The 114,322-nt window shown below is 69.5% G+C and carries 107 protein-coding genes and 3 pseudogenes (1 of these 110 cut by a window edge); 50 read left to right on the forward strand and 60 right to left on the reverse strand.

The genetic code is table 11. From position 1 onward, the window contains the following. Positions 1-107 precede the first annotated feature (107 nt). The 3 genes from AB0367_RS27380 (at position 108) to AB0367_RS27390 (ending at position 3,154) form a co-directional block, all read left to right on the forward strand. Positions 108-1,742: a pyruvate dehydrogenase gene (locus AB0367_RS27380; protein WP_366229302.1), complete on the forward strand. Its 1,635-nt coding sequence runs from the start codon at positions 108-110 to the stop codon at positions 1,740-1,742. Positions 1,743-2,015: 273 nt separating this feature from the next. After that, positions 2,016-2,207 carry a hypothetical protein gene (locus AB0367_RS27385; RefSeq protein WP_366229303.1) on the forward strand — a complete coding sequence of 64 codons (192 nt, stop codon included), beginning with the start codon at positions 2,016-2,018 and terminating at the stop codon, positions 2,205-2,207. 5 nt (positions 2,208-2,212) lie between these two features. Then, the gene (locus AB0367_RS27390; protein ID WP_366229304.1) at positions 2,213-3,154 is read left to right on the forward strand and encodes an amidohydrolase family protein; all 942 of its coding nucleotides are present in this window, start codon (positions 2,213-2,215) and stop codon (positions 3,152-3,154) included. Positions 3,155-3,547: 393 nt separating this feature from the next. Here the strand turns inward: AB0367_RS27390 and lpdA are convergent, their stop codons facing one another. The 6 genes and pseudogenes from lpdA to AB0367_RS27420 all read right to left on the reverse strand — a co-directional run. Next, positions 3,548-5,005, reverse strand: a complete 1,458-nt coding sequence (gene lpdA, locus AB0367_RS27395; protein WP_366229305.1) for a dihydrolipoyl dehydrogenase — start codon at positions 5,003-5,005, stop codon at positions 3,548-3,550. Between the two features lies 1 nt (position 5,006). Next, positions 5,007-6,299, reverse strand: coding sequence for a dihydrolipoamide acetyltransferase family protein (locus AB0367_RS27400; protein ID WP_366229306.1), 1,293 nt, complete (start codon positions 6,297-6,299; stop codon positions 5,007-5,009). Beyond that, positions 6,299-7,282, reverse strand: a complete 984-nt coding sequence (locus AB0367_RS27405) for an alpha-ketoacid dehydrogenase subunit beta (protein ID WP_366229307.1) — start codon at positions 7,280-7,282, stop codon at positions 6,299-6,301. Before AB0367_RS27405 ends, AB0367_RS27400 begins: the two co-directional genes overlap by 1 nt. A gap of 2 nt (positions 7,283-7,284) precedes the next feature. Further along, entirely contained in the window at positions 7,285-8,370 is a 1,086-nt protein-coding gene (locus AB0367_RS27410; RefSeq protein WP_366229308.1) for a thiamine pyrophosphate-dependent enzyme, read from the reverse strand. A gap of 44 nt (positions 8,371-8,414) precedes the next feature. Continuing rightward, positions 8,415-9,197, reverse strand: coding sequence for an SDR family NAD(P)-dependent oxidoreductase (locus tag AB0367_RS27415; RefSeq protein ID WP_366229309.1), 783 nt, complete (start codon positions 9,195-9,197; stop codon positions 8,415-8,417). 458 nt (positions 9,198-9,655) lie between these two features. Then, positions 9,656-9,846, reverse strand: a pseudogene (locus AB0367_RS27420) (transposase); the annotation flags it as partial. A gap of 250 nt (positions 9,847-10,096) precedes the next feature. Between AB0367_RS27420 and AB0367_RS27425 the strand changes: the two are divergent. Further along, positions 10,097-10,741 (forward strand): GntR family transcriptional regulator, encoded by a 645-nt coding sequence (locus AB0367_RS27425; protein WP_366229310.1) that lies wholly within the window; start codon positions 10,097-10,099, stop codon positions 10,739-10,741. 421 nt (positions 10,742-11,162) lie between these two features. Here the strand turns inward: AB0367_RS27425 and AB0367_RS27430 are convergent, their stop codons facing one another. The 13 genes from AB0367_RS27430 to AB0367_RS27490 form a co-directional block, all read right to left on the reverse strand. Further along, the gene (locus AB0367_RS27430) at positions 11,163-12,641 is read right to left on the reverse strand and encodes an aldehyde dehydrogenase family protein (RefSeq protein WP_366229312.1); all 1,479 of its coding nucleotides are present in this window, start codon (positions 12,639-12,641) and stop codon (positions 11,163-11,165) included. An 87-nt stretch (positions 12,642-12,728) separates the two neighbouring features. Further along, positions 12,729-13,775 carry an alcohol dehydrogenase catalytic domain-containing protein gene (locus tag AB0367_RS27435; protein ID WP_366229314.1) on the reverse strand — a complete coding sequence of 349 codons (1,047 nt, stop codon included), beginning with the start codon at positions 13,773-13,775 and terminating at the stop codon, positions 12,729-12,731. Positions 13,776-13,894: 119 nt separating this feature from the next. Beyond that, positions 13,895-14,608: a dienelactone hydrolase family protein gene (locus AB0367_RS27440; protein ID WP_366229316.1), complete on the reverse strand. Its 714-nt coding sequence runs from the start codon at positions 14,606-14,608 to the stop codon at positions 13,895-13,897. A gap of 157 nt (positions 14,609-14,765) precedes the next feature. Next, entirely contained in the window at positions 14,766-16,520 is a 1,755-nt protein-coding gene (locus AB0367_RS27445; RefSeq protein WP_366229318.1) for an IlvD/Edd family dehydratase, read from the reverse strand. Positions 16,521-16,590: 70 nt separating this feature from the next. Beyond that, on the reverse strand, positions 16,591-17,439 hold the full coding sequence (locus AB0367_RS27450) for an aldolase/citrate lyase family protein (protein WP_366229319.1): 849 nt from the start codon (positions 17,437-17,439) through the stop codon (positions 16,591-16,593). 81 nt (positions 17,440-17,520) lie between these two features. Continuing rightward, a complete protein-coding gene (locus AB0367_RS27455) occupies positions 17,521-18,507 on the reverse strand; it encodes an oligopeptide/dipeptide ABC transporter ATP-binding protein (RefSeq protein ID WP_366229320.1) in 987 nt (328 codons plus the stop codon). Then, a complete protein-coding gene (locus AB0367_RS27460) occupies positions 18,504-20,483 on the reverse strand; it encodes a dipeptide/oligopeptide/nickel ABC transporter permease/ATP-binding protein (RefSeq protein WP_366229321.1) in 1,980 nt (659 codons plus the stop codon). Before AB0367_RS27460 ends, AB0367_RS27455 begins: the two co-directional genes overlap by 4 nt. Further along, a complete protein-coding gene (locus AB0367_RS27465) occupies positions 20,480-21,427 on the reverse strand; it encodes an ABC transporter permease (RefSeq protein WP_366229322.1) in 948 nt (315 codons plus the stop codon). Before AB0367_RS27465 ends, AB0367_RS27460 begins: the two co-directional genes overlap by 4 nt. A 59-nt stretch (positions 21,428-21,486) precedes the next feature. Then, the gene (locus AB0367_RS27470) at positions 21,487-22,896 is read right to left on the reverse strand and encodes an ABC transporter substrate-binding protein (RefSeq protein WP_366229323.1); all 1,410 of its coding nucleotides are present in this window, start codon (positions 22,894-22,896) and stop codon (positions 21,487-21,489) included. A 189-nt stretch (positions 22,897-23,085) separates the two neighbouring features. Then, on the reverse strand, positions 23,086-24,240 hold the full coding sequence (locus AB0367_RS27475) for a mandelate racemase/muconate lactonizing enzyme family protein (protein WP_366229325.1): 1,155 nt from the start codon (positions 24,238-24,240) through the stop codon (positions 23,086-23,088). A gap of 801 nt (positions 24,241-25,041) precedes the next feature. After that, the gene (locus AB0367_RS27480; RefSeq protein WP_366229434.1) at positions 25,042-25,965 is read right to left on the reverse strand and encodes a phosphotransferase family protein; all 924 of its coding nucleotides are present in this window, start codon (positions 25,963-25,965) and stop codon (positions 25,042-25,044) included. A gap of 104 nt (positions 25,966-26,069) precedes the next feature. Continuing rightward, on the reverse strand, positions 26,070-27,245 hold the full coding sequence (locus AB0367_RS27485) for an acyl-CoA dehydrogenase family protein (RefSeq protein WP_366229326.1): 1,176 nt from the start codon (positions 27,243-27,245) through the stop codon (positions 26,070-26,072). Positions 27,246-27,317: 72 nt separating this feature from the next. After that, positions 27,318-27,932, reverse strand: coding sequence for a TetR/AcrR family transcriptional regulator (locus AB0367_RS27490; RefSeq protein WP_366229327.1), 615 nt, complete (start codon positions 27,930-27,932; stop codon positions 27,318-27,320). A gap of 340 nt (positions 27,933-28,272) precedes the next feature. On the opposite strand from AB0367_RS27490, the gene AB0367_RS27495 reads away from it, so the two are divergent. Continuing rightward, positions 28,273-29,283: a putative sulfate exporter family transporter gene (locus AB0367_RS27495; RefSeq protein WP_366229328.1), complete on the forward strand. Its 1,011-nt coding sequence runs from the start codon at positions 28,273-28,275 to the stop codon at positions 29,281-29,283. A 13-nt stretch (positions 29,284-29,296) separates the two neighbouring features. Then, positions 29,297-30,304 carry a LysR substrate-binding domain-containing protein gene (locus AB0367_RS27500; RefSeq protein WP_366229330.1) on the forward strand — a complete coding sequence of 336 codons (1,008 nt, stop codon included), beginning with the start codon at positions 29,297-29,299 and terminating at the stop codon, positions 30,302-30,304. A 43-nt stretch (positions 30,305-30,347) separates the two neighbouring features. Here AB0367_RS27500 and AB0367_RS27505 read toward each other — a convergent pair whose 3' ends face one another. After that, complete coding sequence (locus tag AB0367_RS27505; RefSeq protein ID WP_366229331.1) at positions 30,348-30,689, reverse strand: carboxymuconolactone decarboxylase family protein; 342 nt, start codon at positions 30,687-30,689, stop codon at positions 30,348-30,350. A 221-nt stretch (positions 30,690-30,910) separates the two neighbouring features. Between AB0367_RS27505 and AB0367_RS27510 the strand changes: the two genes are divergently transcribed. Both AB0367_RS27510 and AB0367_RS27515 read left to right on the forward strand, forming a co-directional pair. Further along, a complete protein-coding gene (locus AB0367_RS27510; protein ID WP_366229332.1) occupies positions 30,911-32,119 on the forward strand; it encodes an acyl-CoA dehydrogenase family protein in 1,209 nt (402 codons plus the stop codon). Positions 32,120-32,555: 436 nt separating this feature from the next. After that, positions 32,556-33,488, forward strand: coding sequence for a LysR family transcriptional regulator (locus tag AB0367_RS27515; protein ID WP_366229435.1), 933 nt, complete (start codon positions 32,556-32,558; stop codon positions 33,486-33,488). Between the two features lie 41 nt (positions 33,489-33,529). On the opposite strand, the gene AB0367_RS27520 is transcribed toward AB0367_RS27515, so the two are convergent. The 9 genes from AB0367_RS27520 to AB0367_RS27560 all read right to left on the reverse strand — a co-directional run bounded on the left by AB0367_RS27520 (position 33,530) and on the right by AB0367_RS27560 (position 43,102). Then, on the reverse strand, positions 33,530-34,840 hold the full coding sequence (locus tag AB0367_RS27520) for an NtaA/DmoA family FMN-dependent monooxygenase (protein WP_366229333.1): 1,311 nt from the start codon (positions 34,838-34,840) through the stop codon (positions 33,530-33,532). A 48-nt stretch (positions 34,841-34,888) separates the two neighbouring features. Then, positions 34,889-35,983 carry an acyl-CoA dehydrogenase family protein gene (locus AB0367_RS27525; protein WP_366229334.1) on the reverse strand — a complete coding sequence of 365 codons (1,095 nt, stop codon included), beginning with the start codon at positions 35,981-35,983 and terminating at the stop codon, positions 34,889-34,891. Beyond that, complete coding sequence (locus tag AB0367_RS27530; protein ID WP_366229335.1) at positions 35,980-37,224, reverse strand: MFS transporter; 1,245 nt, start codon at positions 37,222-37,224, stop codon at positions 35,980-35,982. Before AB0367_RS27530 ends, AB0367_RS27525 begins: the two co-directional genes overlap by 4 nt. Further along, positions 37,221-38,108: a MetQ/NlpA family ABC transporter substrate-binding protein gene (locus AB0367_RS27535; RefSeq protein WP_366229336.1), complete on the reverse strand. Its 888-nt coding sequence runs from the start codon at positions 38,106-38,108 to the stop codon at positions 37,221-37,223. Before AB0367_RS27535 ends, AB0367_RS27530 begins: the two co-directional genes overlap by 4 nt. A gap of 11 nt (positions 38,109-38,119) precedes the next feature. After that, a complete protein-coding gene (locus AB0367_RS27540) occupies positions 38,120-39,619 on the reverse strand; it encodes a copper resistance protein CopC (protein ID WP_366229337.1) in 1,500 nt (499 codons plus the stop codon). A 24-nt stretch (positions 39,620-39,643) separates the two neighbouring features. Next, a complete protein-coding gene (locus tag AB0367_RS27545) occupies positions 39,644-40,294 on the reverse strand; it encodes a YcnI family protein (RefSeq protein ID WP_366229339.1) in 651 nt (216 codons plus the stop codon). Then, a complete protein-coding gene (locus AB0367_RS27550) occupies positions 40,291-41,139 on the reverse strand; it encodes an ABC transporter permease (RefSeq protein ID WP_366229341.1) in 849 nt (282 codons plus the stop codon). Before AB0367_RS27550 ends, AB0367_RS27545 begins: the two co-directional genes overlap by 4 nt. Continuing rightward, positions 41,120-41,974, reverse strand: coding sequence for an ABC transporter ATP-binding protein (locus AB0367_RS27555; protein ID WP_366229342.1), 855 nt, complete (start codon positions 41,972-41,974; stop codon positions 41,120-41,122). The genes AB0367_RS27550 and AB0367_RS27555 overlap by 20 nt, the downstream gene beginning before the upstream one ends. Positions 41,975-42,037: 63 nt before the next feature. Beyond that, the gene (locus tag AB0367_RS27560) at positions 42,038-43,102 is read right to left on the reverse strand and encodes an ABC transporter substrate-binding protein (protein ID WP_366229343.1); all 1,065 of its coding nucleotides are present in this window, start codon (positions 43,100-43,102) and stop codon (positions 42,038-42,040) included. A 753-nt stretch (positions 43,103-43,855) separates the two neighbouring features. Between AB0367_RS27560 and AB0367_RS27565 the strand changes: the two genes are divergently transcribed. The 5 genes from AB0367_RS27565 (at position 43,856) to AB0367_RS27585 (ending at position 47,618) form a co-directional block, all read left to right on the forward strand. Beyond that, positions 43,856-44,101, forward strand: coding sequence for a hypothetical protein (locus AB0367_RS27565; RefSeq protein WP_366229344.1), 246 nt, complete (start codon positions 43,856-43,858; stop codon positions 44,099-44,101). Between the two features lie 76 nt (positions 44,102-44,177). After that, positions 44,178-45,272: a class I SAM-dependent methyltransferase gene (locus AB0367_RS27570; RefSeq protein WP_366229345.1), complete on the forward strand. Its 1,095-nt coding sequence runs from the start codon at positions 44,178-44,180 to the stop codon at positions 45,270-45,272. A 165-nt stretch (positions 45,273-45,437) separates the two neighbouring features. Next, positions 45,438-45,605: a ribbon-helix-helix protein, CopG family gene (locus AB0367_RS27575; protein WP_366229346.1), complete on the forward strand. Its 168-nt coding sequence runs from the start codon at positions 45,438-45,440 to the stop codon at positions 45,603-45,605. Beyond that, positions 45,605-45,949 carry a VOC family protein gene (locus AB0367_RS27580; RefSeq protein ID WP_366229347.1) on the forward strand — a complete coding sequence of 115 codons (345 nt, stop codon included), beginning with the start codon at positions 45,605-45,607 and terminating at the stop codon, positions 45,947-45,949. The genes AB0367_RS27575 and AB0367_RS27580 overlap by 1 nt, the downstream gene beginning before the upstream one ends. Positions 45,950-46,070: 121 nt before the next feature. Beyond that, complete coding sequence (locus tag AB0367_RS27585) at positions 46,071-47,618, forward strand: MFS transporter (RefSeq protein WP_366229348.1); 1,548 nt, start codon at positions 46,071-46,073, stop codon at positions 47,616-47,618. 94 nt (positions 47,619-47,712) lie between these two features. Here AB0367_RS27585 and AB0367_RS27590 read toward each other — a convergent pair whose 3' ends face one another. The 5 genes from AB0367_RS27590 to AB0367_RS27610 all read right to left on the reverse strand — a co-directional run bounded on the left by AB0367_RS27590 (position 47,713) and on the right by AB0367_RS27610 (position 52,442). Then, positions 47,713-48,723: an aldo/keto reductase gene (locus AB0367_RS27590; protein ID WP_366229349.1), complete on the reverse strand. Its 1,011-nt coding sequence runs from the start codon at positions 48,721-48,723 to the stop codon at positions 47,713-47,715. 102 nt (positions 48,724-48,825) lie between these two features. Beyond that, on the reverse strand, positions 48,826-50,040 hold the full coding sequence (locus AB0367_RS27595; protein ID WP_366229350.1) for an acyl-CoA dehydrogenase family protein: 1,215 nt from the start codon (positions 50,038-50,040) through the stop codon (positions 48,826-48,828). Further along, a complete protein-coding gene (locus tag AB0367_RS27600; protein ID WP_366229351.1) occupies positions 50,037-50,972 on the reverse strand; it encodes an LLM class flavin-dependent oxidoreductase in 936 nt (311 codons plus the stop codon). Before AB0367_RS27600 ends, AB0367_RS27595 begins: the two co-directional genes overlap by 4 nt. Continuing rightward, on the reverse strand, positions 50,969-52,204 hold the full coding sequence (locus AB0367_RS27605) for an LLM class flavin-dependent oxidoreductase (RefSeq protein WP_366229352.1): 1,236 nt from the start codon (positions 52,202-52,204) through the stop codon (positions 50,969-50,971). The genes AB0367_RS27600 and AB0367_RS27605 overlap by 4 nt, the downstream gene beginning before the upstream one ends. A gap of 10 nt (positions 52,205-52,214) precedes the next feature. After that, a complete protein-coding gene (locus tag AB0367_RS27610; RefSeq protein WP_366229354.1) occupies positions 52,215-52,442 on the reverse strand; it encodes a hypothetical protein in 228 nt (75 codons plus the stop codon). Between the two features lie 139 nt (positions 52,443-52,581). Here AB0367_RS27610 and AB0367_RS27615 point away from each other — a divergent pair, with 139 nt between their 5' ends. Continuing rightward, positions 52,582-53,670, forward strand: coding sequence for an acyl-CoA dehydrogenase family protein (locus tag AB0367_RS27615; protein ID WP_366229355.1), 1,089 nt, complete (start codon positions 52,582-52,584; stop codon positions 53,668-53,670). Continuing rightward, positions 53,667-54,731, forward strand: coding sequence for an LLM class flavin-dependent oxidoreductase (locus AB0367_RS27620; protein WP_366229356.1), 1,065 nt, complete (start codon positions 53,667-53,669; stop codon positions 54,729-54,731). The genes AB0367_RS27615 and AB0367_RS27620 overlap by 4 nt, the downstream gene beginning before the upstream one ends. Before the next feature lie 32 nt (positions 54,732-54,763). Here AB0367_RS27620 and AB0367_RS27625 read toward each other — a convergent pair whose 3' ends face one another. Then, a complete protein-coding gene (locus AB0367_RS27625; RefSeq protein WP_366229357.1) occupies positions 54,764-55,681 on the reverse strand; it encodes an NAD(P)H-binding protein in 918 nt (305 codons plus the stop codon). Between the two features lie 312 nt (positions 55,682-55,993). Between AB0367_RS27625 and AB0367_RS27630 the strand changes: the two genes are divergently transcribed. The 7 genes from AB0367_RS27630 (at position 55,994) to AB0367_RS27660 (ending at position 62,659) form a co-directional block, all read left to right on the forward strand. Next, entirely contained in the window at positions 55,994-56,764 is a 771-nt protein-coding gene (locus AB0367_RS27630) for a hypothetical protein (protein ID WP_366229358.1), read from the forward strand. 55 nt (positions 56,765-56,819) lie between these two features. After that, a complete protein-coding gene (locus tag AB0367_RS27635) occupies positions 56,820-57,443 on the forward strand; it encodes a class I SAM-dependent methyltransferase (protein ID WP_366229359.1) in 624 nt (207 codons plus the stop codon). Between the two features lie 703 nt (positions 57,444-58,146). Further along, positions 58,147-59,004, forward strand: coding sequence for an ATP-binding cassette domain-containing protein (locus AB0367_RS27640; protein WP_366229360.1), 858 nt, complete (start codon positions 58,147-58,149; stop codon positions 59,002-59,004). 158 nt (positions 59,005-59,162) lie between these two features. Further along, complete coding sequence (locus tag AB0367_RS27645; RefSeq protein WP_366229361.1) at positions 59,163-60,491, forward strand: hypothetical protein; 1,329 nt, start codon at positions 59,163-59,165, stop codon at positions 60,489-60,491. Beyond that, entirely contained in the window at positions 60,491-61,117 is a 627-nt protein-coding gene (locus AB0367_RS27650; RefSeq protein ID WP_366229362.1) for a hypothetical protein, read from the forward strand. The genes AB0367_RS27645 and AB0367_RS27650 overlap by 1 nt, the downstream gene beginning before the upstream one ends. Further along, the gene (locus AB0367_RS27655) at positions 61,114-61,626 is read left to right on the forward strand and encodes a MauE/DoxX family redox-associated membrane protein (protein WP_366229363.1); all 513 of its coding nucleotides are present in this window, start codon (positions 61,114-61,116) and stop codon (positions 61,624-61,626) included. Before AB0367_RS27650 ends, AB0367_RS27655 begins: the two co-directional genes overlap by 4 nt. A gap of 526 nt (positions 61,627-62,152) precedes the next feature. Next, the gene (locus AB0367_RS27660) at positions 62,153-62,659 is read left to right on the forward strand and encodes a hypothetical protein (RefSeq protein ID WP_366229364.1); all 507 of its coding nucleotides are present in this window, start codon (positions 62,153-62,155) and stop codon (positions 62,657-62,659) included. Between the two features lie 249 nt (positions 62,660-62,908). On the opposite strand, the gene AB0367_RS27665 is transcribed toward AB0367_RS27660, so the two are convergent. Further along, the gene (locus tag AB0367_RS27665; RefSeq protein WP_366229365.1) at positions 62,909-64,108 is read right to left on the reverse strand and encodes a hypothetical protein; all 1,200 of its coding nucleotides are present in this window, start codon (positions 64,106-64,108) and stop codon (positions 62,909-62,911) included. 337 nt (positions 64,109-64,445) lie between these two features. Between AB0367_RS27665 and AB0367_RS27670 the strand changes: the two genes are divergently transcribed. The 4 genes from AB0367_RS27670 (at position 64,446) to AB0367_RS27685 (ending at position 66,618) form a co-directional block, all read left to right on the forward strand. Then, positions 64,446-65,123: a dienelactone hydrolase family protein gene (locus AB0367_RS27670; protein ID WP_366229366.1), complete on the forward strand. Its 678-nt coding sequence runs from the start codon at positions 64,446-64,448 to the stop codon at positions 65,121-65,123. Continuing rightward, complete coding sequence (locus tag AB0367_RS27675) at positions 65,120-65,803, forward strand: phosphoribosyltransferase family protein (protein ID WP_366229367.1); 684 nt, start codon at positions 65,120-65,122, stop codon at positions 65,801-65,803. The genes AB0367_RS27670 and AB0367_RS27675 overlap by 4 nt, the downstream gene beginning before the upstream one ends. A 106-nt stretch (positions 65,804-65,909) precedes the next feature. Next, on the forward strand, positions 65,910-66,341 hold the full coding sequence (locus AB0367_RS27680) for an SHOCT domain-containing protein (protein ID WP_366229368.1): 432 nt from the start codon (positions 65,910-65,912) through the stop codon (positions 66,339-66,341). A gap of 52 nt (positions 66,342-66,393) precedes the next feature. Beyond that, on the forward strand, positions 66,394-66,618 hold the full coding sequence (locus AB0367_RS27685; RefSeq protein WP_366229369.1) for a hypothetical protein: 225 nt from the start codon (positions 66,394-66,396) through the stop codon (positions 66,616-66,618). Between the two features lie 23 nt (positions 66,619-66,641). Here AB0367_RS27685 and AB0367_RS27690 read toward each other — a convergent pair whose 3' ends face one another. After that, on the reverse strand, positions 66,642-67,748 hold the full coding sequence (locus AB0367_RS27690; protein WP_366229370.1) for a hypothetical protein: 1,107 nt from the start codon (positions 67,746-67,748) through the stop codon (positions 66,642-66,644). A gap of 188 nt (positions 67,749-67,936) precedes the next feature. On the opposite strand from AB0367_RS27690, the pseudogene nhaA reads away from it, so the two are divergent. From nhaA to AB0367_RS27720, 6 genes and pseudogenes are all read left to right on the forward strand, one after another. After that, positions 67,937-69,094, forward strand: a pseudogene (gene nhaA / locus AB0367_RS27695) (Na+/H+ antiporter NhaA); the annotation flags it as partial. Positions 69,095-69,465: 371 nt separating this feature from the next. Then, on the forward strand, positions 69,466-70,347 hold the full coding sequence (locus tag AB0367_RS27700) for an NBR1-Ig-like domain-containing protein (protein WP_366229371.1): 882 nt from the start codon (positions 69,466-69,468) through the stop codon (positions 70,345-70,347). 238 nt (positions 70,348-70,585) lie between these two features. Beyond that, positions 70,586-71,449: a peptidoglycan-binding protein gene (locus AB0367_RS27705; RefSeq protein ID WP_366229372.1), complete on the forward strand. Its 864-nt coding sequence runs from the start codon at positions 70,586-70,588 to the stop codon at positions 71,447-71,449. Between the two features lie 66 nt (positions 71,450-71,515). After that, positions 71,516-71,971 (forward strand): hypothetical protein, encoded by a 456-nt coding sequence (locus AB0367_RS27710; protein WP_366229373.1) that lies wholly within the window; start codon positions 71,516-71,518, stop codon positions 71,969-71,971. 72 nt (positions 71,972-72,043) lie between these two features. Next, positions 72,044-72,877, forward strand: a complete 834-nt coding sequence (locus tag AB0367_RS27715; protein WP_366229374.1) for a peptidase inhibitor family I36 protein — start codon at positions 72,044-72,046, stop codon at positions 72,875-72,877. A 177-nt stretch (positions 72,878-73,054) separates the two neighbouring features. After that, on the forward strand, positions 73,055-73,783 hold the full coding sequence (locus tag AB0367_RS27720; protein WP_366229375.1) for a lysozyme: 729 nt from the start codon (positions 73,055-73,057) through the stop codon (positions 73,781-73,783). 114 nt (positions 73,784-73,897) lie between these two features. Here AB0367_RS27720 and AB0367_RS27725 read toward each other — a convergent pair whose 3' ends face one another. The 12 genes and pseudogenes from AB0367_RS27725 to AB0367_RS27780 form a co-directional block, all read right to left on the reverse strand. Then, complete coding sequence (locus AB0367_RS27725; RefSeq protein WP_366229376.1) at positions 73,898-74,257, reverse strand: gas vesicle protein K; 360 nt, start codon at positions 74,255-74,257, stop codon at positions 73,898-73,900. Then, complete coding sequence (locus tag AB0367_RS27730; RefSeq protein ID WP_366229377.1) at positions 74,254-74,469, reverse strand: gas vesicle protein; 216 nt, start codon at positions 74,467-74,469, stop codon at positions 74,254-74,256. The genes AB0367_RS27725 and AB0367_RS27730 overlap by 4 nt, the downstream gene beginning before the upstream one ends. Further along, on the reverse strand, positions 74,466-75,266 hold the full coding sequence (locus AB0367_RS27735; RefSeq protein WP_366229378.1) for a GvpL/GvpF family gas vesicle protein: 801 nt from the start codon (positions 75,264-75,266) through the stop codon (positions 74,466-74,468). The genes AB0367_RS27730 and AB0367_RS27735 overlap by 4 nt, the downstream gene beginning before the upstream one ends. A 226-nt stretch (positions 75,267-75,492) precedes the next feature. Continuing rightward, a pseudogene (gvpJ, locus tag AB0367_RS27740) lies at positions 75,493-75,672 on the reverse strand (gas vesicle protein GvpJ); the annotation flags it as partial. A 28-nt stretch (positions 75,673-75,700) separates the two neighbouring features. After that, positions 75,701-76,144 carry a gas vesicle protein GvpO gene (gene gvpO / locus AB0367_RS27745; RefSeq protein WP_366229379.1) on the reverse strand — a complete coding sequence of 148 codons (444 nt, stop codon included), beginning with the start codon at positions 76,142-76,144 and terminating at the stop codon, positions 75,701-75,703. Between the two features lie 11 nt (positions 76,145-76,155). Beyond that, positions 76,156-76,419: a gas vesicle protein GvpG gene (locus AB0367_RS27750; RefSeq protein ID WP_366229380.1), complete on the reverse strand. Its 264-nt coding sequence runs from the start codon at positions 76,417-76,419 to the stop codon at positions 76,156-76,158. 2 nt (positions 76,420-76,421) lie between these two features. Continuing rightward, entirely contained in the window at positions 76,422-77,213 is a 792-nt protein-coding gene (locus AB0367_RS27755; protein WP_366229381.1) for a GvpL/GvpF family gas vesicle protein, read from the reverse strand. A gap of 1 nt (position 77,214) precedes the next feature. Continuing rightward, a complete protein-coding gene (locus tag AB0367_RS27760; RefSeq protein WP_366229382.1) occupies positions 77,215-77,625 on the reverse strand; it encodes a gas vesicle structural protein GvpA in 411 nt (136 codons plus the stop codon). Between the two features lie 41 nt (positions 77,626-77,666). Next, positions 77,667-78,692 carry an SRPBCC family protein gene (locus tag AB0367_RS27765; RefSeq protein WP_366229383.1) on the reverse strand — a complete coding sequence of 342 codons (1,026 nt, stop codon included), beginning with the start codon at positions 78,690-78,692 and terminating at the stop codon, positions 77,667-77,669. A gap of 6 nt (positions 78,693-78,698) precedes the next feature. Beyond that, positions 78,699-79,316: a hypothetical protein gene (locus AB0367_RS27770; protein WP_366229384.1), complete on the reverse strand. Its 618-nt coding sequence runs from the start codon at positions 79,314-79,316 to the stop codon at positions 78,699-78,701. 194 nt (positions 79,317-79,510) lie between these two features. Further along, the gene (locus tag AB0367_RS27775) at positions 79,511-79,798 is read right to left on the reverse strand and encodes a GlsB/YeaQ/YmgE family stress response membrane protein (RefSeq protein ID WP_366229385.1); all 288 of its coding nucleotides are present in this window, start codon (positions 79,796-79,798) and stop codon (positions 79,511-79,513) included. Between the two features lie 207 nt (positions 79,799-80,005). After that, entirely contained in the window at positions 80,006-81,259 is a 1,254-nt protein-coding gene (locus AB0367_RS27780; protein ID WP_366229386.1) for a protein kinase, read from the reverse strand. Between the two features lie 249 nt (positions 81,260-81,508). Between AB0367_RS27780 and AB0367_RS27785 the strand changes: the two genes are divergently transcribed. After that, positions 81,509-82,966 (forward strand): serine/threonine-protein kinase, encoded by a 1,458-nt coding sequence (locus tag AB0367_RS27785; protein WP_366229387.1) that lies wholly within the window; start codon positions 81,509-81,511, stop codon positions 82,964-82,966. A 79-nt stretch (positions 82,967-83,045) separates the two neighbouring features. Beyond that, the gene (locus AB0367_RS27790; RefSeq protein ID WP_366229388.1) at positions 83,046-83,546 is read left to right on the forward strand and encodes a MarR family transcriptional regulator; all 501 of its coding nucleotides are present in this window, start codon (positions 83,046-83,048) and stop codon (positions 83,544-83,546) included. Here the strand turns inward: AB0367_RS27790 and AB0367_RS27795 are convergent. Both AB0367_RS27795 and AB0367_RS27800 read right to left on the reverse strand, forming a co-directional pair. Then, positions 83,533-84,153 (reverse strand): STAS domain-containing protein, encoded by a 621-nt coding sequence (locus AB0367_RS27795; protein ID WP_366229389.1) that lies wholly within the window; start codon positions 84,151-84,153, stop codon positions 83,533-83,535. The genes AB0367_RS27790 and AB0367_RS27795 overlap by 14 nt on opposite strands. Positions 84,154-84,163: 10 nt before the next feature. After that, positions 84,164-84,376: a hypothetical protein gene (locus AB0367_RS27800; RefSeq protein WP_366229390.1), complete on the reverse strand. Its 213-nt coding sequence runs from the start codon at positions 84,374-84,376 to the stop codon at positions 84,164-84,166. Positions 84,377-84,682: 306 nt separating this feature from the next. Between AB0367_RS27800 and AB0367_RS27805 the strand changes: the two genes are divergently transcribed. Further along, positions 84,683-87,631 (forward strand): glycosyl hydrolase, encoded by a 2,949-nt coding sequence (locus AB0367_RS27805; RefSeq protein ID WP_366229391.1) that lies wholly within the window; start codon positions 84,683-84,685, stop codon positions 87,629-87,631. Positions 87,632-87,757: 126 nt separating this feature from the next. Here AB0367_RS27805 and AB0367_RS27810 read toward each other — a convergent pair whose 3' ends face one another. Both AB0367_RS27810 and AB0367_RS27815 read right to left on the reverse strand, forming a co-directional pair. After that, positions 87,758-88,096 carry a hypothetical protein gene (locus tag AB0367_RS27810; protein WP_366229392.1) on the reverse strand — a complete coding sequence of 113 codons (339 nt, stop codon included), beginning with the start codon at positions 88,094-88,096 and terminating at the stop codon, positions 87,758-87,760. Positions 88,097-88,368: 272 nt separating this feature from the next. Beyond that, positions 88,369-88,938: a hypothetical protein gene (locus AB0367_RS27815; protein WP_366229393.1), complete on the reverse strand. Its 570-nt coding sequence runs from the start codon at positions 88,936-88,938 to the stop codon at positions 88,369-88,371. Between the two features lie 264 nt (positions 88,939-89,202). On the opposite strand from AB0367_RS27815, the gene AB0367_RS27820 reads away from it, so the two are divergent. Together AB0367_RS27820 and AB0367_RS27825 are read left to right on the forward strand one after the other, a co-directional pair. Next, positions 89,203-90,639, forward strand: coding sequence for a GH1 family beta-glucosidase (locus AB0367_RS27820; protein ID WP_366229394.1), 1,437 nt, complete (start codon positions 89,203-89,205; stop codon positions 90,637-90,639). A 42-nt stretch (positions 90,640-90,681) separates the two neighbouring features. Beyond that, on the forward strand, positions 90,682-91,617 hold the full coding sequence (locus AB0367_RS27825; protein ID WP_366229395.1) for an ion transporter: 936 nt from the start codon (positions 90,682-90,684) through the stop codon (positions 91,615-91,617). A 26-nt stretch (positions 91,618-91,643) separates the two neighbouring features. Here the strand turns inward: AB0367_RS27825 and AB0367_RS27830 are convergent, their stop codons facing one another. From AB0367_RS27830 to AB0367_RS27840, 3 genes are all read right to left on the reverse strand, one after another. Further along, on the reverse strand, positions 91,644-92,693 hold the full coding sequence (locus AB0367_RS27830) for a hypothetical protein (RefSeq protein ID WP_366229396.1): 1,050 nt from the start codon (positions 92,691-92,693) through the stop codon (positions 91,644-91,646). Between the two features lie 152 nt (positions 92,694-92,845). Then, on the reverse strand, positions 92,846-92,983 hold the full coding sequence (locus tag AB0367_RS27835) for a hypothetical protein (RefSeq protein WP_366229397.1): 138 nt from the start codon (positions 92,981-92,983) through the stop codon (positions 92,846-92,848). 142 nt (positions 92,984-93,125) lie between these two features. Continuing rightward, positions 93,126-94,565: a GAF domain-containing protein gene (locus AB0367_RS27840; protein WP_366229398.1), complete on the reverse strand. Its 1,440-nt coding sequence runs from the start codon at positions 94,563-94,565 to the stop codon at positions 93,126-93,128. A gap of 448 nt (positions 94,566-95,013) precedes the next feature. Between AB0367_RS27840 and AB0367_RS27845 the strand changes: the two genes are divergently transcribed. Continuing rightward, positions 95,014-97,368, forward strand: coding sequence for a LuxR C-terminal-related transcriptional regulator (locus AB0367_RS27845; RefSeq protein ID WP_366229399.1), 2,355 nt, complete (start codon positions 95,014-95,016; stop codon positions 97,366-97,368). 19 nt (positions 97,369-97,387) lie between these two features. Here AB0367_RS27845 and AB0367_RS27850 read toward each other — a convergent pair whose 3' ends face one another. Together AB0367_RS27850 and AB0367_RS27855 are read right to left on the reverse strand one after the other, a co-directional pair. Further along, positions 97,388-98,116, reverse strand: a complete 729-nt coding sequence (locus AB0367_RS27850) for a VIT family protein (protein ID WP_366229400.1) — start codon at positions 98,114-98,116, stop codon at positions 97,388-97,390. 33 nt (positions 98,117-98,149) lie between these two features. Further along, positions 98,150-98,674 carry a DUF2231 domain-containing protein gene (locus AB0367_RS27855; protein WP_366229401.1) on the reverse strand — a complete coding sequence of 175 codons (525 nt, stop codon included), beginning with the start codon at positions 98,672-98,674 and terminating at the stop codon, positions 98,150-98,152. 20 nt (positions 98,675-98,694) lie between these two features. On the opposite strand from AB0367_RS27855, the gene AB0367_RS27860 reads away from it, so the two are divergent. The 6 genes from AB0367_RS27860 (at position 98,695) to AB0367_RS27885 (ending at position 103,959) form a co-directional block, all read left to right on the forward strand. After that, positions 98,695-98,988 carry a hypothetical protein gene (locus AB0367_RS27860; protein ID WP_366229402.1) on the forward strand — a complete coding sequence of 98 codons (294 nt, stop codon included), beginning with the start codon at positions 98,695-98,697 and terminating at the stop codon, positions 98,986-98,988. Positions 98,989-99,111: 123 nt separating this feature from the next. Further along, the gene (locus tag AB0367_RS27865) at positions 99,112-99,489 is read left to right on the forward strand and encodes an FMN-binding protein (RefSeq protein ID WP_366229403.1); all 378 of its coding nucleotides are present in this window, start codon (positions 99,112-99,114) and stop codon (positions 99,487-99,489) included. 14 nt (positions 99,490-99,503) lie between these two features. Further along, complete coding sequence (locus tag AB0367_RS27870) at positions 99,504-100,175, forward strand: response regulator transcription factor (protein ID WP_366229404.1); 672 nt, start codon at positions 99,504-99,506, stop codon at positions 100,173-100,175. Then, positions 100,172-101,413, forward strand: coding sequence for a HAMP domain-containing sensor histidine kinase (locus AB0367_RS27875; protein WP_366229405.1), 1,242 nt, complete (start codon positions 100,172-100,174; stop codon positions 101,411-101,413). The genes AB0367_RS27870 and AB0367_RS27875 overlap by 4 nt, the downstream gene beginning before the upstream one ends. A 138-nt stretch (positions 101,414-101,551) precedes the next feature. Then, positions 101,552-102,913 (forward strand): GAF domain-containing protein, encoded by a 1,362-nt coding sequence (locus tag AB0367_RS27880; protein WP_366229406.1) that lies wholly within the window; start codon positions 101,552-101,554, stop codon positions 102,911-102,913. A gap of 167 nt (positions 102,914-103,080) precedes the next feature. Continuing rightward, the gene (locus tag AB0367_RS27885) at positions 103,081-103,959 is read left to right on the forward strand and encodes a universal stress protein (protein ID WP_366229407.1); all 879 of its coding nucleotides are present in this window, start codon (positions 103,081-103,083) and stop codon (positions 103,957-103,959) included. A 53-nt stretch (positions 103,960-104,012) separates the two neighbouring features. Here the strand turns inward: AB0367_RS27885 and AB0367_RS27890 are convergent, their stop codons facing one another. Next, complete coding sequence (locus tag AB0367_RS27890) at positions 104,013-104,477, reverse strand: cyclic nucleotide-binding domain-containing protein (protein WP_366229408.1); 465 nt, start codon at positions 104,475-104,477, stop codon at positions 104,013-104,015. Next, positions 104,474-104,638 carry a hypothetical protein gene (locus tag AB0367_RS27895; protein ID WP_366229409.1) on the reverse strand — a complete coding sequence of 55 codons (165 nt, stop codon included), beginning with the start codon at positions 104,636-104,638 and terminating at the stop codon, positions 104,474-104,476. Before AB0367_RS27895 ends, AB0367_RS27890 begins: the two co-directional genes overlap by 4 nt. A gap of 206 nt (positions 104,639-104,844) precedes the next feature. On the opposite strand from AB0367_RS27895, the gene AB0367_RS27900 reads away from it, so the two are divergent. From AB0367_RS27900 to AB0367_RS27925, 6 genes are all read left to right on the forward strand, one after another. Then, entirely contained in the window at positions 104,845-107,406 is a 2,562-nt protein-coding gene (locus AB0367_RS27900) for a cation-transporting P-type ATPase (RefSeq protein WP_366229410.1), read from the forward strand. Positions 107,407-107,857: 451 nt separating this feature from the next. Further along, complete coding sequence (locus AB0367_RS27905) at positions 107,858-109,051, forward strand: SfnB family sulfur acquisition oxidoreductase (RefSeq protein WP_366229411.1); 1,194 nt, start codon at positions 107,858-107,860, stop codon at positions 109,049-109,051. A gap of 51 nt (positions 109,052-109,102) precedes the next feature. Beyond that, a complete protein-coding gene (locus AB0367_RS27910; protein WP_366229412.1) occupies positions 109,103-110,278 on the forward strand; it encodes an LLM class flavin-dependent oxidoreductase in 1,176 nt (391 codons plus the stop codon). Further along, positions 110,275-111,510 carry an acyl-CoA dehydrogenase family protein gene (locus tag AB0367_RS27915; protein ID WP_366229413.1) on the forward strand — a complete coding sequence of 412 codons (1,236 nt, stop codon included), beginning with the start codon at positions 110,275-110,277 and terminating at the stop codon, positions 111,508-111,510. The genes AB0367_RS27910 and AB0367_RS27915 overlap by 4 nt, the downstream gene beginning before the upstream one ends. Then, positions 111,510-112,877, forward strand: coding sequence for an LLM class flavin-dependent oxidoreductase (locus tag AB0367_RS27920; protein ID WP_366229414.1), 1,368 nt, complete (start codon positions 111,510-111,512; stop codon positions 112,875-112,877). Before AB0367_RS27915 ends, AB0367_RS27920 begins: the two co-directional genes overlap by 1 nt. A 140-nt stretch (positions 112,878-113,017) precedes the next feature. Continuing rightward, on the forward strand, positions 113,018-114,322 hold the 5' portion of the coding sequence (locus tag AB0367_RS27925; protein WP_366229415.1) for an ABC transporter substrate-binding protein. The gene runs 201 nt beyond the window's last position; the window shows 1,305 of its 1,506 coding nt (coding positions 1-1,305); its start codon is at positions 113,018-113,020; the stop codon falls past the right edge of the window.

Genomic DNA, 114,322 nt, shown 5'->3' on the forward strand with positions numbered 1-114,322 from the left:
GGTAGTGCTTGTTCACCATCGTGTTCCAGGACTCCTGATCTCCCGGGACCATCAACATCCCAGGTTCAAGTGTCCAAGATCAGGGGGCAACTCCCTACGGCCAGTTGTTGGAAGACCTGTTCGGGCGTCCTGGCGGCGACCTGTTGCGCGAGCACCTGGACCGGATGAGCAACGCGGAGTACCAGCGGTTGCTGCGTTGCACCCCGGAACAGTTGCGCGAGCGGTTGCCCGGCCAAGGCGACGGGGCCGAGCAACTTGCCGGCCTGATCGCCGGCGTGGACGACGACAGCCTGATCGAGGCGATCGGCAATCTGGGCGGCCACGACCTGCGTGCGCTGGATCAGGCGTACGCGTCGATCGACGACTCCCGCCCGACCGTGATCTTCGCGTACACCGTCAAAGGCTACGGTCTGCCCACCCAGGGACACCCGCAGAACCACTCCTCACTGCTGACCGACGAGCAGATGCGTGAACTGGCGGCACGGCTGGGTACCGACCCGCAGCGACCCTGGCAGCGATTCCCCCAAACCAGCGCGGCAGCACAGCTGTGTACCCGTACCGCGCAGCGGCTGCGCCGCGATCCGGTGCCGGGCTCAGCCGCACTCGAACTGCCCACCGACATCGGCCGCATCCCGTCGGGCACGTCCACGACCCAGGCCGCACTCGGCCGTACCCTGCTCGATCTGACCCGTCAGGCCCCGAAGGTCGCCCGCCGGGTGGTGACGGTCAGCCCGGACGTCAGTTCCAGCACCAACCTGGGCGGCTGGGTGAACAAGGTCGGGGTGTGGTCACCGCGCGAGCGGGTGGACTGGTTCGCCGACGACAGCGAGACCATTCTGCACTGGCGAGAGCACCCGTCCGGACAGCACATCGAGTTAGGCATCGCCGAGACCAACCTGGTCGGCCTGCTCGGCGAGCTGGGCGCCACGTGGAGCCGATGGGGCCAGCCGCTGCTACCGATCGGGGTGGTCTACGACCCATTCGTGGCCCGCGCCCTCGAGCCATGGTCATTCGGCATCTACGCGGGCGGCCAGTCGATCCTGGTGGGTACGCCGTCGGGGGTCAGCCTGGCGCCCGAGGGCGGCGCCCACCAGTCCATCACCACCCCATCCATCGGCCTGGAGCAACCCGGCTGCGTCTGTTACGAGCCGGCATTCGCCATCGACGTGGAGTGGACCCTGCTGGCCAGTCTGGCGCGGCTCGGCCGGCCGGACGGCACGTCGGCCTACCTGCGGCTGTCCACCCGCCCGGTGGATCAGACTCTCGCCGCTGTACCGGCGGATCCCGCGGCCCGGGAGCGTCGCCGTCGCCAGGTGGTTGCCGGCGCGTACCCGCTGCGCCGGCACGCCGACCCGGCGGTGACCATCGCCGCGATGGGTGCGCTGGTGCCCGAGGCGTTGGCCGCCGCCAACCGGCTGGAGGCGGTCGGAATTGGCGCGGACGTGCTCTGCGTGACCAGTCCCGGCCTGCTCTTCGAGGCTTTGCAGTCCCGGCAAGGCCGGTCGCAGAGTCCGAGCTGGATCCTGGACCAGATCTTCCCCACCCACCGCGCCACTCCACTGGTGACCGTGCTCGATGGACATCCGCACACGTTGGCGTTCCTGTCCACGATCCACCAGGTACGCGGTATCGCGCTGGGGGTAACCAGCTTCGGCCAGTCCGGCTCGATCGAGGACGTCTACCGCTACCACGGTATAGACGCCGACAGCGTCGTGCGCGCCGCGCTCGACCTGACCGATTGACGCGCGCCGCCGGGGGCCCAGCGGAACCGGACCGGGTGTACTCGGTGCGAGCGGATCCTCCCACAGCAGCGCGAGGATCCGCTCGCTCTGCGTCGGGCTGAAGCGTCGACGCATTTGTCCTGGTGAACCACCGGCATTGGCTACGCGGATGGGTTATAATACTTAACCGATAGGAATTATTGACAAGAGGCGCCCGGTGCCCCGACGCTGGGTTGACCGCGCCGCGCTCGCGCTCGCGGTACTCAGGAAAGCTCGCTGAAGAAGGTTGTGCCCATGACGACCACGCCCGTCGACGCCACCCGCGTCGTGATAGCCGCCGAGAAGCTACGCAGGAAGCCGTCCGCCGGTCGCGACCTCGTGATCCTGGAGGAACACCGCGAGGCGCCCGAGGCCGCCTCCGGCTCGTTCTCGGCCTACAGCGTCGGCCCCGCGCGTCCGGTCGCCACGGCCACCGAGGCCGGGTGATCGCGGTGGCTACCCTTGACGAGGCCCAGGTCCTCGACATCCACACGCACTGGCGACCGGCCGGATGGCAGAGATGGGCCGGCCCGGCCTCCGTCGCGAGTGATCTCGGCGCGACCGAGGATCTCGCCGGCCTGGCCGCGGAGAGCGCGGCGGCGGGCGTCGACCTGCGGGCCCTCAGCGCCCCGGTCGAGTTCCTGTTCGGTCCGGCCGGCGACGTTACATCGGCGGACATCAACGCCGTCAACGAGCACCTCGCCGGGCACGTGCAGGCCGGCGACAGGTTCCTGGGGCTGGCGACGGTGGACGCCTACGCGGGTGACGCCGGTGCCGAACAGGCGCGGTACGCGATCGAGGAGCTGGGCCTGCACGGCCTGGTCCTGGACTCCTCGCGGCACGGGAAGTACCTCGGCTCGCCCGAGGCCTTCGCGACCCTCGAACTCGCCGCGCAGCTCGGTGTGCCGGTGTTCGTCCACCCGGTCCAGGCGCCGGACGCCGACGTCCTGCTCGGCGCCGCCGGACGCTCCGGCAACGCGATCGGCCGCGGCCTGCAGAACGGGGTCTCGTTGCTCTCCGCGCTGCACGCCGGCCTGCTGGCCCGGCTGCCGGACCTGCGGCTGGTCTTCACCGCCCTCGGCCACGGCGCCCTGCTCTACGCCGCCGAGGAGCTGGCCGAGCACCGCGGACGCCTCACCGACGACGGTGCCGGCGCCAACCTCTACTTCGACACGCTGCGGTTCAGCGTCCCGCTGCTGCGCTACCTCGGTGAGGTGCTCGGTCCCGAGCGGATCATCGTCGGCAGCGACTGGCCGCTGCGTCGCGACGCCCGACGGCCGCACATCGACGAGTCCCTCACGGCGGCGGGCTTCGACGCCGCGCAGCAGGAGCTGATCCGGGTCGGCAACGCCCGGCGGCTGTTCCAGCTTCGGACCACGCGACTCACGACCTGACAACCACCACCCTCCACGGAGATGACCGATGCCGTGCTATGCGATCGCGAGGAAGGCGGCGCGGCGGCGTTGGCCGAGCACGGCATCGCGCCGCGGGGCCTGCCCACTCGTAGGGTGTGACGCCAAGGAGGCCAGGCGGCCACCACGAAATCATCGTCCGTTGTGGACAGTACGAATGATGTCGCGGTGGCCGCTGGCCACAGCGTAGATTCCGCCGGGTGGTGGCAGGTGTTCGAGGGTGTCATGGATCGGATCGGTGGCCGGTCCGGACGTGATCGTCTCCGGTCATCCGGCTTGTGTCATCCTGACCGTCCGAGCGTAGGGACCCACGACCAGTGGGCGAACAGCACGGATGCTGGTGAGACAAGTCCTACGCGTGATATGGCTCAGACTCTATGAGTGCATCGTTGGAGTGGAGATCGGGGAGTCGAGGTGTCCGCGCGGGCGAGCCGGGAGGTGAATTGGGACACCCAGCGCAAGGTGTGCAGCCTCGGGGTACTGCTCGCTGAGCGTCGGGTGCGGGTGGATTGTGGCTGCTAAGTCCTCCAGCGTCGCACCCATTTCAACGGCCAATGTCCCCTCGCTGATCAGGTCGCTGGCGTGCGGGCCTACCGCATGTACACCCACCACCGCTTGCGTGGCACGATCGGCGACGATTTCGATATGCCCCTGCGTCGTTGTCATTGTCTGGGCTCGGCCAGAGGCGGATAGCGGGAACCTGGCCACGATTGGATCTACGCCGACGGCACGTGCCTGCCGCTCGTTCAGTCCAGTTGACGCGATCTCCGGGTCGGTGAACACCACGGTGGGGATGGCCTTGGGCGTGAAGGCCACGCGGTGTCCGGACAACGCCTCGGCCGCGACAAGTGCCTCCGCTGACGCCTTGTGCGCCAAGGCCGGACCCTCGGTGATGTCGCCAATTGCCGCCACGTGAGCAGACACCCGCCTGTCGGTCTGAACAGCGATCAGCCCACGCGCGTCGGGTGTGACGCCCAGTCGGTCCAGCCCGAGCTGGTCGGTATTCGGCGTGCGACCGACTGTGACGAGAACCTTGTCCGCTTTGATGTGTTGAAGGTGGGTACCCACTTTGACACGCACTGCGCCCGCGTCATAGCCCTCGGCAACCGCCGAGGTCATGACGGTGACACCGAGCTGACGAAGACGAGATAGCACCGGCTTCACTAGCGACGGGTCCATGGTCGGCAGGATGCGATCGGATACCTCCACGATGGTTACCTCGGCTCCGAGCTTGGCCATCGCCGTTGCGAGCTCAACGCCGCTGTAGCCGGCTCCCACGACGACCAACGACGCCGGTACCGCTCTGAGAGCGAGCAAGTCGGTAGAGTCCAGTACTTGGACGCCATCGCGGCGCAGCGCACCCAGCTCGGTGGGCCGGGATCCGGTGGCGATGATGACATCGCTGAACTCATAGAAACGAGTGGTCCCAGCGGTCGTTTCCACAACCGCTTGATTGGGTCGAGTGAAGCGGAGATCACCAGCGACAATCGTGACACCGGCCGCACGCAGCAACGCGCGCACTCCCCCGGTCAGGTCGTCGACAACTCGGCTCCGCCACGTCTGCCACGCTGCTAAATCGACCGAGCAGTTGCCCTGCAGACCCATGTGCGCCGATGAGGTGGTGGTGTGCGCTGCGGACGCGACCTCGATGAGTGCCTTGCTGGGGATACAGCCAACGTGCAGGCACACGCCGCCGACGCCGGTGTCACCGCGGCGGTCGACGAGCACGACCTCACGACCGAGCTGCGCGCCACGGATCGCCGCTACATAGCCACCCGGTCCACCGCCCACAATGAGGAGGTCGGCTGCCTCCGGAATCTCGCCGACGACCATGTCAGCTGCTCCGTCCGATGAGAAGGTACGGGTTCACGAGCGCGGCCGCGAGGTCATTGACGAACGCTCCGAGAACGTTGCCGTCGATGAGCCGGTGGTCGGCGGATACCGCGATCGGCAGCGTCGGACGAACCTCTGGCCTGCCGTCGACGGCAACGACCGCATCGCGGATGCGGCCAAAACCGGCGATGGCCACTTCCGGAGGTTTGATGATCGGCGTTCCAAGCCATGTGCCGTAGGAACCGAAATTGCTGATCGTGAAGGTGCCGCCGCCGAGTTGGTCAAGGCGGACACGGTGGTCCCGGACAGCGTCCGCGAGCTGGGCGACTCCTGCACTGATCTCGAACACATCGAGCAGGTCAGCATCCTGGAGAACGGGGACGACCAAACCTCCAGAGCTCGCGGTGGCAATGCCGAGATTCACGCGAGCGTGATAAGTAATCGTGTTCTCTTGGCAATCAATGCTTGCATTGAGGACCGGGTGAGACCGCAGGGCTCGTACGCAGGCCATCGCCAACAATGGCAGGAACGTGAACTTAGGACCCTCGGCCGGCGCGCTGGCGCGCAATGTCCGGTGCGCCACGACCAGCTCGGTGGCGTCAATCTCGCGGAACTCGGTGATGTGCGGGACGGTCTGCCATGCCTCGGTCATCGATCGGGCGATCTGGCGACGTACGCCGCGCAACGGTTCAACCCTGTCGCGACCACGTTCAGATTTCGACGACGCCGAAGACACGAGCGTCGGATGCGTCGACGGCCCGACGGGCCGGGTCTCGGTGGGCCTGGTTCCAGCGGCGGCGCGGTCGACATCCTCACGCGTGACGCGGCCGGCAGGCCCGGTGCCCGCAACCGCGCTCAGATCCACTCCCATCGCGACGGCATGCTTTCGCGTCGACGGTGAGGCAAGCACGAAAGTGGCATTGGCGCCCCCACTTGGACGAGGCGGCTGACGGTCGTCAGCCGGGACGCGCGCCGGTGGCGGCGGGGCTGCCGGGGACCGACGTGCGGGCTGGGTGTCCGCGGCACGGTGAGGAGCTCCGGCTTCCGTCGAAGTGTCATCTACCTCTAGGGCGATGAGTACCGAACCTACAGGCACCGTGTCGCCGGGCGCGCCGCCAAGTTCACGGACGAAACCGCTGACCGGAGAAGGGATCTCGACCATCGCCTTCGCAGTCTCGACCTCGACGATCTCCTGGTCGGCGGTCACCCTATCGCCGATCTCGACCAACCAGCGAACGATCTCGGCCTCGGTCAGACCTTCTCCAAGATCAGGAAGAGTGAATTCGTACCTCATCACGCCGCCATCCTGGCGAGATCACGGGCCGCAGCGACAAGCCGGTCAACGCCTGGAACGTAGAAGTCCTCCACGCCCGCAAGTGGATAAGGCGTGTCGGGTGCGGTCACCCGTACGACCGGGGCTTCCAACCTATAGAAGACCTCATCGTTGATGGTCGCGACGATCTCTGCGCCGAAGCCGGCCGTGAGCGGTGCTTCATGGGCGATGACGACGCGCCCAGTCCGTTCAACTGCCGCCACGATGCCTTCGACATCGAGAGGCACAAGTGAGCGCAGGTCCAACACGTGTGCCGAGATCCCCTCCTCGGCGAGCACGGCGGCTGCACGCTCGGCGGTCTGCACCATAGCGCTCCACGCGATGATCGTGACGTCCTCGCCTTCGCACGCGATGCGGGCCTTGCCCAATGGCACGGTATAATCTTCGCTCGGAACCTCGCCCTTGATGAGCCGATACCCCCTCAGGGGCTCGCAGAACAGCACAGGGTCCTCGTCGCGAATTGATGCGAGCAGTAGTCCTTTGGCATCGTATGCCGTCGCCGGCATGACAATCTTCAGGCCAGGGAATTGCGCGAATTGGGCCTCATACGCGTCACAGTGGTGCTCGGGGGTTCGCACCAGGCCACCGAACGGCGCGCGAATAGTGAGAGGCACCCGAAAACGCCCCTGGGAACGATAGCGCATCCGCGCGATGTGCGGCCCGATCTGATGGAACGCTTGGTGGCTGAAGCCCAAGAACTGCATCTCCACTACCGGGATGAGACCAGAAATCGCCAATCCCAGCGCCGAACCCGCAATCACTGCCTCGGCGAGCGGCATATCAACAACGCGTTGCTCACCGAACCTGTCCTGCAGCCCATCGGTTGCCCGAAACACACCGCCGAGCCTACCGACGTCTTGACCGAGCACCATGACCCGCTCATCGCGTTCCATCTCCATCGTCAGAGCCTCGCGAATCGCGTCCAACATCGTCATTATTGGCATCGTCAGCGGCCCTGCCCTGTGAACTCTGAACGCTGCCGGCGTATTCTCGCTGGGGCGTCGGCGTATAGGTGGTCGAACAGTAGATCCGCGGTCGGCGCGCCTCGAGATGCCGCAGCCGCGAGAGCTCCATCTACCGTCTCGCGATTCCGCTCCTCGACGGCTGCCGCGATGCTCTTACTCCAGAGACCGCAGGTAGTCAGGTACTGCTCGACCCGTGATATCGGGTCCCGGCCCAGCCATGAATCTCTCTCCGCAGGGTCGACATACCGGCTCGGGTCGTCAGCAGTGTTGTGCGGGCCGACTCGATATGTAATCGCTTCGATCAGCGTGGGCCCGTCACCGGCCCGGGCCCGCGCCACCGCTTCGGCCGTCACCTGATGAACGGCAAGAAGATCGTTACCGTCGACCAGGATCCCCGGCATTCCGTATCCTGGGGCCCGAGCTGCGAGGCTGGTTGCGGCAGACTGCTTCGACCGCGGCGTGGAGATCGCCCAGCCATTGTTGGACAGTAAGAACACAACCGGCGCCTTGAGGATGCCAGCCAGGTTCATAGCCTCGTGCGCATCACCTTCAGAGGATGCGCCATCGCCGAAGTAGGCGAGCACGACTCCGTCTTGATCTTGTCGCCGCAGCCCCCAGGCCAATCCGACCGCGTGCGGCAACTGCGATGCAAGTGCGATGTTCAAAGGAAGGCAGCGCACGCCCTGGGGTACTTCGGCTCCGCGCGGGTCGCCGAGGAAATAGAGGATGAAGTGTTCGAGGGGGAAGCCCTGTCGTAACAGCGCCGGAAGCTCCCGGTACTGGGGTACTACCCAATCACGGCTCGGATCCAGCGCAGCGGCTGAGCCAGTAACGGCGGCCTCCTGCCCTCGAACTTGAGAAAACGTGCCGAATCTGCCCTGCCGCTGAAGCCGCATGGCCTTGTCGTCAAACATCCGGGTAAGCAGCATCAACTCCATTGCGTCGGCAAGATCACTGCCGCTGAGGGTAGGCGTAACGCCTGCCGCGATCGTGCCATCGGGCGCCAGGATGCAGTGCGGGGCGGAAACATCCTGCCGCGCCGGAAAATGTGCTTCGGCCTGAACCATCGGCAACTGCCTCTCGGATGGGACGTACAGGTACGCGAGTTGACCTAGGAGTTGCCGTTCACCACGAACCCGCCGTCAACGACCAGGGTCTGCCCCGTTATGTAGGACCCGTGCGGCGAGAGCAGGAATGCTACGGCGCCGGCGATCTCGCCCGGCTGGGCTAGGCGACCAAGTGGAATGCGGGCTTCCAGAGCCGGGAGGCTCAGTGCGCCGGACGTGAGACCGGTGTCGACCATTTCGGTGCGAGTCCATCCCGGTGCAACACAATTCACGCGTACAGAGTCGCGGGCCCATTCAAGAGCGAGAGTGCGGCTCAGGCCCTCGACCGCCGCCTTGGATGCACTGTAGGCGGCACGTCCGCTCAGCCCAACAGCCGCACCAATCGACGAGATGTTCACTATCGCACCGCTACCGCGTGCCCGCATCCCTGAGGCGAAGGCACGGCAGCACCGAAAGGCTCCGGTCAGGTCGGTACCGAGGACTCGATCCCAGTCCTCGTCGGTGACCTCGACGGCATCACCTCTCGTGATGATGCCCGCGTTGTTCACAAGCGCCGTTACCGGACCCAACGCTTCAGCGACGCTCACTGCCGCCATGACTGACGCCTCGTCGGTCACGTCCATACGCACGCCGCGCACGACCGCACCAGGGGCCGCCATCTCTTCAATCCGCCCGCAGGCGGCAATCGCAGCGCGTTCGTCACGGCTTCCGATGACCACGCGATATCCGCGAACGGCGAGTTCGGTCGCAATAGCCAGCCCGATCCCCTTCGCGCCACCGGTAACGACGGCAACCCCTGGAGCGGAAACAGGATCGTTGATGATCACGAACACCCCTCCCTATGTTGGGTAGGAATGCATCCTTGCATGCACTAGCCCATGCGAGCAAGGATGCACACCTGGAAGATTGCGAACAAGGACCCGCCGAACCGAGGGGAGCAGCAATTGCCAGGATGTTCTCGACCGACTGAACGCTATAGATGGCGATTCGCCACCTATGCCCGCTATGTCGGTAACGACAATGTTCATGCCCGACCGTCAGTACATCGTGATCAGCTGCTGATCTCGGTCCTGGGTCGTCGTTGGTAGCGGGCGCGGCGGCCGCGGGCGTGATGCGCAGCACGCCAGATCGTCCAGGTCAGCCGGTGCATGACATCCGGGCAGCGGCGACGATGAAGGTGTCGGACAGAGGGCGGATTTCGTCGACCGTGAACGGGTCAGGTCGCCGCTGGTGTGGGCGCGGTGGTAGGGATCGACTGGCCGGTCGGGGATCGACCGGTTGGCGAACCGTCACAGTCACGCGGCACGGTGATCTCGACTGGGCCGACGTCGGTGAGCACCATCTTGGCCCGGCCGCCGTTGCGAAGTTGCCGCCGTTCCGGCCGGCTGGGCCGTGCTCCTCATAGCCCAGATGGTCGGTGACTTCGCCGTCCAGCGCGGCCTCGATCACCCGCTCGGTCAGGTGCTGCAGCAGACCACCTACGCCGATCGGCTAAGGCCCACTGCGCGGGTCCGCTCGAATCGCTCGTCACGGTCATCAGGTGCTTCTCCTTGATCATGAGTTGCACCGTTGTTTACAGACCCGCGTGCGGGTCGGGAGGGACGTGGATGCCATACGGCCGCGTAGACCCTATGGTATGTATTGGCGCATTCGGTGTTGAAGACGTCCACGACCAGCGATGCAAAGCACGTCAACCAGCGTGCATTGCCTGTACAGAGGGAGCCTTATGACGTCTACCGAGCTGCCATGGTCGTTGACCCTGGATGCGCATCAGCAGCTGCGGCGCGAGATCATCGAAGGCCGGCTCCGGCCGAATGAGCGCCTGATCGCGGCTGACCTCGCGGACCGGTTGGAGATCTCCAGGACGCCGGTTCGGGAGGCGTTGCAGTTGCTTGCTGCCGAGGGCCTGGTGGTCGGGGCCAAACGTGGCTACACGGTGCGCGAACACAGCCCGCAGGAAGTCCGGCAGATCTATGAGGTCCGCGCAGCGCTCGAAGGTTTCGCCGCTCGACTGGCCGCGGAACGTGCCAGTGACGACACGCTGTCCGCCCTTGTCGCCCTTGGGGCTGCCGATGCGGACCTGGCTTCTTCGGCCCGTCAGGTGCTTGTCGACATGAACAAGCGATTCCACGAGGCGATCATCGCCGCCGCTGGCAACGATCGTTTGGCTGTGACCAATCACCGCAATAGCGAGCACTTCTTCAACTACAACGTCGCTCGACGCTACACCGACGCTGAGGCGGCCGAGTCGATCAGCGGGCATCTGAAGATCCAGGACGCTCTGCTCAGGCGTGACGGCGACGCCGCCGATCAAGCAGCACGCGAGCACGTTATGGAGGCCCTCACAGTGTTGCTGCAAAAGCTGTATTGACGCGGTCCCACCGAGCATTGGCGATCGGAGCCATGATCCATTCCAGATCACGCGATGGTCGCGGCTCGCAGGCGAGGGTGGCGATGCTCCGCTGAGGTTGTCGCCGGCGTGGGCGCCGGGGGCCCACGGGCGTGGTGGACGAATCGCCACCTTTGAGAATGGTTGAGGAGATAACGTCACCTACACCATCAGCGCGGGCGCGACCTGGACCAGGTGAAGCCTCCGGGGTGCCGGAGGCCAAGCCACGTGAATCCGACGCTGGGTGCGGATCTCGTAAAGCTTCTCCCCCGGCTCCGCAAGGCGGCAGTTGGCGGGTCGAGCTCGATGGCAGACCCCGTCGATTACCCTCAGGTCGCGGCGAGCTGAGGCGGCCGAACGGGCGCGTCATGCATAGTCGGCACCCGGTGCACAGAACGAGATATCACCGAACACCCCAGCCCACATGCTTGAGTAGCACATACTCCTGCAATCCGTATTCGCCGCGCTCCACGCCGATGCCGCTGTGCTTATATCCACCAAACGGTGGATATGGGCTCAGTCCACCGCCGCCATTAACATGTACGGTGCCTGTGCGCAGCCGCGCGCCCACTTCGTAGGCTCGCGAGAGGTCTTGCGACCATACGCCGCCACTCAGGCCGTAGTCGCTGTCGTTCGCCATGCGAATTGCCTCCTCCTGATCGGAGAATTCGAGGACGACGCCAACGGGGCCAAATATCTCCTCTCGTGCGATCGGCATCGAATTGCGAACGTCGGTAAAGAGCGTCGGCTCGACGAAATAACCTCGGTCGAGATTCGCTGGACGCGCTCCTCCGAAGACAAGCGAAGCACCCGATTCGATTCCTGAGTTGATGTCCCGTTCGATCCGTTCGCGCTGGCTGGCGGAAATCACCGGGCCCATCGTCGTGGCTGGATCGGCCGGATCCCCGACACGGATGCGCGCTGCAAGGTCGCGCACTCGCGCAAGCAGCTCGTCCTTCACGTTGCGGTGGACCAGCGTCCGCGTCAGCAGCGCACAGCCCTGACCAGCATGGACGGTAAAGCTGTCCACGACGCTAGCCGCAGCTCGCTCGAGATCGGCATCTTCGAAGATAAGGTTTGCGGACTTTCCTCCGAGTTCTAACACGACTCGCTTCAAGCTCTGCGCCGCTTGCGTATACACCTGGCGTCCGATCGCCGCGGAGCCGGTAAAGCTGACCAGGTCGACCATCGGGTGAGTCGTGAGCGCTCGCGACACGGCGACATCACCGGTCACAACGTTGAGCACGCCGGGCGGCAGGCCTGCCTCAGCCGCGATCTCTCCAAGGACCAGGGCCTCGAGGGGCGTGTCAGGGGAGGGCTTCAGGACCGTCGTACAGCCTGTGGCAAGCGCGGGTGCAAGCTTGCAAACATTCAGGAAGAACGGGAAGTTGTATGGCGTGATCAGGGCGGCGACGCCAATGGGCTCCCGCAACACGACGCCTTGTCCGATCATTCCCTTCGGGCCCGATCGCACCACGGGGAGGAGAGGTTCGACGAAACGGTATGAGCCGATAATTCGATCCGTGATATCGTCCCAATGCGCGATTGGGGCGTCCGTCTGATGCGCCTCCGCAAGTCCCCGCACAGAGCCCGCCTCGCGCATATTAAGATCGACCAGTTCGGCTCGCCGCCTATGCATGATCTCGCCCATTCTGGACATGATCTTGGCGCGTTCCTTCGGGCGCATTCGCGGCCAAGGCCCCTCGTCGAATGCGACGCGGGCGGCCGTGACGGCTGCCTCCAGGTCCTCGATTCCGGCCTCTGGAACCCGTGCGATGACCTCCTCGGTGGCAGGATTGACAACAGTCAAGTGTCCTTCACCGTTGCCATCCGTCCATTCACCATTGATGAAAAGCCGATAGGTCGGCTCCGTCGAAGCCACCGCCACCACGCTCCCGTCTCTTCCCATATTCGCAAAGTCTGTACCTGGACAACTTGCAACGCACCGCCACGGTGCTGTAAGCCCGAGCTATGGATGGACCAACGCCTTGCCGATTGCCTGTCGCTCAGCCGCCGGTTGGAAATACGACGCCGCAGCCTGTTCGAGTGAGATGCACTCGGTGACAATGTCCGTGCCGACAACTCGACCTGACAGCATCATTCTCAGGCCTACCTCGTAGTCGGCCACACGATCGTGAGTCAGCGCAGCGATGACCTCCTTCTCTCCCGCCATGAATCCCTGGTCAAGACTTACCGAGGCCATACGTCCGACTGTCACGACTCGCCCACCTCTTCGAACCGTGGCGATGGCGTCGGCCGCGGTGCCCGGCTGTCCGGCGCACTCGAACACCAGATCTGGGCCAACCTCGGCGATCACGCCCGCGCCTTTCTCGTGGATGGCCGCGGTTGCTTCGAATACCTCATCCGCGCCGATCGACAAGGCGAGCTCCCGCCGGTCCGCGCGTGGGTCAACAATCACGACGTACGCAGCCCCCGCCGCTCTGGCCACCTCGGCCACCAGCAGTCCAACCGGGCCGGCACCCACCACCGCGACCGTTGCGCCCAGCGCCAGACGTGATCGCCGGACCGCCCGCACCGCCACGCTCATCGGCTCCGCGAGCGCTCCGATGCGACGGTCCGCGTCGGGCGGCAGCCTTACGCACGTTCCCGCCGCGACCACCACGTACTCGGCGAGGCCACCATCCGCCTTGAGGCCATACTGGGCAATATCAGGGCATAGCGTTCGCTCGCCTCGGAGACACCAGTAGCACGACCCGCATGAGACATTGCCGTCGACTGCGACTACGTCCCCCCGGGCGAATGGCGTGTCGCCTCTGGTGTCGACAACTTCACCAGCGAATTCGTGCCCGAGCGTAAGCGGAGCCGACCTACCGGTGAGTCTGTGCGGCTGCTCAGTCGGGATGAGCCGTGGCCCCTGCCGGAACTCCTCTATATCCGTGCCGCAGATGCCGCAGTACAGCACTCGCAGGAGCAGTTCGCCGTCGTTGAGTTTCTTGGGTTCCGCGATGTCATCCAGCCGAACATCTAGACGACCGTGCCAACGAATCGCTCGCACGACTCCACCCTTCCCTCCCACCGCTTTTCGGCCTGTCAAGCCCCGGCAATCCGTACATGCGCAGCCCGTGGCGACAGTGCCAATCATGTTTGCCTCGAAATCCTGCAAGCTGTATCGCGTCAGCCGTCGAGCACCTCACCGAACAAGTCGAGCATCTCCCGCCACGAACGCTCATCAGCTTGCGCGCTATAGGACAGTCCGCTTATGCCACGAGTCGACGACTCCGGGTTGGTGAATCCATGCTCGGCGCCTCCATAGATCGTCATACGCCAATCGGCGCCAGCTTCATCCATCTCCTGCTCAAATGTCGTGCGCTCGTGCACACTCAGGTGAGGATCGCTGCCTCCGACCATGGCCAGTACGCTCGCCGAGATCTTCTTCGGTGCGACTTGGCTGATCCGCGACAAGCCTGCATGGAATGCCGCGACCGCCCGGAGGTTCGCGCCGCTTCGTGCAAGTTCGAGTGCCACGGATCCGCCAAAGCAATAGCCGATCGCGGCCACCCGATTCACATCGGTCTCGGGCCTCGCCAAGAGGACAGACAGTCCAGCCTCCGCGATTCGCTGCAACCTCGGCGCGTCCGCCTTCAGTGACTGAATCTTGGAGTCCACCTGCTGGACTTCAATTGGCGCTCCATTCCCGTAGAGGTCCAAGGCGAATGCCACGTACCCAATGTCGGCAAGTCGCTCGGTGACGTGACGAGTATGTGGCCCCAGACCAGTTCCCGTGTGGCAGACAAGGACCGCCGGCCGCCGGCCGGGTCCCCCACCAACAGCCAGGTAGCCGACGTATTGCTGACCATCTACGGTGTAGCTGATGTGTTGCGTGCTCACCGAACTCCTCCTTCTCCCGAGAAGCAACACAAGCGCTTCCGAAAATCAATAGCCACGATCCGCGCCGCAAGGGCATCGGCCGCGATCATCGCCCGGACGCCGGCAGCGTTATGCCAAGGCCGGATCGGTGTGTTGGCCCTGCGCTCCGTGCGCGGCGCTACTCTCGGCCCACCCCGCGGCCGCCTGAGCCGGTGAGGAAGTCGAAGTCCGCGCCTTCATCCGCCTGAAGCACGTGTCGGCGGTAGAGCCACACATAGCCGCGATCAGGGTCTTCAGGACCGGACGGGGCTGCTGACTGCGCCCTTCGTTCGTCAAGGATGCTGTCTGGCACGTCGAGGTGCAGCCGGCGATTCGGGACGTCGAGCTCGATCCAGTCGCCGTTTCTCACCAGCGAAAGCGGGCCGCCAACCGCTGCTTCGGGCGCCACATGCAGCACGACCGTGCCGAAGGCTGTGCCGCTCATTCGGCCATCGGAAATTCGAACGATGTCCGAGATGCCTTGTTGGACGAGCTTCGCCGGTAGCGGGACATTCGCAACCTCGGGCATGCCCGGATACCCAGCTGGGCCGACGTTGCGTATCACCAACACCGTTGACGCTTCAACCTCGAGGTCCGGATCATTGTATACGCTGAGATACTCCTCTGGTGACTCGAACACCAGCGCTTGGCCTCGGTGCACCATGAGCTGCGGCGATGCCGCGGATTGCTTGATGATCGCGCCTCGCGGAGCCAAGTTCCCTCGAAGCACGGCTGTTCCCATTCCAGCGGGAAGGAAGGGGGCTGCCGGGCTCCCGATTACTTCTCGATCCCAGACTCTCGCATGCGCCACCTCCTCGCCGAGCGACCGTCCCGAAACCGTGATCGCGTCGGCATAGAGGAGGTCGCCCATCTCATGCATCAGAGCCGGCAATCCACCGGCATAGCAGAAGTCCTCCATGAGGAACTTGCCGCTAGGCAGGACATTCGCGAGCAGCGGGACGTCGCGCGCCACCTCGTCCAGGTCGTCGAGCGACAGCGCGACTCCGACGCGTCGGGCGATCGCGAGAAGATGAACGATTGCATTTGTGGATCCACCGATTGCGGCGTTCACGCGGACGGCGTTTTCAAATGCTTCGCGCGTCATGATCCGTTCCGGTGTGAGATCATCTCGCACGAGCTCGATCATCTTACGCCCCGCAGTATGCGCCAGTGCATAGCGTCGCTTGTCGACGGCTGGAAGGGACGACAAGCCGCTGAGCTGCATTCCCAGCGCCTCGACAATCGAAGCCATTGTCGACGCTGTGCCCATGGTCATGCAGTGACCTTCGCTCCGCTTCGCGCAGAGGTCTGCCTCTTCGTATTCGGCTTGCGTCATCCGGCCGGCCGACACGTCCTGCTCGAACTGCCACCGACTGGTCCCTGAGCCGACATCGACACCGCGGAACTTGCCGTTCAGCTTTGGCCCGCCCGTGATAAGCATTCCGGGAATGCCGACGCTGGCGAGGCCCATGAGCATCGCGGGCGTAGTCTTGTCACACGCCGAAAGCAACACGACACCGTCGAGCGGATTGGCGCGTAGCAGCTCTTCCACTTCCATCGACATCAGGTTCCGGAAGAGCATCGCCGTCGGCCGCATGAATGCCTCGCCAAGAGACATCGTGGGGAACGTCAAAGGCACCCCACCGGCCTGCCAGACCCCGTTTGCCACCGATTGTGCAAGCCTGGCCAGATGTACGTTGCACGGGCTCAGATCGGAGGCGCTATGGCCAATCCCAATGATTGGCCGACCGTCCGTCGCATCGGGACCGTAGCCCAGTGACCACAGTGCTCCCCTGTGGGCTAGACGGCCGCGATCGGGCGCGTTGAACCAGTGCTCGCTACGTCGCCCAGCTACGGCTTGACCAGGCTGATCGATGTTTTCCATGTCGCTCATCCAACGCCCCTATGCCGATAATTTTGGAGAATCATTCTATGTGCCGGCGGCATAAGAGTGCGATGGTACGTCAGGGCGAATCATGCTTCTCGCCGTCCTCCTTGGCTCTGTCCAGGGCCGTTTTGCGTGCCGACTCAAGCGTTTCCACCAGGACCCGCGAGCCATCGGCAATGAACGCGACGTCAGATTCGCATGCAACTAGAGCAGCGCCTTCGGCCAGCCACTGCCCGGCCTCCGCCCGTGATCGCGCCAGATACCCGAAAGGGACTCCCCGAGACTCACAAGCGCCCCGCACGCGACGTGCGGCCGCGCCGACTTCGGGGTTCATCAGGTCATCAGAATATCCGAGCGAAATCGCGAGGTCGGTTGGACCGATTGCCATGGCGCCGAGTCCGGGTACGTCGGCAATGTCGGCCGCGGCGTTGACGGCCTCGGCTGTTTCGATCTGGACGATGACGACGGCATTCCCATTTGCGTCACGCCGGTAGTCGTTTGCGTTCTTGAATCTTGGCATCCGGCGCGGGCCCCAACTGCGCGTGCCAGCGGGCGGGTAAAGGGCCGCGGCGACTGCTGCCATTGCATCGTCGGGTGTGTTGATCATCGGAACAATCACACCGTCAGCACCAACGTCGAGCGCCTTACCAATCAGGGAAGGGTTGTTCTCAGCCACGCGAACTACGACAGCCAGCTGGCTCTGACGCAAGGTTACGATCGCTCGGGCTACATCTTCGAACGTAACTGTCCAGTGCTGCATATCCATGATCACGAAGTCCGCCGCGACACCTTGCAGTGCCTCGGTTGCGGCCATGTCTCGCAAGACGTGCCAGAATCCGAAGACTGGATGACGCCGGGCTAATGCCGATGCGAGGGGGTTGGGGAGATCTGAAGTGCTCGGTTCGTTGTTCGCCGTCTTCTCCATACGTGCCTACTACTCCATCTTCGCTGTATCAGGATTCCTTCAACGCACTGCGCCAGCCATGAGCACCTTCTCGATGAGGTCCTAGACCTTCTCGCCGTAGAGGTGGCAAGCGACCGACGTCTCGTTCGTCGCACGGACGAGGGTGGGGCGAACAGTCTCGCACTTGCTCATTCGCTCGGGACAGCGCGACCAGAAGGGACATCCGGTCGTCGCTGTTGGGGTCTGCTGGGCCGGGGTGCGGGACAGGCCTGACCGCGCCCTTCTGCGCTCGCGCTGCAACTTTGGATCCGGAACGAGCGCGGCTGCGCTCAACGCCACGCTGTAAGGATGGAGCGGATTCCCATAAATCTGCTCTGCCGGACCCACTTCCATGACACTCCCGTGGAACACGACTGCCGTACGATGTGCGACATGTCGCACAATGCTCAGGTCATGTGCCACGAATAGCATGGCGAGCCCGAACTCGTCGCGAATATCGGCTAGCAGATTGACGATCTGCGCCTGGATCGAGAGGTCCAGTGCGCTCACCGGCTCGTCACAGATGATCAGACTGGGCTCCACCGCCAAGGCCCTGGCAATTGCTATTCTCTGCCGCTGACCACCGGAGAACTGACGCGGAAACCGGTGGATCGAGTCGGGTGGCAGGCCCACGTCCGCAATAAGCTTTCCAATGCGCTCGCGCGCGGTGTCCCGGTTTACCTTCTGCGCGATCAGAGGTTCGGCCAGAATGGTGCCGATCGAAAGCGCTGGGTTCAGGGACGAGTAGGGATCCTGGAATACTACAGAGAGGTCGGCGGCGACTTTCCGCCGCTGGCGATGACCTGCGTAGGTGATGTCCTGGCCCTCGAACAGCATTTGCCCAGCGCTGGGGCGGACGAGGCCGAGGACCGCCCGCGCGATAGTGGACTTGCCCGAACCGGACTCCCCGACGATCCCGAGAGTCTCTCCTCTGGCGATTTCGAAGCTGACGCCGTTGACGGCCGTAACGGGTTTGCGCCAACGCCCGGCCGACGCGAACACGACCGACAGGTCCCTGACCTCCAGGAGGGCCTTCTTCGTCTCATTCATGATCGCACCGCCTCGGTGACGCGCACACATCTAGCTCTCCGATGGGAGGTTACCGTCGTTAGCGGAATGCTCCCTTCGGCACATTCAGGCGTCGCAACCGCGCACCGTGCCTGGAATCTACAGCCGCTTGGCCAAGCACCTGGGTCAGGCACGCTGCCCGTTATCACGGGAAGCCGCCCCAGCGCGACGGCCGAGTACGGATTCGAGCGCAGTAGCCCAGCCGTGTATGGCATTGCCGGTGCGCTCAGCACCTCGTCGACGGGACCCTGCTCGACGACCTCGCCGGCATACATCACGAGTGCCGAGTCACATGAGTCTGCCAGGACCCCAAAGTCATGAGTAACGATCACCATCGACATCGACAGTTGTTCCTGCAAGCTACGGAACAAGTCCAGAATGTCGGCCTGTACCGTAACGTCAAGCGCGGTCGTGGGCTCATCGGCCACCAGCAGTTTCGGCTCCAGTCCCAACGCGAGCGCTATTGCCACGCGCTGTGCCATGCCTCCAGACAGTTCATGCGGGTAACTCGCTGCCGCGCGCCGGGGATCCGGCATGCCAACCAAGTCAAGTAGTTCAAGAACCCGCCCGTGCGCCGCTCGCGAGGACATGCGGCCTCGGTGACGCATCGGCTCCGCAAGCTGTGCACCGACCGTGAACACGGGATCGAGGCTGACCATCGGTTCCTGTGCGACGAATCCGATCTCGCTGCCGCGCACGACGTTGAATGAGGACGGTCTTGACGGGTCGAGCTCGCGTCCGTTGAAGAAGATCTTCCCCGCGGTGACCTTGCCGGGAGATGGAACAAGCCCAAGTAGAGCGAGCATGGTGATGGTCTTGCCTGAGCCGCTCTCGCCGACAATGCCGAGCGATCCCCGGTGCGGCACCTCGAATCCGACGTCGGTCACCACTGGTCGCCATCCGTCGGCGCTGGGGAACGACACCTCTAAGCCGCTCACGCTGAGCAGGCCGGTCTTGGGACCCTCGCCTTCACCAGCCTGGCGGGCATCCCGTTCGAACACGGCTGCCGGCGCGCGCAGTGTTTCATCACTCTTCGCGTTACCGGCAGGAGTCTTGACGGCCGTCGCGGACACAACCGTGGCCTGTCGCTGCTTCTTGAGTCTTGACCAGCGCCTGGGCCGGGCGCGTGCCGCGCCGTCGACGGTGGCGTCGAGGAGCGTGTCACCGAACAAATTCGATGCCAGCACCGTCAGCACGATAATTCCGCCAGTCGGCACCAAATACCACGGCTGCTTGTAGATCGCGTTCCCAGCTGCCGCGACCATGCTGCCCCACGTCGGTGTAGGCGGTCGCGCACCGAGCCCGATGAAACTCAGCCCCGCCTCGATGAACAGCGCAGCCCCAAACAGCGTGGACGCACGGACGATGACAGGTCCCAGCACGTTCGGAACAATGTGTCGCAGGAGAATCCTGGTTCTGGAAAGCCCGAACACCTGGGCCGCGTCCACGTATAGCGCGGAACGCGCCTCGAGCGTTGATCCCCTCGAGAGTCGCATGAAGTCAGCGCTCAGCATCACGCCAAGGGCAATCATCGCCGCGTTCATGTTAGGCCCGAATACGGCGAGGACGGTAAGCAGGATCATGATGACAGGTGTTGCCAGAAGAAGGTCAGTGACCCGATCGAACAGGATCATCACTCGGCCGGCGAAAAACCCGGCCAGCACTCCGGCCGTAACTCCAAGGAGCACGGCGACGGCTATACACAGGAGGCCCGCGAACAGGCTCAGCCTTGCCCCGTAGATAAGCCTACTGAGAATGTCTCGGCCCAGCTCGTCCGTCCCCAGCCAGTGTGCGGCCGAGGGCCCGGACAACACGTTGCTCAGATCCTGTTGATACGGATCGTCCGGCGCGATCCACTTCGCGAGGACAGCCGCAATCACTAACGTGCCGAGAACCAGAAGGCATGCGACCGCCATCGGCCGGCGCAGGCCGACGGTCAAACGCTTCCAGGTAATCATGCCAGACGCACCTTCGGGTTCAACCAGCTGTAGACAACGTCGACAATCACGTTAACCGCCACGACCACGACGGTCAGGTACAGGACGAGCGCCTGCATCACCGGATAGTCGTGGTTGGAGGCAGAGTCGATTGCCAGTGTTCCGACGCCTGGCAGCGCAAATACCTGCTCGACGATGACGGCCGAGCTCAGCATTCCGATGAAACGCACACCGATCAAGGTTGTCACCGGAATCGCCGCATTCTTGAGGGCGTGGCGGAACACGATACTGCGATTACTCACTCCGTTCGCCCGTAGCGTTCGAATGAACTCGCGATCAAGCGCCGAGATCATCGCGGCCCGGGTCATTCGCGCCACCGAGCCCATCGCGGCCAGGCCCAGCGTCACCACTGGCAAGACCATCGAAAGGGCCCATCCGTTCAATGACTCGGTGAACGGCACGAACCCGTTGGCGGGCAACCAATTCCAGTGCACCGCGAATAGTCCAATGAGTACCAGGCCCAGCCAGAAGTCAGGAACGGACTGGCCTACGATGGCGGCGACCTGCACGGCAGAGCCGTCGGCGCGTTTCCGAAGCGCGGCGTAAACGCCGGCGGCAATTCCACCGAGTACTGACAGGATCGTGGCGCCTATGGCGAGTGACAGAGTTGCCGGCATGCGATCAAGGACGACCGCCGTTGCCGAACGGCTGGAGAAGAGCGACTTGCCCACTTCTCCATGTGCCAGATTGCCAATGAATTCCAGATACTGCTGCAGCATGGGACGATCAAGTCCGAGCTGATGCCGCAATTGATCATATTGGGGCCCGGTCGCCCGGTCGCCAAGAATCTGCACGACCGGGTCTCCAGGGGCTAGTCTGAGCAAGAAGAACGTCAAAGTCATGATCGCCCAGATCAGCGGAACTGCCAACAGCACACGCCGCGCTAGCAGGCGCCCAACAGTCACGACTCCCTTGGGTAGGCTCAGTTCAAGTCTGCGCCTGATCCGGGCATAAGGGAGGGACGTCATGCCGGCTGCCAGCCGATGATGTTCGGCATGATCACGTGCGGTGTAAGGCTTGGGTTTGCAATCTTATTAGGTGCCACCAAGACGATGGCGTCCGCAGTGAATACCGGCACGAACCAAGCCTCGTCAGTCATACGCTTGCTGAGCTTCTGGAACGTTGCGTTACGCTCCTGGTCGGCCTGACTTGCGCCCTCGTTCAGGAGTTTGATCATCTGCTCGTCGACTGTGTGCTCCGGATTGCGAGGGCTGTCCTTGCCGAGCAGCGTCTGCATGTCGAGATACGTGCTTGACATCCCCCACGGCTGCCAGGCTGCCGCGTGCCCACCGGCAACCGTGTCGCTGGCGAGGCCGGCCGGGGACGCCGTCACAATCTCAACCTTCACACCGACTTTCGCAAAGTAGTCGGCCACAGCCTGCACGACCGTCGCGTCAGTCGCCCGGGAGAGAATTGGAAGCGTAAAGCCGTTTGCATATCCGGCCGCGGCGAGTAGCTCCCGGGCCTTCGCGGGGTCATACGGGTATGCTTTGTCCAGTGACGAGTCGTAGCCTTCCATTCCCTTCGAGATGAACTGGGAAGTCGCGGTTCCATAACCGGACAGGATCGACTCAACAATCTTCTGCCGATCGATGGCGTAGTTGAGTGCCTGGCGGACCCTTACGTCGCCCAGTGCGGGCACCAGGGCACCAGTCCTGTCATACAGCATGAGCCCGGTGCTGTCGGTCGGCTGCGAAAGGACGTCCAGCCGGGCTTTCTTGGCGGTAGTGGCAGTGTCCGGGTTCCCCTTACCCGCAGTGGCATTGCCAGCTTGAACAGCCTGGAACATCGCCGTGTAGTCAGCGATGACGCGCATCGTAATCTTCGTGTACTTCACAGCGTTCTGATCGAAGTAGTTCGGGTTCGGAACGTACGTGTAGTGATCGCCGGAGATCGTCGAGCTCGCGTCCAGCATGTAGGGGCCGGCACCAACAGGGTTCTGGTCGAGATCTGGCTTGCCGAACGCGGCGGGACTGACCATCATGCCGAAGTTCTGACTCAGCGCCGTTGGAAGCGACGGCATCGCGGACTTGAGATGCACACGCACGGTCGTGTTGTCAACGACGTCGGTCGACCCGACTGCTGACCAGGTCGACTTGACCGGACCATTCACCGTCATGTCCCGGTCGAAGTTCGCCTTGACCGCAGCCGCGTCGAGCGGCGTACCGTCGGAGAACTTCAGGCCGGGCCGGATCGAGATCTCAAACGTCTTGTTGCCGTCGCTGTACGACCACTTGGTAGCGAGGCCGGGCTGGAAACTCCCGTCCGGTGCGACGCGGATCAACGAGTCGTAGGCGAGCCACAAGTACGGCAGGCTGTCGCCCGGGTTACTCTTGGCAGGGTCGAGTGAGACGGGTTTCAGCGCGTTTGCCATGACGAGAGTCGAATCGCGCTTCGTTGTCTCCCCCGACCCGGAGGAACACGCTCCTAAAGTCATCGCGAGGGCGCATAATACCCCTCCAATGAGTTGCCTTTTTATCATGAGTACTCCTTGTACAATCCTAGGGGTGTTATCGGTTGCCTCGGAGATCTTGGAGCTTGTCGGCGCCGTGCTAGCCGGCCATCACCAGTGCGTGAAGGAGCCGTCGAGCCGACGATATTCCGGGGCGCCCATAAGTTCCTTGCCGCCCGCCTTCTCCATGCTGTACTTGTCTCGCGCTCCGAGGTCGATTTCGATTCCCAGGCCTGGCGCCGTGGGGGCAAGGACGAAGCCGTCCTTCCATTCCACCTGCGCAGGGAACATCGACTCGAATACTTGGTTGCTTCGGTATTTCATCTCGAAAACCCCCACGTTGGAGGCTGCGAGGCTCAGATGGAGGCATGCGGCCGTACTGACCGGTCCCAGAGGGTTGTGCGCGGCCAGGTCGATGTAGTGAGATTCCGCCCAGCCAACGATCTTGTAAGCTTCTGTGATTCCTCCGACGATACACAAATCGACCCGCGCATAGTCGATCAGTTCCTCTTCGATGGCTTGCCGGAACGCCCACTTCGACGCCCATTGCTCGCCCGCCGCGAGCGGAACCCGTGCGTCGCGGCGCAGCTTACGGTAGCTCTCAGGATTTTCTGAACGTAGGGCGTCTTCCAAATAGAAGACGTTGTACTGCTCGAGTTCGCGCGCTAGCCGCGAAGCATATACCGGAGAAAATCTACTGTGCGCGTCGGTGATGATCTCGATTTCGTCACCGACGGCCGACCGAACTGCTTCCACCTGCCGCAGCGCGAGCCTGACCGCCTCGGACGGTTCGAAAATACCCGGCCGTGCTGGACCAAGGCGCCAGCGCACGAATTTCCAGCCCTGCTCTGTCGCGCGGACGCAGTCCTCCACCAATTCTTCGGTCGACCCGGCGTCATAATTGTGCGTGTAGGCCTGCACCTTGTCCCTGTACAGTCCACCAAGCAGGTTGTAGACCGGCTGGTTGAGTGCCTTACCTTTGATGTCCCAGAGCGCCAGGTCAATCGCGCTGATAGCGGCGCAAGTAACCTTGTCGGCAGGAAAGAAGTCGCCGCGAAACATTTTCTGCCACAGGTGCTCGGTCCGCATCGGATCTTGCCCGATGATCTGCGGCGCCAGATGACGGATGGCGCCCTCGACTGCCGCTTCCCGCCAGATGAGGCCTGATTCACCGATGCCACTGATTCCTTCGTCAGTGTGCACCTGGACGAATAGGAACGGCCTCCCGTCGGCCACGTGTATGGTTTCCACTCCGGTGATTTTCATGTTCCGCCTATTCCGTAGTCGTATCCGCGGTTGCGGACGAGCCAAGCGTCGTGGCCGCCGGCGAATCGGTGGTCGCGCTGCACCGCCTAGATGAGTGGCGATCGCTTATCAGGCCACCGTATTGTTGGTCGTCAGATCGTCGGCCATCATGGAGGATCGGCTCGCGCACCGGCCGCTCCGGAATGCACCATTACTCGTCATTTGATTACATCCGGTAATGCATGCATCTTGGTATGCTCCTGCCTGCGCGCGGGCGTGTCAAGGGGCTGTACTGCGTGAGGCTGATGCTCGTCAAGCGAGCGTTCACCTGAAGAACTCGTCTACTCACACACCGTGAGCGCGCGTGTAAAGCGGGTGATCACGCGACGCGGGTACGGCCGAGGAAGTACTTTCGATGGGTCTCGGCCTTTCGACTGTCATGCTCTGCCGTAGCCGGCCTGTTTGGCGCTCAGAGCTGCGGAAGTGCCTGTTTCCCCGCTGATGCTCGTGCTACGCCGGGCTACAGTCCCGCCCATCTGGCACGTCCGCCCCCAGACGGGCTAGGCCCCTGGCGCCACGCGCCCGAGGGCGCCTCGGGAATCCCGCTCCGCCTGCTCTGCGGCGGATCCGCGCGCACATCGAGCTAGGCGCACGGTTACGAAGCCTCACTCCTGCCCAAGAGGATCGCGTGCTAGGTCGCCAGCTCGCTGCCGCTGCGCGACGTCACGGTCAACCCGCGACTATGTCGGGCCAAGCCGCCTGCGCTGCCGTGACCAATCCCGCGTCGGGTCCCAGCTGCGACGGCCGTCTTTGTCGCCCCGCTCATAGCCGGTCATGTGCAAGCTGGAGGTAGACCTCGACCGACTCTCCCGCAGTGTCGAACCCGATACCAGAAGCTGCTCCGGCGCGGGCGCGATGATCAATACCGGCGGCGATGACGCCGATTTTGAAGTATGCCAGCGCGAGATGGAAGTTCCACGCAACGAGCGTCGCGCCTCCGACCTTCTCGTAGAGCCCAGCGAGCTCCGCGGGCCCTCGTAGCCGGGGGCTGGTCCAAGCGGCGGGCGAGCCAACGATCAGGTCGAAGACCGGATAGCGGTAGGCGCACATCATGGCTACGTCGGCCACCGGGTCGCCGATGGTGGACAGCTCCCAGTCCAGAACGGCAGCGATCCTGGGCGCCCTATCGGAATCGTTGGTAACGATGGTGTTGTCGATGCGATAGTCGCCATGAATGATCGCCGCCGATTGCTGGTCCGGCAGGCGGGCCATGAGTCCGGCGCTGACCTCGGACGCGAGGCGTTCGAGGCGCGGGTCGCCGACAATCTCCCACTGCCGCGCCCAGCGACCCACTTGACGCTCGGCGTACCGGTCCGGGCGACCGAATTCTTGCAGGCCGACCGCGACGTGGTCGATCTGGTGTAGGGCCGCGAGCGTCTCGACGAGTTCGACGGTGATGGCGTCCACGCTGGCGTCGTCAAGCGTGTCGAGCTCTGCTTGCGCTCGGATCGTGCGACCTTCGACCAACTCAGCCACGGCGAACGGCACACCGATGATGGACGTGTCATCGCACAGGGTCACGGCGCGCGGGACTGGTACGCAGGTTGTTGCTAGTGCGCGCGTGACTCGGTATTCCCGCGGGATGTCGTGCGCCGACGGTGTCTGCCCGGCCCTCGGTGGAGTCCGCATGACCCAGGATGACGTGCCGTCCGAGAGTCGGTATGTAAGGTTCGACCGACCACCCATGACTAACTCGGCGGTCAGCGAGCCCTCCACGGCGGCCCCAGCCGCCCTCAGCCGGTCGGCTACGGCGGCGAGTTGTGAGGGAGACAGTCGGACACTTGTTGGTGTCACGGTCCCCCCACAATCTGCCGGACCGCACGCTTGGAGATCGAGGCGCGGTGCACCTCGGATGGTCCGTCGTAGACCCGGAATGGGCGTAGCTCACGCGCCACTTTGGCAACCGGCAGTTCTGCCGAGACGCCGAGACCGCCACACAGCTGCATGGCCCGATCAGCAACCCGGCCCAGGGCTTCCGCCGCAAAAGTCTTGGCGATCGATGTTGACTTCGACGCGCGTTCGGCACTGTCGAGTTCGGCACACGCCACCATGAGCAGTGCTCTGGTGGCCGCCAGGTCGATCTCGTTGTCTGCGATGAGTAGCTGTGCCATGCCCAAGTCGGCCAACCGCGACCCGAAGACCCGCCGGCCCACGGCGTGCGCCACGGCGACCTCATGTGCCCGCCGCGCCGCGCCGAGCCACCGCATGACATGGGTCAAGCGGGCCGGGCCCAACCTTACCTGGGCATATCGAAATCCTTCGTCGACAGCGCCGAGCACGTCGGCGTCGGGCACGAAGAGGTTCGTGAACCTCACCTCGCAGTGGCCGCCGACCATCGACCGGTCCATCGTGCCGATGTGTCGAACGATCTCGATGCCGGGCGCGGCGGCGTTTGCCAGCAACATCGTCGCTCCGCGGGCATCGCCGGGTTCGCCGCTCGTACGGGCCATGATGATGAACAGGTCCGCGCCGTCCGCGCCGGTGATGAAGTGCTTACGACCGTTGACGGCGAAGCCGCCATCGACCTTCTCCGCCCGCGTGGTCAGTGCGGCCGGATCCGACCCTGCGCCAGGGGCCGGCTCGGTCATCGCAAACGCCGACCGCCACTCTCCGGCTACCAGCGGTCGCAGGTATTTCCGGCGCTGGGCGTCTGACGCGACGTGGTCCAGCAAGTGGATGTTGCCCTCGTCCGGCGCGTTGACGTTCATCGCCATCGGCCCGAACAGTGAGTAGCCTGCCTCCTCCAGAACCGGGGCACGTTGGCACATCGTCAGACCGAGCCCGCCGCAGTCGACCGGACCCTGCGGGGACAAGAGGCCCAGCAATCGTGCTCGAGCCTGCAGCCGCCTGCGGAGTTCCTCACCGCCTGCGGCTTCGACGTCGCCGTCGTACTCGTCGTCGATGGGAAGTACCTCAGACGTGATGAAGGCTCGTGTCGCTTCCACCAGCGACGCCACATCAGGCATCGATCGCCGCCTCCAATCATCCCGACCGAGCGATCGCTCGCTCGGTCAGGCTCTCATGTGAGGTCGCAAGGGTCAAGAGCCCATCCGCGCTACCCCCACCAGGCCATGAACCATGTCGAGGTACCTGCGTACCACCTCGTCGGGCGCCAGGGGCCCGTCGTCGCGGTACCACGTCGCAACTCCGACGCACAGCGTGGCCAGCGCGCGCGCGGCATCGTCCGGGTAAGGGGTGGTGAACACGCCAGCCTTGGAGCCGGCACGGATGACATCGGCCAACATCCGTTGCTGCTCGTCGCGCATACGCACGTAGCGGCCGCGGTTGGCGGGCTCCAGGCTACGCAACTCGGTTGAGGCAACGAATGCCTCGTTACGGCGGAACAGGTGGAACCGGAGCATGCACTCGACCAAGGCGTCCAGCTGTCCTTCCGGATTCGGTGGGGATGTCGACAACGCGGACCTGCTACGCGCCAGCAGGTCGTTCATCACCGCCTCCAGCAGCCCCATGAGGATGTCCTGCTTGGAGCGGAAGTGGTGATAGAGCCCCGGAACCGAGAGCCCCGCGCGGCCGGCGAGGTCCCGGACGCTGGTCCCCTCATATCCGTGCTCGACGAAGGCCTCCAGCGCAGTCTGAAGAATCCTCGGTAGCGGCGATGGGCCATAGTCACGCCAATTCACGTAGACCATCATGCCTGCCAGACCGGGAGTCGGCGCGAGGGCGTCCTGGCGATCCGTAGGTCCGCCGTGACGCGGTCCGGTGCCGACGACCGGTGCCGGGGCAGACGGACGGCGCCGTTGCCGCGCCGTTACGCCGGTGCGGCGTGTGCATGAGGTGCGACGGCATCGGTCCCGCCGAGTGCGGTCAAGCTAGGCCCGCGATGGCTGAACACCGTGGTGGCGGCCCTGTCGGTCATAGACAACGGCTATGACTGGGCTAGGCAGCTGGCGGGTACCGAACGGGGCCGACCAGGCGCAGCGTGGAGATGTGGCTATTCCTGTCCGCGAACTGAGGGCCGGCGACCGAGCCGTAGTGGGCTACGCTCCCGGGCTTCTGGTCGCTGTTGTACTGGCGGTCGTCGCTTTCCTGGTCGGCCGGCAGGCGCCGGTGGTCGGCTCGCCGGTCATCGGGATCGTCTGCGGTGTGATGGTCAGCGCCTTCGTCCGTCGGCATGCGTTGTTGCGCCCGGGGGTGTCGTTCGCGGGACGGACGGTGCTACAGGTCGCAGTCGTAGTCCTGGGCGCCCAATTGTCGCTGCGCCGGGTCGCGGATGTCGGGCTCGACTCGCTACCCGTCATGCTCGGCACGCTCGGTGTTTGTCTGGTGCTGGCTTACCTCGTCGGCCGGTGGATGGGCATCGAGCGGGACCTGCGCACTCTGATCGGGGTGGGTACCGCGATCTGTGGGGCGTCGGCGATCGCGGCAGTGAGCCCAGTAATCCGCGCCAAGCACGCTTCGGTGGCTTACGCGATCTCGACGATCTTCTTGTTCAACGTGGCGGCGGTGTTGGTGTTTCCGCCGCTCGGTCATCTGCTCGGGCTCGACCAGCATGCTTTCGGCCTGTTCGCCGGTACGGCCGTGAACGACACCTCGTCGGTGGTGGCCGTCGCGGCCAGCTACGGTGACGCAGCCAGCCAGGACGCGGTGGTAGTCAAGTTGACCCGAGCGTTAATGATCATACCGATATGTCTCGTTCTATCTGCGCTAGTACAGAGGCGGGACCGTCGGACGGCCCCACCGAGTGAGGGCCGGTTGATGGTCAAGGAACGGATGCTACGACGTGCGGTGCGGCTGGTGCCCTGGTTCCTTGTCGGCTTCCTGCTGATGGCTGCCGTCAATTCCGCCGGCATGATTCCGCCGTCAGCTCACGACGGTGTTCAGTCGGCTGCGCTGTTCCTCATCACGGTGGCCCTGACGGCTATCGGCATGTCAACCGACCTGGCTTCGCTGCGCCGGGCCGGGCATCGCCCACTGTTGCTCGGGCTCATGTTGTGGGTGGCGGTGGCGGCGACAAGCCTGCTACTGCAGATGGCCGGTCTGTGACAGGCTACGGCTGATGCTGCCATTGCCCTCCTGGACCCCAGACCTGCCCGCTCTGGACCTGTTGATCTCGATCGCCGAGCTGGGAAGCATCGGTCGCGCCGCTGCGGCCCACAACATCAGCCAACCAAGTGCGAGCAACCGCCTCGCGCGACTTGAGCGACAGGTCGGCGCCGCGCTGATTGCTCGTGGCGCCCGGGGCAGCGAGTTGACGTTCACCGGTGAAGCTGTCCTCGCCTGGGCCCGGCCGGTCGTGGAGTCGGCCCGACAGCTCGCCGACGGCATCGCAGCGCTGCGAGCCGATCGGTCGGCGCGATTGCGAATCGCGGCGAGCCTCACCGTTGCCGAGTACCTCGTGCCACGCTGGTTGCTACTGCTGCGCCGGTCCCATGCCGACCTGGTCACCTCCGTGGAAGTGATCAACAGCCACGGCGTGGTCGCGCAAGTCCGCCTCGGCGCGGTGGATGTCGGCTTCGTCGAAACGCCCGAACCTCCGAACGGCGTGCACTCAATCAACGTCGGCCGCGACAGGGTCACGCTGGTGGTGGCCGCCGAATACCCCCTGGCGAACAAGGCCGCCCGTCGACTGCCTCCGCGGGATGTACTTGACCATCCCCTGCTCCTGCGCGAGTCCGGCTCCGGCACACGTGACACCTTCCTATCGGCCCTCAGCGCCGTTCGGCAACCCGCACCCACACACACGGTCGAACTCGGTTCGACGGCGACCATCATCGCCACCGTCCTTGAGGGTGGCGGCGTTGGCGTCGTCAGCGCCAGAGCGGTGACGCGGGAACTCGCCGCCGGCAGCCTGGTTGAGCTGCACCTTGACGGAGTCGACCTACACCGCCCACTCCATGCCATCTGGACCAATCGACGTCCCGCCCCGCTGGCGGCCGAGCTGATCGACATAGCCCGCCAGACGCTCGAGAGGGCGGGGCAACGCCTGCCCGTCGGCGCGCAGCCGCGAAGAGGGGCAGTGCCCCGTGAAGTGGTGAGCTTTGAGCACGGCCGGCCCGGGGCCTGACCGGCCCGTCCCGCTCAGGCGCGACGGGCCGGATGCCGCACGGTCAGTGGCGGTGCTGCTCGTCGGTGAGCTTGAACGCGAGGCGGCCGTGGGCGTAGGCGCCCCCGGCGCGCAGCGCGGCCGCCACCCACGCGGCCTCGGCGAGCTCGGCCTGGGAGGCGCCCGCCTTCACTGCGAGGTTGGCGTGGCCGTCGATGCAGTATGCGCACTGCGTCGTCAGCGCCACGCCGAGCGCGATGAGCTCCCGATACTTCAACGGAATGGCGCGCCCTTCGGCGGCGAAGACCGCGCCCTCGAACTGGCTGAACGCCTGCAGGATGTCGGGGGTCTCCTGCTTGTACACCTTGGTGTAGGCCCGGTCCTCCGGGCTGAGGTAGTCAGTCATCGCCACGTCCGCTCTGCTGGCCTGTCGGGTAACTAACGTCGGTCATCGTAGCCCCTTACCGGCGCGGCGCGGGCCCGGCCCGGCCATGTCGATTGATGCCGAAGTTTCACTACAGGAACGTGGTAGCGCAACTGCGTTGTTCGGCCGGTCCCGCATTTCCATGCTGGATGCAGGCGGACGGAACCGTTTCCGTAGTGCGCCGCCACGGCGAAGGAGCCCGCATGACCCTCTCCACCACGATCAGCCCGCCGGCGCTCGACTCCGACGAGCTCGCCGGTGTGCTGGCGGCGATCGCCGCCGACGCCCGCCGGCGCCGCACCCAGGCACCGCACGAGCGCCCCGGCCTCGCCCTCGAACTGGTCCGCCGGCATCGCCTCGGCGCGGTCCGGGTGCCCTCCGCCGACGGCGGCGCCGGCTACACCAAGCGCGAGTCGTTCAGCCTGTTCATCCGGCTGGCCGAGGCAGACCCCGACGTCCCGCACATCCTGCGCCTGCACTACGGCTTCGTCGAGGAACTGCTACGCCACCACGACCGGTATGCCGACCGGCCGTGGCTGGCGCAGGTGCTCGACGGCAAGCTGTTCGGCGGGGCCGCCGCCGAACTGAACAACCGCGCCGGGGTCTACACCTACGACACGACCCTGGTGGCCGACGGCGACGCGTACCGGCTCAACGGCCGCAAGTTCTACAGCACCGGCAGTCTCTACTCCGACTATCTGCGGGTTACCGCGAACGACGCCGACGGCGGACAGGTCAGCGTGCTGATCCCGGCTGACCGCGACGGCGTGGAGCACGCCGACGACTGGGACGGCATCGGCCAGCGGCACACCGGCAGCGGCACCACCATCCTGGACAACGTCGTGGTGTACCCCGCCGAGCTGGCGCCGCTGCCAGCCGCGGCAGGCGGCCTCCGGCGTGGCGCCCACGCTCAGCTGCTGCTGCACGCCGTGGCCGCGGGCATCCTGCGCGAGTTGGCCGCGGACGCGGCCGAGCTGGTCCGTGGTCGCACCCGCTCGTACTCGTGGGGCAACCATGACGAGTCCCGCCACGACCCGCAGATCCTGCAGATCGTCGGCGAGCTCGCGGCGACGGCGTACGTGGTGGAGGCGGCGGTACTGGCAGCGGCCGACGCCCAGGAGCGCGCGGATGCCCACCAGCGCAGGCACGGCGAGCCGAGCGACGCACTGGAGCACGAGGCGTCGCTGCAGGCGTCGAAGGTGAAGGTCGGCGTCGAGGAGATCGCGCTGCGCGCGGCCGGTGCGCTCTTCGGCGCCGGTGGCGCCTCGGCCGCCCTCGCCTCGCACCACCTCGACCGGCACTGGCGCAACCTGCGCACCCTGTTCAACCACAACCCGACGGTGTTCAAGGCGCGCGCCGTGGGCGACGTCGTCGTCAACGGCGCGCAGCTGCCGTCCGTCGGCTACTTCTAGGCTCATCCGTTCACGCCACCGCGGAGATCTTCGAGGTGGGCAGTGCGTCGGCGGTCGAGGCGAATCCGCGGCTCGACCGCCACCGGCGCGACGCACGCGCGCCGTCGCATCACAAGGCCATCTGTCGGGAGCGTCAGCGGCTGAGCGGATCCCCCGGTTACGGGACGGTTATCCATATCTTACAGATGGGGATACTAGGATTATCCGATCCCGTGTGCCACCATTGTTCATTGTGAATCAGGTCGAACTCGTCGCTCGACGTCATGTGGACCTCATGCGCGCATGCAGCGCGATCTGTTGCGGCTGACCGTTTCCGGCGGCAACAGGATCACGGCGGCGCTTTCGGATCGCGGCTGCGATCCCTCGGCTGAGGCCCGAAAGGCCCATGAGGTCTGGATACTCACATGACAATGGCAAGTTCCGGTGGCGGTGCGTGATGCTCGACCTGCGGCGAATGATGCTCCTGTGCGACCTGGCCGACCTCGGCACGGTGACGGCCGTGGCGGAGCGGCGCAGCATCACCAGCTCCGCCGTCTCACAGCAGCTGCGAATTCTCGAGAAGGAAGCCGGTGCGGTCCTGTTCCGCCGGGACGGCCGGACGCTCGGCCTGACCCGCAGCGGTCAGGTGCTCGTCGAACATGTGCGCCGGGTGCTCGGCGCGGTCGACGAGGCGATCAGCGCCGTCGCGGCCACCTGCGGTGCCCCGTCCGGGCAGATCGCGATCGCGGCCTTCAACATGGGCATCCCCATGCTGGCCGCGCCGGTGGTGCGGCGGCTGAGCGCCGAGCACCCCGACCTGCACATCGAGGTACAGCAGGCGCCGAGTGCGACCGCCTTGCGGCTGCTGCGTCAGGGTGAGGTCGACGTAGCCATCACCTGCCGCTACGACTTCGACGGCGAGGAGTCGCTGGGCGGGCTCGCCAGCGAGCACCTGCTCTTCGAACCGCTGGTTCTCATGGCGCCGACCCAGCTACACCTGCGCATCCGCAAGCGGGGGCTGGTCGCGCTCGCCGACGAGCCGTGGATCACCGGCCCGCGGGAGTCCGGGCTCGGTGCCGCGGTCATGCGGGCCGGTCGCACGGCCGGATTCACGCCCCAGGTCAAGCACCGCCTCATCGGCGCCCAGAACATCTGCGACCTGGCGGCGACGGAGGTGGCGTCGGCCATCGTCCCGCGGCTGTCGGTCCCATCGCACCTGGAGGGCCTGATCGTCGACGACCTGGAGCTGGGCGGGCGGGCGATCAGCGCCGCGGCACGCGAGGGCCGGCGACGCGATCCGAACATCGCCCTGATCATGCAGTCGCTGCGCACGATCGCGAAGGGCACACTCCGCGCCCTGCGCGGCGCCCGGCTGGACCTCGTCTCCTGACGACCCCACGGCTCGGCAACGCCCGGTGGGACTGCCGCGCCCTACCATTGCGGTGTTGGCAGGCCCAGATGTGAGCGCAGGGTGCCGCCATCGTAAGCGTGACGATAGATGCCGCGCTTGCGCAGCAGCGGCACCACCTCGTCGACGAAGGCGGGAAGACCCTCCTCGACCACATCGAAGTGCAGGTTGAACCCGTCGACCGCGTCGGCGCGGAACCACTCCTCGAAGATGTCCGCCACCTTCTCCGGCGAACCGATGACGGCGAGATGTCCCACGCCGGTGCGCAGGATCTCGCGCAACGGCCGGCCGGTCCGGGCGACGTGGACGATGGAGTTCACGAAGCCCTCCGAGTCATCGCGCCGACGGGCCTCGACGTCGACCAGGTCGAGCGGGATCGGCGAGTCCAGGTCGAGCGCGGCGATCGGGATGCCGAGGCGCGCTGCGATGTGGCCGACGCCAACCGCGTCGGTGTCCGAGCCTTCGAGCTCGATCCGGTGGCGCAGTGCCTCCTCGTCGGTCGAGGCGAGCGTCAGCGCGGCGCCCGACAGGACGAGCAGACGCGGCCGGTCCGTTGCCCGTGCTGTGGCGGCGGCCGCGGCTCTGGCGCGGTACTCGAGCGCGGACTCCAGGGTCGGCGTCGAGACGAAGGCCGCGTCGGCGTACCGTGCGGCCAAAGCGATGCCCTCGGGAGAGCCGCCGGCTTGGAACAGCACCGGCAGCCCTTGCTCCGACGGCGGGACGGTGGCCCCGCCGTGCACCGTGAAGTAGGCGCCGTGGTGCTCGACGAGCCGGACCCCGCCGGGCCTGGTGAACACACCGGTCTGCTTGTCGGCGATGATCGCGTCGGGTGCCCAGGTGCGCCACAGATCGGCGACGACGTCGATGAATTCCGCGGCACGGGCGTACCGGTCCTGTTTGGACGGCAGCCGCGACAGCCCGAAGTTCGCCGCGATCTTCGGGTTGTAGCTGGTCACCACGTTCCAGCCGGCGCGTCCGTGCGACGCCCGGTCCAGGCTGGCGATGGAGCGTGCCAGGTTGTACGGATGGTTCCAGGTGGTTGAGATGGTCGGCACCAGTCCGATCCACCGGGTGTGCTGCGCCGCGGTCGCCAGCGCGACGATCGGGTCGAGGCGCAGTGGCGCCGGGGACGTCTCCCAACCCGGGTGCAGCGTCGGCTGGTCGTTGAGGAACAGCGCGTCGAAGAGGCCGCGCTCGGCCTCGACGGCGATCCGGGCGTAGAACTCGCCGGTGGCCGAGGAGAGCGGGTCGATCCCGGCGCGCCGCCAGCCATACGGGCTCGATCCGAGCGGCGGGGCGTTGAGCCCGAGATGCAGTCTGCGTCCGTTCGTCATGTTGTCGGGTGTCTCCTATTCGTCGGAGTCCAGCACGCCCCGAGCGGCTCAGCGACGCTTCGCACGGGCGTAGGTCTCGAAGTGGGCGGCACGGACGACCGGGGCGAGGCCGCGAACCTGGAAGAAGACGGCGGCACGCGCGCGGACCTGAGCGATGTCGCCGTCCAGCAGGCCGGCGCCGCCGCGCGCCACGACGCCGGCGGTGGTGGCCCGCACGGCGATCTCGTCGAGCACGGCACGCCAGTGCGGATCCGGAAGTACGGTGGCGGCCGCATGCTCGAGCTCCTCGGAGAGCGCCAGCAGCGACGGCTCTGCGGGGTGGCGGCGCAGGGCGTCGTCGAGCGCGGCGCGGGCCAGGCCGTACGGGCCCACCGGCGCCAGCACCGGCACATCGGCCGGATCGACATCCGGATCGATCTGCTGGGCGCGGCGCACCTCGAGGCTGACCACGCCGTCGCGGGACTTCCATTCGGCGACCGGGACGACCTCGGTGACGTACGCGTCGGACAGGAGATAGCCCTCCAGCGTCAGCTCCGCGGTGCGCGAACCGTAGACCGCGGTCAGCGGCAGCACCCGGCCGGTGATCCCGGAGTGGTGCAGGTCGGCGATGCCGAACACGTACTCCTCACGCGCCTCGTCGACCGCGCCCAGCCACAGCACGTCGGTCAGGCCCCAGCCGGAATGCCATCCGATCACGCCGTCGATCCGGTAGCCGCCGGGCACCCTGGTGGCCACCGTGCCCCGGCGCTGCGGCCAGGACCGGACGTGGCCCATACCCGCCCCGCCGAACAGCTCACCGGAGGCCAGCTTCGGCAGCAGCGCCAGGGTCTGCGGGGTGCCGGCCCCGATCGCGGGCGCGACCGGGGCGCCGTGCTGGGTGACGATGGTCGCCGTCGACGGATCGGCGCCGAACAGCAGGTTGTCAGCGGCGGCCTTCACCTCCGGGGGAATCTCGACCCCGCCGTACTGCTCGGGGACGAACCACCGGTAATAGCCGACCTCGCGCAGGGCCTCGAGGTGCGAGCGCGGCACCTCGGTGCGGTCGACCTGCGCGGCGACCGGTGCGAGCACCTCCTCGACGACCCGGGCGAACTCCCGGTACGCCGGGTGCGACCTCGGGTGGGCCGACGTGTTGACGGTCATCGGGAACCTCCTTGCGACGTGACACGAGCCGGCTCCCGACGGAGCCCAGCCAGGATGGGAAGCGTGAGCAGCGCGGCGGCGATGCCCAGCAGGCCGTAGCCGAGCAGGTCGACGACCACACCGGCGGCAAGGCCGGCGATCCCGCCGGCCGCGGCGGTGAGCAGGTCGGCGGTGCCCTGCACCGCCACGCGGACGTCGACGGGGACGTGGTCGCTCAACAGGCTGGAGCCGGCGATGAGCCCCATCGTCGACCCGACACCGAGACTGCCCATCGAAAGAAACATGATGGGCACACTGTGGCCGGCGGCCAGCGACGACACGCTGGCGGCGATCATGACCCAGGCACCGGTGCGCAGTGCCGCGCGCCGGCCGCGCCGGTCGGCGTAACGGCCCGCGAGGGGGCTGAATGCGTACATGCCGACCAGGTGGACGGAGAGCACGAGCGGGCCGAGCACCTCGTGGTGCTGGTGCTTCATCACCACCGGCGCCATCGCCATCAGCCCGATCATCACGAGCTGGGTGAGGATCATGGATACGAGGCCCAGGCGGGCGTTCGGCGATCGCCGGATCGCTGCCAGTGCGACGCGCAGGCTGAGCGGGCGGTCGAGCCCGGCAGTGCCCTGTGCCGCCTGCAGCACCAGCAGTGGGTCGGGGCGCAGCCGTAGCGCGACGTTGATCATCGAGCCGGTGAACAGCAGCGCGCTCAGCAGCCAGGGACCGGAATACTTCTGCAGGCCGAACGCCATGCCAGCGTGCTCCGCAGGCACGATCAGCAGCGGGCCGAGCACGGCGCCGAAGGTCGAGGCGAACAGGATCCGCCCCATCGCCGCACCCCGGCGATCCGGCGCGGCGAGGTCGGTGGCGGCGTAGCGCGCGAGCAGGTTGGTGGCGGTGCCCGCACCGAACAGGAGCAGGCCGGCGAGGAAGACCGGCAGCAGCGACGTCTCGACGCCGGCGAAGGCGAGCAGGCTTCCGATCGTGGCGAGGCCGTACCCGAGCTGCATGCCGGCCCGCCGGCCGCGCCGGCGCATCACTCGCGACAGTGCTTGCGCCATCGTCGCCGCGCCCAGGGTGACGCAGGCGCCGGCGAGCCCCAGCCACGGGGTGTCCACGCCGACGATGTCCTCGACGACGTAGATTCCGACGGTGATCGCGGATCCGAGCCCGGCCGCGCCGGCGACCTGCCCGGCCGTGAGCACACGAAGTGCACGTCGCTGCAGGTCCGCAGGGATCGTCGTCATGGCGTCGCCGGAAGGTTGGCGCCGGGGTACCTCGTCTTCAGGAACTCCGCCAGCTCAGGACTCTCCAGGGCGTGGGCGAGTGCGAGCACACGGGGGTCGCCGGCCAGACGGGACGGTGCGACGAGCACGTGCGCCCAGGGATTGCCGGGGCCGGGCTCGACGGCGAGCGCGTCCTTGGCCGGGTTCAGCCCCAGCGTCGCCGCCTGTCGCGGGTTGAGCACGATGGCGTCGTACTGCTGGTAGACCTCCCGCAGGTGGACGTCGGAGTGCAGGCCCAGCAGCGAAAGGTGGCGCAGCGAATCCTTGACGTTGGCCTCGGTGATCGACAGGTCCATCGGGGCGGTGCCGCCGAACGGACGGTCCAGCCGCACCAGCTTGGCGCTCTGCAGCAGGTACAGGCCACGGGCGAAGCCCTCGTCGTCGCCTGGCAGGACGACCTTGGAGCCGTGCGGGAGGCTCTCGCCGTGGACCTCGTCCTCGACGATGCCCGCGTTGACCCACGACTGGGTTTCCGTGACGTCCTTCCACTTCGAGGAGTACAGCGCGTACGGAATGACGTTGACCTTGGCCACGACGTTCAGTGAGGGGAACGCGGCCCTGCCCGCCTCGAACGCCGGGCCCTCCTGATCGAAGACGAGGTCGGCGTCGCCGGCCTCGACCTTCTGACCGGCGTTCGTGGGCGCGTCGGCCAGTTGGACCTTCGCCGGCTGCGGCAGCAGATGGTCGACGGCGTACTGCAGGATCTCGCGGTAGTCGCCGGGCCCGACGTAGACGAGCAGCGTGTCCGCGTCGGCGCGGGTGGTGCTCTGGTACGTGACGTCGGTGCGCGACCCGCAGGCCGCCAGGCCGGCGAGAACGAGAAGGCCGGCGAGGATGCGTCGCATGGTTGTTCCTCTCAGCGCACGTCGTAGCGGAAGGAAGCGACCCGAGGGCCGGCCGGGGTGGTGAAGGTGACGGTCACCTGCCAGTTGCCGCGGACCGGCACGACGAGATCGCGGCTGCTCCACCGGACGCCCCGGCCGGTGCGCTGGGCGGCGTCGAAGCGGACCGGCAGGCGGGCGACGTTGGCCGCTTCGGAGGACAGGTCCACGGACAGCGCGGACTCACGGGCCGACTCGACGATCAGCTGTTGCGGGCCACGGCGCGTGGACGGGATGGAGATGTCGAGGACCGCGCCGCCGCCGAAGTTCACCGTCGTGTGTACCGGCGGGTCGTAGCTGGCGCTGGCCGGCGCGACCGACGAAAGGACGCCCGTGGCGCCGAAGACGGTCGTCGCCAGGAGCAGTTCAGCGCCGACGAGCCGGACGCCGCCGGGCCGGGCGAGGCGGCGATATACCACCGCGGCGGTGGCGAGGGCCATCGCCACCAGGGCAACCTTGACCATCAACGCTTTGCCGTAGGCCGTGGTGAGCAGAGCCTCGGGGGCCGGGACGCGCAGCAGCCCGAGCCCCGCCCCGGTGCCCGCCGCCAGCGCCACATGCGCCAGCGCATAGCGATGCCACGTCGCGAGCGGGACGTCCCGGTGCAGCTCCACCGCGATCACCACCACACCGCCCAGCCAGGCGAGGATGGCGTACACGTGCAGTGCGGTCAATGCCAGCGGCAGCGGGAACAGCGCCGGGTCGGCGCCGTGCCCGCCGTACGTCACGGCCAGGACCGTGGCCACGGCGGCGCCCACGCCGACGAGCCGCGAGCGCGGCAGGTTCAGATGCAGCAGCAGCGCCCCGAGCGCGATCAGTGCCGAGAGCCCGAAGCCGCCGGTGACGTCCAGCGCGCCGCTCGAGATCCGGGTGAAGCCGCCGGAGCGGTGCACGGCGTCGACGACGAGGCGGCTGGTCAGGCCGGCGACGAGGAGGATGCCGCCCCAGCGGACGACGAGCTGCCATCGGCGCCGCTCGCGCAGGTGGGGCCAGAGACACGCGGTCGTCACCAGCACCCCGGCGGACGAGACGGCGCCGAGGTAGGTCAGCAGCTTGGCGGCGTACGAAACGATCCGGTCGCCGATGCCGGTGGCCTCCGTGCGGTGAGCCGTGATCAACCCGTCGGCCGCGCCGACAGTGAACGCGGCCGACACCGACACCACATGCGTGTCCACCGACAACAGTCGCGCGGTCGCCAGGAAGGAACCGTCCGGCAGTGCCCTGGCGAGCCACACCGTCACCACAGTGCGGTCCGCGCTCAGCTCGGCCCGGGCGATCTCGTACCGTCTGCCGTCCTGATCGACGACCTGCGGTGACCCCGCCACCACCGACACGGCCTCGCTGAGGGTGAACGCGACGAGCGCCGGTCCCGAGTCGAGGTGGCCGCCGTCGGTGGGCGTCGTGCTGACCAGGGTCGCGTGGGCCCACGCGGGCGCGGGCCACAGCACGATCCCCATGACCGCCAGTACGATCACCCCGCCGAACCGCCGGCCCACGTGCTACCTCGCCCGGCGAAGCAACGCGACCGTCGAGAGCGCGACCGCCAGAGCGATCAGTCCCCACCGCGCGACGTTCGCACCGTCGAAGGCGCCCTGGCCCTTCCGCGAGGCCTCGCCGGCCTCACGCGCCGCGTCCACCGTCACCGCGCCGTGGTGGTGCTCGGCCGAGGCCGCGCCGAGCACGACGATCGGCGCCGGGTGCTCCGGCTCGGAGGCGTCGAGCGCGACCTGGTCCCACACCACCGTCGACCCGTCGCTGTACTGCTGGGTCGTCGGCAGCGGGACGGCGCTCTTGTCCTTGGGCCAAGGGCCGGCGGAGAAGGTGAAGACTCCGAACTCGGACGGACCGAGGCCGCCGTCCTTCGCCTGCCACACGATCCTGGTCACCCGGTCCTGGACGGTCTCCACCTTGGCGGTCCACCCGGCGATCGGCAGCACCTTCGCCGAGGTCAGCGTGACATCCTCGGGAATGGTCACGATCAGCCCGACCGTCGAGGCCTTCTCGCTCTCCGTCGGCACGCTCAGCCGGACCGCGCCGTAGCCGCCCCGCTTCGGCGCCGAGGAGTCGTCGACCCGTACGTGTGCGTCGGCCGGCGCCGGGATCAGGACGAGCGCGGCCGCCGCGGCCGCTCCCGCCAGCCAGTTCCTCACCGCGTCGTCAGCCCCTTCTGCCACCGGGTGAGGTAGCGCTGCAGGAGCGCCATCACCGCGTTGACAGCGACGCCCAGCAGGCCTAGGGCCAGGATCCCGGCGTAGATCTTCGGAGTCTGGAACCGGAGACTGGCGTTGTTGATGTAGATGCCGAGCCCGTGCGCGCCGCCGACGAGCTCGGCCGCGACCAGAGCCGTGAAGGCGTTGGCCGCCGCCAGCCGGATGCCCGGGAAGAACGCCGGGACCGCGGCGGGCAGCACCACTTGGGTGAAGATGTAGAACTTGCCGGCACCGAGGGTCCGAGCCGAGTTGATCAGGATGCGCTCCACGCCGCCGACCGCGGCCACCGCGTTGATGAAGATCGGCCAGAAGCAGGCCCAGACCACGATGGCGATCTTCGACTCCTCGTCGATGCCGAGGAACGCCACGAAGACCGGCAGCAGCGCCAGCAGTGAAAGGTTGCGGAAGAACACCAGGACGGGCTCGGCGAACTTGCCGAACACCGGGTTCGAGCCGACCAGAATGCCGAGCACGATCCCCGTCACCAGGGCGACCGAGAAGCCGATCAGCGCCCGCTGGATACTCGGCCACGCGTCGGCCAGGATCGAGCCGTCCGCGAGGCCGCCGATGAACGCCGTGACGGTGTCCTGCGGCGTGGACAGGTAGAGGGAATCGATCAGCCCGCGGTTGATCGCCAGCCACCAGATCACCAGGAATCCGAACAGGCCGGCGGTGCCGTAGAGGTACCTGTCGTACTTGGTGAGGAAGGGGTTGGGCCGCTTGGGCCGTCTGACGGCGGCCTCGGCGACCTCGGCCGGGACCGGCTCAGTCGTCGCCGTTGCCAATGCGCACCTCCTCCTCGAGGATCCGCGAGACCTGCGAGCGGATCCGGGTGAACTCCGTGGTGCTGCGCGACTCGGTGCTGCGCGGGCGCGGCAGGCCGACGTCGATGAGGTCCTTCACCCGGCCGGGCGTGCGGGTCATCACCGCGATCCGGTCGGACAGGAAGATCGCCTCGTCGATCGAGTGGGTCACGAACAGGACGGTCTTCTTCGTCGCACCGGACTCCCAGATGCGCAGCAGCTCGCCCTGCAGGAACTCGCGGGTCTGCGCGTCCAGGGCGGCGAACGGCTCGTCGAACACCAGGATCTCCGGCTCGTAGGCGAGGACGCGAGCGATCGCGACGCGTTGGCGCATACCACCGGAGAGCTGATGCGGCAGCCGGTTGGCCGCAGCGCTGAGTCCGACGGTCCGCAGCACCTCCGCCGCCCGCTCGCGGCGCTCCGCTCGCGGTACACCCCGGATCTTCAGCCCGACCTCGACGTTCTTCTGCGCCGACAGCCACGGAAACAGCGCGTAACTCTGGAAGACGACCCCGACGTCCTTGTTGACCCCCTCGACGTGCCGGCCGTCGACGAGGACGTCACCGCCCTCGTAGCTGTCCAGGCCGGCCAGGATGTTGAGGAAGGTGGACTTCCCGCAGCCGCTGGGACCGAGCAGGGAGACGAACTCTCCGCTGGAGATCTGCAGATCGAATCCTTCCAGGACGGTGTGCAGGCCTCCCTTGGCATGCGCGTCCGGGTAGTGTTTGGCAACCTGTCGGGCGTCGATCTTCCATTCCGGGCCGCTGCCATTTCTGGAGGCGGCTCGCCGGGTATGGCCGAGCACCTGTGGACTCATCGAAATCGGCTTCCCTCGCGCGTAGGAGGCGCCGGGCCTGGTACGGCCCGGCGCTTGACGCTGCTACTTCTGGACCAGCGGGCTGTTGAGAATTCCGGAGTTCTGCTCGGCAGTGATGATCGTCTTGTTCGTGGTCTGCGAATCCAGAAGATCGGCGGTCTTCGCATACGGGTTGTAGGCGTTGGTCGCCATGTCCTCGATCTTGACGCTGCGCCAGGTCGGGGTGACCTCGCCGACCTGCTCGACCAGGTCCCACCACAGGTTCAGGCTCGCCTTGTCCAGCAGCGCGTTGGGCGCGTAGTGCCAGTTGGTGGTCTGCTCGACCGGGTATCCGGTGGTCTTGCCGGCGATCTCCGCCGACTCCTTCGGATGCTCGTTGGCCCAGTTCGCGGTCTTCGCGATGATGCCCACGAACTCCCGGGCCGCCTGCGGATGCGCCTTCAGCCACTTGTTGCTCGCCTTGAACGGCGCCTGGCCGCCCAGCTCACCCCAGTCGTCGAAGGACGTCGCGATCTGCGTGAACTTGCTCTTCTGAGTGAGCAGCACGCCCACCAGCGGCGGGTGGAAGACCCCGAGGTCGATGTCGCCCCGCTCCAGCGCCGGTGCGACCAGCTCGGCCTTGAGCTCGACGAACTGGACCTTGCTCAGGTCCACCCCGTTACTCTTGAGCAGCCGCTTGATGACCAGATCCGTGCAGCTGTTGACGCCCGACACACCGATCTTGCCGCCCTCGATCGCCTTGAGGTTCTTCAGCGTGATGGGCGAGCCGGCCTTCACGAAGTAGGCCATGTGCGGCTCGTTGGGCAGGTCGAGCATGCTCGAGGCGATGACCGTGAAACCCTTGACGCCCTTCGAGTAGGCCGTGATGTTGTCGCTCTGCATACCGGTGGCGATGTCCACCTTGCCCTGGTCCAGCAGCTGCGTGGCGGGCACCGTCGTCGCCGGGCCGACGTACTCCGGACGGACCCCGGCGTTCTTCCAGTAGCCGAGCTCGTCCGCGATCCGGACCAGCGATAGCGCTGTCGGTGAGTTGGCGAACCGGAAGGCGACGTAGCCCTTGTCGGCGGCCTTGCCGCAGCCGGACAGCAGTGCCGACGCCGCGGCCAGCGCGGCCGCAGCCGCGATCACCCTCGACAGCCTTCCGGCACGGCGTTTCCTAGCGACGGGGCTTCTGACTGCCCCGTATCCCCTACTGCCGCTCATGGGCGGTTCCTCTCGCGCAGCCGCGCACGACGGTCGTCCGTGCGCGGAAAGTGGGGCCGAAGGTCGTATCCGGGCAGTGGCCACCGCCGCCCGGGACTCGGATGTGATCGGGTTCGGTGCTGTTCCGTCTCGCTGCGCGTGATCCGCGCCTTCGCGGCCCGCCACGGCCAGGACGATCACGCCGGAAGCACTCGGCATCTGCTGCCCTGTGCCGGCCCGCCCTTTGTGTTCAAGCTGGCCAATGCCAAGTCTCAAGCGCCGGACGGCAGCTATCAACGCCACCGCGCTTCACGAATCCCGTAGCTGAACTTCAGGGAGTGGCGAGGTGGTCCGCTCGTGGTCGTCGGCCGTGTGCATGGACGACTTCTGAGACAGACGGTTTCTGAGACAGTGGCCACCACTACACTCGTCCGGTCCGACTGAGAACTCCGCGCCGGTCGGGATCGGGCTCGGCCGGCTGGCCGATATCGCGACGGTGATCGGCGGGGCGGAGGCTCCGCGACATGGATGTGGCCGCACAGACCGGCGTCGGCGGCGTCGCGGCAACCTTGGAGCAATCCAAATCCACAATGAACAGCCGAAAGAGAGCTACCCGCTGATCATGCGGTATGCCAGGTACGGGAAGGGCGGTCATCTACGCGGGTAGCGACATCATGGTGATTTTCGTATCGTGCACGCATGCATGACCAGTCGCCGCCGCCGCACGATTACCGGTGGTGGCGGTGGGCCCCGCCCCTCGGACTGCTCGCCGCCGCAATGCTCCTCTGCGGCGTCGGAGCGTTCTGGACGGCCGACGAAGACTACGACGGCGTGACAAGCATGCTCAACCCCGTCTTCCTCGGCACCTGTTGCGGCGCAGTCGTGCTGGTCATCGCGGCCCCGGTGGTGTGGTGGACGACCCGTAACTCCGATAGGCAGCGCTGAGGGCGTCAACATCCACCGCCTGGTTCAGACCGCCATCCGCGCTGGGCATCGCGACTCGGGCGCCTGCGCGGCCGCGGTGGCCGCGCTGCTGGCCGCCATACCGCCAGGCAGCAGCCCGGAGTCGGATGTACACACCTGGCCGGACTGGGCGCGCATCGCCCCGCACATCGAGGCGATCGCCGCCCGGCTGCGCGGCTCCGACGCTCCCGCCGTCGATCCGGAGCTGACCATCCGGGCCAGCCGGCTGCTCGGCATCTGCGGCTTCTACCGGCGCGGCCAGGTCCGGTACGGCACCCGTGGTACTCAGAGGTCCGCTACGTTTGTCGGTCAAGGTTTGCCGGCGAAGTGGGAGACGGTGACGATGACATCGTTCGACGATCACGAGCGGTTGCGGTGGGCGGGACGCGCGGCGGCGTATCAGCGCAGTTTCGCAGCGCTGTGTGCCTATCCCTCGGAGGCCTTGCTGGATGCGGCGGGCGTCGAGGCCGGCCATCGGATGCTGGATGCTGGCACCGGCCCCGGAACCCTCGCCGCTCTGGCATGCGCACGTGGCGCTGCCGTCGTGGCTGTCGACGCGGAGCCGAGCATGGTGGACCTGGCACGCCTGCGGGTTCCCGAAGCCGAAGTCCGCCAAGCGACGCTGCCGAACCTGCCGTTCGCCGACGGGTGCTTCGACGCAGCCGTGGCTAACTTTGTGATCAACCATGTCGGTGACCCTGCGGCCGCGGTTGTTGAACTTCGCCGCGTCGTGCGCCCCGGCGGACGGATCGCCGTGACAGTCTGGCCCTACCCCCAGCCACCCCTGCAACGACTCTGGGGCGAGATCTTCAATGCCTCCGGCGCCTCACGCCCTGGCGCTATGCCCAGACTGGACGCCGACAAGGACTTTCCCCGCACTCCTGAGGGTCTCTCGGCGCTGCTGGCTGACGTCGGACTTTCCGATGTGCATTGCTACACAATCACCTGGACGCATCACACTGATCCAGAGGACTGGTGGAGCGGACCGGCCAACGGCATCGGCGCCCCGGGTCTGCTGATGGAACACCAGCCACCGACCATGATCACCCGCATTCGGCATGAATATGACAGGCTCACCGCCGCCTACCGCAGCGATGACGGGCTGCTCGCGTTGCCGACCGCCGCCCTGCTGGCATCCGCTGCCGTGTGCTGACGGCTTGCGCTCATGCAGATGCAGTCATTGTCTTGAGAGTGGGGTGCGGACTGTGCGGGCGGCGGTCACGTCGTGCTGCCAGGCGTCGCCCCCGGGCGACCTGTGCCGTTCCGCCGGGACTCCGGCCACCAGTTGTCTAGCTTCCTAACATGCTAGCCTCTGATGATGGGCGCGGAGGTCAAACAGTTCAACGTCTACCTGCCGGTGGATCTCATCAAAGAGGTCAAGCACCACGCCGTCGAAACCGAAATGTCGCTGTCGGCGCTTGTGGCGGAGGCGCTGGAAAGCTACCTGGCCGCCCACCGATCCGCATCAGCCGAGAAGGAGACCTGATGACGACCGATGGCATCGAGGGTGTGTATCTCGAAACCCACAACTGGGGTAAGACGGCCAAGTTCCTCCAGGCGCTCGGGTTCAACGTCGAGTTCACCTCCGACCACGGCTCCGGCCTTCTCCGCAACGGCTCCGGGCCATACGTGATTCTCAACGAGATTCCCGAGGATGAGCAGCCGCAGACCCAGGTGGTGTTGAAGGTTCCCGACGCCGAGAAGTTCCCGGCGGACACGACCCTCGACGTGGTGACCCCGTTCGAGGAGACGCACTACGGCACCCGGCGGATGATCGTCCGGGACCCCGACGGCCGGATCTGGAGTCTGGAGGCGCCGGCCGGAAAGTGAGGCCGGGACTGCCGCATCGCGACGTCTGTGATTCACCTCCGGCGCGCTAAATGGTAGCAAGCTAGAATGCTAGCATCGAGCGAAATGGGCGCCCACGACCGCGCACGAAGGGGCCAGAAGGATGAAACGCCAATGGTGGACGCTCGTGGTCGTCTGCGCCGCGACGTTCATGCTGCTGCTGGACGTCACGATCGTGGTCGTCGCGCTGCCGGACGTGCAGCACGCGCTCGGCGCGACCTTCAGCGGCCTGCAGTGGACCACGGACGCGTACGCGTTGAGCCTCGCCGCGCTCCTGCTGACCGCAGGCTCGCTGGCCGACCAGTATGGACGCCGCCGGCTCTTCCTGATCGGCATGGTGATCTTCACGCTTGCCTCGCTGCTCTGCGGCGTCGCGCGGAGTCAGGAGATGCTCATCGGCTCCCGCGCCGTGCAGGGCGTCGGCGGGGCGATCCTGTTCACCACCTCGCTGGCACTGCTGGCCAGCACGTTCCGCGGACGCGACCGGGGCACCGCGTTCGGCATCTGGGGGGCGGTCGCCGGCGTCGCCACGGCGCTCGGCCCGATCCTCGGCGGCGTGATCACCAGTGGGATCAGCTGGCGCGGCATCTTCCTGGTGAACCTGCCGATCGGCATCGCAGCGGTGGTGCTGGCCGCGAGGCTGGTCGAGGAGTCCAAGGCGCCGCGCGCCTCCCGGATCGACGGTCTCGGCGTCGTCACGCTCACGATCGGGCTGTTCAGCCTGGTGTACGCGTTGGTCCGGGCCAGCGAGCGCGGCTGGGGCGAGCACGGCGTGCTGCTCTGCTTCGTGCTGGCCGCCGTGTTCCTGGTCGCCTTCGTCGTGGTCGAGTTTCGGGTCGCGGAGCCCATGTTCGACCTGTCGCTGCTGCGCACACCGACGTTCCTGGGCGGCTCGATCGCGGCGTTCGCGATGAACGCCTCGCTCTTCGCGATGTTCCTCTACATCGTGCTGTACCTGCAGGACGACCTCGGCTTCAGCCCGCTGCAGACCGGCGCCCGGCTGCTGGTCAGCTCGGCCGCCACCCTGGTTGCCGCGATGGCGGCCGGCCGGCTGCTCAGCCAGGTGCCCACCAGGTGGCTGATCGGACCCGGCCTGGTCCTGGTCGGTGCGGGCCTGGTGCTCATGCGGGGCGTGTCGGCCGATTCGTCCTGGACCCACCTGATCCCCGGGTTCATCGTGTCCGGCATCGGCGCCGGCATGGTCAACCCGCCGCTCGCCTCGACCGCGATCGGCGTGGTCCCGGTGTGGAAGGCGGGCATGGCCTCCGGCGTCAACCAGACCTTCCGCCAGGTCGGCATCGCGGTCGGCATCGCCCTGTACGGCTCGCTGTTCAGTTCGGCGTTGGTCTCGGCGTTGCGCGACCACAGCTCGACGCTGCCCGGCGTCGAGCTCGACCGGACGGCCGATGCGGTGCGGATGGGCTCGGCCGGCCAGGCGATCGCGAGCGCCCCGGCCGGCCTGCGCGGCCAGTTGGCCGCCGCCCTGCACGAGAGCTTCGCCTCCGCGCTCAACGAGATCCTGCTCGCCAGCGGCCTGGTCGCCCTGGCCGGCGGGGTGCTCGCCGGCCTGCTGATCCGGCAGAAGGACTTCGTCGTTGCGCAACAGGCACCCGACCCGGCGGCCTCCGGGTCACCGGCTCCCAGCCGCTGACCGGCGGGGACGGCCAGCCCCGTCCCCGCGGCAGAGGCGCCCGCGCGGGCCGGTCCGGGCGGCCGCCCCCGACGCCGAGGGCGGCCGCGTGCGGTCACAGCCGCAGACCGGTGCCGTGCACGCCGTACTCGTCGATGAGGGCCAGTTCCGGCTCGGTCAGCGGCGGGAAGCTCAGCGCCTGGATGTTGTGCTCCAGCTGCCAGGTCGAACTGGCGCCGACAAGCGCCGAGGTCACCTGCGGCTGGCGCAGCACCCATTGCAGCGCCAGCTGGGCCAGCGACTGGCCGCGTTCGGCGGCGATGCGGTTGAGCGCCGCGGCCCGCTGCCGGTAGGTGTCGTCGATGACGTCGGGCGACAGGAACGGGCTGTCCTGGGCCCGCGCACCGTCCGGGATGCCGTCGAGGTACTTGGCCGTGAGCAGGCCCTGGGCCAGCGGCGAGTAGACGACGAGGCCGAAGCCGTCCTCGGCGGAGAGCTTGAGCAGGCCGTTCAGTTCCGGGCGGCGGTCGAAGATGGAGTACCGCGGCTGGTGCACGAGCAGCGGCACGCCCGCCTGGCGCAACAGCACGGCCGCCTCGTGCGCCCGCTCGGGCGCGTAGTTGGAGATTCCGACGTACAGCGCCTTGCCCTGCTGGACCGCGCTGACGAGCGCGCCGACGGTCTCCTCCAGCGGCGTGGTCAGGTCGGGGCTGTGGCTGTAGAAGATGTCGACGTGGTCGGTGCCGAGGTCGCGCAGGCTGTGCTCGAGCGAGGTGAGCAGCGACTTGCGGGAGCCGCCCTTGGAGTAGGGGCCGGGCCCGATCGGGTTGCCCGCCTTCGTCGTCAGGATCAGCTCGTCGCGGTACGGCGCCAGGTCCGCGCGCAGGAGGCGGCCGAAGACCTGCTGGGCGGCGCGGTGCGGCGGGCCGTACCGGTCGGCGTTGTCGAAATGGGTGATGCCGAGGTCGAAGGCGCGCAGCAGGATCTCGCGCTGGGTCGCGTAGGAGCGGTCGGTGCCGAACTTCTGCCACAGGCCGAAGGAGATCGCCGGCAGGTCGAGGCCGGAGTTGCCGGCCCGGCGGTACTCCAGCCGCTCGTAGCGGTCCTCGGCCGCGCTGTAGGTCATCGCTGCGGCTCCTCACCGCGACGCAGGGTGACCGGCTGCGACGACGGGGTGTCGTGGCCGGTGTCGCGCTCCAGGTGCGTCGTGTCGGTCATACGGATCTCCTCAGAACAGTCCGGTGGTGGGTGGGTCTTCGCCGGTCAGGTGGAACGCGCCCGTCACGGCCGCCTTCCACTGCCTGGGATTGTGGTTCGCGGCGGTGCGGGCGTTGCGCCAGTGCCGGTCGAAGCCCAGGTCACGGTCGGTGATCGAGCCTCCCCCGACGTCGAAGAGCAGCTCGGTGGCTCGCAGCGCCGACTCGATGGCGATCACCGCGGTCTGCGCGACGGTGACCGCGGCCTCCGCGGCGGCGGCCCGCGCGGGCGCGCCGGTCAGGCCGCGCACGGCCTGCAACGCCTCGCCCGCGAGCAGCACGACCGACCGGGCCGCATGGGCGCGGGCGGCGATCTCGCCGACGGTGTGCCGCACGTACGGATCCTCGGTGCTGCGGGCCGCGGTGCTGTGCTTGATCGGCCGGGCCTTCTCCCGGACGAACCAGACCGCGTCGTCCAGCGCCGCGGCGGCGATGCCGGCCTGGATCGCGGCCAGGTACAGCTGCGCGAACGAGCCGGGCCACGGGGTGTCGCGCCGGGCCTCGTCCCAGGCGACGACCTCGTCGGCCGACAACCGCACGTTGACCAGCCGCGTGGTGCCGCTGGCGGTCAGCCGCTGCCCGACGGCGTCGAAGTCGTCGAGGCGCTGCACCCCCTCGCGGTCCACCGGCACGGTGAAGCTCAGCACGGTCCCGTCCTCGGCCGTGGCCGTGGCACTGAACCACGACGCGTACAGCCCCCCGGTGGAGTAGTACTTCTCGCCGTTGACGACGTAGCCGTCGCCGTCGCGGCGGATGGTGGTGTGCACCACCCCGCTGGGGCCACCGGAGCGTTCGTTGGCGGTGCCGGAGAACAGGTCCCCGTTGTGCAGCCGGCGTAGCAGCGCCGAGCGGTTGGGCAGGTCGCGGCGGCTCGCCACCTGGTTGGCGGTGAGAAAGCTGCTGCGTAGTGCCTGGGCCACGTTGGAGTCGGCCCGGGCGATGGCGATGATCAGGTCGGCGACGTCACGCACCGAGCCGTCGGCGCCGCCGTCATCGGCCGGGATGCCGATCAGGGTGATGCGCGCCTCGGTGAGCGCCCGGACGTCATCGAAGGCGTACACCCGCTCCCGCTCGCGCTGCGCGGCGCCGGACTGCAGGCGGCGCAGGATGGGCTCGGCGGCGGCGCGGATGCTCGCGACGGTGTGCCGCCGCGCGCTACGGCCGGCGTGGATGAGATTGGCCGTCACGACGCCACCGCCACGCTCTCGCGCAGGCCCAGCGCGGCCCGCAGGGTCGCCGGTCGCGGCGCGCCGGCGTCCACCAGCTGCGGCACCAGGTTACGCAGCACGGCGAGGGCCGGCCCGGTGCCGCCGCCGGGCACGAGTTCGAGCCCGTCGAGGCGGTGCTCGGCCGCCCAGGCGAGCAGGGGTGCCGCGCCGGGCGGATCTCCGGGTGCGACCGCGACCCGGCCGAGCAGCGCGACGTCCCGGCGGACCCGTCCGGCGCGCTGCAGGGCCTCCGCGAGGGCCGCGTCGGCGCCGGGCGCCGCCGCCGCGTCGACCACGACGACGTCGGCGGACTCGGCGACCGCGGCCGCGTCCAGGGCGTCGAGGTCGGCGACGACGACCGGGCGGCCCTGCACCGACGAGGGGCCGTCCAGCGGCCCGGCGACGCGGTAGAAGACGCCCTCGTGGTCGATCGGGGCGATGAGCGTGTCGTCGACGACGACACCGCCGTCCTGGTCGCCCACGAGGGCGGTGCGCGGGAACGACTCCCACAGCCGGGTCAGCACCCGGGCGTACTCCGCCCAGCGCCGGGCGGGGCCGGCGGCGCCGGGGTCGGGCGCGGTCGCCTCGCTCACCTCGTCGCCGTCGCCGGCCAGCAGGGCGACGCCGGCCCGCCCGCCGGTGGCCCGGTCGAGCGAGAGCACCCGCCGGGCGGCGTTGTAGGGCGCGTTGTGGGTGGTCGGCAGCTCGGCGACGTAGCCGACACCGCCGTGCACGCCGGCGAGGTACGCGGCGACGACGGTCGGATCGAGCGCCCGGCCCGCGGCCGTGCCGTCGGCGATCCGGATCGCCGCGACGCCGGCGGCCTCGGCGGCCTCGGCGACGGTGACGGCGTCGCGCAGCGCCACCGCCCGCGGGCCGACGCTGATGGTCAACAGGACGGGGATGCTCATGAGGGGACCACTTCCAGGTGTCGGCCGGAGGGGACCGGGGGCAGGCCCAGCCCGAGATGCCCGCGCAGCGTCGTGCCGTCGTACTCGGTGCGGAACAGCCCGCGGCGCTGCAGCTCTGGTATCACGTGATCGGCGAAGTCGTCGAAGCCGGAGGGCAGCACGTCGGGCATCACGTTGAAGCCGTCGGCGGCGCCGGCGTGGAACCACCGTTCGATGTCGTCGGCGATCTGCTCGGGCGTGCCCGTGACGATGCGGTGCCCGCCCCCGCCGGAGAGCTTCTTGAGCAGCTGCCCGAGGGTCGGCCGCTCGGCGTCGATGATCGCCTTGACGACGCGGTAGAAGCTCTGCGAACCGCCGGCCTCGTCGGGGTCGACGAGCAGCTCGGCCGGGATCGGGTCGTCGTCGCGCAGGCCGTCGAGGGAGATCCCGAGCTGGCCGGCGAGCCGGCCGCGGGCGTAGGCGTCCGGCAGGATCTCGTCGAGCAGCTCGCGGCGGGCCCTGGCCTCGGCCTCGGTGGCGCCGACGACGGTCGACAGGCCGGGCAGGACCACGATCTCCTCGGGTCGCCGGCCGAACCGGGCGGCGCCGGCGCGGATCTCGGCGCGGAACGCGCGGGCGTGGCCGAGGTCCTGGTCGGCGGAGAAGATGACCTCGCCGACCCGCGAGGCGAGCCGGCGGCCGGCGCTGGAGCCGCCGGCCTGCACCACGACCGGGCGGACCTGGGGCGAGACCAGGTCGGTCCGCTGCGCCCAGGCGGCGACGACCTGCTCGGTGAACACGGCGGCCCGGCGGTACCGCAGCGCGTGCTCCGGTTCGCCGGGCCGGCCGAAGTTGCGGGCCGCGATGGGCCCGGCGGTCGTCACGACGTTCCAGCCGAAGCGGCCGCCGCTGACGTAGTCGAGGTCGCCGAGCCGGCGGGCCAGCTCCACCGGGTCGTTGTACGACGAGGAGAGCGTCCCGATGAGCCCGATGTGTTCGGTCTGGGCGGCGATACGCGCCAGGACGGTGGTCGGCTCCAGGCTGTTGCCGGGCCGGTGCCGCACGGACGGATCCAGGGCGGGGCCGTCGGCCAGGAACACCGCGTCGAGCTTGGCCCGCTCGGCCTTGCGCGCGATCGACGTGTAGTGCTCGATGGTGTAAGCGGCGGTGGCGTCGGTGCCGGGGAAGCGCCACGAGCCGCCGAAGACGCCGGCGTTGAGGATGTTGACGTTGATGTGCAGCTGACGCGGCATGTCGCGCTCCTCACTGTGCGCCGGCGCGGGCGAGCCCCGCGCCGGGAATCGCGGCCAGCAGTGCTCGGGTGTAGTCGTGCCGCGGCGCCCGGAACACCCGCTCGACGGGGCCGGTCTCGACCACGACGCCGCCGCGCACGACGGTGCCGTCATCGGCGGTCAAGCGCACGACGCTGACCGGCTCGCCGGTCGCGACCAGGACAGCGGCCGGCCGGTGGCGGTGTCGGTTGGTGGTCATCACAGTGGCCCAATCTTGTTGTGTCGTCGGGACCTCCGGGCAGGTAATCATAGTAAATCCATAGAGTTGATATTCTATTTAACCTATAGAGTTAATATAGTATCACGGTTCGTGGCACCGGCCGGCGAAGGGACATCCGATGACAGCAGACCCTGAGGAGCACCCGTTCGTGCGGACGGTGCGCGAGCACGCCGAGCGGGTCCTGCGTCCGGCCGCGCTGCGCACCGACCGCGAGGGCGTCTCCGCCGAGCAGATCGGCGAGCTGCGCACGGTCGGGCTGCTCAACCACCTCGCCCCGGCCCCGTACGGCGGCCGCGGACTGGACCGCGACGCCGACCGCCGCATCCACGAACTGCTGGCGGGGGCGTGCTTCAACACCTGGCTGGTGTGGGCCCAGCACGCCTCCCTGACCGGGCGGCTGGCAGAGTCAGCCGCGGCCGACCGGCCACTGCCGGATCTCGCCCGCCGGGCGCTCACCGGCGAGGTGCTGCTCGGGGCCGGCATCAGCGACGTGCGCAGCTTCCCGCGGCGATACATCGCCGCCACCCGCACCGCCGGTGGGTGGCTGTTCAACGGCACCATCTCATGGGTCAGCGGCTGGGGGCTCAGCCCGGCACTCGCGGTCGCCGCCGTCGAGCCGGCGAGCGAGACCGTCGTGACCGCGCTCGTCGAGGTCGGCGAGCGCACCCGCCCGGCCGCCCCGCTGCACCTTGCCGCCGTGGCCGGCAGCCGGACCGAGCGCATCGTCCTCGACGACGTCTTCGTCCCGGCCGAGCACGTGCTGTCGCAGCGGACGCTGGAGCGGACACGCTTCGAGGACCTCGCGTTGGCCAGCGACGCGCGCGGCCACCACTTCGGGCTGGCGGAGACGGTCCTGCGGGAGCTGCGGGAGACTCCCGATCCGTCGGTACGGGCGGTCGCCGAGACCTGGCGCCCGCGCGTGTCCCGGATCCGCCGGACCGCCTACGCGCTCGCCGACGAGGCGGCCGAAGCCGGCGGCGGCACCCACCGGCTCGCGGAGCGGCTGGCCACGAAGGTCGCCAGCGGCGAGGCGCTGGCCACCTTGACGCGCGCGCTCGTCATCGCCCGCGCCGGCCGGGGCCTCGCCGGCGACGACACCGCGCAGTTGCACGCACGCTCCGCCCTGTTCGTCCTCGTCCAAGGTCAGAGCGCCGACGTGCGCCAGGCCCACCTCGCCCACCTCGCCGACAGACAGGAAAGCCGATGAGCCTCGAATTCCTCTGGTACATCCCAAATCAGGTCACGCCCGGCCACCGCGGCGAGCCGGTCACCGCCGGCCACAACAGTCTCGACACTCTCACCGCCCACGCCCGGGCCTTGGAGGAGCACGGCTGGCGGGGCGCGCTGCTCGGCGCCGGCTGGGGCCGGCCCGACACCTTCACCGTCGCCACCGCCCTGGCCGCCCGGACCACCACGTTCGAGCCACTCATCGCCGTGCGCCCCGGCTACTGGCGACCCGCGAACTTCGCCGCCGCGGCCGCGACCCTGGACCACCTCACCGGGGGCCGCGTGCGGGTCAACATCGTCTCGGGCAAGGACGACCTCGGCGCCTACGGCGACGCCGAGGGCGACCAGGCCCACCGCTACGCCCGGACCAGGGAGTTCCTCCAGCTCGTACGCCGGCTGTGGACCGAGGAGCACGTCTCCTACACCGGCGAGCACTTCTCGGTGACCGGCTCCACGGTGGCACCGCGCATCGAGCCCCGCGACGGCCGGCGCCACCCCAAGCTGTACTTCGGCGGCGCGTCACCGGCCGCCGAGCGGGTCGCCGCGACCGAGGCCGACGTCCAGCTGTTCTGGGGCGAACCGCTGGACGGCGTGCGCGAACGGATCGAACGGCTCACGGCCCTCGGTGCCGAACTCGGCCGCGCGCACGCCCCGCTCGAGTTCGGCCTGCGCATCACCACGCTCGTGCGCGACACCACCGAGGAGGCGTGGGCCGACGCCGAAGCCAAGGTCGCCGAGATGGCCAGGGCGCAGGGAACCACCCCGCAGAACCCGCACCGGCAGACCGCCGTCGGCCAGCAGCGCCTGCTCGACCTCGCCGCCCGTGGCGAGGTCCTCGACGACAACCTCTACACCACCCCCGGCCGGTTCGGCGGCGGTGGCGCGGCCACCACGTGGCTGGTCGGCTCGGCGCAGGACGTGGCGCGGTCGCTGCGCAGGTACGCCGAGCTGGGCATCACCCACTTCGTGCTGTCGGACACGCCGTACCTGCGCGAAATCCGGCGGCAGGGCGAGCAGCTACTGCCGTTGCTGCGCGCGTGAGCCGGTCGCGGCGGTGATCCCGTGGATCCGGCTCACGCCGTGTACATGTCCCGGTGCTGGGCGACGAACTCCTCGACGGATTCGGCGGGCTCGCCGGTGACCTCCTGCACCGTGCTGGTCATGCGGTCGTACCGGTTGTCGCGGTGGAGCCGGGCCATGGTGGTGACGTGCTCCTCGACGTGCGCCCCGAGTCCGGCGTGCTCGACCACCTCCTCGGCCCACGTCTGCGGCGGGACGTCGACATAGGTCACCGGCCGGCCGAGCGCGCGGGAGTACTGCGCGGCGACGCCGTTCATGTCCTGCGACCGGGGACCGGTCAGCTCGAGCACCCGGCCGACGTACGGCTCCGGATCGGTGAGGATCGCCGCGACGACCCGGGCGACGTCGACGGAGGCGATCGGCGACGTGCGTCCTTTCCCGAACGGGAGCCGGATGGTGCCGTCGTCGGCGACGGAGCGTGCGGCCAGCGTGGTGAACAGCGGGGACTCCAGGAAGATCGTCGGGCGCAGGTACACGACCGGCAGCCCCGACCAGCCGAGGATCTGCTCCGCGAGCCAGTGCAGCCGCTGATGATGCGACTCGGTCGTGCTGAGCACGTCCATCTGGGACACGGTCATCTGCGAGATGGAGACGAGCGCCTCGAGGTCGCCCTCGGCGCGGGCCACCGTCGCGACGGTGGCGGCGGCCTCGAGGTAGGAGGGCGCCACGCTCATGCTGAAGTACATCCTGCGAACCCCGTCGAGGGCCGCCGCGACGTCCGTGGGCCGGGTGAGGTCGCCGGCGACGACCTCGGCGCCGAGCGAGCGCAGGGCGTCGGCGCGCTCGTCGTCGTGGTGCACCATCGCGCGCACGGCCACGCCGCGCCGGCGCAGCATCGCCACGACCTGACGGCCCACGCCGCCGACTCCCCCGCCGGCCCCCGTCACCAGCACGGGCTCGGTCTCGGCCATCATGTGCCTCCCCGGTCGTCGCTCCGCGCCGCCGGTCCGCGCCGACGCCGGGGCGAGGACTACCCCGAACGCCGGGGTCTACCCGAAACGGCGCCGCCCGCCGCGAAGGTTCGACCCGCGCACCCTCCAGCGCGCAGACCCGGCCGTGCTGACCCTGCCGGCCACCGCGTGCCAGACGGGGTCAGCACGGCCTTCGCCGAGACGCCGGCACCGGCGGCCGGGTGGACGGCGCTGCCGTCGGCGTAGGCCTTGAACGCCATCGCGGCCAAGTCCCCCGCATGGCACGGCCCGGCCTGGGTAACGGCACGCGGCGTGCATCGGTTCCTGGGTCGGTTCGTGGGGCAGTGCGCCGCGCTCGTCGGGCCGGCGGTAGTCGCGGTGCGGCACCGGCGGTACGACCGGCTCTGGCTGGGCCCGGCCGCGGCGCTGCTCATCGCCGGCCTCGCCGTCGCGGCGCGGACCGGGCCGGGATCGGCGTTCGTGGCCCGCTGGGGCGTCACGCACCCGGGTGACCCGCTGCTCGCCACGGTGTGGCGCCTGCCGCTGTCCATGTTCGCCCCGGCCGCGCTGCTGCCGTTCTGGTTCGCGGTGCTGCAGGTGCTCATCGTGTACTGCGTGACGCAGGCCGCCGCCGGCACCCCGCGCACGATCGGCGTCGCGTTCGCCGGGCACGCCCTCGCCACGCTGTCGGCGCCGGCCTGGATGCTGGCCGGGCCGCCGGTCGGCGTCGGACACGCCCTCGCCCACTACGCCGACGCGGGCCCGTCGGCGTCGATCGTGGCGCTCCTGGCGTACCTCGCGGTCACCCGCCGCGTCGCCTGGGCCGCCGCCGCCCTGATCGCCTACCACGCCATCGAGGTCGCCCTGGTCCGCGGGCTGCCGCCACGCGAGCACCTGGTCGGCACTCTCGTCGGCGCCTGCGCAGCCGTGGCCGCTGGACCGGCGACCGCCGGGGCGGCCGCCCGGCTCCGCGAGGTCACCCGCCGGGCAGGGCGGCGATGCCGCGTGGTCACACGTCGCGGCGGCGCAGGGCGACCAGCACGAGGGCCACGGCGGCCACCGGCCAGGCCGCGTGCACGATGAACGAGTGGCCCGCAGTGGGACAGCGCCCTGCTCGCACACCGCCTACGGTGAGCCCATGACGACGCTCGACCCCACCGAGTTGGTCCGCCGCGGCTACGACGCGCTCTCACACCAGTACCGTCGCGACGACGACGAGCCCGCCGCGTACAGCGCCTGGCTCGCCGCTCTGCACGAGCGGCTCCCGGCCGCTGCCCGCGTGCTGGACCTGGGCTGCGGCTGCGGCGTTCCGGTCGCGCGGAACCTGGCCGAGCGCGGCCACGACGTCACCGGCGTCGACCTGAGCGACGTGCAGATCGAACGGGCTCGCCGCCTCGTCCCGCGGGCCACGTTCCTGCGCGCCGACGCCACCACAGTCGCCTTCCCGGAACGGTCCTTCGACGCGGTAGTGTGCCTCTACGCGCTCATCCACATGCCGCTGGACGCGCAGCAGCCGCTGATCGCCCGGATCGCCACCTGGCTGCGCCCGGGCGGCATCCTGCTGGCCACCACGGCCGTCCACGAGTGGACGGGCACCGACGAGGGCTGGCTCGGCGGCCCGGCGCCGATGTGGTGGAGCCAGGCGGACGCGGCCACGTACCGCGGCTGGATCACCGGCGCCGGCCTGGACATCGACGAGGACGTCTTCGTGCCCGAGGGCGACAGCGGCCACCAGCTCTTCCGGGCCAACCGGCCCCGCTAAAAGTGGCTGGTGTTGAACGGTGGCCTGATCAGCGGGTCCGATCTGCCACCGTTGTCGTTTGGCCGTGCCAGGTTGGTGGCGGTGGCGAGGGGGCGGCGCATGAGGTGGGCGAGTCTGCGTTCGACTCTGGGGTGGGTGGCGCGGTAGTCGGCCTGCCAGGAGGGGTCCGTGCTGGCGGGTACGGGCGGTGGTGAGGTGTTTCGATGTCACTTCCTTCTTAACGACACCTCAACGACAATCGTCTTCCTGATCCCCACCTGACACATCTTGTGTGCCTTTTCCACATCGTTCACCACGACGGTCTTCAGCCAACGCAGCATGTGGTGGTTTGAAGCCTCCCCCGAGTGGGCGACTCCGAAGGGCCAAAATCCTTCATCTCCCGCACAGCATCAACTCCAGAGCTCCAGCGCTCGCCTACAAACGCAACTCCTTCACTGTTCAGGGCACAAGCTAAAGATACGGCCGGCGGTGTATCGCGGCCGTCTTTCGACCATGCCGCGCCCGGCCGGGCGGCATGTCCGCGCGCATTACATCACGTGCGACAACGGCGACCGCTGGACCGAGTACGAGTGCTGCGGCTGCGGCTGCTGAACACTCGAGACTCAAGGTAGTGTGCACCTGACTGGGTGTCGTGCTCTGCGGAAGAGAGCACGACACCCAGTCGGTCATGCTATCGAAAGACACATTGATCGGGGTGGCCAGCGTGAAGCTTTCGGTGCGGGTCGAGGGAATGGCCAAGGGGTACGGCAGTCGCCGGGTCATCGAGCATCTCGACCTGGAGCTCGGCGTCGGCGTGACCGGGCTCCTCGGCCCGAACGGCGCCGGCAAGACGACCTTGCTGCGCTGCCTGGCGACCGCGGCGACGGTCGACGCCGGCCGGCTCCGGATTCTCGACCACGACCCCGCGAACCGCGCTGACCTGCCCGGCATCCGCCGTCGGCTCGGATACCTGCCGCAGAACCCCGGGCTCTACGCGCATTTCACCGCCGAACAGATGCTCGACTACATGGCGATCCTCAAGGAGATGACGGACCGTACGGCGCGCCGGCAGGAGATCGACCGAGTGCTGACAGAGGTGGACCTGTCAGACCGCGCCCGGACGAAGATCCGAAAGCTGTCCGGCGGGATGCGGCAGCGCCTCGGTATCGCCCAGGCGCTGATCGGTGATCCACCGTTCATCATCCTCGACGAGCCGACCGTGGGGCTGGACCCGGAGCAGCGGATGCGATTCCGGGCACTGGTGTCGAACCTGGGTGAGCGGCGAATCGTACTGCTGTCGACCCATCAGACCGAAGACGTCGCGACGCTGTGCGAGCGGGTCGTCGTCCTTTGCGCCGGCACGGTCCGGTTCGACGGCACGCCGGAGGGTCTCGCGCGCGAAGCCGAAGGCATGGTCTGGTTGTCGGCGCAGCGCCCCGCATCGACCGAGATCTTCTGGCGCACGAGCGACGGTCGATACCGCGTGGTCGGGCCGCGGCCCGAGCATGCGGAGGACGCAAGCCCTTCGATCGAGGACGGCTACCTTCGTCTGCTCGGCAACACGGTTCGGAGTGGCGCGTGAGCGAGCGAAGCGTGTCGAAGCGCCGGAGTCTGCGCGCGCTGCTGATGTTCGAACTTCGCCTGCAGCTGCGGCATCCGATCTCCTGGGCGTTCGTGGCGATCGTCATCGGCTGGCGAGTGACGACCACGTGGCAGTGGATGCCGGACTGGTCGGTCGAGATGGCCGACACCGCGCTGACAGGTCTCGTCGTGGGTGCGGGCCTCATGCTGTCAGCGAACCTCGCGACACTGCGCGATCAGCGTGGTGATGCCGGCGAGCTGTTCGATCCGGTGCCCATCAGGGTCGACGCGCGCACCATTGCCACCCTTCTCGCCTGTGTCGTCGCCGGCACCGTCCTCGGCGTCGCTGTCATCGCGGCGCAGGTCGGCAGCATGCTCGTCAACAGCACGCCGGTCGGCCGATTCGACCTCGCGGAGCTCGCGAACGGGGTGCTGGTCACCATCCTCATGACGACCGTGGGAGTCGCAGCCGGACGGTGGACGCCGGGCCTCATCGCGGCACCGATCGTCATCCTCCTGTTCTTCTGGGCCGTCTTCCAGTTCGCCACGAGTTGGCTGCTCCCGGTGGTGCCGAGAGCCGACCTCGTCGTCGGCGCTCCTCGTCCCCCGGCGTGGCACGCGCTGTACGTCCTCGCGTTGATTCTCGTCTTCGGGGCGGCTGCCGTACTGCGCCATGGGCACGGCCCGTATCGCGTCGGCCTGGTTACGGTGGGCACCGCGCTGGCCGTGCTGACCGCCACGATGTCGCTCACGTCACCGGAGGCCGCGCTGATGCGCAAGGCGATCGACAGGTCGAAGACGCCCACCTCCATCATCGAGGGCGCCGATCACTGCGTGTCGTCCGGCGGCGTCACCTACTGCAGTTTTCCCAGCTATACGGGGTGGATCCCGCTGTGGGAGCAGGCGGTTGCACCAGTGGTCGCGGCATTGCCGAGCGAGGTTCGCACGACACTGCCGACCGTCCGGCAGCGCACCGCAACGGGCATGATCGATCCCCAGGTACTCGCGGACAACATCCTGCCCGGCACCACGTGGGGAAGGAACGGCGGCGAGGTCGCGTCACGTCGGTGGCTGGCCGCCCAGATGGCGGCCGCCGCGACAGGCCTGCCCCGCGAGGGTCAGTACTCCGGCGGCCGGGCCGGCTGTGATCTGCGGGGGCAGGCCCGCGCGATCGTGGTGCTCTGGCTCATCGGCCAGGTGGAGCGGCCGGTACTGCCGGGCCGGTCTTCGGTCTACGTCCGGGAGCGCGGCAATGGCGCCGAGCGCGCCCGCACGAATGTGCAGTCCGATTTCGGTGCGGTCGATTACGGTGCAGCCGAGTTGGCATACGCCGAGCGGTTGTTGACGACGGCCGATGCGGGAGACCGCATCCGAGCCGGCTGGCGGAAGCTGGTCGACCCGGCGACGAACGTCGACGAGGCCTTGCCGATACTCGGCCTAACGGCGGGATCCGCCGCATCGAAGGCCGAGGGCACGCCATGCACCTGATGCGACTGGGCCGTCTGTCGGTCGCGGCTGTGCCGCCCGTCATTCGCGCCGTCGACTGGACCCCGCTGGCCGCTGCATCCGTCACGACGATCGCACTCGCCCTGCTGACGACGCCGGGCCAGCCGATCCAGGTACAGAACTTGACGGTGACCGCCCGCATGTGCGGTGTGCTGCTCGGTGTGGCTGCGGGCTTCGCCGTCGTGGACACGGCCGACGAGATCAGTGCCGTCACGCCTGCACCCCGCTGGTTGCGACAGTCGATCCGCGCGCTCGGTGCGTTCGCCGTCGCCGCCGCCGTCTGGGCAGTTGCAGTGTCTGTCATGGTCGCCAGGGCGGTGACTGATGTCGATCTGGGGATCGGTGGCCTCATCGTCGAGGCCGCATTCTGGATCATCACCGGACTCTCCTGCGCCGCTTGCGCAGTCCGCTTTCAACCGGTCCGGATGGCTGCGGTCGCCGGTGCGGCTGTGACGCTCGGTCTGGCCGTGAGCACCGTGTTCGACCGGGAGCGCTTCTGGCCGCTACCGCAGGACGACCAGTGGCAGGCCGCACACGTCATCTGGGGCGTCGGGCTCGTGGTGGTCACGACCGTCCTGCTGCTGACGAACCGGGAGGTGCGCCGATGACGGGCGGCGGCACGGCACTTGAGTACGGCCGGATCTTCTGCTGCACGGCGATCGGGTTCGTCTTCGCGCAGTCCCTGTTCGACAAGATCCGCAGCCCGGAGCGGCGCGCCGCGTTCCGGAAGGCGGCCGGTTCACTCGCTCCTGGCATCGACGACCGCCTCTCCGCGCTAACCGTCGTCATCGGCGAGGCGCTCGTCGTCACGTTGCTGCTTCTGGGCCGGCCACCCGAGGCCATGGGCGGCGCGATGCTCCTGCTCACCATCTTCACCGCAGCCATCGTCCGAACAATCGTCCGCCGGAGGAAGGTCGCCTGCAACTGCTTCGGCCCCTCCGATACTCCCGTCGGAGGGCTCCACGTGGCCCGCAACATCGTGCTCGCCGCGATCACGGCCACCGGCCTCGGCCTGTGCCTGCTGGACGCGCCCGCCCCCGATCGTCCGCCAGCCACCACGGTGACCGTGGTGGCCATGGCGGCGACCGCCGCGCTCGTCGCGGAACCCGGGCGCTGACCTGCTGATACCAAGCGCTGCTGGTGCTGGTGTGGTTCCGCAAAACGAGGACACGTCCCCTACTCGGAGCCGGGTGCGGCGGCTCCCGGGCCACCGCGTACCGGGGTGTCGCCGAGGGGGATCGAAGCGCTGGCCGCGATGCCCGACTGGCCCCGGACAACCGGCCTGCAACGCGCTGCTGCGCGCCCGAACGCGCGCCCGGCGAACGCGGCTTCGCGCTGCTCGCCGGCCGTGAGCGCACCTACGCCACACCACCGCCAGCCCGCGCTGGCCTCGTCCTTACCCAGTTCGAATACCGGAACCTACCGAATCCTTGCTGAGATCACGTCACTGGAGGACCCATTGCGGGGAAAGCTCTCACGTGGGTTCGAAGGGGCCGCCGGAAAAGGGCCAGCACGGTTGGCACCTCGTCGCCGGCCTACCCTGCCTCATCGTCCGATGATGGTCGGCATCCCGGGTGGGTGGCGTATTGTCCCCGAACGGACTGTCCGGCACAGCGACGAATGGACTTGGGGCGTGTAGGTACGTGACCGCGATCTTGCTGCAGGTGGACGACCGTATCGTGACATTGGACTACGGCCAGTTCTGTCTCGTTGGCACTGCAGGGCAGTCCGGTGACTACATGGCCTATCTTGAGACTGCCATAGCAGGCGCAGGCATTGCCGGTGACGACTACGCCGTTGTGGTGTGTTCGCCGCACCAGAACAACTTTGAGATGCCGCTCCGTGTGGAGGTATGGGATGGTCCGCCGCCGAACGACCAGGCGGAATGGGACGAGGTTTTTCGCTGTGGTCTGGTAGTTGGCAACGAAGGTCTCTACTATCAGTCAACCATCGCCCAAGAGGTCGTTTTCGACGTGCCCGCCAGCACCTATTCTGTGTTGATCTGCGGTCGCGGCTTCGTCAACCGCGGATGGCCTGGGTCGGTCACTCCCGGCGACGTCTGGCGCGTACAAATGTGGCCTTCAAACGATAGGCCGATCCCAGCCAGGGTCAAGATTTGGCCGCCGCCCGTGCCACGCTACAGAGGTTGAATGGTCAGGGTTACGGCGGTTCGGGGTCGAGAGTCAGACCGGTGTGGGTGAGGAAACTGGTCAGCCGGTCGGGGCGGTACTGGAGACGCTTGAGCCGGCGCACCCGAACCAGATGCGCCACCCATCGACCACAGTCACGTTGACACGCCGCAGCGGCCCCGATCTAACCCTGACCATTCAACCTCTGGTAGCGCTTCGCGGCTGGGGCGGGTGCCGGTTTTCTGCCGCTGCGGCCTGCCGTTGAGTAGGTCAGGTGCAGTTGACGACCAGTCCGGTGAGCACGGTGCAGGTGAAGGTGATGGTGTCGTTGGCCGGGTTGGGGTCGTTGGGGGTGGTGAAGTGGAATTCGACGGTGTAGGTGCCTAGGGCGAGGACAGAGACGGTGCGTACGTAGGTGGGGTTGACTGATGCTCCGGCTGCGATGTTGGGGCCGGAGCAGGTTTCGTTGTCGGCGTTGCCGGTGCAGCCCACTCCGGTGTTGGTGATCAGGCCTGCCGGGGTGACGGTCCTGGTGACGGTACGCCCGGTGGCGGCGGCGGTGCCGATGTTGGTCAGGTTCCAGCGGAAGGTGATCTGCTGGGTGAGTGCGTTGTAGGTCGGGGTGCCCTTGGTCGCCCGGATGTCCGGGTAGAGGTTGGTGACGGTGATCGTGAAAGTGGTGGTGGCTTGCACGACGCCGCCGACCAGGACCTCCGCCGTGATCGTGTCCGAGGCGTGCACGGCGGTCGCGTTGAGGGTGAACGCCACGTCCTGGCCGCTGCCGGCCGCGGATGCGGCGACGGTCGCCTCGTATCCGGTGGTGCCGTAGGCGGCGCAGGTGCTGGTGGCTGTGGGTGTGCCGGCGCAGGCGCCGAGGGTGGTGTAGGTCGGCAGGTCAGCCGAGGTGATCCGGTAGGTGCGGGCCACATTGTCGACGTTGGTCGCTGTCAGCGTGACCGTGAAGGTGTCGCCCAGGTGTACGTCGGTGGTCGCCGGCGCCGCGGTGAGTGTGGTCGGGGAATTGACGGTGATGACCGGGCCGGTGCGGGGGCCGTCGGTGGTGTTGTCGGACTTGTAGAACTGGGCTTTGGGGGTGAATGTCGTCGAGGCGGTGCCAGCGTCGACGGTCAGGGTGACGGTGTAGCTGAAGGCCTGGCCGTTGGTGAGGTTGGGCAGTGCCAGTCGGTACAGTGCGCCGACTTCGGTGCAGGTGGGCCCGCCGCCGCAGGAGACGAGCGTGGTAAAGGATGTGAGGGTGCCGGGGCCGCCGGTGGAGGACAGGTCGATGCGGGCTCCGGAGTAGTTGCCGTTGGAGGTTCCGGAGATCGTGATCGTGGTGTCCGCTCCAGAGACCACGGTGGTGGGGCTGGCGCTGATGCTGAGGACGGGGTGGGCCGATGCGGGTGCGGCGATGGTGAGGACGGTGCCGATCGCGAGGGCGACCGAGGCGGCGAGTGTTCTGAAGCGCATGCTGATCTACCTCAATGTATAGACGGATGCACAAACACCGAAGTAGACCGTACGTGAATCCTCGATCACAAGTGGTAACGCGTAGCTGAAAGTGGCGGACTGACTACCCCTGCACGAATGCCAAAGGCCAGGCAGGCGTTGGCGGCGCATTAGCGACCGAGTTGGGACAGACGCCGGGTACTGAGGGCGGGACTCCAGGGCCGGCGTGCCAGGCGAACCGATCCGCGACTGCATGGACGCGTCCGGGGCGGGTAGCCCATCCTTTTGGAGTCTTCGAATCGAGGCTGGGGCCAGCTGGGGCCTCGGGTTGGACGTGCAGCCCGCGGGAGGGATCGACATGAGCGCGACGGCGACGACGTGGCGGATTCCGGCCGTCGGGGTCGACCTCGACGGAGATCTTACCGTGCCTGACGGCGCGGCCGGCCTGGTGCTGTTCGCGCACGGCAGCGGCAGCTCCAGGCGCAGCCCGCGCAACCGGGCGGTCGCCGCGGCGTTGCAGCGGCGGGGCCTGGCCACCCTCCTGGCCGACCTGCTGACCCCGGACGAGGAGCAGTACGACGCCAGCACCGGTGAGCTGCGGTTCGACATCGCCATGCTCGCCGGGCGGCTCACCGGCATCGCCGACTGGGCCGGGCGCCGGCCCGAGACCGCGGGGCTGTCGCTCGGGCTGTTCGGCGCCAGCACCGGCGCGGCCGCCGCGCTGGTCACCGCCGCGGCCCGGCCCGGCGCCGTGCGGGCCGTGGTCTCCCGCGGCGGGCGCCCCGACCTCGCCGGTGAGGCGCTGGCCGGCGTCGCCGCGCCGACGCTGCTCGTCGTCGGCGGGCTGGACCGGACGGTGCTGCAGCTCAACGAGCAGGCCCGGGCGGCCATGACCGCCCCCGTCGAACTGCGCGTCGTGCCGGGCGCCAGCCACCTGTTCGAGGAGCCGGGTGCCCTGGACGTCGTCGCACAGCTCGCCGGCGAGTGGTTCGCGGCGCACCTCGTGCCCGCGACCGGGCGGAGCGACCGGGCATGAGGCGGTCGTACCGCACCTTCGCCGACCGGGCCACGGCGGGCGGCGAACTGGCCGAGCTGGTGGCGCGGCACCTAACCGACACAGCCGGGGCACCCGAGGCACGGCACGCCGACCGGCCGCTGGTGCTCGGCCTGCCGCGCGGTGGCCTGCCGATCGCCGCCGCCGTGGCCGAGACGGTCGGCGGGGACCTCGACGTGCTGATCGTGCGCAAGATCGGCTCGCCCCGGCACCCCGAGTTCGGCGTGGGCGCGATCGCCGAGGACGGGCCCGCCGAGTTCGACCACGACGCCCTGCAATACCTCGGCCTCACCCCGGCGGACCTCGCCGTCATCGTCGAGCGTGAGCGCACCGAACTGCGCCGCCGCGCCCGCCGGTACCGCGGCGAGCGCCCCGCGCCGCCGGTCGCCGGCCGCACGGTGGTGCTGGTCGACGACGGGCTGGCCACCGGGGTCACCGCCCGCGCGGCGGCGCGCTGGCTGCGCGCCCGGCGGCCGCTTCGGCTGATCCTCGCGATCCCGGTCTGCTCTTCGCAGGCGCGCGACGCGATCGCCGGGGACACCGACGTGGTGCTCTACCTGGAGGCGCCCGATCCGTTCTGGTCCGTCGGGCAGTGGTACGACAGCTTCGAGCAGCTCACCGACGACGACGTCGACCAGTTCCTGACCCACCGGGCCCGCTGAAGCCGGATCGGCCTCACCCGTGCCGGGGGATGAGTTCGGGCCGTGGGAGAAGCACGCTGAGCATGTCGGTTCAGCCCGGGCCCTCATGCGTCGCTGGAGGTGGGCCATGGACATCACGTTCGGCCAGATCTTGGTCAGCACCATTTGGTTCATGCTCGTGTTCGCCTGGATCTGGTTGATGGTGAGCATCCTCGCGGATCTGTTCCGGGATTCTTCGATGTCCGGCTGGGGCAAGGCCGGCTGGACGGTCTTCCTGATCGTCCTGCCGTGGATCGGGGCGCTGACCTACCTGATCGCGCGGGGCCGGTCGATGAACGAGCGGGCCGCCGAACGGGCCCGTCAGCAGGAGGCACAGATGCGCCGGTACATCCGGGAGGTCGTGAACGAGCCGGGCGCGCCGCGCGCGTCGAGCTCGGCGGACGAGCTGGCCAAGCTCGCCGATCTGCGCCAGAGCGGCGTGCTGACCGACTCGGAGTACGACCGGGCCAAGTCGGTGCTGCTCGGGTCCAACGGCAGCGTTGCGCGGCCCCGGGGCTGACCCCGGTGCTCGGCCACGTTTGCACCGTCTGCGGCTCGGGCAGGCTCTAGCCATGACGACGATTACCGCCGACGACATCCGTGCGCTCGCGCAGTCCGCCGACGCCGACCCGGCACTGGCCGTGGCCGACGACGACGTGCGCCTCGTCCCGCAGGCCGAGGAGGCCGACGGGCACATCATCTACACCAAGGTCGAGCTGGTGCGCGAGTACGGCGAGGAGATCACCGACGTGCAGGCCGAGGTGCTCGCCGCCGGGCTGACCGCGCAGCTGGTCTGAGCCGCGTCCCAGGTGAGCTCCAGCTACAGCCACGGCTCGGCGTGCCGACCGGTGATCGGCAGGCGGTGGAAGGGGATCGGCCGGTCCGCGGACCACGGCGCCGACGGCGCGGTGGTGAGCGAGGCGAACCGCAGCAGGGCGGCCTCATAGCCGGCCCGGCACCTGGCGAACTCCAGCCAGCACCCGTCGCGGTCCGCCCGTAACCGGGCTCCGGCGGCACTGAGCCGGTCGCAGGCGGCGTCGAACTCCGCGCGGCTGACCGCGACCAGGGAGGGCGACGCCGGGACCGGGCCGGCGGGCATGTGGAAGTAGTCCCCGATCCGTTGCAGTGCCAGGCTTCCGGCGCGCAGGCACAGCCGGGCGTGTGACGGCTGGATGTCAGGCGCGGCGAACGTCGAGGTGACCAGCGCGGCGGCGTCCAGCACCGCGCCGGCCGCGGTGACCCAGTGCCGCTGCGGCGACGGGGACCGGAAGAACACCAGCAGCGGGTTGGACGAGTGCGTCTCCTCGATCTCGTTGAACCACCGGGTCCAGTCGTGCCAGTACTCGTCGATCAGCCCGATCCCGTTGGCCGCCTGCAGCAGCCGCTCCAGCAGGCGGACGGCCGACGGCGGGGAGCCGGCCTCCGCCTCCAGCGCGGTGACGAGCACCTCCCGGCGGGAGTAGCTGCCGTACAGCGTCGGCAGGTAGCTCACGACCAGGGCGAGCAGCCCCAGGCCCAGCGACGCCTCCACGAACTGCACCGTCCCGGTGAGGACGCCCTCCGGCGCATGAAAGCCGAGGGTGAACAGTGACGAGCCACTGTCGAGGAAGGCGTTCTGCCACGGGCGCACGCCCAGCGACCAGTACAGGCCGGCGAACCCGACGAGCATGAGGGCCAGCCAGGCACCCGGCAGCGCCAGCAGCGTCACCGGCGCGAAGAGCACCAGGATGCGGTCCCGCTCGCGGAAGGTGCGGGCCGAGCGCAGCCGTACGTCGAACACCGCCCGCACGGCGGCCATGACCCACCGGGTCAGCAGGACCGCGGTCCCGCGTGGTACCACCAGAGTGTGCGCCGCCGACAGCGCGGTGAGCACGACGACCGCCACGGACAGCAGCCCTACGACCGACGTCAGGATGGCATGAACCATGGCGACAGGCCCGCCGGCAGGGGACTCGGTATTCCACCGTACCGCGCGGCGGGTTGGGCTCGGCCGGTGGTCGATGGGCTGCGCGATCCCGTACAGTGGCAGCGGTCCTCCGCAAGGGATGGACCGCAGCAAGTGGTGTGCCGGGAAGGCTGGTCGGCGTCGTGTCGACCGACCCCTGAGGGAGCCTCATGCCCGGCAAAGCCGCCCGATTCGTCGCCGAGATCCTGCGCACCGAGACCGCGGGTGGCGCGCTGCTGCTCGTCGGTGCCGGGCTCGCGCTCGCGTGGGCCAACTCGCCCTGGTCCGCCGGCTACGAGCGGCTCGGCGAGGTGCGCATCGGCCCGGCGGCCTGGCACCTCGACCTCACCCTCGCCGCATGGGCCGCGGACGCGCTGCTGGCGGTGTTCTTCTTCGTCGCCGGGCTGGAGCTCAAGCGCGAGCTCGTCGCCGGCGACCTGCGCGACCCCCGCCGCGCGATGGTGCCGGTCGCCGCGGCCGTCGGCGGCATGGCCGTACCGGCGCTGATCTACGTCGGGTTGAACGCGGCCGCCCCGGCCGGCGATCTGCGCGGCTGGGCCGTGCCGACCGCCACCGACATCGCGTTCGCGCTGGCCGTGCTCGCGCTCGCGGGCCCGCGCGTGCCGCCGGCGCTGCGTACCTTCCTGCTGACCCTGGCGGTCGTCGACGACCTGCTCGCGATCGTCATCATCGCCGTGTACTACACCGCCGGGCTGTCGGTGCTGCCGCTGCTGCTGGCCGTCCTGCCGCTGGCCGCCTTCGCCTGGCTGCTGCGCCGCCCCCGGCGCGGCACCGGCTGGCTGCTCGCGCCGCTGGCCGCCGGCACGTGGCTGCTGGTGCACGCATCCGGCGTCCACGCCACCGTGGCCGGCGTGCTGCTGGCGTTCGCCGTCCCGGTGCGTCCGGGCGCCGCACCCGGCGTCGCGGCCCGGCTCGAGCACCGGTGGCGCCCGGTGTCGGCCGGCGTCGCGGTGCCGGTCTTCGCGTTCTTCGCCGCCGGTGTACCCCTGGCCGGCACCGCCGCGTTCGGCGCCGCGCTGCGCGATCCGGCCGCGCTCGGGGTCCTGCTCGGCCTGACGCTCGGCAAGCCGGTCGGCGTGCTGACCGCGACGTGGCTGGCCCGCCGCGCCACGGGCGCGGCACCGCCGGTCGGCCTCGGCCGCCGTGACATGGTGGCGGCCGGGCTGCTGTCCGGTATCGGGTTCACCGTGTCGCTGCTCATCGCGGAGCTGGCGTTCGGCCCCGGCAGCGCGGGCGACGACCATGCCCGCCTGGCAATCCTGGTCGGTTCTGGCGTCTCCGCCGTAGCCGCCATGCTGCTGCTGCGCGCACGCCGTCGCCCGCGACCGCCGTCTCGCACCGATCGCGCCCGCGCCGTGGCCTCCAGTGACGCGGTCGCTGACGATCACCTCGGCGACGCCGGGCGCGGTGGCGGCCGGCGCCAGGCGCCGCGCGACGAACAGCGGGACGGGGACGCCGCCGTGGCCGACCGACGCGACGAGGGTCAGCGCAGCTGAGCCGGCGGCGGGGTCGTCGCGCAGGCTGGTCGGCGGTCATCGATGTCACGTTTATCACATTGATGCCAGTACCGCTGCTTTCGGTACGCTTTTACGCGGCCTGACAAACTCCTGACTGCGGTGTCTGACATGGGGGATGGATGGAAGACCAGCGCGCTACCGCCGAGTCAATGCAAGACGGTATGACCGCCAAAGAGTTCGCCGGGCAGTTGCGGACATTACGGACCGCCGCGGGCAACCCGTCATTCCGGCAGATGGCCGCCCGATCGGGCAGGATCTCGCACACGACGCTGCATGAGGCTGCCGCCGGGACCAGGTTTCCCTCGTGGGAGACCACCCGCGAGTTCGTCCGCGCTTGCGAAGCGGACGAGGTGCAGTGGCGGCGCCGATGGGAGGACGCTCAACGCCCGGCGACGGTCCATGCCGTCCCGGACGGCGGCCTGACGGCGGCCACCGCCGATTCCCCGGCCGATTCCCCGGCAGAGGCCCACGATCCGGCTCCTGGAGACACTCTGCCGACCGACGTCGTGGCCGCCGCGGATGAGATCCCGCGTGCGCGACGGCACCGGTTGCCGTGGCTCGCCGTCGCGGCGGGAGTGGCGGCGCTGGTCGCGGTCCTGGGCATCATCGTCCACGGCCGGTCGTCCGCGCACGGCTCCCGCGCAGTGGCGGCGTCGCCGTCATCGACCCCGTTCTCGGACTCGCTGATTCGAGGCGACTCGAGCAAGTTCATCGCCGACGTCACCATCCCCGACGGTACACGGGTGAAGGTGAACACCCACTTCGTCAAGGTGTGGGCGCTCGCGAACGTGGGAACGGTCGACTGGCACGACCGCTTCCTGGCCAGGATGAACCCCACCAGTGACGATAACGGTTGCCAGGTGCCGGATCGGGTGGCCATCGGCGACACCCCGCCGGGCCAGCAGGTGATGATCAGTGTTCCGGTCACCGCGCCGAGCCGCCCCGCGGAATGCTGGGTGAGCTGGAAGATGGTCGACGAGTCCGGGAACGCCTACTTTCCCAGCCGTCGGCCGGTGTATTTCATGGTCACCGTCGTCGCCTGAGTGCGCCGGGCGGCGGCTGCGGTCAAACCCCGCGAGCCGCCGCCCGGTCGCCTCGGCCGGCGTCAAGACTCGAACGCTCGATGTCAGTCCGGGTGCCAGCCAAACTGACAACACCGCGTCCATGCAGGTCGATGAGGTCTGACAGATCTGACAGATCAACGGGGGTACCGAACAGCAGGCGCCTCCTCGCACAGTGGTCTCGTCCACATGAGACACATGCTGACGAGGAGAATCGACTATGCGCCGTCCCTGGCTAGCCGTCGGGATCGCCGCACTCTGCGTGGCCGTTGGCGCCCCGGCCTCCGCACGGGCCGCGACATCCGGCGCCACAGCGCAGCGGACCGTCACCGCGGCCGCGCTGCCTGTCGTGAACATGGAGGCCACGGTCCTGGCCGCCCAGATCGACCCCCGCCGCGCCGACAACACACTGACCCCGGGCGCGAAGAGTTCCGTGCTCGCCGTCGAGCAGGCGCTCCAGGCCAAGAACCTATTGAGCGCGCAATGGGTCGACGGCTACTTCGGCACCGAGACCATCGCGGCGTACGCGGCCTACCAGCGCTCGCTGGGCTACAGCGGCCTGGCCGCGAACGGGTTGCCCGGCACGACGTCGCTGACGAAGCTCGGGCTGAACCGGTACACCGTCAGCAACACGATCGGTCCGGGCGCGAAGGTCCAGCGCGACGGGTACACCGTCGACGCCCGTACTCAGGCGATGCTGGCGGAGGCCCAGCGCCTGCTCGGTTACAGCCTGGTGCTCTCTCAGGGCTCGTACAACCCTGGAGGCGACCCGACCTCGGCCGGTACGCACGACGGCGGGGGTGTAGTGGACATCTCAGTCACCGGCATGACCGCGGCCCAGCGCACCGCGGTCGCCCGGGCCCTGCGCCAGGTCGGCTTCGCCGCCTGGATCCGTAACCCGAGTCAGGCCGACTGGCCGTGGCACATCCACGCCGCGGCCATCAACGACACGGACCTCTCCAGCGAGGCGCAGCACCAGATCGGCGACTACTACCTCGGCATGAACGGCCTGGCCAACCGTGGCCAGGACGACGGTCCCCGGATCCCGATCGAAACCTGGGAGCAGTACCAGCGCGGGCAGTGACCCGCAACCGGCTCGATCAACCGGATGTCGCTACAACCCATTTCCGCTGCACAAGGAGGTTGACGCATGAGCATGAAACGAATCGGTGCGATGGTCGCGGTGAGTGTGCTCGGCGCGGTCGGGATCGGCATGGCCGGTGGAACTCCCGCCTATGCGGAATCTGCACCGAGCTGCTCGAGCACGGTCCAGATCGGCTCCACCGCCACTCTGACCGTCGGAGGTCAGACATTTGCCTCGGTCAAGCAGTTCAAGGGGTGCGGTAAGAACTGGGGCTATGTCTATGTCTGGGCCAGCTACCGCAGTTCGCACCAGTCGTGGAGTGACTGCGCCGCGGTGTCCGTCACGAATTCCTCCGGTACCGGCCGGCACGATCTCGAAGGAGTGGTGTGCAGCAGCAACAAGGTCGAGACGTGGTCGACCGGCACCAACACCCTTTCTTCCTGCACCGAGGGATCCGGTATGTACGGCGACGATCCGCTCGGACCGATCGTCGGCTGGGTGTCCACCAGCGTGCGGTGCTGAGAGCCGCGTCCCACGAGTGTCGATCGGCGTAGGACCGGCTTCTCCCCGGAATCAACACAAGGAAAGCGGGCAATGACAATGCTCAAACGGATCATCACCGCTGTCGCCATGGCTTTGGCACTTGCCACGCCGGTCGTAGCCGTCGCCTCGCCCGCGAATGCGGCTGCCCGTGATGGCGTCTGCGAAAGCGGCGAATTCTGCTACTACTACAACAGCGACGAAGCCGGCTCCGTCTCCGATTTCACCACCTCGGTCGGCGACTACGGCACCACCGAACCTTCCTGCTACGACTTCAAAGGCCCCGGCAACGGCAACGGAATCTGCGTCAAGAACAACGCCGCCTCGGTCTGGAACCGCTCCAGCCAAACCGTCCGGGTGTACTACAACAGCGACTACGCCGGCAGTTTCCAGGACTTCGCCGCGGGCGCCAAGGGAAACCTCAACGCGACGCTGAAGAACAACAACGCCTCGCACCAGTTCCTCGGCTCGGGCGCCACCTGCTCGACCTCCGGCCTCGGTGACCCGAACACCTGCGCGGAGGCGGTGTCCTGGGCCAAGTCGCATGAGACCACCACCTACCACGCCGATTACGACGGCTGGTGCGACCATGTGGTGGGCCTGGCGTACGGGTGGAGCGCATCCGGCTCGACCACGGCGTACAACCACTGGCTCGCGGTGCCGTCGGCGTACAAGCATGCGGGTAGCCGCAGCGTCCCGGCCGGCGGTCTGGCGTTCTTCAGCGGTGGTTCGGGTCACGTGATGATCTCTATCGGCGATGGCCAGTTCGTCTCCAACGACATCGGTGGCAACGGCACACTGACCGTCACCACGATCGCCACGATCGAAAGCCGCTGGGGCAAGACGTACCTCGGCTGGACACAGCCGTGGTTCCAGGTGAACCACTGATTGATCAAACGAAGCGGTCTCGGCGCGCCCATCGACGATGGGCGCGCCTTCCCTTCATTCCCCCCGTAAGACTTTGATGACAATCTATTGAAACCACCCGGCGATCGTGAGCTAATCAGCGAAGCTCTTCGCCAAACAGGCGAGAGTCACCCAGAACCCCCCAGAAGGAGGCGCACCGTGACCCATCGACGGCTCGGCGCACTGGCGGCGCTGTCCGTGGCGGCCACGCTGGTCGCCAGCGTCCTGATCGGCGGCCCCGCATCGGCCGCCACCGTCACGTACGGTCAGGACGTGTCCGGCTACCAGGGCAACGTCAACTGGTCGGCGCAGTGGAACGCCGGCTCACGGTTCGCGTACATTAAGGCGACCGAGGGCACGTCCTACACCAACCCGTATTTCGCCCAGCAGTACAACGGCTCGTACAACATCGGGATGATCCGCGGCTCCTACCACTTCGCGCTCCCGAACAACTCCGGCGGCGCCGCGCAGGCCGACTACTTCATCGCCCACGGCGGCGGCTGGTCCAAGGACGGCAAGACCCTGCCCGGCGCGCTGGACATCGAGTACAACCCGTACGGCGCGACCTGCTACGGGTTCTCCCAGTCCGGCATGGTCAGCTGGATCCGCGCGTTTCTGAACCAGTACCACACCCGGACCGGGCGGTGGGCCGTCATCTACACGACCACCGACTGGTGGAGCACCTGCACGGGTAACTACAGCGGCTTCTGGGCCAACTCTCCACTGTGGATCGCCAGGTATAGCAGCTCCCCCGGCACGCTGCCGGCCGGCGCCCCGACGTGGTCGTTCTGGCAGTACTCCAGCAGCGGACCGTTCGCCGGCGACTCCAACCAGTGGAACGGCGCACTGGACCGGCTCAAGGCCCTGGCCTGCAACGGCACCTGCTGAACCGGCCCGCACACCGGCACTGAAAACCGGCTCGGGTTCGGAAGGCCCCGCCGCTGCGGCGGCCTTCCGGCCCGGCCGAGCCGATCGGCCGCAGTGACGTCGGTCGCGGTGGAGTCACTCGCGGGGAAACAGCGGACCGAGCGGACCGAGGTCGATGTTGAGATCTTCGGGCGTCAGCCCGAAGTGCTCGCACAGTTCGTTCATCTGCTCCTCGAGCGCCATCAGCGTCGACCCGATGCGCTCGATCTGCTCGTCCGTAAGGTCACCCACCTCCACCCTGCGCAGCGCCTGCCGCTCCATCAGCTGGCGCAGCAGTTCGACGACCGTGAGCACCAGGCCGGCGAAGCCGCGCTCCACCGAGTCCCGGTCGACCTCGATCCGCGCACGCGGCCGGCGCACCGGCGACGCCGATTCCCCGGGTCCTGCCGGACGGTGCTCGGGCGGCGGTCCGGCGTCGCCGCGGGGCTCGTTCATCGGGGTTCCGTCTCGCCGTCCAGGGGTGGCGCGGCGACCGTGGCCGTCGACGCCACCAGCGCGCGCAATGAGATGTAGACGAGGTCGACGTCCGCGATCGAGAGCGTCACCTCGCCGGTGATGACGACGCCGGTGGCGAGCACCCGGTCGAGCAGGTCCACGAACGCGTACCGTTCGGGTACGAGCGCTGCGGGCCGGGTGCCCGACGTCATCGCGACGCTTCCTCTTCCTCGTCGATCGTGGTGAAGGAGTACGGCGGCCAGGGCCCGGTCAGCTGCAGGCGGATCGCCGGAAACCGGTCGGCCAGGGCCGCGACGGTCTCGCCGAACCGCTCGGCACGAGCGGAGTCGACCAGGTAAGCCCCGTTGAGGACCATCAGCCCCGGCTCCCCGCTGAGACTGCGGTCCTGGGGCGGATGCCGCCGGGCCGCTTCGGCACACCCGCCGAGCACGGCGTGCACCTCCTCGGCACTGTCCAGCGCGGCCTGCTGCCGCTGCTCGCCGGCGGACAGCGCGGCGCGCCGCCGGCGCAGATAAGCCGTTCCCGCACCGGACCGGCCGCTGCCGGCCGCCGGCGCCTGCGAAGGCTCGGCCGTCGCCGGCAGGCCGGGAACGGTGTACGCCTTGACGCCCCACTCGGTCCGGCCGGCGATTCTCTGCAGCACCGTGACGAAGTCGGCGCGTCGCTCGGTCAGCATGGCCCGGACCCGCGTGTCGTCGAGGTACACGGTGCCCAGCCGGGCGGGGACGACGGGACCGAGGCGGGCGGCCGCGTCGACGACGCCGTGGTGTGCCCGGGCTACCCTCTCCAGCCACGCCAGGTCCTCGAGGTTACGGCGCAACGGCTCCGCGCCGAACTCGTTCAGGTCGACCGGGCTCACCACGGCCGTCAGCCCGGCGGCCGCGACGACGCGCAGCAGCCCACCGCCGACCCCGGTGAGGCCGGCGACCGAGGCCGGATCGAATTCGCGGGTCACCGCGTGCAGCCAGAGACCGACGTCATCAGCCATGGTCGTCACGCTCGGCCGCGTACCGCCGCGGGCGACGCTCGCGCACCCCGGCCTCGCCGGTCTCCAGCTCCTCGCTCCGCCGATCGCCCGGGCCCAGCTCGCCGCGCCGCTGATCGCCTGGCTCCAACTCGCCGTGCCGCTCGGCGCCCGCCTCCAGCTGCGCCTCCCGGGAACGCGACGAGAGCCACGGATCGTGCTCCCACCAGTCGATGCCCATCTGCCGGGCCGTGTCGACGGATGCGATCACCAGCCGCAGCTTGACGGTGAGCAGTTCGATGTCGAGCAGGCTGACCCGGATGTCGCCGACGATCACGATGCCCCGGTCGAGTACGCGCTCAAGGATGTCGCCGAGATTCGCCGGCTCGTGGCCGGAGGCGACCGCGCCGCCGGACGGCTGTCCGACGATGGAGCTCGGCTGCCGTGCAATGCTCATGTCACGCCACCTCGCTGATGTCGCTCCTGCCCCGCGAGTACCGCCGGATCCGGTTGAATGCCATCACCGTCCCGTCCGTGCCGAGCCTGGTCCGGTAGAGGCCGAGGATGTCGCCGGACGAGGGGATGCGGCTGTCCTCGAGCACCTCGACCTCGACCACCCAGTCGTCGTCGGAGCGCTCCAGGGACGTGACGCCCAGCGTCCGTTTTCCCGTGAGCCCCGCGATGTGCTCAAGGGCGGCCCTCGCGATGTCGGTGGGCGACGCCTCCTCCCGCCGCGGCGGCTCTTCCCGGCGCGTCCTGGCCGGCGCTCGGGCACGCCGCCTCGGCTCGGCGTATTCGTCGGCGGCATCCGTGTCGCCCTCGTACGACCCGTCGTCGTAGGCTTCTTCGTCGTAGTACTTCTCGTCGGCTCGCGCGTCGCGAGCTCTGCGCGCATCGGGCACTTGTCCGCCCCCTAATCACCTGCCCCGGCGGTCGTCGAGCCTCCGGCGCCGGACGGCCGGAGGAGCCGGCCGAGGAGCTCCTCCTCCTGCTGGGTGGCGTCCTCCTCGGAGATGCGCCCCTCGGCCCGAGCCTCCTCGAGCTCCTCGATCTGTCGCCGGATCACGTTCGGGTCGTACAGCTGATGCTCGGCCTGATCCCGCAGCACCTCCCCCAGCCAGAGCACGACGCGGACCGGCGCGAGCGGCAGGGTCAGGATCCCCGAGACCAGTCCCACGGCTACGCCTCCGGCTTGAGCGCCGTGACGAAGTCGTACGGCGCCACGGGACCCAGCAGGCGCAGCGTGGCCCGGCCTTCCCAGTCCCGTGCGGCCCCCTCCACGGCCTTCACGAACTCGGCCTCGCGGGCGGTCTCCACGAGGACGGCCACGTTGGCGGCGTCGAGCTCGTGCGACGGCTCCCGCACGTTCACCGCCCCGGTGAGCGGGGTGAGCGCCTCGGTCAGCGTCCGGGTGTCCGCCTGGCGCTTGGCCTCGATCGCCTGGTTGATGAGCTCGCCGATCCTGAGGCGCTCGTTGCGGGTCACGTCCTCCGGTGCGCCGCGGATCGCCTCACGCAGCCGCGCCACCTCCGGGTTCTCCCGAAGGATCTCGCCGAGCACCGCCGCTTCGACGTAGCGGACCCGAACGACGTACTCGACCTTGCCGTCGAGTTCCTGCAGCGCGGCGTCGAACTCGTCGTGATAGGGCGCGAGAAACTCGTCGACCACCGCATGCCTGTCCGCCACGACCGCGCCGAAGCGGATCGGCAGCACCGGTACCTCCGCCGCGGTGGCGTCCAGGAGCCGCTCGTGGGCCAGGAGCTCGTCCGGCCGGCCGAGCGGGCGATCGACGTCGACCTCGCTCACCAGGGCGGCGATCCGGTCGTGCCGCACGAGCTTCACCGGTGCCGGCGGGTCGCCCACGCCTCGGGCCTCCCGGTCCACCTCGACATCGGACGGCACGACGGCGTACATGTAGATGCCTGTTCTCGTTGTGCCTTCGGCCTCGACCGACTCAGTGGCCGCAGACATGTCACTCCTCCTCGGCCCGGCGGCCCCGACGGGAGACCCGTTCCGGCTCCTGGCGGTCGCCGAACAGGTCCTTCAACGTCTCTCCGGCGCTCTCCACGGCCCCCTCGAGGGCACCCTTCGTCTTACGTTTGGCGCCGCCCTGTTCCATGTCGCCGACAAGCTCGGGCAGACCCATCTTGTCGTGGGACATGTCCAGCCGGTTCACCGCCTCCGCGAAACGCAGGTACGTGTCGACGCTCGCCACCACGATGCGCGCGTCGATGGTCAGCACCTCGATGCCGACCAGCGACACCCGCACGAACGCGTCGATGACCAGTCCCTTGTCGAGAATCGTGTCGATGACATCGGCCAGCGTGCCCGAGGACGGACGCGCCATCGCTCCGCCGCCTGCCGGTTGCACAGCCGTGGTCATGGTTCGTCACTCCTAAACTGCCGTGTGGCCGCGAGCCGAGCTCATCTCGCCCGCGCCCGCACCGGCCGCCGTCGCGGCGGCTCCTGCTCCGCCGGTTCTTCCTCAGGTTCTTCTTCCTCAGGCTCTTCAGGTTCTTCCTCCTCCCCCGCTTCCTCCTCCCACTCTTCCTCGCGGGGCTCCTCTTCGCCCTGCTCCGCGCGGCCCTGCTGCTCCTGCTCCTCCTTGAGCGCCGTCTCGTGGTCCTTGACTACCTCGCCGTCGCGGATCTCGCCGCGCCAGCCCTCGACCTCGTCCGGGTTCAGGATCGTGCGCGTCATGACGTGCCGCCGGAAGTGCTTGAACTCCAGCCGCGCGCGGCGGCCCTGGGCCCGCCACAGGTTCCCCGTCTGCTCGAACAGGCCCTGCGGGTGGTACTCCAGCACGAGCAGGATGCGGGTCAGGTTGGGCGCCAGCTCGTGGAACGTCACCGTGCCGTCGACGCGCCCCTTCGCCGCCTTCGAGCGCCACACGATGCAGTAGTCCGGTATCTGCTGGACGATCGTCGCCTCCCAGTCGCGGTGCGACCACCAGACCTGCGCCTTCCAGTTGCTCTTCTCGTCGGACTCCTTCTTGACGTTCTCGAGCTTCTTCATGAAGCTCGGCAGGTCCTGGAACTGCGTCCACTGGTTGTACGCGACCCGCAGCGGGACGCCGACGTCGAGCGTCTCGACGATGTTGGTGACCTTCCGGTTGAAGTTCTTGCTCGCACCCTTGCCCTTGCCGCCTCGGCCGAACAAGCCCTTGACCTTCTCCTTGATGCCGGCCAGCCCGCCGCTGACCATCGCCGAGGACGGAGAACGCCCCTCGGCCATCTTCTTCGCGCCGGTCACGGCCGCCACCAGGCCGGTGTTGCCGCTGCCCTCGGCGTACTCCGTCAGCCGCTCGGTCACCGACCCGACCTTGTCACCGACCGAGGCCAGCGCGCGCTCACCGGCGGCCGAGGCCAGATTGCGCAACTCCCCCAGCAGCAGCTCGGCGATCTTGTGCCCGATACCCGTCCCCGCACGACCATCCGATTTCGACGCCATAGCAGATCACCTCCCCCGCCGTCGCACAGGCGGCCGACCGGCCTCGGGACGTGAACGGGCGACGCCCGACGGCGCCTCGCGCTCCTCGTCGTCCGGCTCGTCGTACTCTTCGTCCTCCTCCTCGGCACGTGGCGCGGCTGGGGGCCGGCGCCGGGTTCGCTCCTCCTGCGGGTATCCCTCCTCGCTCGCCGCAGCCGGGGGACGACGCCGGGGCCGCTCCTCCTCGTATTCCTCGTACTCCTCGCGCTCCGCACGAGGACGGCGCCGCGGCCGGGCCCTCTCCTCTTCCGGCTCCGCCTCGCGAGCCCGGCGCCCGCCACCGGGCCGACGCAGCAGATCGGTACGCTCACGAAGCCGATCGGTGACCGATTCGATCTGACCGGTGACGGCGGTCCTGGCCGCGTCCTTGCCCGCCGCTACCAGGGGAGCACCGAGTTCGGCGAGTCTGCCCAGTTCCTTGGATCCGCTGAGTGCCCGCACCCCCCGCTGCAGGATGTCGCCCGGCCCGCTGATCCGGCCGGCGGCCGCGGCGGCCGCCAGGACGAGCCCCCAACGCAACTTGTGCTGGCGCCCCAGGAGATAACCCACCCCGGCGGCGAGCAACACCTGCGTTCGGCAGTTCATGATCCCTCCCTCCGCCCCGGATCCAGCGGCCACGCCACCGTCCGGTACCCGGACAGAGGCCTCGCCGACGGCGAGCACGGACTCGTCTCCCGCATCCGTGGGTACAGAGAATCGCTCGAATCGGGCGACGTACCCGGCGCGGCGACCACGAAACAGGTCTGCGGAAGCTAACCCGGCAAGCGGCTGGGGACGGACTACGAGCGAGCGGAGCCGGTAGGCCGGCCACGACCGCTCATGACCCGCGCGGCGATGTACACGCCGATGATCGCGAGCACCAGTTGGATCGCGTGCCGGATCCAGTCGACGCCGTTGGTCCTGCCGACCCCGAGCCACGTGGCGATGAGGCCACCGATCAGCGCGGCGATGATACCGACCGCGACCGTGACCAGGACCGATATGTTCTGTCGGCCGGGAAGGACGAGCCGCGCGAGCACACCGAGGACGGCGCCGCCGATGATCGCCCAGAGAATCGTCCCGATCATGGCGCTCCCCTTTCGCAAGTTGAGGCCGATTTCGCCACGCGGCATCCTGACCACGGGGCTGAATCAGTTCTGACTCTACTCTCGCGTCGTGACGGGACGGCCGAGCCGAGATCGCCCGCATGGGGCGGGCTGACACCTGGCGATCGAGGCTCAAGACCCGCTCAGGACAGGTCGTAGCGATAGAGGTCGTACTTTGGCCCGAACCGGTCAGTGCGTGGCGGGCGAATCAGACGCCGTCTCGATGCCGGACGGCGGCGATGAAGGGCTCTCGGAGTGCGACGGCGTGACCGGCGGCGAGGGCGGGGCGGACGACTCCGGCGGCGAGACCGACGTCGAAGTCGATGGCGAAGGCGACGGTGTGGCCGACGCCGACGAGGGCGAGGGCGAGGAGGCCGGCCCGGTCGTTCGGCTCACCGAGGGCTTCGGCGACCGGGACGTCGGCCGTGGCACGGGCACGATCGTGGTCGCCGCGGGGTGGGACGGCACCGCGGCGGGCACGCACGCCCGCGGGTCGAGCGCCGCGTCGGCGCACGGCCGGTCGTCGACGGGCGGCACCGCCGCCACGTCGGCGGGGTGGCTGAACCACGGCATCCCCCCGCCCGGCCCCACCTGGCCAAGAGCCGCCACGGCGCCCAGCAGCAACGCCGCCGCGCCGGCCGAGGCGACGACCGCGCGAGCGGTCCACCGCATGCGCCGGCGGGTGCGGGGCTGGCCGCGCAGCGGCACGGTCGCGTCGACCCGCGTCTCGGCGCCGCCGGTGAGGCCAGCGGTGAGGCCAGCGGTGAGGAAGGCCGGCAGGTCAACGGTGGCGCCGGCGATCCTGGCGAGTGTCAGGGCCGCCTCGTCGCTGGACGGCCGCAGCGCCGGCTCCGGGCTCAGGCACCGGCTCGCGAGCGCCGTCAGCTCGGCGGGGGGCCGGTGGCCCGGGCGGTCGTCGAAGCACGCGGCCAGCAGCGCGCCGAGCGCCCGCACGTCGGCGGACGCGCCGTCGGGGTCGGCCAGCATGTCGGCGGCGAACCCGATCACCTTCGCGCCGACGTCGGTCAGCACGACCTTGGCGGGAACGAGCGTCCCGTGGCTCACCCATCGGCCGTGCGCCTCCGCGAGCGCGGCGGCGACCTCGGCGCCGATGCGCGCCGCCTCCGGCCAGGCCAGCGGTCCCGCCGCGAGCCGCGCGGCAAGGGACGGCCCGTCGGCCAGCTCCATCACCACGAACGGCGTCGCGCCTCGCAGCGGCAGCACGGCGACGCCGACGTCATAGACCGCGGCGACGTTGGGATGCGTCAGCCGCGCGGCGGTCCGCCCGGCGGCCAGGAACTCCTGCGCGCGCCCGGGGCGGTCCGGACGCAGCAGCCGGATGGCGACGGGTCGCCGCAGCAGCGCGTCGTAGCCGCGCCAGATCTCCGCCGTGGCGCCGTTGCCAACAAGGCGGTCCAAGCGATACCGGCCGTCCAGCTCCATGTCGCCTGCGATGTCCTTGTCGTGCCGGGGAGAATGCGAACTGCCCCTTGAGTATGCCCGCTTCAGGCGCCCTACGCAGGGCAACCGGCGCACTGTTGTAAGAGTGCAATAACTTGCCCGCACCGTCGCCGCGAATGTGACGGTCCCGTGTCATTGCCGCGGCGGCCGGAAACGGATCTGGCCTCCGGAGAACGCCAATGGGTACCGTGCGGATCCGACGACCGCCGGCCATGACGGGAGACTGCAGCGGTGCCGAGGTTCGCGCGACGCTATCGGCTGGTGAGCCAGGCCGGGTCGGGCGGCATGGCCGAGGTGTGGCGCGCCGTCGACACCCGGTTGGACCGAACCGTCGCGATCAAGCTGCTGCTGCCCGAGCTCGCCGGATCGGCTCGCGCCCGCGAGCGGGCCGTCGCCGAGGCGCGCGCGGCCGCCCGGATCAACCACCCGAACGTCGCCGCCGTCTTCGACGTCGGCCACCGCCCGCGCGGGCTGCGCCGGCCGGTGCCGTATCTGGTGATGGAATACGTCGACGGCGAGACCCTCGATCACCGTCTCGCCAGCGCCGGCGCGCTGGACTGGCGCGACGCGGTGCGCATCGCCGTCCAGGTCGCCGACGCCCTCTCGGCGGCCCATCTGCGACGCGTGGTACACCGCGACATCAAGCCCGGCAACATCATGCTGACCCCGTCGCACGTGAAGGTGGTCGACTTCGGGCTCTCGTGGATCGTGGGCGCCGTCTCGGCTGGCACGGCCGGCTCGGAGAGCGTGCTGCTGGGCACCCCCGAATACATGGCGCCCGAGCAGTTGCGGGGCGAGCCCGTGACGGCGGCGGCCGACATGTACGCGTTCGGTGTCGTGCTGTTCCAGATGCTGACCGGCGCGCTGCCCTGGGCCGAGGTCACCCGGCACGATCTGGTCCGGCAGCGGCGGGCCGCCTCGGTGCAGGGCCCGGTGCGCCTGCCGCCGGCGGCCGGGGTGCCGGCCGAGATCGCCGCCCTGGTCGACGGCTGCCTCGCCGACGAGGCCGACCGGCGACCGTCCAGCCGTCACGCCGCCGGCGTGCTGCGCTCGGCGCTGGCGACGCACGCGGGCGAGGCGCAGGCCCCGCCGCCGGCCTGGGAGGCCGCCGCCCCCGGGCCGCGCACCCAGCCGCGCGGGCCCGAGCGCCCCCGGTACCCGTGCGTGGTTCCCTGGCAAACCAGGCCCTCCCGGCCAACCCGGTCACCCCAGTCGACCGGGACGGACCGCCGGCCGCGGCGCCGGGCCGTGCTGGTGGCCGTCGTGGCGGCGCTCGTCGCCGCGGGCGGATGGACGCGTCCGCTGTGGACGACACCCGCCGCGACCGCGAGCGGCGAGCGGCCCCCCGCCGCGCAGGACTGCGTCGTGCGGTACGTCGGGCACCGCACCGCGACGACCTTCGCCGCCCACCTGTCGATCGTCGGCGCCACGCAGCGGCCCTGGGTGCTGCGCTTCCGGGTTCCGCCGGGGCAGCTGGTCACGCAGGCACCCGGCACGAACTGGAGCCAGTCGGGCGCCGAGGTGACGCTGAGCGGCGACGGGCCGCTCGCCGCCGGGGCACCGGCCAGCATCGAGCTGAGCGGCGCGGTCGACCGGGCCGGCACCGGGTTTCCGACGGGCTTCCGCCTCGACGGGGCGTCCTGCCAGCGCATCGTGTCGATCCTCACGGTCGAGCCGACGGACCGCTGACACCGTCCGGCCGCACTGCATGGGCTCCGGCACGCTGTGGCCGCGAAGGACGGCGGGCTGCGGATGCGACGATGGAGCGATGTCCGAAGCCGACGCCGAGCCGCTCGTGGGTGCCCTGCTCGCGGTGAGCCGCACGATGGTGGCCCTCACCGCCCGCAGTCTCGCGGCGCTCGAGGTCGACGTCACGCTGCCGCAGTACCGGGCCCTGGTGCTGCTGGCGACCGGCCCGCGACGCAGCGCGGAGCTGGCACAGGAGCTGGGCGTGGCCGCCTCGACCCTGACCCGCATGTGCGACCGGCTCTGCCAGAAGGGCCTGGTGCGGCGCTTTCAGCGGGACGGCAACCGCCGCACGGTCTGGCTGGGGCTCACCGCGGCCGGGCGCGGGACGGTCGGCGCGGTCATGCTGGCGCGGCAGGAAGAGCTGCGCCGGATCGTCCGGGAGAGCGGGCTCGTCGCGTCGGGACGCACCCTCGATCTGCTGCATCGATTCGTGCGGGCCGGTGGCGAGCTACCCGACGACGAGTGGTGGCGGTGCTGGCAGCGCTCGGCCGAGGACGCCGCGCGGCTCAGCGTCGGCTGACGGCGTCCGATCGGCCGCCGCGCAGGTATTCCAGCGCCGAGACCTGGTCGGCGTGGATCGGCAGGACGTCGTGCAGGCACAGCATGCGTAGCGCGCTGGATACGCCGGGGCAGGCCCCGACCAGGCAGGTCCGGCCGCCGCTGCCGGCCGCGCGACGGGCCGAGCGGACCAGGACGTCGACCGCCGCAGAGCTGCGCCGCTGGACCGGGCTCACGTCGACCATCAGGTGCGGTGTCCGTTCGGGCTCGCCGCTGAGTAGGTCCCAGAGCTGTGCCTCGTCGGCGGGGAGCAGATCGCCGCGCAGGTAGATGGCGCGGACGTCGGACAGCACCTGGATCACCATGCGCTGCGACGAGCGCCCCGACGGCGTCACCGACGGCCGGTCAAGCGACCGGGCGCCGAGATGGGCCAGCGACGCCGCCGGCACGCACCGGCCGCACGTGTGCGGGCCGATCGCCAGGTCGCTGCCCCGCCAGCCGTCCTGGCTGAACAGGCCCCAGGCGAGCGCCCAGTCGGGCAGCGACGCGGCCAGGTTGCCGACCGTCCGGCCGCAGCCGTCGCAGACGAGGCTGAAGTCGGTGCCGTCGTGGCTCAGCAGGGCGGTCATCACACCCGCCTCAGCCGTCGACCGCGTACGCGGACCGCGTCGTGCACTTCGGGCAGCCGTGCGGTCCCTGCCGCGACCGTTCGCCGATCCAGCCGTGCCGCCTGACGAGGCTCCAGGCGAGCTCCCAGTTGTGCAGGTTGGCCCCGAGCCGATCGATCGTCGTCCCGCAGCCGTCGCACACGAGGCTGAAGTCCGTGCCGTCGGGATCGTGCAACACCGTCATGCCCCAGACCCCCCAGTTCGTCCGTCGGTCCGACCGGTTGCCATCCATCGTTGTCTCGGTGCCGTGACGAGACCTTGGCGGCACCATGACGGTTCGACGACAAAACGCGCCGCCCGGCGAGGCCCCGCCGCCGGCCAAACCGGCCCCGACGGCGTCGGAGGCGAAAGCGCTCTCAAGACAAACCAGCAGCTCAAGGCGGTGTTTGAGAGCGCTCTCTCAAATCTGGCATTGACAATGCTCACCGCTGTTGCGCATGATTCGCAAGGACCCCGTAAGACCCGCCACTCTCATCACGGAGTCCAATCCATGCGTCTTGTCAGAGGCCGGCCCGTCACAGCCGGCGCGATCGCCGTCGCGGTGGTCGCCACCGTCCTGACCTTCCTGACCCTTCCCAACGCCGAGGCCGCCACCCTCGGCTCCGGCAGCTACGCCACCGCCCGGCCGGCCGGCACCACCGGGCCGACGGGCTGCGGCAACCTCGCCACCAACCCGCGCCAGTACGTCACCGCCAACGCGCCCGCCGGCCCCGTGCCGACCAACGACTGGTGGTCGTCGCTGCTGTTCAAGCGCACCGACTGCGCGTACTCCGTGCCGCTGCACGCGCACCCGATGGCGTTCCAGCCCGCCGCCAACGGGCTCGGCGTCTCGTACACCACCACCGCCGCGATCTCCGGCACCGCCACCGGCCCCGGCGAGTACCACTTCCCGTACACCACCGAATTCACCCTCGGTGTGACCGGGCTGAACGCCCCGAACACGCTCGTCGACGGCTGGACCGACTGGACCGTCACCCCGTCCTGGTCCGACGGCGCCCGTACGCTCAAGGCCACGATCGGCCACGGCCTGCCGTTCGTGTACGCGCGCACGACCGGCGGCAACGCCCAGCTCACCTTCGCCGGCGCGCCCAGCGTCTGGTCCAACAGCGGCAACCAGGTCGGCTTCACCGTGCGCGGCCACGACTACGTGGCCTACGCCCCGGGCGGCGCCACGTGGAACGTCAACGGCACCGCGATCACCTCGACGCTCGCCGGGCGCGACTACTACTCCGTCGCGCTGCTGCCGACCACCCCGTCGACCCCGGCCGCCGAGCGGACCGCCCTGGCGAACACCTACGGGCAGTACGCGCACAACCACGTCACCGGGACCCGCGTCTCGTGGAGCTACAACCAGTCGGCGAGCGCGGTGAACGCGACCTACACGTTCACCACGACGGCCCGTGAGGGCAACGGCTCCGGCACCGTCATCGCGCTGTACCCGCACCAGTGGAAGAACCTCAGCGGCGCCACGCCGATCGCGCAGAGCTACGTCTCCCCGCGCGGGACGATGAAGATCCTCACCGGTGCCGGCGCGTTCACCACGGCCACGAAGTTCCAAGGTGTCCTGCCGGAGATCCCCGCCGTCGCCGACTCCTCCGGCGCGGATCTGAGCACCGTCGGCGGCTACCTCGACCAGGTCGCCACCGGCGATCCCCTGGCGGCCTTCGGCAACGACACCTACTGGACCGGCAAGGGCCTGGGCCGCGCCGCCCGCGCCGCCGAACTCGCCGACCAGCTCGGCCGCACCGCCCAGCGCGACGCGCTGCTGGGCGCGATCCGCACCCGGCTCACCGACTGGTTCACCGCCAGCCCTGGCAAGACGGGCCGGCTGTTCGCGTACGACCAGAACTGGGGCACGCTCATCGGCTACCCGGCCTCGTACGGTTCCGACGCCGAGCTCAACGACCACCACTTCCACTACGGCTACTACATCGCCGCCGCCGCGACCCTGGCGAAGTTCGACCCGGCATGGGCCGCGACGGCCGCCTACGGTGGCATGGTCAACCTGCTGATCCGCGACGCCAACAGCCCGGACCGGGGCGACCCGCTGTTCCCGTTCCTGCGGGACTTCGACATCTACGCCGGGCACGACTGGGCGTCCGGTCACGGCTCGTTCGCCGCCGGCAACAACCAGGAGTCGTCGTCGGAGGGCATGAACTTCGCCAACGCCCTGATCCAGTGGGGCATCGCCACCGGCAACACCGCCGTCCGCGACGCCGGCCTGTACATCTACAGCACCCAGGCGCAGGCGATCCAGGAGTACTGGCTGGACTCGTCGGACCAGAACTTCCCGTCGGCGTTCGGGCACAACACCGTCGGCATGGTCTGGGGCGACGGCGGCGCCTACGCCACCTGGTTCAGCGGCGAGCCCGAGATGATCCAGGGCATCAACATGCTGCCGGTCACCGGCGGCTCGTTCTACCTCGGGTACAAGCCGTCCTACGTGACCGTCAACTGGAACGAGATGGTGACGAACAACGGCGGGCCGCCCACGGTCTGGCAGGACGTACTGTGGTCGTTCCTCGCGCTCGGCAACGGTGACCAGGCTCTGGCGAACCTGCGGGCCAACCCGGGGTACACCCCGGAGGAGGGGGAAAGCCGCGCGCACACCTTCCACTGGATCCGCAACCTCGCCGCGCTGGGCCAGGTCGACACCACCGTCACCGCGAACACGCCGCTCTACGCGGTGTTCACGAAGAACGGCGCCCGCACGTACGCGGCGACCAACCTGAGCGGCGCGCCGGTCACCGTCACCTTCTCCGACGGCCGCACGCTCACCGTGGCCGCCGGGAAGACCGCGACGACCGGGGCGTACACCTGGGTCGGTGGCAACGGCACGAGCACCCCGCCGTCGTCTCAGCCGCCGTCCTCGCCGCCGCCGTCGTCTCAGCCGCCGTCGTCCCAGCCGCCGTCGTCGCCGCCGCCGTCGAGCCAGCCGCCGGTCGGCTCGAACCTCTTCTACCTGCGCGGCGGGCCGGCGCTGTCCACCTCGGCCGGCGCCGGGGCCACCACCCAGACGGTCACCGCCGCGAACGGCAACTGGGACGGCACCCCGCAAAACCCCGTCACCTACCGGACCTGCGGTATCACCGGCGCCCTGAACGGCGGCCAGACGCAGTTCACGCTCCACGTCGACGCCGGAACCGCGGTCGGACAGGGCATCCAGGCCCGCGTGTCGTACGACTTCACCGGCGGCGGCACGTACGGCCGGGTCGAGACCTACCGGTACTTCGCCACCGACCCGGTCGCCGGCACCGAGCAGTACACCCAGGCGGCCCAGCTCGCCTCGTCGACCGGCACCCTGTCGGCGATGAACCGCGGCTGCGTCCGGCTCGAAGTGTGGAACGCCATCGGCAACGCCCCGACCACGGTCCGGGTCGACGCCACGGCGGCGGACGGCCGCCAGTCCACGCTCACCATCCCGTACACCGTCAACTAACAATCCGTGCCTGGCGGGGCCGCGCGAACGCGGCTCCGCCCGGCGCGTGACGAACGCACCCGGGACGCGGTCAACGGACCACGCGGCAGACCAGCGGCGGCCGGGAACGCGCCGGCGGCCCGCGGCTCAGACGGACAGCAGCCGGTCGAGCAGCTGGTGGTATCGCAGCACCGTGTCCCGCATGCCCTCGGTGCTGTCCGACGATCGCGCGCCGACGCGTTCGAGCTGGTCCTCGCGGTCGTGGACGCTGTCGGCCAGGGCCCGCACGGCATCGTCCACCAGTTGCCGCGCCCCGGTGACGCTGCCTGGCGGGTCCTCGACGAAGTGCGTCTGCAGCTGGCGCCAGCGCTGCCGGAACTCGTCGGCCTTGGCCGGGTCCCAGATCCTCGGCTCGGGCCCCGGGGCCGGCTCCGGCCGCGCGCCGCCGGCGGTGGCCTGCGTGCGCGGTGGCGGTGGCTGCGCCACGGTTGGCGGCGGCGCACCCTGGGGCGGCGTGGGCGGGCGGGGTGGCGCCGGCATCGGCGGCGGTGGGGGCGTCTGGGACGGCGGCGCGGCCTGCGGCGGCGTCGGCGGCCGCGGTGCCGGGCCGGGTTGGCCGGGTTGGCCGAGATGGCTGGGTCCGGCCGGATCGGTCGAGTGGTCGTCACGCATCGCGATCCCGCCTTTCGTGCTCCTGCATTCTTTGTTTCTGCTGCTTTGTTTCTGCGCGGTTCCGCGCGGTGTCACTGCGCGGCGAATCAGCCGTGCCCGGTCGCCGGCCGGCCGCCCGGGGACTCGCCGAGCAGTTCCGCGAACAGCACGCGGTAGTGCATCAGCGCCTGGCGGAGCTGCTCCGTCGACGCCTGCCCGCGCTCATTCACCTTGTTGATCTCGTGTGCGTCGCGGTAGTGGTCGAGCGTCTCCGCGTGCTCCACGCTGAGGTCCTGGACGCGGGTGTCGAAGTCCTGGACGGGGTACCCGCGCTCGGCCATCACCTTCGTCACCAGCGCGTCGGCCTCACGGGTCGCGGCCTCCGGCTCCTCGACGAAGTGCGCCTGCGTGCGCGCCCACTGCTCGGCGTACTGCTGGCGCTCCCACGGGGCGAGTTCCTTGAGTTCCAGGGCGGCGTGGCGGCGCTCGCGCTCCTGCAGGTCACGTTCGGCCGCGCGCCGGCTGGGCTGCTCGGCGACCGCCCGGTCGTACTCGGGTCCGAAGCGGCGCCGCAGTGCCTTGGTGCGACGGTGCCGGCCGAGCGCCATCGTCGCGAGACCGGCGATCACCAGGACGAGCACGATGATGGCGATGGTGAGGGCCACGGTCGAGGACATCGCAAATCCCTTCGGGTTGGCCAGGAAAGACGCTAGCGCGCACCGGAGGCGGCCGGCCTCACCCCGGGCGGGGCCTACAACCGACCGGATCACGCGCGTCCGGGCGGTGCGCAACCCCGGGAAGCCGCGGCGCTGGACTCGGGCCGGCTGGCTGCCGGGTTCCTGACCGGCAGGCCGCAGCCAGCGGGACGGCCGGCGATGCACTGTTCATCACCATTCGAGGCGATTTTTGTGGGTAAGCCGAGGTCGCGCTACTTTCGCCGCATGCGACGGCGACATCTCCTCACCCTGGCGGCCGCGGGCGCGGTCGCCGGCTGTGCTCGCGGAGCCTTACCGCAGCGGGCCGACGGCGCGGTGGCCATCGAGGCGCCCGGCGGCGGCGCCTCGACCGGTCCGGCGGGGCTGGTGTTCCCGAAGGACTTCGGCTGGGGGGCGGCGACGTCGGCGTACCAGATCGAGGGCGCGGTGAAGGACGACGGCCGCGGGCCGTCGGTGTGGGACGTGTTCAGCCACGAGCCGGGCCGCATCCGCAACGGGGACACCGGCGACGTGGCCGCCGACCACTACCACCGGCTCGACGAGGACCTCGACCTCATGCGGGACCTCGGCCTGAAGTCGTACCGGTTCTCGGTCTCGTGGCCGCGGGTGCTGCCGACCGGCTGGGGCGCGGTCAACGCCAAGGGCCTCGACTTCTACCGCAGGCTCGTCGACGGGCTGCTCGCCCGCGGGATCGCGCCGGTGGTCACCCTGTTCCACTGGGACACCCCGCAGGCGCTGCAGGATCTCGGCGGCTGGGAGAACCGCGACTGCGCGAAGTGGTTCGCCGACTACGCGCACACGATGTTCACCGCGCTCGGCGACAGGGTGCCGACCTGGCTGACGCTCAACGAGCCGAAGACCGTCGTCGACGTCGGCTACACGGCCGGCACGCACGCCCCCGGCAAGCGGGACCGGCGGCTGGCCAACGTCGTCGGCCACCATCTGCTGCTCGGGCACGGGCTCGCTGTGCAGGCACTGCGCGGTACCACCGCCAAAGGCCGAATCGGCGCGGCCCTCAGCCTGTCGCCCACCTACCCCGACGACGACTCGGCGGCGGCACGCCGCCAGGCGACGATCGCCGACGGCGAGGAGAACCGCCGCTGGCTCGATCCCGTGCTGCTGGGGCGATACCCGCAGGACTGGCTGGCCACGCAGCCGGCCGACGCGCCGGTCCGCGCGGCGATCAAGGACGGCGACCTGGCCGTCATCAGCGCGCAGAGCGACCTGCTCGGGGTGAACTACTACGGCACCACCCACGTGACGGGCACCGGGAGCCGGGTCATGCGGCACCCGACGTCGCAGGCGACGTGGCAGGAGATCGACCCCAACGGGCTGTACGACCTGCTCACCCGCATCAAGCGCGACTACGGCGACATCCCGCTGACTATCACGGAGAACGGGATGGCGACGAAGAACGCGATGCTGGACCAGGACCGCATCACGTTCCTGCGCGATCACCTGGCCGCCGCCCACCGGGCCATCGCGGCGGACGTGAAGCTGGAGAGCTACCACCTCTGGTCGCTGATGGACAACTTCGAGTGGGCCGAGGGCTACACGCAACGCTGGGGCATCGTCAACGTCGACTTCGCCACCCAACGGCGGACCCACAAGGCGAGCGCCGACTGGTACAAGACCGTGATCGCCCGAAACGGCATCAGCTGACGTAGGTCAGCGTCAACCCCGGCGGCATGCTGAGATGCTGGGGTGACCGAAGAGACCGTACCCCGCCAGCGCACGCCCTCGTCCGACGTGTTCGCGTCAAGAATGTCGCGGGTGGCGCGATGGTGCGCCGGCGTCTCGCAGTCACGGGCGTTCGAGGTGGCGATCGTCATCGCCATCGGCGCGAACGCGCTCGTGCTGGGCATCGAGACCTACCCGGACCTCGGCACGGCCGACGTGCTGCTGGGCTCGCTGGAGTGGTGCTTCCGGCTCATCTTCTTCGCCGAGATCGCGATCCGGATCCTGGCCTTCGGGCGCCGGCCCCAGGACTTCTTCAAACAGGGCTGGAACGTCTTCGACTTCATCGTCATCGCCGCCGTGTTCATCCCCGGCCTGCACGGCGACCCCGCGGCCCTGCGGGTGATCCGCATCGCCCGGGTGGTGCGGCTGGTGCGCTTCTCCCCCGGGCTGCGCACCATCGTGGCCGCCCTGCTGCGCAGCCTGCCCGGGGTCGGCGGCTTCCTCGCGCTGGCCCTGGTGACCTTCTACGTGTACGGGATGGCCGGCTGGCTGATCTTCGGCAAGACCTACCCGGCGGAGTACGGCACCATCGGCCGGGCCGTGCTGACCCTCTTCGTGCTGCTCTCGCTCGAGACGCTGCCGGAGCTGATCGAGCAGGGCATGGCGATGTCGCCCTGGACGCTGGTGTACTACGTCAGCTACGTGCTCATCACCGTGAACCTGCTGGTGAACATCCTGATCGCGGTCATCGTCAACTCGATGGAGGAGGCCCGCCGGCTGGAGATGACCGAGGGGCTGGCCGCCGACTTCGACGAGGACGGCGACGGCGTGCCCGACGAGATCGACCGGATCGTGATCAGCCGGCGCCTGGACGATCTGCGGACGCTGCTGGTCGAGCTGGAACGGGACCTGCGTATCGACCGCGACGAGGGCCGCCCGAGAGCGGCCCCCGATCGCTGAGCGGGATGCCGGGGTCGTACCGCGGTTCAGCCCTGCCGCAGCGCGGGCAGCGGGATCGGGATCTGATGCGCGGTGGCACCGGCGCCGACGCCGCCCTCGCAGCTGTTGGGCGGCGCGGTGCTGACGCCCCTGGTCGAGGGCAGTTCCGCAGCCCAGAACATGAACCCGAGCATGCCGGTCGACTGCACGAACGCGCCGGTCGAGCGCTGCACCGAGTTGGCGAAGTCGGTGCACTCGGGCCGGACCTTGCTGCCCTCGGCGATGTACAGGCTGCCGGTGAACTTCGCGGGTGCCAGCGGCGGGATCGGCGGCGCGAACTGCGGCTTGCCGTCGATGTGCTCCTGCCAGCTCGTGGTCACGGCGCTGGCCGAGGGCTGCTTGGACGGCACCATCGCGTTGGCGTAGTCGAGCACGGGCACGTCCGTGCGCAACCAGTCGGCCGTCGCCTTGCGGTCGATGTCGATCAGCCAGCGGGCACCCGCGGCGACGTCGATGGTGAGCCGGGCGGCCGGGTTGGCGCCGGTCGCGTCGTAGGGCAGGGCCGCGCGGTAGGTGTCGATGAACGTCTGCAGGCCGGCGAGCTTCGGCGACGAGTTCTGCTCGTAGTCGATCTCGATGCCGACGCCGAGGCGCTGCGCTACCGCGACGGCGTTGCGCGCCAGCTGCGCCGGGTTCTCGGCCAAGGCGCTGTCCCAGGCACTGGTGTACGTGATCCCCCCGATCGACAACATGACCCGTACACCACGGCTGGTGAAGTAGTTGACGATGTCCGGCGTGATGCCCTTCGGCACGCCGGCGCTGGTGGTGGCGTCGTCGGTGAGATGCAGCAGCTTCGCCGGCTGCAGGAAGCTCAGCACGACCACGTTGACGGAGGGCCGGCCGTCGCCGCGGTCGATGAGCCAGTGGTTGCGGCTGTCGAACTCGCTGACGGTGCGGACCGTGCCCCAGATACAGGCGTCGTTGCCGCAGTGCCAGGCGCCGTACACCTGGATGGGACCGCCCGCGGCGGAGGCGGGTGCGGCCGGCGCCACGATGAACGCCGCGAACAACAGGACAACTGCCAAGACTCGACGCATAGGGTGCTCCCTCGACCACGAGCCGTTAATTGGACGGGACATTAACGGTTGGATCGACGGCTGTCACCGCACTGTGAAAACCACCCCAAACCCGTAATGCGCGCGCGACGCGCATCGCTTCTTATGGATGGATGGCCGTCCCGTATCGGGCGTCAGGCGCGCCGCCGCCCGGCGCCGGCGGCGACCCATAGGGCCCGGTCGGTCATCCGGGCGAGGGCGTCGCTCATGGCGACACCCACCGCCGCGACGCCCAATCCGAGCAGGAACGCCCGCAGATTCCCCTCACGCATCGCCGCTCGCCTCCGACCGGTCCGGGGCCGATCGCCCCGGCACCGGCTACGACGATGCCACCGGGGCTGCGGCAACGGTCGAGGCCGAGCGCCCGGACCGGCGGGCCGAACGTCCCGGATGGCCGGATGCCCGTGGTGCACGTCACCGGCGGGCGAGGCGCGCCAGCAGCCGGTGGATGTGGCGTAGCGCGCCGACCAGTGCGGCGCGGCGGCGGGCCAGACCCGGCGTCGTCGTCGGCGCCGGCACGGTCGCCGCCTCGTCGGCGGTGCGCAGCACGAGGTTGACGAGAAACGGCTCGGCGATGTCGGCTTCGTGGACCCGGCGGTCGATGTCGTGCCCGGCCTGCGCGTCGGGGGCGGCGAGCAGGAGCGCGGCGAGGTCGAATCCGGCCAGGTAGAGCCCGGCGTCGGCGAAGTCGGTCAGGGCGAGCCGCCGGGACGGCAGCTGGACGACGCTGCGCGGGGTGAGGTTGCCGTGGGCGAACGTCCGGTCGGCCCGGCAGCGGTCCAGCAGGTCCCGCAGGCGGCAGGCGTCGCCGGCGGAGAGGTGGCCGCCCTGCACGTGCCGGGCGATCCAGGCGTCGTAGTCCACGGCCCAGGCGTCGACCTCCTCGGGGGCGGGCCGCCAGGCGGACAGCAGCGCCGCGGCCTGGATCAGGCGGGCCCAGTGGGCGCGGTCGCTAAGCGGCGGATCGTCCGGACCGCCCTGCAGCGGCTCGCCGACGGCCCGGCTGACGACCAGCGTCCGGTCGTCGTGCCAGCGGTGCTCGTCGGCGAGCACCAGCGGCGGGGTACGCCGGAAGGCCTGGGCCACCTCGCGCCGGCGGCGGAACCGGTGCACGGCGGTCGGATCATCGGCGGTGCGAATGATCACCGCCACGGACTCGCCGTGCCAGCGCCCGGACAGCACCGCGTCCGCGCCGTCGGTGCGCAGCGGCTGCCGACGATCCAGCGTGGCGCCCGCCGGGAGCCGCCGCGGCGTCCACAGGTCACTGCGGGTCACCGGCGGCGGGGACGGGCAGCGTGGCGCCGGGCCGGTGCGGTGTCCCGGCACCGGCTCGGGCGCCGCCGGGCCCGCGCTCAACGCGAGCAGCTTGCGGTCGCAGCGGGCGGCGATGCCCTCGAGCGTGGCGAGTTCCTGCGCTGTCCATGCCCGCGGCCGCGAGTCGATCGCGGCCAGGGCACCCAGCACGTGGCCGCCGCGGCCGCGGACCGGGACGCCGGCGAACGCGGTGACGCCGAGGTTGCGGATCGCGTCGCTGGTGTGCAGGACCGGGTCGCGGCGCGCGTCGGTGATCGTCAGCCGGGCCTGGGCGCCCACGACGTACTGGCAGATCGAGTGGGTCAGCGGCGTCTCGCGCCGGTGCTGGCAGAGCTCGGGCAGGCCGGCCGCGCCGGGCAGGATCTGGCGGGTGCGCTCGACGAGCACGACGAGCACGATCGGCACCCCCAGGACTCGGCGCGCGTAGGCCACGATGTGATCGAACCACGGGTGTGGGACGGCGCCGAGCCCGGTCGCGGCCACCGCATGCAGCCGAGCCACGTCGTGGATCGCGGTAGCGGTGCCCAGCACGTCGATCACGACTACTCCGGTGCGGATCGCAGTGGTCAGCTTGAGGCTCTCATGCTGGTGTATCTCGCCGAAGTTTGCGCGGGTATCCGCCGCGCGGCCACGATTCGGCGCGTTCGGCACCGGCCGTCACGCGGCACTCGTGGCCTGCACCATCCACAGCCGGAGCACATCAATTGATCGGACAGACATCGATAGACGTACAGCTCTTCTCCGCATCACCGTTCCGGCAGGATTCCATGCGATCGGCGCAACCGATGGACAGACCGTCACGTGGTGTTGCATGGTCGGCTTGACGGCCCGTAGCCATGTGGTCGCAATCGGGCGTAGCCGTCGCGGATCGTTGGCGAGGTTGGGAGACCGACGCGATGGACCGCACATCCCCGCACCGCGGCTGTCGCCCCTGGCGCCCGGACGCCGGGCCCCACCGCCAGGCGCACCGCACCGCGCCGATACAGCGATGTCCGACGGTCGTCAGATCCTGATGGATGACCTACCCGGGCGGATGAACGCGAGCGGCGTGTACCTGCGCCGACAGCGGCTGCTGTCGGCGCTCAACGCCGCGAGCGACGCGGCGGTCAGGACGGTGTACGGCCCCGCCGGTGCCGGCAAGACCATGCTGCTGCTGGACTGGCTGGATCAGCTTCCCCCGCTCGCGCCGGCGGTGTACGTGGAGCTGACCGGCGCCAACACCGCGCGGGTGCGGTGGCGGCAGGTCAAGACCACCGGCGCCTCGGGAGGCACGGGCGGCGCGTGGCCGAGCGGGCCGTGGCCACGTGACCTCGATCCGGCCGGCGGCGGGCTGCTGAGCCTGCCCGAGGCCGCCGGCATGCTGGACCGGCTGCCGGCCGCCGACGCTGGCCCGCGGGACGAGCCCGCCACCGTCGTGGTCGACGGCATCGACGCGGTCACCGACCCGCGCATGCTGGACCGGCTCATCGGCGGGCTGCTGCGGCACCGCGCGCCCGGAACCGCCCAGGCCCGCAAGCCGGCCGTGCAGGTCGTTCTCGCAGGCCGGCACCCGCCGGACCCGCCGGGCCTGCCGAACCTGGGCCACGCGGCGCTGCCGGCGGACGCCGCCTTCGATCCGCGGGAGCTGCAGCTGACCTGCGCCGAGACCGCACAGCTGTGCGCGCTGCGCGGTCTGGACGCCGCGCCGGCCGACGTACGCCACCTCTACGCGGTCACCGGAGGCTGGGCCGCAGGCGTCGCGATCGCCATCGACACGCTCCAGAACGGCCCCTATGACATGCAGCAGCACCTCGACGAGATCCTGCGCACCGGGGCCGATCTCGACGCCTACGTCGAGGACGACGTGCTGGCCGGGCTGGCGCCGGACCAGCGCGACGCGGTCGAGGCGGCCAGCATCCTCGCCACGGTCAACGCCGAGCTGCTCACGGCGCTCACCGGCCGGCCGGACAGCGCCTCGCTGCTGGCCGCCCTCGCCGAACACCGTCGCGTGTTCGTGGAGCTCGACGACGTCTCGGGCTGGTACGGCCTGCCCCGGCTCTGGCGCGCGGCGCTGCACCACAGGCTGCTCACCACGGCCCCCGATCGGCTCCACGACCTGCACCGCACCGCCGCCGCCTGGTACGCCGAGCACCGCCAGCCGGCCGAGGAGCACCGCCACGCCGCGGCCGCCCTCGACCAGCCCATCGGCGAGCCCCGGGCCCGTGCCCGCGGGACCGGGGCGGACACCCGGCGTCGCCCGGGCACGGCCGCCGGTGCCCTGTTCGAGTACGCCTGGCTGGCCCTGCAGGCGGGCGACCCGTTCGAGGCCCGCCAGCGCCTCACCGCGGCGCTCAGCGGACCGGCCGACGGCGGCGCGGCGCCGCGGCTGAAGGCGACCCGGATGGGCGCCCTCGCCGACCACCAGCAGGGCCTACTGCGGGCGGCCGCCCGCGCCGCCGCCGACGTGCGCGCCACGCTGCACCGCCACGGCGTCGCCGACTCCCGCGACGAGGGATGGGCGCTGCTCACCCTCGCCGCCGTCGCCGTGCTGCGCGGCCAGCCCGAGCGGGCCCACCGCCGCCTCGACGACCTGCTCGTCCAGAACTGGCCGCCGGACCCGGCGCTGCTGGCCGGCGAGACCTTCCACCGGCTGCTGGCCACCTACCAGACGGGCCAGCCCGCCGCCGCGCTGGCCGCGGCCGAGCGGCTCATCGCCGAGGACGCCGACACGCTCGTGCTGCCCGGCTGGGCCCCGCGGGCGGCGCGCATCGAGCTGCTCACCGCCCGCGGTTTCATCCACGACGCCGGCCGCCACCTCGACGCCGACGCCGACCGGTTCCCGCCGGTGGTCGCGGCCCTCGCCGCGGCGAGGATCGCCCTGGCCACCGCCCACCGCCCCGGCACCGAGGCGGAGCGGATCCTCCGGCCGTTCCTCGGCGAACGCGAGGTCTGCCTGGTGCACGCCGTCGAGCTGCGCCTGCTCATCGCCGCCGGGGCCCGCCGGGCGGGCCGCCCCGCCGTCGCCGAGCGCTTCGACCGGGACGCCACCACCCTGGCCTCCGGCGAACAGCTGCGGCATCCGTTCATCGTCCTGCGGCTGCTGGCGGGCGCCACCCGCGCCGCCCCGCCACCGCCGAACGGCGCACCGGCCGCCCACGGCCCGGGCGAGCGTCCCGAGCTGACGCAGGCCGAGTCGAGCGTGCTGGGCATGCTCGTCGGCTTCCTGACCGTCGGCGAGATCGCCGGCGAACTGCACCTGTCGCCGAACACCGTGAAGACCCACCTCGCCGCGGTCTACCGCAAGCTCGGCGTCCACCGCCGCCGCGACGCCGTACGCCGCGCCCGCGAGCTCGACCTGCTCTGACGGCGAGACGACCGGGGCGTCAGCCGACCGCGGTGCCGACCAGCGACCCGATCCCGAAGGTGACGGCCATCGCCAACGCACCGCCGAACACCAGCCGGGCGACCGCGCGCCGGGCGGGCGACCGGCCCAGCCGGGCGCTGACATAGCCGGTCAGGGCCAGCGCGGCGACGACCACGACGATGGCGACGGGCACCCGCACCGCCGGCGGCGGCAGCAGGATCGCCGCGAGGGGCAGCGCTGAGCCGGCCGTGAACGCCAGGGCCGAGGCGGACGCGGCGTGCCACGGGTTGGTCAGCCCGTCGGGGTCGATGTGCAGCTCCGCGTCGGCGTGCGCGTTGAACGCGTCTTTCGCGGTCAGCTCCTCGGCGACGAGCCGCGCGGTGGCCGGCGTGAGCCCCTTCGCCTCATACAGCCCGGCCAGCTCGGCGAGCTCCTGCTCCGGGTAGTCGGCCAGCTCGCCGCGCTCCTTGGCCAGCAGCGCCCGCTCGGTGTCGCGCTGGCTGCTGACCGACACGTACTCGCCCAGCGCCATCGACACCGCCCCGGCCACCAGCCCGGCGATCCCGGCGGTCGCGATCGCCGGAGCGGAGGTCGTCGCGCCGGCCACCCCGACCACGAGCCCGGCCGTGGAGACGATCCCGTCGTTGGCCCCGAGCACCCCGGCCCGCAGCCAGTTGAGCCGCTCAGAGATCCCGGTGTCGTGGGCCTCGCCTGGGTGACCGGCCGTGCTCTGCTCGCCGCGACGCATGCGACCACTCTAGATCGCCCTCGATCCGCCGCCTCAACGGCGCGGCGGCGCCTGGCGCTCGGCCGGGGTCGAGGTGATCCGGCCCTGCCAGGCGGCCTTCGCGCCCGAGTCGCCGATGCGGTAGATGTCGAACACCGCCAGCCCGGCCACCGCGACGGCGACCACGGTGATCACGGCCGTCACGGCGGTCGACCCCGGCGCCAGTACGCGCCGGGAGAGCAGCGTGCGCCGGTCGCCGGCCTCGCGCTGGCGCCACCAGATCGCCAGCGCCGTCGCCGCCACCGCCAGCGCCGCCCACACCGCGGTGTCGCCGAGCTCGGTGTGGTCGCGCAGCACCACGCTGCTCGGCACGCGCCGCTCGAGCCACTCGCCGGCGTCGGTGGTGACCGGTGTCAGCGCCACTGTGGCGGCGGCAAGCACGAGGTTCGCCCCGGCCAGGCTCCGGCGGGCGGCCGGCCAGGCCGCGGTGAGCACGAGCAGCAGCGCCGACAGCGGCAGCAGCACCACGATGGCGTGCACCAGCAGAACGTGGGCCGGCAGGCCGTTCACGGTCGTCACGAGGGTTTCCTTTCCAGCGCGTGCCTCGCGCCGCGCTCCCGGCAGAGATTAGGCAGCCGATTCTTAGGGTTCTCCAATCTGCGGCGGTCACGCTGGCCCATGTCGCCGGAGCGGGATGGAGGATCGGGTCCTGGCTGCCGGCGCGGTATGCGGCTCGCGACGACCCGGCGGGCCTGCGCCGGCTGGTGCCCGACGTCGCCGAGCACGAGGTCTTCCTGTGCGGTCCGCCGCCGTGGATGGCCGCGGTACGCGCGACCCTGGCCGCCTGCGGGGTGGCCGCCGAGCGCATCCACACCGAGGAGTTCGCGTGGTGATGACCCGTCAGCCCGGCCCGGGCCGCGTTGTGCTGTTCGCGGCGGCCACCGCCGCCGGGCTGATCCTGCTCTTCAGCTACCGGACCAGCCTCGGCGGCACAACCCCGTCGCAGGCCAGCGGGCGTGCAGGCCCCGGGAGTGGTGCCCGAGACGGCGCCGCCGTCCGCCCCGTCGGCGTCGGGGACGGCCACGCCGGCAACGGCGGCCCCGACGGCGCGCAGCACGACGGCCAACGGCAGCGTCGCGCAGACCCGGTGGGGACCGGTGCAGGTCCAGGTCAAGATCACCGGCGGGCGGATCGCGGACGTGCTCGTGCTGCAGCGGCCGTCCGGCAACAGCCGCGACGAGCAGATCAACTCCCTCGCCCTGCCGCGGCTGCGCGCCGAGGTCCTGCGGGCGCAGAGCCCCCGGATCGACACCGTCTCCGGCGCCACGTTCACCAGCGCCGGCTACATCGAGTCACTCCAGGCGGCCCTGGACAGCGCGCACTTCGGGCGATGAGGGAGGGTGGGCGCATGACGGATCCGGCCCTCGACGGCCCGCGCCTGCTCGTCGTCGAGGACGACCGGCCGCTCGGCGCGCTGCTGCTGCGGATGTTCCGCGCGCAGGGCCACGAGGCCGAGCTCGCCGAGGACGGCCAGCGCGGCCTGCACCTGGCGCTCACCCGGGAGTACGACGTGCTGGTCATCGACCGCGGCCTGCCCGCGATCGAGGGCCTCGACCTGCTCGGGCGGCTACGCCGGTCCGGGGTGACGACCCCGGCGCTGATCCTGACCGCGCTCGGCACCCTCGCCGACCGGGTCGATGGGCTCGACGGCGGCGCCGACGACTACCTCGTGAAGCCGTTCGAGGTGCAGGAGCTGATGGCCCGCATCCGGGCGCTGGCCCGCCGCTCGCCCGCGCCGGCCGTGACGATCGGCCGCGCCGGGTTCGACCTGATCACCCGGGCCGTGACGCTGCCCGGCGGGAGCCGCGTCACGCTATCGGGCCGGGAGAGCGACCTGCTGCGGCTGCTGGCCCAGGACCCGGCGCGCGTCTTCACCCGCGACGAGATCGTCACCCGGGTCTTCCCCGAGTCCAGCACCGACTCGCTGGTCGACACCTACGTGCACTACCTGCGCCGCAAGCTCGGCGCGGACGCCGTTCGCACCGTCCGTGGCGTCGGCTACCGGCTGGGCGCGCTGTGAGGACGCCGGCCGCGACGCCCGGCGAGGCCGCGGACCGGGCGATGCTCGCCCGGGCCCGTCTGGTGCTCGGGCTGCAGGCGGCCGCCGCCATCACCATCAGCCTGCTGCTCGTCGGGTCGCTGGCCCTCTTCGTCGTGCGGCGCGGCCAGTCCTCGCAGATCGAGAACGTGCTGCGGCACACCGCGGCCACCGAGGAGGACGTGATCGACCCACCGCCGGGCGTGTGGCTGTTCGACCAGGCACCCGACGGCTCGGTGACGGGCTCGCCCGGCGCACCCGACGGGCTGCCCGACCACGCGGCGATCGCCCAGGTGCGGGCCGGCGGCACGGCCGGCACCAACGATCTCGACACCGAAGACGGAGACTTCCGGGTGCTGACCGAGCGGCGCGGCGACCACGTGGTGCAGGTCGTGGCGAACCTCGGCAACCAGCACGCCGAGCAGCGCCGGCTCCTGGCGGCCCTGGGCCTGTCCGAGCTCGCCGGGCTGGGCATCGCGTTCGTGTTCGCCGTGGTGCTGGCCAGACGGGCCACCGCACCGCTGGTCGACGCACTGAGCCGGCAACGGCGCTTCGTCGCCGACGCCGGCCACGAGCTGCGCACCCCGCTGACCCAGCTGCACCTGCGGGCCCAGCTGCTGCACGCGGACCTGCGGGCCGGCACCACCGGACCGTCCGTCACCGACGACGTCGAGCAGCTGGTCGTCGGCACCCGACGGCTCGGCGAGCTCGTCGAGGACCTGCTGATGTCCACGCAGCTGCCCAACCGGCCGGGCGAGACCGCACCGGTCGACCTCGCCGCCGTCGCCGCCGGCGTCGTGGCCGAACACGCCAACCGGGCGCGGGAGCAGGGCGTCGAGCTGACCCTGGTGCCCGACGCCGCCGGCGCTTCCACGGTCCGCGGCCGAGCGGTCGCGCTGCGCCGGGTCGTCACCGCGCTGGTGGACAACGCGCTGAGCCACACCCCGGCCGGCGGGCACGTCACCGTCGAACTGGCGTCGATCGGGTCGCCGCGGCGGGTCAGTCTGGTCGTGCGGGACGACGGCTTGGGGTTCGATCCGGCCGACGCCGAGCGCCTGTTCGCCCGGTTCGCCCGAGGCCACGGCGACCATCGCCGCTTCGGGCTGGGCCTGGCACTGGCCCGCGAGGTGGTGACCGGGCACGGCGGCACCATCGAGGCCTGGGGCCGGCCCGGCGAGGGCGCCGCCTTCACCGTGGTACTGCCCGCGGCGTCGGCCTGAGTCGCTGCACGCATCGACCGGATCACCGTCGGCACACGCCCGGGCCCGGGCCAGGCGGCCGCCTGGTAGGTTCCGCTGACCGACATTGGCGGCCCGGACCTCGACCCGGCAGACTGGCGCTGAAGGAACGGAGACGGGATGACCGAGCAGGCGGGCATCGGCCGACCCGACGAGCAGGACCGCGTCGATGTCCGGTTCGTCGCGGTGGCGCGCCTGGAGCTCGACGAGTTGCTCGAGCAGCTGGTCGAGCGCATCCGCGACGTGCAGAGCACCCAGGGACGGCTGCGCGGGCTGCTGCGCGCCAACCTCGACATCGCCCAGGGCATGGACCTGGAGCACGTGCTGCGCCAGATCGTCTCGGCCGCGAAGAACCTCGTCGACGCCCGATACGCCGCGCTCGGCGTGATCCAGGACGGCCACCTGGTGCGGTTCCTGCACGAAGGCATGGACGACGCCGTGGTGCGCCGGATCGGTCACCTGCCCGAGGGCAAGGGCGTGCTCGGCGCCCTGGTCGAGCACCCGCACCCGGTCCGCCTGGCGGAGATCGGCGACCATCCGACGTCGGTCGGGTTCCCGGAGGGGCACCCGCCGATGCACAGCTTCCTCGGGGTGCCGATCCGGGTCCGCGACCGGGTGTTCGGCAACCTCTACCTGTCGGAAAAGCAGGGCGCCGCCGAGTTCAGCCGCGACGACGAGGAGGTCGTCAAGGCCCTCGCGGGCGCCGCCGGCATCGCGATCGAGAACGCGACGCTGTTCAGCGAGGCGCGCCGCCGCCGCGACTGGCAGGAGGCGATGACCACCGTCACGACGACCCTGCTGGAGGGCGCCGACAGCGACCGCGCGATGCGGGCCCTCGCCGAGTGCGCGCTTCGGGCGGCCGGCGCGGCCGGGGCCGCGTTCAGCGCGGCGCCCGGCGACGGCTCATCCGACCTGCGGGTGAACGTGGGCGTCGGCCTGCTCGAGCCGTGGCACGGCCGGTCCGCGCCGATCGGCGGCTTCCTGACCGAGGGTGCGCTGTCCACCCTCGATGCGACGCTCGTCACCGAGCCGGCGGCCGACCCACGCACCACGGCCGCCCTGGAGCTGGTAGCAGACCTGGGCTCGACGATCGTCGCCCCGGTGATCGGCGACCGGGGCGTGCACGGCGTACTCACCGTGGCCCAGCGCCGCGGCGGGGCGCAGCTCACGCGAGCCGACCTGGAGATGATCCAGGCGTATGCCGCGCACACCGGCCTGGTGCTTGACGTCGCCGCCCTGCGCCGCGAGAACGAGCACATCCGCGTCCTCGAGGACCGCCAGCGCATCGCCGGCGACCTGCAGGAGACCCTCATCCGCGACCTGTTCGGCCTGGGGCTGTCGCTGCAGGGCGCCGCCGCCCGCATCGCCAGCCCGGACGCGCGCTCCGCGCTCGCCGCCAGCGTCGACGAGCTCGACCGCATCATCCGCGGCGTGCGCACCGCCGTATTCGCGATGGAGCCGCGGGGCGGATCGTCCGGCTGACCCGCCGCCTCCCGGCGTCACCCCTGTGGCCCGATTTCCGGATGACGCCGTCCCCGCCGGTGCGGTGATCCCTACCGGTGCGGGCCCCGTTCGCGGAACGCTGGAAGGGAACTCGCGTCCTCGCGCGGCGAGGACATCGAGCGGCACACCGCGACGGAGAGGGTGCCATGGGTACGGACACGAGAGTGGTCGTCGGCGTCGACGGCTCCCCGGAGAGCTTCGAGGCCCTCACGTGGGCCGCCTGCGACGCGTCGCGCCGGCACCGGCCGCTGCACGTCGTCCACGCGTTCCAGTTGCCGACCGTGTACGGCCCGTTTCCGCCACCGGTGCCCTCGCCGTACGACGACGAGACACGCGCGGCGGCCGAGCGGATGCTCGCCGGGTCGGTGGCTCGGGCGCGGACGCTCGCGCCGGGCCTCGCGGTCACCAGCGACATGCCCATGCGGCAGCCGGCCACGGCCCTCCTGTCCGCCGCCGAGCACGCCGACACGGTGGTGGTCGGCAGCCGCGGCCTCGGCGGCTTCGCCGGCCTGCTGCTCGGGTCCGTCAGTATCGCGGTCTCCGCACAGGCCGCCTGCCCCGTCGTCGTCACCCACCATGGCGGCGGGCGGCCCGACACCGCGGCCGGCCGGATCCTCGTCGGCATCGACGCCGCTCACGACGCCGAGCGGGCGCTGCGGTTCGCGTTCGAGCAGGCGGCGGCCCGCCGCACCGGCCTCACCGCCGTCTACGCCCACGTGTTGTCGAGGTTCGCCGCTCGCAGCCGGATACACGCGCCGGGGCACGAGCCAGACGACCTGCGCGAGGACGAGCGCCGGGCGCTGGCGGAGTCGACGTGCGGCTGGTCGGAGCGCTACCCCGACGTCGACGTCCAGCGCACGGTGCTCGACGGCTCCCCGGGGGTGGTGCTCACCGAACTGTCAGCCGGCGCGCAGCTGCTCGTCGTGGGCTCGCGCGGCCATGGCGGCCTCGCCGGCATGCTGCTGGGCTCGGTGAGCCAGGCGGTCGTCCGGCACGCCGAGTGCCCGGTGGCCGTGGTCCACTGACCGGGCACGCCCCGCAGGTCTCACACGTGCGCGGGGAGTGACCGGCGTCGTCGTCACACCGGGGCCTGGGACAGGTCGAGCAGGCGAATGCGGGTGGCCTGCATGCGCGCCACGACGACGGCCATGAAGCGCTTGATGAGCTCGTAGCCGAGTTCCGGATCGGCGTCGCACAGCCGGCGCACGCCCGGACCGTCGAGCGCGATGGCGAGCACCGGGTCGACGGTCACCGCACCGAAATGCCAGCGGTACGGCGGGAAGAGCCAGGACCATCCGACGACGGTGCCGGGCCCGATCGTCTCGACGACGACGTCGCCGCGGCCGGGCACCCGGATGTCCAGGTTGACGTGGCCGTCACGGACGAGCCAGAAGCGCTCGGCCCGGCCGTTCTCCTCGAAGATGCGGGTCCCGGCCTTGAACGGGGCCCGGCACCCCCAGCGCGACAGGCGCTCGACGTGCTGCGGCGACATGCCCGCGAGGAACGGATGAGTGACCATCAGATCGTACGTGGTGGTGATCATGTCGGCTCCTCGGTGGTCGCGGGCGGGTTGACGTCCAGGGCGTGCAGCTCCGCGGTCACGTCGATGCCGGCCGGGCACCAGCAGATGCAGCGGCCGCAGCCGACGCACCCGGACTCGCCGAGCGAGTCGTGCCGGATGGGCGGACCCGCGGCCGAACTCACGGTCGAGTAAGGGAGCCGTTTCGTTCCATGTTTCCCCATGACACCCGCGCCGAACCGGGCCCGAGTAGGGCCGTTCGGCCCTACTCGGCGGGACGGGTGCTCAGCGGCCGCCCGGGGCCGGGTTCGGGGCTCGATTGAACCTGGTGCCCGCCGTGGCGTGACCTTCGCCCCTGAACCGAACACCGTCCGGCCGCCATCGTGGAATCATGACGGCCCCTACGACGATCGTCCCGTCCGGACTCACCGATGCCGAGGTCGCCGAACGCCGGCGCCGGTTCGGCCGCAACGAGCTTCCCGTCGCCAGGCCACCCTCCGTCGCGGTGCGGGTCGGCGCGCAGCTGCGCGACCCGCTCGTCATTGTGCTGCTCGCGGCCATGGTGGTGACCGCACTGCTGCGCGACGTCAGCGATCTCATCGTCATCCTGCTGGTCGTCGTGCTCAACACGGCCGTCGGCGTGGTGCAGGAGATCCGGGCCGACCGCGCGGTGGCGGCGCTGCAGCACATGGCCGCACCGTCGGCCCGGGTCCGCCGCGACGGCGCCGACACGACCGTCCCGGCCGCCGAACTCGTGCCCGGCGACGTGGTCCGCGTCGAGGCCGGCGACATCGTCCCGGCCGACCTGCGCGTCGCGCGGGCCGTCCGGCTGTCCGTCGACGAGGCGGCCCTGACCGGCGAGTCGATGCCGGTGACCAGGAGCGACGGAGAGGAGCTGGCCGCCGGTACCGTCACCGCCACCGGCCACGCCGTCGGCGAGGTGACCCGCATCGGCGCCGACAGCGCCCTCGGGCGCATCGCCGCCCTGGTGTCCGGGCAGCCGCGCCGCGCGACGCCGCTGCAGCGGCGACTCGCCGGGCTCGGCAAGGTCTTGGCCGTCGTCGCGATCACGCTGTCCGGCGTGGTGCTCGCCGTGGGCGTGGCCCGCGGCGAACCGTTCGGTGAGATGCTGCTCGCCGCGGTCAGCCTCACCGTGGCGGCGGTGCCCGAGTCGCTGCCGGCCGTCGTGACCCTCGCCCTGGCGCTCGGCGCGCACCGCATGGCCCGGCAGGCGGCCATCGTGCGCCGCCTGCCCGCCGTGGAGACCCTCGGCTCCATCACGACGCTGGCCACGGACAAGACCGGCACGCTGACCGAAGGCGTGATGAGCGTCGACCGGCTGCTGCTGCCGGATCTCGCGGCCGTCACGCTCACCGGGCGGGGGTACGACCCGGACGGTACCGCCGCGCCGGCACCCGACCCCCGGGCGCGACGGCTCGCCGAGGCGATCGTGCTGTGCAACGACGCCGGCCTCGCCCCGCCCGACGGCGAGCATCCCACGTGGCGGCCGGTCGGCGACCCGATGGAGGCGGCGCTGCTCGTCGCCGCCGCCCGCTGCGGCGTCGGGCTCGACGCCCGCGACCTGTTGCCCCGCGTCGACGAGGTGCCGTTCGACGCGGACCGGCGGCGTATGACCACGGTCCACCGCCGTCCGGCCGGCGGCTACGTCGTCGTGTGCAAGGGCGCCCCCGACGTCCTGCTGCGCCCCGGCGGGCCGCTGCGCATCGGCGAGGAGGACCGGCGGCGGGCGGTCCTCCTCGCCGAGGCGGCCGCGGAGCTGTCCGGGTCCGGCTACCGCGTGCTGGCCGTGGCCGGGGCGCACCGCGCCGACCGGCCCGCCGTCGACGACGCCGAGCACGACCTGGACCTGCTCGGCCTGGCGGTGCTCGCCGATCCGGTCCGCCCGGAGACGGCGGCGACCGTGGCGGCGTTCCACGACGCCGGCATCGACCTCGTCCTGATCACCGGCGACCATCCGGCGACCGCCGCCGCGATCGCCGACCGGGTCGGCCTGACCGACGGGCCGCCGCGCGTGGCCACCGGCGACGCGGCCGGCACCGCCGACCCGGGCACCACCGTGTACGCCCGGACCAGCCCGGAACAGAAGCTCACCATCATCCAGCGCCTGCAGCGCGACGGCGCCGTCGTCGCGATGACCGGCGACGGCGTCAACGACGCGCCGGCGCTGCGCCGGGCCGACATCGGCGTCGCGATGGGCCGCGGCGGCACCGAGGCGGCACGTCAGGCCGCCGACCTGGTCCTGGCCGACGACAACCTCGCCACCATCGGCCACGCCGTGCGGGAGGGCCGGCGCATCTACGCCAACATCCGCCGCTTCCTGGTGTACGCCCTGTCCGGCGGGGCGGCCGAGGTGGCCATCATGCTCGCCGGGCCGTGGCTCGGCCTCGCGGTGCCGCTGCTACCGGCCCAGATCCTCTGGATCAACATGAACACGCACGGCCTGCCCGGCGTCGCGCTCGGCGGCGAGCCCGCCGCCGACGGGCTGATGCGACGCCCGCCCCGCCACCCCGGCGAGGCGATCCTCGGCGGGCTCACCGGGCGCATCGCCCTGACCGGCACACTCATCACGCTGGTGGCGCTCGGCGCGGCGCTGTGGGCCCGGCACAGCGGCGGGCCGTGGCAGAGCGTGCTGTTCACCGTGCTCGGGCTCGCGCAGCTGGGGGTGGCGCTCGGCCTGCGCACCCGCGGCGGCCGGCGACGCAACTGGAGCCTCGACGTCGCGGTCGCGCTGTCCCTGGCGCTGCAACTCGGCGCCCTGTGGCTGCCGCCGCTGCGGGCACTGCTCGGCACCGAGGCGCTGACGCTGCGGGAACTGTCCGTGTGCCTCGGCTTCGCCGCCGTGCCGGGTCTCGTCACCTTCGCCGCGGTGCGCTCGTCGCGTCGCCCGCCGCGGCGGGCCACGGAGGTCCGCAGCGCCGGTCGAGTTTTCTGACGGATGAGCAAGCCGCGAAGCAGATATTCCAGTTGTTCGATTCACATGATGGTCGCCCTGTTCACGCCGGTCCCCCGCAAGGAAAAACCTATCGCGGGCTCGGCGGATCCTATTCGACGACGGCCGTCAAGATCGCTACGATCGGAAGCATGCCTATAGGGAAACTAGAGAATCGGGTGGCCATGGTCACCCGCCTCCGGTTCTCCCTCCCCTGGAGCCGATGTCGAGCTGCCTCCACGAGGTAGCTCCAGCCATCGCCAGCACTGTGTGGCGGCGCTTGGGCGCCATTCCCTCCGCGGTGCCCGCTGGTCCGCGTGCCAGACTCCCGGCTTGCGGTCGTTGTCGGCAGATCTAGCTGGCCAGACACGAAGCGTCAACACGCTTGAAGTCCGCCGCATCCCCTAGCTTGCCCAAGGAGAACGTTGCAATGGATACAACTGTGAGGTCAGTTGTGCCGATTGAGTCCGACCTCGCAGCCGTCGAGGTGGCGAGCGCGCTCGCGGCGACATTCGCGCGGACCGCCTCAGAGCGCGACGGCGGTCGGCGCCTTCCTCTTGCCGAGCTTGACCTGCTGTCGGATGCCGGCCTGTTCGGGCTCACCGTGCCAAAGGCGTTCGGCGGGCCCGACGTCAACGTGGTGACATTGGTCGAGGTCTTCCGGCTGCTGGCGCAGGCCGACCCGAGTGTCGGACAGATCCCGCACAGCCACTTCGTGTTCTTGGAGGTGTTACGCCTGCAAGGGACGGCGGAGCAGCAGGCCTTCTTCTTCGCCGAGGCGCTGGCAGGGCGCCGGTTCGCAAATGCTCAGTCCGAGCGGGCGAGCCGAACGATCGTCGAGGATGCCACCGCACTACTCCGCGACGAAGAGGGATATCGGCTATCGGGCGAGAAGTTCTACGCGACTGGATCGTTGACGGCGCACTGGCTGGCGGTCCGTGCAAGTCTGCCGGGCAGCCCAATTGCGGCGAACGGACTACCCATCAAGGCGATCGCATACCTACGCGCCGACACAGCCGGGGTGTCAATCGAGGACGACTGGAACGGAATAGGTCAGCGCACCACGGCGAGCGGAACCGTTCGGTTCTCTGACGTGCACGTCAGTGAGAGCGCTGTCGTACCTTACACGCCGATCTTTGATCGGCCGACCAGTTACGGCTCGTTTGCCCAGGTCTTGCATGCAGCCCTGGACGCCGGCATTGCCCGCGCCGCCGTGGATGCTGCCGTCGTTCAGGTGCGTCAGGCTCGCGCATGGTTCGAGAGCGGCGCCGACCGCGCCTCTGACGACAGCCTGCTCGTGCAGCAGGCGGGTGAGCTCGAGATCGTCGTCCGCGGCGCCGAGGCGCTTCTTGCCGTCGCGGCCGACGCGGTTCAGGTCGCCCGACTTGATCCTACGGAGCAGAGCACCGCGAGCGCGTCGATTGCGACCGCGACGGCCAAGGTGGCCTGCGCGCGCGCCGCGGTTGAGGCGTCCTCGGCGCTCTTCGAACTGGGCGGGACTCGCTCGGCTGCGTCTGCGCTCAATCTGGACCGTTTCTGGCGTGACGCGCGGACGCACACCCTTCATGACCCGACGCGGTGGAAGGTCCAACACGTCGGCCGGTGGCTGCTCAACGGAACCCCGCCGCCTCGGCACGGGTTGCTCTGAACACGGCTTCCTCCGAGAACATGACCAGCGACTGCAAAGGGAACGACCGAAGTGACTCTTGATTTTCACTGGTTTCTGCCCACCTACGGTGACTCCCGTTTCATCGTGGGCGGAGGCCACGGTCTGGCCGCCGGGGCTGCGTCGGGCGATCGCCGAGCCAGCATCGGCTATCTGTCGTCCATCGCCCGGGCGGCCGAAGACTTCGGTTTCCGGGGTGCACTCACCCCGACCGGCGCGTGGTGCGAGGACGCGTGGCTCACGACGGCCATGCTCGCTCGGGAGTCGCAACGGCTCGCCTTTTTAGTTGCCTTTCGACCGGGGTTGATCAGCCCGATGCTCGCCGCGCAGATGGCTGCGACCTTCTCTGCGCACGCTCCCGGTCGGCTGCTCCTGAACGTCGTAACGGGTGGTGAGCCGCATGAGCAGAGGGCGTACGGCGACTACCTGGACAAGGAAGGTCGCTACGCGCGTTGCAACGAGTTTTTGATGGTGGTCCGCGCATTGTGGCGTGGAGAGACGGTCACGCATCATGGCGCCCATCTGTCGCTGGAGTCGGCGACACTGCCCACCTTGCCGGATCCGGTACCGCCGCTGTACTTCGGCGGTTCCTCCTCGGCTGCCGGACCGGTAGCCGCCGAACACGCCGATGTCTATCTCACCTGGGGCGAGCCTCCCGCCGCGGTGGCCGAGAAGGTCGCCTGGATAAGAGATCTGGCCACCGGACAAGGTCGCACCGTTCGCTTCGGCATCCGTCTGCACGTGATCACTCGAGATAGGTCTGAGGATGCCTGGCGTCAAGCGCAGCTGCTGCTCGACTCCTTGGACGATGGCGTGGTCCAGCAGGCCCAGCTTGGGCTCGAGCGTAGCGAGTCCACGGGGCAGGCCCGGATGCGTGCACTGCATGAGTCCGCGCGCGCGATCGGGAATTGGCGCGACGCGCACTCGCTGGAGATTGCCCCGAATCTCTGGGCCGGGGTTGGTCTTGTCCGTGGCGGCGCCGGCACGGCCCTGGTCGGCAGCCACTACGAGGTCGCCGACCGCATCGCCGAGTATGCCGCACTAGGAATCGAGGAGTTCGTCTTGTCCGGTTACCCGCACTTGGAGGAGCTGTACTGGTTCGGCGAGGGCGTGCTACCCAAGCTCGTCCAGCGCGGACTAGTGATCGACCCGGCCGGTAGTCGGGCCGAGCACCGCCACGCTCCCTTCCTGCCGGCGGTGGCTCAGTGACCGCGACCCCGACCACGGACCCGGCTGATCGGCTGCGATCCGTATCCGACCGGCTCAGACCGATTCTGGTGGACATTGCTGAGGGCGCGGTCGAGCGCGAAATTCAGCGTGAACTGCCCTACGCGGCGGTCGAGTCCCTCCGAGCCGCGGGCTTCGCTTCCCTCAGGGTGCCGGTGGAACAGGGCGGTGGCGGACTTAGCTTCACCGAGCTGATCGACGTGCTGATCGAACTCGCCCGGGCCGATTCCAACCTGCCTCAACTTCTGCGTGGGCACATCGGCTTCGTTGAGCATGTGCTCGCGACGCCGAAGATGCCTGCCCGTGACTTCTGGATTTCCCAACTCGTCACCGGTGCCCTCATCGGCAACGCCGTCAGCGAACGCACCGGTAATCTGTCCGAGCCGGACACCCGCATCGTCAGGGCCGGCGACGGCTGGACGATAACCGGGACGAAGTACTACAGCACGGGCAGCATCTTCGCCGACTGGATCTTCGCTAACGGGTTCGCCGACGGCCGATACGCCACCGCACTGGTCCCCGCGCGGTCTCCCGAAGTCCGACGCGACGACGACTGGGATGGATTCGGTCAACGGCTCACCGGCAGCGGGACGACCGTGTTCGCTGACGCTCCCGTTCAAGCCGACCACGTCGCGCTGGCTCCGACGGGACTGCTGCCGTTGAACACGCGACCGGCCATATTTCAGCTTGTGCTGCTGGCGACGCTGGCGGGTATCGCGCAGGCCGTCCGGGATGATGCGGTCGCCTTCGTCCGCCAGCGCAGCCGAAGCGGTCACGGGGCGCTGGTCGAACTCCCCCGGTACGATCCGCAGATCCAGCAGGTGGTCGGCGAGATCGCCGGCTACGCCCACGCCGCGACGGCGGCGGTGCACGAGTCGGCCCGGGCCATCGAGAAGTTGCAGGTACTCGAGCAGCGGGAGTCAGCGACCGATGCGGACTACGCTGCGGCCGACGCCGCGGTCTTTCTGTCCCAGGGGCCCGTGATCGATCTGACGCTTCGCGCGGCGACGGAGCTGTTCCGGGCCTGCGGTGCATCAGCCACGAGCCAGAGCCGGGCATTGGATCGGCATTGGCGCAATGCCCGCACGATCGCCACCCACAATCCCGAGGTGTTTCGTGCGCGGGCCCTCGGCAACCACCTGCTCAATGACGGCTCCCTGTCGATGATCGGCTTCACGCCGCACGTCGAGCCCCGAGCCGAGGGAAGCGACTGATGACCCATCTGCGATTCAACGCCTTCGTCATGAACACCGGCTCGCATGTTCATCACGGGCAGTGGCGGCATCCTGCCGCCCGCCAAGCCGACTTCAACGACGTGCGGCTTTGGACCGATCTGGCCAAGCGCCTCGAAGGTGGCCTGTTTGACGCCATCTTCTTCGCTGATGTCGTCGGTCTCTACGGCCCCGCCGACGGCAGTTATGAGGTGCATGCGCGGGAAGGGCTCCAGATCCCGAGCAACGACCCGGCGGTCCTGCTGTCCGCGCTCGCCGTCAACACCGAACATCTCGGGCTGGCGTTCACCAGCAACGTCCTGCAGCAACACCCGTTCCAGTTCGCGCGGCAGATGTCGACGCTAGACCACATCTCCAATGGCCGCGTGGCCTGGAACATTGTGACCGGTACCCTCGAAGGTGCAGCGCGTAACTTCAACCTCGACAATCTTCCTCCGCACGACGACCGCTACGACTGGGCCCGCGAATACGTTGACGTCGTTTACAAGCTTTGGGAAGGGTCCTGGGATCCCGACGCCCTAGTGCGAGACAAGCAACGCGGAATCTTCGCCGACGCCGCGAAGATCCACAAAATCAACCATCGTGGACCTCGTTACCGTGTCGACGGCCCGCACCTGCCTTCGCCATCGCCGCAACGGACTCCGGTGCTCTACCAGGCGGGCGCCTCGGCTGCCGGCAAGGCCTTCGCCGCCGAGCACGCCGAAGCGATCTTCATTATCGCTCCCACACCCCAGGTCGCCGCCGAAGGCATCCGCGAGACCCGCGAACTCGCGGTCCGTGCTGGCCGCCGTGCGGACGACATCAAGTTCTATCAGGGCTTTGCCTTTGTGGTGGGCAGCACCGAAGAGGAAGCGCGCCGCAAGGAAAGCGAGATTGAAAGCTATATCAGCCTCGACGGTTACCAGACTCACCGAAGCTACGGAGCCCGTCCGGACGGCACGTTCTACCCACCTGATACCCCACTGTCGGCCATCGACACTAACGGCAGCATCGGCCTGCTCGATTGGCTACGGCGCAGTGTCACCGACCGCGAACCGGTCATCGCCGATGTCGGCCGGCTGATCGCCTCCACCGCGCGAATCGTCGGCACTCCGGAGCAGATAGCCGACCAGCTCGTCGTATGGCAACGGGCCGGCATCGATGGTGTCAACATGTTCAACTGGCACATCCCCGGCTCGTACGAGGACTTCATCGACCACGTCATGCCCGTCCTGCGTGAACGCGGCCTGGCGCAACGCGAATACGTTCCCGGCACTCTGCGCCGCAAGCTGTTCGGCACCGACTTGATCAACGATCGCCACCCGGCGGCCGCCTACCGCGGCGCCTTCACGAACGCGGACATTCGGTGACACCGATGTGCCCGCGCCATGGACCCAACCCCAACGATGAATCGGACGGCCTTATGCGAAACGCCCAACGCTCCACACGACTTCGAGCTTCCGGGGAGAAACCACGCTGGCTGCGAGCAGCCGCGGGCGCTCTCGCCGCGGTGACAGGAATCGCCGTCCTGACCGCGTGCGGCGGCGGCAGCACGGACGCCTCCTCCGGCAGCGCCGGCAAGACAGAGCTGAGGATCGGCCTGCAGACCGCTGGGACGAGCCTGAATCCCGCCGTCAACGGCAGCGGATCCTCGACCCAGATCTCGGCGCTGACTAACGCCGCGATCACCCACATCCAGCCCGACGGATCCGTCAGTCCCGGTCTGGCGACCTCGTGGCACTATGTCGGCTCGGGCAATACCCAGTTCCAGTTCACCCTGCGACAAGACGCCAAGTTCTCTGACGGCAGCCCGGTCACGTCGCAGGCGGTGAAGGGCTGGCTGGAGTACTTCGCCAAGGCCGGCGGATCGTTCGCCAAGTCCATCCCCATCAGCTCCATCGACACCACCGACGACCACACCGTGGTCCTGCACTTGTCCTCACCGAACCCGATCGTGCCGTACCTGCTCAGCGAGGTCTTCAACATCGGCTTCGTCGCCAGTCCGGCCGCGGTCGCCGATCCGGCGAGCCTGGCCACCAATCCGGCCGGAGCCGGGCCGTATCAAGTCGTGCCCTCAGAGTCGGTCGCCAACGACCATTACACCTTCGTCCCGAACAAGCACTACTACGACCAGTCGAAGATCAAATACAACAAAGTCACCGTCAAGATCATCCCGCAGGCGTCGACCATGCTCGCGGCTTTGCAGTCCAATCAGCTCGATGTGGCCAGCGGCGATGTCAGCACGGCCGAGGCCGCTTCCTCGGCTGGATTCAACGTGGTCAGCGGACCCTTCGGCTGGGCCGGCATCCTCATCATCGATCGCAGCGGCACGACTTCGCCGGCCCTAGCCGACGTCCGGGTCCGTCAGGCGCTGAATTATGCCGTGGACCGCAAGGCGATCGCATCTGGGGTGCTCGGCAAGGGAGCGATACCGACCTCCCAGCCGATCACGACGGACGGCTACGACCCCAGCTACGACGACTACTACAGCTATGACCCGGACAAGGCCAAGGCCCTGCTGTCGGCCGCCGGGTACGGGAACGGGTTCAGCCTCAATGTGATCTGCCCTGTTTACTACGGCGCCGCGGGCTGCCCCCTCACCGAGGCAGTTGCTCAAGACCTGAGCAAGGTGGGCGTCAAGTTGACCGTGAAGAACAATGCGACGCAGAGCGAGCACGTCAAGCTGCTCGTGGGAGGCACCTATCCGGCTGCTGGTTTCCTGCAGAACCCCAACGTGCCGATGTTCCAGCTGTACGGCTTCGACTTCGCTCCAAAAGCGGTGCTCAATCACCCGGGCTGGAACGATCCGACGCTC

This window comes from Dactylosporangium sp. NPDC051484 (assembly GCF_040689395.1).
GTDB lineage: Bacteria > Actinomycetota > Actinomycetes > Mycobacteriales > Micromonosporaceae > Dactylosporangium.

Excerpts from the sequence above, each read along its gene's own strand:
- AB0367_RS27385 (WP_366229303.1), top strand. The coding sequence starts at position 2,016 with ATGACGACCACGCCCGTCGACGCCACCCGCGTCGTGATAGCCGCCGAG.
- lpdA (WP_366229305.1), bottom strand. The coding sequence starts at position 5,005 with ATGGTCGTCGGCGAGATTCCGGAGGCAGCCGACCTCCTCATTGTGGGC.
- AB0367_RS27400 (WP_366229306.1), bottom strand. The coding sequence starts at position 6,299 with ATGAGGTACGAATTCACTCTTCCTGATCTTGGAGAAGGTCTGACCGAG.
- AB0367_RS27405 (WP_366229307.1), bottom strand. The coding sequence starts at position 7,282 with ATGCCAATAATGACGATGTTGGACGCGATTCGCGAGGCTCTGACGATG.
- AB0367_RS27410 (WP_366229308.1), bottom strand. The coding sequence starts at position 8,370 with ATGGTTCAGGCCGAAGCACATTTTCCGGCGCGGCAGGATGTTTCCGCC.
- AB0367_RS27425 (WP_366229310.1), top strand. The coding sequence starts at position 10,097 with ATGACGTCTACCGAGCTGCCATGGTCGTTGACCCTGGATGCGCATCAG.
- AB0367_RS27445 (WP_366229318.1), bottom strand. The coding sequence starts at position 16,520 with ATGAGCGACATGGAAAACATCGATCAGCCTGGTCAAGCCGTAGCTGGG.
- AB0367_RS27450 (WP_366229319.1), bottom strand. The coding sequence starts at position 17,439 with ATGGAGAAGACGGCGAACAACGAACCGAGCACTTCAGATCTCCCCAAC.
- AB0367_RS27455 (WP_366229320.1), bottom strand. The coding sequence starts at position 18,507 with ATGAATGAGACGAAGAAGGCCCTCCTGGAGGTCAGGGACCTGTCGGTC.
- AB0367_RS27460 (WP_366229321.1), bottom strand. The coding sequence starts at position 20,483 with ATGATTACCTGGAAGCGTTTGACCGTCGGCCTGCGCCGGCCGATGGCG.
- AB0367_RS27470 (WP_366229323.1), bottom strand. The coding sequence starts at position 22,896 with ATGGCAAACGCGCTGAAACCCGTCTCACTCGACCCTGCCAAGAGTAAC.
- AB0367_RS27475 (WP_366229325.1), bottom strand. The coding sequence starts at position 24,240 with ATGAAAATCACCGGAGTGGAAACCATACACGTGGCCGACGGGAGGCCG.
- AB0367_RS27480 (WP_366229434.1), bottom strand. The coding sequence starts at position 25,965 with ATGGGTGGTCGGTCGAACCTTACATACCGACTCTCGGACGGCACGTCA.
- AB0367_RS27485 (WP_366229326.1), bottom strand. The coding sequence starts at position 27,245 with ATGCCTGATGTGGCGTCGCTGGTGGAAGCGACACGAGCCTTCATCACG.
- AB0367_RS27490 (WP_366229327.1), bottom strand. The coding sequence starts at position 27,932 with ATGATGGTCTACGTGAATTGGCGTGACTATGGCCCATCGCCGCTACCG.
- AB0367_RS27500 (WP_366229330.1), top strand. The coding sequence starts at position 29,297 with ATGCTGCCATTGCCCTCCTGGACCCCAGACCTGCCCGCTCTGGACCTG.
- AB0367_RS27505 (WP_366229331.1), bottom strand. The coding sequence starts at position 30,689 with ATGACTGACTACCTCAGCCCGGAGGACCGGGCCTACACCAAGGTGTAC.
- AB0367_RS27510 (WP_366229332.1), top strand. The coding sequence starts at position 30,911 with ATGACCCTCTCCACCACGATCAGCCCGCCGGCGCTCGACTCCGACGAG.
- AB0367_RS27515 (WP_366229435.1), top strand. The coding sequence starts at position 32,556 with ATGCTCGACCTGCGGCGAATGATGCTCCTGTGCGACCTGGCCGACCTC.
- AB0367_RS27520 (WP_366229333.1), bottom strand. The coding sequence starts at position 34,840 with ATGACGAACGGACGCAGACTGCATCTCGGGCTCAACGCCCCGCCGCTC.
- AB0367_RS27525 (WP_366229334.1), bottom strand. The coding sequence starts at position 35,983 with ATGACCGTCAACACGTCGGCCCACCCGAGGTCGCACCCGGCGTACCGG.
- AB0367_RS27530 (WP_366229335.1), bottom strand. The coding sequence starts at position 37,224 with ATGACGACGATCCCTGCGGACCTGCAGCGACGTGCACTTCGTGTGCTC.
- AB0367_RS27535 (WP_366229336.1), bottom strand. The coding sequence starts at position 38,108 with ATGCGACGCATCCTCGCCGGCCTTCTCGTTCTCGCCGGCCTGGCGGCC.
- AB0367_RS27555 (WP_366229342.1), bottom strand. The coding sequence starts at position 41,974 with ATGAGTCCACAGGTGCTCGGCCATACCCGGCGAGCCGCCTCCAGAAAT.
- AB0367_RS27565 (WP_366229344.1), top strand. The coding sequence starts at position 43,856 with ATGCATGACCAGTCGCCGCCGCCGCACGATTACCGGTGGTGGCGGTGG.
- AB0367_RS27575 (WP_366229346.1), top strand. The coding sequence starts at position 45,438 with ATGGGCGCGGAGGTCAAACAGTTCAACGTCTACCTGCCGGTGGATCTC.
- AB0367_RS27580 (WP_366229347.1), top strand. The coding sequence starts at position 45,605 with ATGACGACCGATGGCATCGAGGGTGTGTATCTCGAAACCCACAACTGG.
- AB0367_RS27585 (WP_366229348.1), top strand. The coding sequence starts at position 46,071 with ATGAAACGCCAATGGTGGACGCTCGTGGTCGTCTGCGCCGCGACGTTC.
- AB0367_RS27590 (WP_366229349.1), bottom strand. The coding sequence starts at position 48,723 with ATGACCTACAGCGCGGCCGAGGACCGCTACGAGCGGCTGGAGTACCGC.
- AB0367_RS27600 (WP_366229351.1), bottom strand. The coding sequence starts at position 50,972 with ATGAGCATCCCCGTCCTGTTGACCATCAGCGTCGGCCCGCGGGCGGTG.
- AB0367_RS27605 (WP_366229352.1), bottom strand. The coding sequence starts at position 52,204 with ATGCCGCGTCAGCTGCACATCAACGTCAACATCCTCAACGCCGGCGTC.
- AB0367_RS27610 (WP_366229354.1), bottom strand. The coding sequence starts at position 52,442 with ATGACCACCAACCGACACCGCCACCGGCCGGCCGCTGTCCTGGTCGCG.
- AB0367_RS27615 (WP_366229355.1), top strand. The coding sequence starts at position 52,582 with ATGACAGCAGACCCTGAGGAGCACCCGTTCGTGCGGACGGTGCGCGAG.
- AB0367_RS27620 (WP_366229356.1), top strand. The coding sequence starts at position 53,667 with ATGAGCCTCGAATTCCTCTGGTACATCCCAAATCAGGTCACGCCCGGC.
- AB0367_RS27625 (WP_366229357.1), bottom strand. The coding sequence starts at position 55,681 with ATGGCCGAGACCGAGCCCGTGCTGGTGACGGGGGCCGGCGGGGGAGTC.
- AB0367_RS27635 (WP_366229359.1), top strand. The coding sequence starts at position 56,820 with ATGACGACGCTCGACCCCACCGAGTTGGTCCGCCGCGGCTACGACGCG.
- AB0367_RS27645 (WP_366229361.1), top strand. The coding sequence starts at position 59,163 with ATGGCCGACACCGCGCTGACAGGTCTCGTCGTGGGTGCGGGCCTCATG.
- AB0367_RS27650 (WP_366229362.1), top strand. The coding sequence starts at position 60,491 with ATGCGACTGGGCCGTCTGTCGGTCGCGGCTGTGCCGCCCGTCATTCGC.
- AB0367_RS27655 (WP_366229363.1), top strand. The coding sequence starts at position 61,114 with ATGACGGGCGGCGGCACGGCACTTGAGTACGGCCGGATCTTCTGCTGC.
- AB0367_RS27665 (WP_366229365.1), bottom strand. The coding sequence starts at position 64,108 with ATGCGCTTCAGAACACTCGCCGCCTCGGTCGCCCTCGCGATCGGCACC.
- AB0367_RS27670 (WP_366229366.1), top strand. The coding sequence starts at position 64,446 with ATGAGCGCGACGGCGACGACGTGGCGGATTCCGGCCGTCGGGGTCGAC.
- AB0367_RS27675 (WP_366229367.1), top strand. The coding sequence starts at position 65,120 with ATGAGGCGGTCGTACCGCACCTTCGCCGACCGGGCCACGGCGGGCGGC.
- AB0367_RS27680 (WP_366229368.1), top strand. The coding sequence starts at position 65,910 with ATGGACATCACGTTCGGCCAGATCTTGGTCAGCACCATTTGGTTCATG.
- AB0367_RS27685 (WP_366229369.1), top strand. The coding sequence starts at position 66,394 with ATGACGACGATTACCGCCGACGACATCCGTGCGCTCGCGCAGTCCGCC.
- AB0367_RS27690 (WP_366229370.1), bottom strand. The coding sequence starts at position 67,748 with ATGGTTCATGCCATCCTGACGTCGGTCGTAGGGCTGCTGTCCGTGGCG.
- AB0367_RS27700 (WP_366229371.1), top strand. The coding sequence starts at position 69,466 with ATGACCGCCAAAGAGTTCGCCGGGCAGTTGCGGACATTACGGACCGCC.
- AB0367_RS27705 (WP_366229372.1), top strand. The coding sequence starts at position 70,586 with ATGCGCCGTCCCTGGCTAGCCGTCGGGATCGCCGCACTCTGCGTGGCC.
- AB0367_RS27710 (WP_366229373.1), top strand. The coding sequence starts at position 71,516 with ATGAGCATGAAACGAATCGGTGCGATGGTCGCGGTGAGTGTGCTCGGC.
- AB0367_RS27715 (WP_366229374.1), top strand. The coding sequence starts at position 72,044 with ATGACAATGCTCAAACGGATCATCACCGCTGTCGCCATGGCTTTGGCA.
- AB0367_RS27725 (WP_366229376.1), bottom strand. The coding sequence starts at position 74,257 with ATGAACGAGCCCCGCGGCGACGCCGGACCGCCGCCCGAGCACCGTCCG.
- AB0367_RS27730 (WP_366229377.1), bottom strand. The coding sequence starts at position 74,469 with ATGACGTCGGGCACCCGGCCCGCAGCGCTCGTACCCGAACGGTACGCG.
- AB0367_RS27735 (WP_366229378.1), bottom strand. The coding sequence starts at position 75,266 with ATGGCTGATGACGTCGGTCTCTGGCTGCACGCGGTGACCCGCGAATTC.
- AB0367_RS27755 (WP_366229381.1), bottom strand. The coding sequence starts at position 77,213 with ATGTCTGCGGCCACTGAGTCGGTCGAGGCCGAAGGCACAACGAGAACA.
- AB0367_RS27760 (WP_366229382.1), bottom strand. The coding sequence starts at position 77,625 with ATGACCACGGCTGTGCAACCGGCAGGCGGCGGAGCGATGGCGCGTCCG.
- AB0367_RS27765 (WP_366229383.1), bottom strand. The coding sequence starts at position 78,692 with ATGGCGTCGAAATCGGATGGTCGTGCGGGGACGGGTATCGGGCACAAG.
- AB0367_RS27770 (WP_366229384.1), bottom strand. The coding sequence starts at position 79,316 with ATGAACTGCCGAACGCAGGTGTTGCTCGCCGCCGGGGTGGGTTATCTC.
- AB0367_RS27775 (WP_366229385.1), bottom strand. The coding sequence starts at position 79,798 with ATGATCGGGACGATTCTCTGGGCGATCATCGGCGGCGCCGTCCTCGGT.
- AB0367_RS27780 (WP_366229386.1), bottom strand. The coding sequence starts at position 81,259 with ATGGAGCTGGACGGCCGGTATCGCTTGGACCGCCTTGTTGGCAACGGC.
- AB0367_RS27790 (WP_366229388.1), top strand. The coding sequence starts at position 83,046 with ATGTCCGAAGCCGACGCCGAGCCGCTCGTGGGTGCCCTGCTCGCGGTG.
- AB0367_RS27795 (WP_366229389.1), bottom strand. The coding sequence starts at position 84,153 with ATGACCGCCCTGCTGAGCCACGACGGCACCGACTTCAGCCTCGTCTGC.
- AB0367_RS27800 (WP_366229390.1), bottom strand. The coding sequence starts at position 84,376 with ATGACGGTGTTGCACGATCCCGACGGCACGGACTTCAGCCTCGTGTGC.
- AB0367_RS27805 (WP_366229391.1), top strand. The coding sequence starts at position 84,683 with ATGCGTCTTGTCAGAGGCCGGCCCGTCACAGCCGGCGCGATCGCCGTC.
- AB0367_RS27815 (WP_366229393.1), bottom strand. The coding sequence starts at position 88,938 with ATGTCCTCGACCGTGGCCCTCACCATCGCCATCATCGTGCTCGTCCTG.
- AB0367_RS27820 (WP_366229394.1), top strand. The coding sequence starts at position 89,203 with ATGCGACGGCGACATCTCCTCACCCTGGCGGCCGCGGGCGCGGTCGCC.
- AB0367_RS27830 (WP_366229396.1), bottom strand. The coding sequence starts at position 92,693 with ATGCGTCGAGTCTTGGCAGTTGTCCTGTTGTTCGCGGCGTTCATCGTG.
- AB0367_RS27835 (WP_366229397.1), bottom strand. The coding sequence starts at position 92,983 with ATGCGTGAGGGGAATCTGCGGGCGTTCCTGCTCGGATTGGGCGTCGCG.
- AB0367_RS27845 (WP_366229399.1), top strand. The coding sequence starts at position 95,014 with ATGTCCGACGGTCGTCAGATCCTGATGGATGACCTACCCGGGCGGATG.
- AB0367_RS27850 (WP_366229400.1), bottom strand. The coding sequence starts at position 98,116 with ATGCGTCGCGGCGAGCAGAGCACGGCCGGTCACCCAGGCGAGGCCCAC.
- AB0367_RS27870 (WP_366229404.1), top strand. The coding sequence starts at position 99,504 with ATGACGGATCCGGCCCTCGACGGCCCGCGCCTGCTCGTCGTCGAGGAC.
- AB0367_RS27880 (WP_366229406.1), top strand. The coding sequence starts at position 101,552 with ATGACCGAGCAGGCGGGCATCGGCCGACCCGACGAGCAGGACCGCGTC.
- AB0367_RS27885 (WP_366229407.1), top strand. The coding sequence starts at position 103,081 with ATGGGTACGGACACGAGAGTGGTCGTCGGCGTCGACGGCTCCCCGGAG.
- AB0367_RS27890 (WP_366229408.1), bottom strand. The coding sequence starts at position 104,477 with ATGATCACCACCACGTACGATCTGATGGTCACTCATCCGTTCCTCGCG.
- AB0367_RS27900 (WP_366229410.1), top strand. The coding sequence starts at position 104,845 with ATGACGGCCCCTACGACGATCGTCCCGTCCGGACTCACCGATGCCGAG.
- AB0367_RS27920 (WP_366229414.1), top strand. The coding sequence starts at position 111,510 with ATGACCCATCTGCGATTCAACGCCTTCGTCATGAACACCGGCTCGCAT.